Raw genomic sequence first — 95,810 nt, 5'->3', positions numbered from 1 at the left:
ACGAAGCGCCCACATCCCCCCGCACGGGTGGAAACCATCACGACCTGCACAGCCGGTCCCCGGAAAGGAAGCACGTTGCCTCCCATGAGCCACACCGGCACCCGCTCCCGCACGCTCTCCCGGTCCCGGCGTCTGGCGGCGGCGATCGCCGCCACCCTCGCCGTCACGGCCGGCAGCATGGCAGCCGCTCCCGCAGCCACCGCCACCACCCACGCGGCGCCGGCCACGACGACCGCGACCACGGCCGACGCCGTACCCGCGTTCCCTCTGAATTCCGAGATCATCAGCGCGGGCGCCACCGGCTACCTCAGCAAGAGCAGCTCCGGCCAGTACCACTGGACGCGCGCCGCCGACGGCACCTCGACCGCGATGGCCCCCCAGACGCCCATCCTCGGCGCCGTCTCCGACATCCTCGTCACCACCGTCGGCGACCGCGTCCTGCGCCTCACGGACATGGCCCCCTCCGGCGCAACCCCGGTCGACCTCGACCTCAAGACACTCACCGACGGCACCCACACCGCCTTCGGCGCGGTCGGCACGACCATCCTCACCAGCGTCACCACTCCCACCGGGGCCGTACAGCTCCACCTCGTCGCCCCCGGCGCCAACGGCACCGTCACCGACCACGCGGTCACCGGACTGCCCACCGGAGCCGCGTCGTTCACCCTCGCCTCCGCGATCCCCGGCACCGCCCTCATCGGCTACAAGGCCGGCGGCACAACCTGGTTCGCCGTGATCGACCCGGCGACCAACACGGCGACCGAGACCTACCCCGCCCCGCAGTCGACCTCCGACTCGCCCTCCGCCGCCATCTCCGCCACACACGTGGCCTGGGTCGAGAACACGACGGGCCGATACGGCGAACGCCTGGTCGACGTGGTCGTCACGAACCGCAAGACCTCTGAAAGCCGGCGTTTCTCCGTCGACGGGAAGAGCGTCGGGGTCCGCGTCGGCCTGACGGGAGACTGGGTCACTTTCGGCGAGGACGCCACCGACCCCGTCAGCGACCGAGCGCCGTACGTCGCCCGGCCCCTCACCGCCGCCTCCACCTCGGACAAGCCGCTGCTGGAGCACGCGACGAGCCTCACCACCGCTCCCGACGGGACCCTTCTCGTACGCGGCGGTTCACTGACGGACGGCGAAGGCGAAGGGCTCTACCGGGTCGTCGCGGGTGCCGACGGCACCATCGATCGCCGTCTCGTCGCCACAACCGGCGAGACGACCCGGTTCGCGGTGACGGGACACAACATCACGGACACCATCGACTTCGACAAGAACGGCGGCATCGACATCCGTCCTGGACGGCGGGCGCGGTCCCGGCTCGGTCACCCTCGACTGGGACGGGCAGCGCGACGACGGCTACGGCGAGCCCACCTCGTACGGGCTCATGCGCAACGGCCCCGTCGAGTGGACCGCGACCGTCTCGCCGGTCGACGGGGTGGGCGAGCCCGTGCACCTGAGTGGCACGAGCACGATCACGCGCAAGCCGCAGCCGCGCGACTTCACCGACAACGGATCGCCGGACCTGCTCATGTTGAACGAGCAGGGCACGGTGGAAGTGTGGGACACCGCGCACACCCCGCAACGCACCTCCCTCGGCTGGTACAACACGTATTCCGGCTTCAACGGCTGGGGCGTCTACGACCGTCTGTCCGTCCCCGGGGACCTCGGCGGAAACAGCACCCCGGAGATCATCGCCCGGGACAAGAGCGGCGACCTGTGGCTCTACTCCAGGGCGTCGTACGACGCTTTCCTCAGCGCAAGCCCGACCTCCTCGCCACCGACAAGTCCGGCGGCCTGTGGCTCTACCCCGGCACCGGCAACCTCAACGCCCCGTTCAGCGACCGCAAGAACATCGGCAGCAGCTGGGGCATCTACAACCAGATCGTCGCCACCGGAAACGCAGGCGTGCTCTGGATGTACCTCGGCAACGGAGACGGCACCTTCGCCCCGCGCGTGAAGCTCGGCGGCGGCTGGAACGAATACACCCGGATCGTCAGCGTCGGAGACCTCAACCGCGACGGCCACCCGGATCTGATCGGGTACACCCCCGGGGAAGTGGAGGTACCCGACCTTCCGTACCCCGCGACCGGCTACGTGTACTGGGGCACGGGCGACTGGCGAGCCCCCTTCAAGCCGAGGGCCGCGCACTGGATTCCCGGCGCGGACGCGAAGCAGGTCTTCTAGCGGCGAGGTCCCACCCGGCCGGTTCCCGGCGGCACACGGTGAACGTGTCGAGCGGAGACCGGGTGGGACCACCCCCTTTCCGGGAGTCGCCTCTTCCGGTGTCGCGCACCAAGGGCGCTCGACAGGCCGAATCCCGGGAATCGGCCACCCTTTCGAGATTCCGTTGATGCCCGTACAACCCCCCTCACGGCTCGCGAGTCTCATGAATCGAGAGTGCACGAAGCGCCCTCAATGCCCCAAGGGGGAGGATTTACCCATGTCCCGCGCACGTAGCACCCTTGCCGCTGCCGTCACCACCGTCCTGGCGTTGACCGCCGGCGCCCTGACCGTCGTACCGGCGTACGCGGCGGCGGCTCCGGCGCCCGCTGCCGCCTCCGCCCAGCAGCAGGCCCAGCTCTCCTTCCCCGCCAGGAGCGAGATCGTCAGCGCCGGGACGAAGGGCTTCCTGACCAAGGGCGAGAAGCTCCTGTGGACGGACCTGCAGACCGGCGCCACGACCGAGCTGCCCGGGACGCCGATCGGCGACAGCGCCTCGGACGTCGTCGGCGTGACAACCGCCCCGAACGTCTTCCGGATCTACGACATGGCCTCGGGCGCCGAGCCCGTGACCATCGACCTGAGCGGCCGGGGCGTCACGTACACCGCCGCCGGGATCAGCGGCACGACGCTCGCCCTGTGGGCAGGCGGCGAACTGCATCTGGTGAGCGACGAGGGCGGCACCGTCCAGGACCGGAAGGTGCCCGGCATCACCGCGGCAGCCGTATGGGGCGCCACGGTCACGCACACCCGGCAGAACGAGTTCGCCGTGGCGTACCGGAGCGACAAGCCCACGGTGGCCGTCGTCGACGTCACCACCGGCACCGTCACCGGGTTTCACAGCGCCAAGGAGACATCCAGCGTCTTCGCGTCGGACACCTCCGTCGTGTGGACCGAGCAGTCCGGCGGCTCGTTCGACCTGGCCGTCCTCGACCGGGCCACCGACACGACCACGGTCACCCCGCTGGGCAGCGGGCAGCGGGCACAGGTCGAGCTGATCGGCGACTGGGCCCTCACCGCCGACCCGCGCGGGCTGATGAACGCCGTGTCGCCGGACCTCGTCCCGCTGACCGCGCGTTCCCTCAAGGACCGGACCACCACGGTGCGGCTGCTCGACCACCGCTCGTCCGCCGCCCTCGCCCCCGACGGCACCCTGCTGGTCCGCGGCGGTACGGAAGAACACGGCGAGGGGCTGTACCGGATCTCGCTCGGCGAGAACGGCATTCCGACCGCCGCGCTCGTCGCGGGCAGCGGGGAGTCGACCGGACTCGGGACACCGGTGGCCTCGGTCCCGGAGACGGTCACCCTCGGCTCGAACTGGTCCCAAGCGCTGTTCTCCTGGACACTCGCCCGGAACAACGTCCAGGGGAAGCTGACGCTTCGTCACACCGCGAGCGGACTGACCAAGAACGCCACGGTCTCCAGCGTGTACACGACCAAGCCGCCGTTCACTGTTTCCTATGGATGGTTCGGCCTCCTGGACACCGCGAGCGCGCCCGCCGGCGACTACACCTGGGAGTTCACGGCCACTCCCTTGAACGGCATCGGCGATCCCGTGAGCGCCTCGGGTTCCTTCGCGGTGACCCGCCCCGTCGCCGCCGCGCACGACTTCGACGGCAACAGCTCCCCGGACGTCCTCGCCCGGGACGCGGCCGGCCGACTGTGGCGCGACGACACGTTCTTCCCCGACCAGGAGGTGATGCCGGCCGGGCGTTCCCTGGTGGGCGGCGGCTGGCAGGAATACGACCGGATCGAAGTGGCGGGCAACCTCGGCGGCTCCGCCACGGACGACCTCGTCGCGCGCGACAGGACGGGCGGTCTCTGGCTGTACCAGGGCAAGGGCGACGGCGGATTCACGCCCAGGACGAGGATCGGCACCAACTGGCAGATCTACGACAAGATCACCGGCGGCGGCGACCTGACCAGCGACGGCAAGCCCGACCTCCTGGCCACCGACAAGTCCGGAGGCCTCTGGCTCTACCCCGGCACCGGGAACGTCAACGCCCCGCTCGGCGACCGTAAGAAGATCGGCGGCGGCTGGGGCGTCTACAACCTGGTCACCGCCACCGGCAACATGGCCGGCGCGTCCCCCGGAGACCTCCTCGCCCGCGACTCCTCCGGCGTCCTGTGGCTGTACCTCGGCCTCGGCAACGGCACCTTCACCCCCCGCGTCAGGGTGGGCGGCGGCTGGAACGCGTACACCCATCTCGTTCCCATCGGCAACGCCGACCGGTACGGCCGCCCCGACCTGCTCGCCGTCGGCCCGAACGGCTCGTACCTCTACGCGAGCAGCGGCATCTGGAACCGTCTCTTCATGTCGCGCCGGAACACCGGGCTCTACTCGGGCGAGACCACCACCTTCAACGACTACTCCTGACACGCCCGTTTCGGCACAACGACAGCTCTGCACGCATGAGTTGCGGCCGAGTCCCCTCGCCTGATCGATATTCAGATCGCAAGGGGGCTCGGCTACTGTGTGGCCCATGCAGGGGGAACCGGAAAACAATTCGAATTCGGGCAGTCTGGACGGCAGCGGGGCCATGCCGCTGGAACCGGGGGATCCCCGGCAGATCGGCGCGTTCAGACTGCTCGGTGTCCTCGGGTCCGGGGGGATGGGGCGGGTCTATCTCGGCGCCGTGCCCGGGAAGTTCGCCGCCGTGAAGCGGGTTCTTCCCGTGCTCGCCGAAGACGCCGACTTCCTCAGCCACTTCGGCCACGAGCTCGACAACCTCGCCCGGCTCCCCGCCGGCGCCAACACCAAGCTGCTCGCCAGCGACCGCACGGCCAAGCCGCCGTGGTTCGCGACCGAGTACATCCCGGGCATCACCCTCAACGAGGCCATCCGGCTGCACGGCGGTCCCCTCCCGGGTCATGCCCTCTGGCGGCTCCTCCATCATGCCGCCGCCGGGCTCGGCGTCGTCCACGGCGCCGACATGGTGCACCGCGACCTCAAGCCCTCCAACGTCATGCTCACCTCCTCCGGCCTCTCGCTCATCGACTTCGGCGTCGCGCGCGCCGCCGACCAGAGCCGGCTCACCAAGACCGGCATGGTCATCGGCACACCCGCCTACATGGCACCCGAGCAGGCCGTCGCCGACCGCCGGCTCACCGGCGCCGCCGACGTCTTCGCCCTCGGCAGCCTCCTCCTCTACGCGGCGAACGGCCGCCCTCCCTTCGGCGACGGCTCCGGCCCCGACCTGCTCTACCGCGTCGTCCACGCCGAGCCCGAGTTCGGGCAGCTCGCGCAGACCGAGCCCGAGCTCGCCGAGATCGTCCGGACCTGTCTCTCCAAGGACCCGGCGGACCGCCCCACGGCCGCCGAGCTCGTCGAGCGGACCACCGAGCGCGCCTCGGGCGCCCTCTGGCCCTCCGCCGTCGGTGAACGCATAGCCGAGCGGGCCGCCTTCGCCGCCGAGGTGCCGACCGCCGAGCACCTGGCGGAGCTCGCGAAGGCCGAGCCCGCCGAGGACGTCGCCACGGCTTCCCTCACCCCGCAGGCGGGCTCCAGGGAGCCCGCGACCGCCTCGCCCGATCCGCTCGCCGTCACCGGTTCCGCCGCGTCCGGCGCGCGCGAGAAGCGGCGCAACCGGTTCGTCATGTTCGCCGTGCCCGTGGTCGTGGCGACCGGCACCACCCTGACCGTGGCCCTCGGCCCGTACCAGATCGGTCAGCTCGGCGCGGGCCCCGGGCCCTCCTCGTCGCCGTCCACCGTGGCCTCGCAGCCGGCGAACGTACAGCTGCCGTCGACGCCCGGTTCGTCTTCCGCCACGACCCCGCCCGGCGCCAAGCCGCCGTCGTCCAGGCCGCCGGGCTCCTCGCCCGGTGCGCCCCCGCCCGCCGACGGCGGCGCGGTCGGCGGTGGCGGTGTCGTCGGCGGCACCGGCTCCCAGCCGAGTGGCGGTGGCGGGAACGGCTCCGGCGGCGGGGCCGAACCCTCCGACCCGTCCGGCGGCGGATCCAACCCCACGGCCTCCGGCGGAGGCGCCACGACCCGTCCTCCGGCCACGCGGCCGGCGCCGACCACGAAGCCCGCGCCGCCGCCGGCCACCGGCGGATCGGCGCCGTCGGGGACGTACTCCCTGGAGAACGCGTCCACCGGCAACTGCCTGGCGGAGTACAACGCGGGCTTCGGCGACCTCGTCACGTCCGCCGAATGCGGCTCCAAGGGCAACGGCGGCACCACGTACTGGTTCTCCTGGACCTACTCACCCGGCGCGAACGGCACGTTCCAGCTCAGGAACAGGCATTCCGGCCGCTGCCTGCAGCCGGCGGGGAACACCACCGTCACCACCGCCGCGTGCACCGGCTCCTCGGCCCAGTCCTGGAAGGTCGTCTCCTCGACGTCGTCCGGGCAGATGTTCAAGAACTCCAGCGACGGTCAGTGTCTGACGGCCGGGTCGTTCGCCATGACGTACGCCTGCGGCTTCGGGACGGACCAGCAGGCGTGGCGGAACATCTCAGCCCTCTGACCGAACGCCGAAGACGGGGACCGCCACCTCCCCCTCCCGCCGGAAGGAGACCTCCAGCTCCATCCCGATCCGGAGGTCGCCCTCCGCGACGTCCACGACCTCCGTCATCATGCGCGGGCCCTCGGCGAGGTCGACGACCGCCGCCGCGTACGGGACGCGCTCGCCGAAGGGCGGGAGGTCGTTCCGGTGGACGACCGACCAGGTGTAGAGGGTCGCGCGGCCGCTCGCGCGCTCCCAGGTCACGTCCTCGCTCCAGCAGTGCGGGCAGAACTCGCGCGGGTAGTGGTGGACGCGGTCGCAGGCCGTGCAGCGGCGCAGGAGGAGGTGTCCCTCGGCGGCGGCGTCCCAGTACGGGCGGGTGAAGGCGTCGATGTCGGGGTCGGCGGCCGTCATCAGAAGAGTCCGATCGCGTGGTCGAGGGACCAGGTCTGCCAGGACACGGCGAGCAGCGCGACGAGGGAGATGAGCGCCATCATCGCGTTCTGCCCCTGCTCGGCCCAGTCGTGGATCATGAGGACGAGGTAGAGGAGGTTCAGGAGGAGGCCGCCGATCAGGGCGACCGGTGTCAGGAAGCCGGCCACCAGGCCGAGTCCGAGGGCCAGTTCGGCGTAGACGACGACGTACGCCATGAGCTTGGGGCGCGGTGCGACGATCGTCTCGAAGCCCTTCCTGACCGGCGGCCACTTGTGCCTGCCCGCCACGTCGGCGGCCCAGGCGATGCCCGTGCCGCGCTCGAACCAGCCCTTCTTGTCCTTGTGGCGCCAGCTCTCCAGCCACCACAGGCCGAGGCCGATGCGGAGGACGGCGAGCCATTCGGCGCCGGTGAGCCAGACGGTCTGCATGCGCGCTCCCCCTCGTGGAACACTGGGACACCACTCGATCTGACGGTACGTCAGTTCAGCGCAGCCCCGCCTCCCGCGCAAGGGGCGGGCACCGGGCGACCGGGGCGAGCGGTCGAAACGAGCGGCCGAAGCGGCACCGGCGTGACCGATTCGCAACCGAAATCCCTCTTGACCGAGACCCACAGCGTGTACACGTCATTACGCTCAGCATTCATGGCCACCACCCCCCTTCCACTCTCTCCACAGACTGCCCACCCCGTGTACGTCATCGGCGCGGGCCCCGGCGGGCTCGCGGTCGCCGCCGCCCTGCGCGCGCGGGGCGTCCGGGCCGTCGTCCTGGAGAAGTCCGACGCCGTCGGCGCCTCCTGGCGCGCCCACTACGACCGGCTGCGGCTGCACACCACCCGACGGCTCTCCGCTCTTCCCGGCCTCAGGATCCCCCGCTCGTCCGGGCGCTGGGTGGCCCGTGCGGACGTGGTGCGCTACCTGGAGAAGTACGCGGAGAAGCACGAACTGGAGATCGTGACGGGCGTCGAGGTCTTCCGTGTCGAGCGGGCCGGCGCCGACTGGGTCCTGCACGCGACCGGCGGGCGCCGGCTCACCGGGCGGGCCGTCGTCGTGGCCACCGGGTACAACCACACGCCGCGCCTCCCCGACTGGCCCGGCCGTGACGCGTACAAGGGGCGCCTCGACCACGCCCGGACCTATCGCAACCCGGAGCCGTACACCGGGAAGGACGTCCTCGTCGTCGGCATCGGCAACACCGGCGCCGAGATCGCCGCCGACCTCGCCGACGGCGGGGCCGCCCGCGTGCGGCTCGCGGTGCGGACCGTCCCGCACATCGTGAAGCGCACCACCGCCGGCTGGCCCGCGCAGCGCTCCGGCATCCTCGTCCGCCGCCTGCCGACGGGTCTCGTCGACCGGCTGGGCGCCCTCGCGGCCCGGGTCGGGACGCCGGACCTCTCGGCGTACGGGCTGCCCCGGCCCGACAAGGGCCTCGCGACGCGCCAGCGCGAGGGGGCGATCCCGGTGCAGGACGTGGGCCTGATCGACGCGGTACGGGCGGGGAAGGTCGAGATCGTCGCGGCCGTGGAGGGCTTCGAGGACGGCGAGGTGGTCCTCGCGGACGGCACCCGGATCACCCCGGACGCGGTGATCGCGGCGACCGGCTACCGGCGTGCCCTGGAGCCGCTCGTCGGGCATCTGGACGTGCTCGACGGGCGCGGGCATCCGGTGGTGCACGGGGCGCGCTGCCCGCGCGAGGCGCCGGGTCTGTACTTCACGGGGTTCACGAACCCGATCAGCGGGATGTTCCGGGAGCTGGCGATCGACGCGGAGAAGATCGCCCGCCGGATCGCGCGGTAGCCCGGTCCGGCCGCATCCGCGGAGGCGCCGCTTGCGGACAACCACCACCCCGGGCAACCGGCGCCTCATGCGACCGCCGCCCCGGACACCGCCACCCCCGGGCGACCGCCACCCCGGACACCGCCACCCCCGGGCGACCGCCACCCCCCGGACACCGGCGCCTCACGCAACCGCCGCCTCACACCTATTCCTGACTGGCCGTCAGTTCTGTAATCTGACGTAGCGTCAGGTGTATACGGATGGGTGAAGGGCGGGCGGAACACATGCTTGGATCGACTCACGGCACCTTCACCACCGATCTCCGCGCCCGCGTGGTCGCCTGCGGGGAGTCGCCCCGCACCACCGTGCACGGCGTCACCGCCGCCCCCGGCGACCAGGACGTCAGCGGGCGCCCGCTGCACGCCGCCGTGCCCGACCTCGACCGCTTCTTCCGGCCCGAATCCGTCGCCGTCGTCGGCGCATCCGACACCGAGGGCCGGCCCAACACCGGGATCACCCGTCAGCTGCTCGCCTGGGCCGAGCGGGTCGGCGCCCGGATCGTGCCCGTGCACCCGACCCGTACCAGCGTGTTCGGGATCGACTGCGTCCCCTCCGTCGGCGCGCTCACCGAACCCGTCGACCTCGCCGTCCTCCTCGTCGCCGACCCGCTCCCCGTCATCGAGGAACTCGCCGAGACCAAGGTGAAGTTCGCGGTCGCCTTCGCCTCCGGCTTCGCCGAGACCGGCGCGGCCGGGGCCGCCGCGCAGGAACGTCTCGCCGCCGCCGTACGCCGCTCCGGACTCCGCCTCCTCGGCCCCAACACCAACCTCAACGCCTTCGAGCGCTTCCGGGAGGACCTCGACGGCCCCGCCGTCGCCCTCATCACCCAGTCCGGCCACCAGGGGCGGCCCGTCTTCACCCTCCAGGAGCTCGGCGTCCGCCTCTCCCACTGGGCGCCCACCGGCAACGAGGCCGACCTGGAGACCTCCGACTTCATCTCGTACTTCGCCGGCCGACCCGAGGTCGGCGCCATCGCCTGTTACGTCGAGGGCCTCAAGGACGGCCGCTCCTTCCTCCTCGCCGCCGACCGGGCCGCCCGCCACGGCGTCCCGGTCGTCGCCGTGAAGGTCGGCCGCACCGAGACCGGCGCCCGTACGGCCGCCTCGCACACCGGCAAGCTCACGGGCGCCGACCAGGTCGTCGACGCGGCCATGCGCCAGTTCGGGGTGATCCGGGTCGACGGGCTCGACCAGCTCCAGGACACCGCGACCCTGCTCGCCCGCGCCCGCCGCCCGCGGGCCGACGGTGTCGTCGTCTACTCCATATCCGGCGGCACGGGGGCCCACTTCGCCGACCTTGCCACCGAGGCGGGTCTCCAGCTGCCCACCCTCCCGCAGGCCAAGCAGGACGAACTCCACCAGTGGATCCCGGAGTACCTGAGCGTCGCCAACCCCGTCGACAACGGCGGCCACCCGGTGGGCGACTGGCGTGGCCGGAAGATCATCGACGCGATCCTCGCCGACCCGTCGGTGGGTGTGCTGATCTGTCCGATCACCGGGCCGTTCCCTCCCATGAGCGACAAGCTCGCCCAGGACCTCGTCGACGCCGCCGAGGCGACGGACAAGCTGGTGTGCGTGGTGTGGGGATCCCCGGTCGGTACGGAGGACGCCTACCGCACGACCCTGCTCGGCTCCTCGCGCGTCGCCACCTTCCGTACGTTCGCCAACTGCATCGGGGCCGTGAAGGCCTACCTCGACCACCACCGCTTCACCACCTCCTACCGCTCCCCCTTCGACGAGGCGCCCCGCACCCCCTCCCCCTCCTTCCGCAAGGCCCAGGCCCTCATGCGGCCCGGCCGGCGGCTCAGCGAGCACGCGGCGAAGCAGCTGCTGCGGGCGTACGGGATACGGGTGCCGCGCGAGCAGCTCGTCACCAGCGCGGCGGCGGCCGTCCGGGCCGCCGGGCTCGTCGGCTACCCGGTCGTGATGAAGGCCTCGGGCGCCCAGCTCGCCCACAAGACCGAGCTGGGCCTGGTGAAGGTGGGGCTGACCTCCGCGAGCCAGGTCAGGGACGCCTACCGCGAACTCACCGACATCGCCCGCTTCGAGTCGATCGACCTCGACGGGATCCTCGTCTGCCAGATGGTCGGCCGCGGCGTGGAGATGGTGGTGGGCGTGACCCGCGACGACCTGTTCGGCCCGACGGTGACGGTCGGGCTCGGCGGGGTCCTGGTGGAGGTCCTCGACGACACGGCGGTACGGGTCCCGCCGTTCGGGGAGTCCGAGGCGCGCTCGATGCTCGCGGAACTGCGCGGCCGGGCCCTCCTCGACGGGGTACGGGGTGCGCCGCCGGCCGACGTGGACGCGCTCGTCGAGGTGGTGCTGCGGGTCCAGCGGATGGCCCTGGAACTCGACGGCGACCTCGCCGAGCTCGACATCAACCCGCTGATGGTGCTGCCGCGCGGGCAGGGCGCGGTGGCACTGGACGCACTCGCGGTCTGTCGATAGCCAACACCCTCTGGGAGCTCTTGTGACCGACGTGCCGGATGTCCTCCACACCGATGTCCTCCACACCGTCGAGAACGGCGTCTCGTGGATCACCCTCAACCGCCCCGAGGCGATGAACGCGGTCACCTGGGACCAGCGGGAACGCATCATGGCCCTGCTCGACGAGGCCTCCGCCGACCCGGACGTCCGGGCGGTGGTGCTGACGGCGACGGGCCGGGGCTTCTGCGCGGGGGCGGACCTGCGGGGCGCGCCGGCGGTCTCGGAGACCGTCCCCGGGGACGTGGCGCGCACGATCCGGCGCGGGGCGCAGCGGTTCATCGGGGCCGTCATGGACTGCGAGAAGCCGGTGATCGCGGCGGTGAACGGGACGGCGGCGGGGATCGGGGCGCACCTCGCGTTCGCGTGCGATCTGGTCCTGGCGTCCGAATCGGCGCGTTTCATCGAGGTGTTCGTACGGCGGGGGCTCGTCCCGGACGGCGGCGGGGCGTATCTGCTCCCGCGGCTGATCGGGCCGCAGCGGGCGAAGGAGCTGATGTTCTTCGGGGACGCGGTGTCGGCGGCGGAGGCGTGCGGCATGGGCCTGGTGAACCGGGTCGTCCCGGCGGAGGAGCTGTCGAAGACGGCCCGGGAGTGGGCGGAACGGCTGGCGCAGGGCCCGACGCGGGCGCTCGCGCTGACGAAGCAGCTGGTGAACGCGTCCCTGGACGTGGACCGTGCCGCCGCCTTCGCGGCGGAGGCGGCGGCGCAGGAGATCAACATGACGACGCGGGACGCGAAGGAGGGTGTGGCGAGCTTCGTGGAGCGGCGGGAGGCGCGGTACGAGGGGCGGTAGCCGTCGAGGTCGGGCGGACGCCCGGCCTGAACCGGGGCACGGGGACGCCGGCGCCGACCGCGTTCGCGTACCAGCGGTACGCGAACGGGCGGGCGATCGGCGGGGCCACCCGCGCCACGTTCACGCTCACCAAGGCGCAGCGCGGGACCCGGATCACCGTCCGGGTGACCGCCCACCGCACCGGGCACACCTCGGGTGTCGCCTGGACGCGGGCGACGGGCGCCGTCGCCGGCTGATCCGGCGGTCGTGCGGGTGAGGAGCCCCCGGGGCGGCGGTCCTGCCGTCGTCCCGGGGGCTTTCGCGCGCCGGCTTCCCGCTGGTCTCCGCCGTCCCCGCCCCTTCTCATCTGACGATCCGTCAGGTTCAATGGACGATGTGATGGGACACGCGGGGATGGCGGCCACCGTCGTCCGACACCTGAGAGCGGCCGGTTCGCCGACGGCCGTGGAACCACTGCCCCGGCCGATGCTGCGCGCGGTACGGGAGGACGAGCGACCGCCCGTCGACCCGGCCGAATTCCGTCGCGTCCTCGGCCACTTCGCGAGCGGGGTCACGATCGTGACCGCGCTCGACGCGGAAGGACCGGCCGGATTCGCCTGCCAGTCCTTCGCCTCGCTCTCCCTCGACCCGCCCCTGGTCGCCTTCATGGTCGCCCGTACGTCGACGACCTGGCCCCGGATCGCGGACGCGGGCACCTTCTGCGTCAACATCCTCGGAGCCGACCAGGGCCCGCTGTGCCGGTCGTTCGCGGTCAGCGGGGCGGACAAGTTCGCGGGCGTCGACTGGACCCCGGCCCCTGCCACGGGCTCACCGCGGCTGCCCGGCGCGCCCGCCTGGATCGACTGCGCGATCACCGCCGTGCACACCGGGGGCGACCATCTGATCGTGGTGGGGCGGGTGGAGTCGCTGGGGGCGGAGGAGGGCGGAGATCCCTCGCCACTGCTGTTCCACCGGGGGAGGTTCGGACGCTTCGGCGCCTAGGGATGTCCGGCCTGATCGGCAGGACACCCCCTGGGCGCTGAAGCACCGTCAGGCCTCGATCGCCCCTGTGTACAGGCCCGCGCTGCCGAGCAGGAACACGGTCAGCACCGCGACCGTCCCCCACACCAGCAGCGCCACGAAGTAGCCCCGCCGCGCGTGGCGCGTGACGAGCACCGCCACGGCCAGGCACACCGTGGCCACCAGCCAGCCCGGCCCGCCGGCGAGCGGCCACAGCAGGGCCCCCGCCGCGGTCGAAAGGAGCAGCTGCCAGCCGGTCGGACGCCCGCCCAGCCGGCGCGTCAGGGCTTCCCCGAGGAGCACGATCGGCAGCACGAGCGCCACGGAGACCACGAGCGCCGGCAGCAGCCAGAACACCGCGAGCAGCGGGAGCGCGAGGAGGGTCAGCGCGCTGAGGCGCTCCTCGCCCGGCTCCGGCTGCCCGGCGTCCCCGAACACCACGAGGAGGATCAGGGCGACGGCCCCCTCCAGGGCCAGTGCGAGCACCGATGCCCACAGCATCCTGCTGTACGTACGGCCCTCGTCCCGCTCGCCCGTGCCACGCTCGTTCACCGCACGCTCGCGCAGACCACGCTCGCTCATGCGCGATCACCCCCTGACAGCCATCATGCGCCCGCCGGGGACGGCGTCATCGTCCGGGGTCGGCGGATCACCAGGGCCATCAGGGCCGCCGCCGCGCACAGCGCGCCCGAGGCGTACCAGACGAGGTCGTACGAGCCGAAGACGTCACGGGCCACTCCGCCCGCGAACGCGACGGCCGCCGCGCCCACCTGGTGGGAGGCGAGGACCCAGCCGAAGACGATCGCCGAGTCCTCGCCGTAGTGCTCGCGGCAGAGGGCGATCGTCGGCGGCACCGTGGCCACCCAGTCCAGGCCGTAGAAGACGATGAAGAACAGCATCGGCGGGTGCACGGACGGCGCGAGCAGCATCGGCAGGAAGAGGAGGGAGATCCCGCGGAGCGCGTAGTAGACGGCGAGGAGTCGGCGGGCCTCGAAGCGGTCGGTGAACCAGCCCGAGGCGATCGTGCCGACGACGTCGAAGACCCCGATGACCGCGAGCAGTCCGGCCGCCGCCGTCACCGGCATCCCGTGGTCGTGGGCCGCCGGTACGAAGTGGGTCTTCACCAGACCGTTCGTCGAGGCTCCACAGATCGCGAACGTGCCCGCCAGCAGCCAGAACGGGCCGGTGCGGGCCGCCTTGAACAGGACCGTGACCGCACGCCGGGCCGCGCCCGTGACGGGCGCCGGCTTTTCGGCGTACTCCCCGCCGTACGGGGCGAGCCCGACGTCCGCCGGGTGGTCCCGGAGCAGCAGCCACACGAACGGGACCACCGCGAGGGCGGCGAGCGCCACGGTCACGGCCGCCGGGCGCCAGCCGTGGTGCTCGACCAGCCAGGACAGCAGCGGCAGGAACACCAGCTGCCCGGAAGCGCCGGCCGCCGTGAGGATGCCCGTCACCAGGCCCCGGCGTGCCACGAACCAGCGGTTGGTGACCGTCGCCGCGAACGCGAGCGCCATCGAGCCGCTGCCGAGCCCGACGAGCACGCCCCAGAGGAGGACGAGCTGCCAGGCCGCCGTCATCCACACCGTGAGCACCGAGCCCAGCGCGATGACCGTCAGCGCCACGGCCACGATGCGGCGGATGCCGAAGCGGTCCATGAGGGCGGCGGCGAAGGGGGCCGTGAGGCCGTAGAGGGCGAGGTTCACCGAGACGGCGAAGCCGATCGTGCCCCGCGACCAGTCGAACTCCTCGTGCAGCGGCTCGATCAGCAGGCCGGGGAGCGACGCGAACGCCGCCGCGCCGATGATCGTGACGAAGGTGACCGCCGCGACGAACCAGGCGCGGTGCATCCGGGGCGTCCGGGGGTCACGGAAGGTACGGGGGGCCCGCCCGTCGGGAGTGTCTGCGGGCGGCGTCTCGGTTGTCTGGGCCATGCCACTGAGCATCCCGGCCCGCCCCCGCGTCCGGCCATTGGCCCGGACGACAGCTTTCGAACGGATCGGGCCATGGATCGGGACACACGGATCGGGACGGACGGACCAGGACACGGACGGGACCCACGCTGCCGCTCACACCCTCGGCAGCGTCCTGATCGGGCGTACCGCCAGCAGCGCGCCCACCACGAGCACCGCGATCCCCGCCCCCACCAGCAGCACCTCCTCCGTGCCGACCGCCGCCGCCACCGGCCCCGACAGGGTGCGGCCGACGCCCATCATCAGGAGCGAGCCGGCCACGTCGTACGCGTGCATCCGGTTCAGCGCCTCCTGCGGTACGTGGGTCTGCACGGCCGTCGACCACATCACCAGCCAGAAGGCGAAGGCCGCACCACCGATGAACTGGCCCGCGCCGAGCAGCGCCACGGGCGCGCCCAGGCCGAGCAGCGCGAGGTTCACGGGGAGGCCGAGGAGTGCGACCGCGCCCGCCGCGAGGGGGGTGCGGGGGCGGAGCCGGAGGGCGAGCAGGCCGCCCACCGCGCTGCCCGCGCCGTTGACGGCCATGAGTACGCCGTACGTGGCCGAGCCGTGGTCCTCGGTGACCAGGCTCGCGGTGAGCGGCACCATGGGGCCGGCCACGGTGAGCCCGTACACGGTCCAGATGGCGATGACACCCCAGAGCCAGTTCCGCGCCCTGAACTCCCGCCAGCCGCCGACGAGTTCGGCGCCGAGGGAGTCGCGTCCCAGGGAGTCGGAGGGGATCGGGGCGATCCGCATCAGGGTGAGGCAGAGGGCGCTGACCGCGAACGTCGCGCCGTTGACGGCGAAGGCGGCGCCCGCGTTCCACACGGCGACGAGCACGCCCGCCACCGCCGGACCCGCCATGATCATGAGGGCCTCGACGACCCGGAGGACGGCGTTGGCGCGCTGCACGTCGGGGGCGATGCGCGGGATGGTCGAGGCGACGCCCGGCTGGAAGAGGGCGGCGCCGACGCCACTGAGGACGGAGAGGGTGTAGACCGCCCAGAGGGGCGGGCCGCCGAGGGTGAAGGCGACGGCGAGGACGGCCGCTCCGGGCAGCCGCAGCAGATCCGCGAGGATCATCATGCGGCGGGCGGTGAAGCGGTCGGCGAGGACGCCGCCGAAGAGGACGAAGAGCGCGAAGGCGGCGGTCCAGCCGCCGAGCGCGTAGCCGACGGTGGCGCCGGAGTGGCCGGCACCGAGAAGTCCGGCGGCGAAGGCGACCGGGACCATGCCCTCGCCGAAGACGGCGACTGCCCGGGCGACGAAGAAGAGCCGGAAGTTACGGTTCCACAGTGCGGGCGGCTCGGCCGGCGCGGGAATCCGCTCGGCGGCCTCAGACTTGTACGTGTTGTCCGTCACGGAGAGGTAGACCTATCACCACGTGGTCTACACCACCACTGATTTTCGACCGATCTCCGGAGGGAGCACCGCCCGTGCCGCCGTCGTCCGAACCGCCCCCGCACCGCGTCGCCGTGCTCGCGCTGCCCGGCCTCCTCCCCTTCGAGCTGGGCATCCCGCACCGCATCTTCGGCCGCGCGAAGGACGGCGGGGGGCGTCCGCTGTACGAGATCGTCACCTGTGCGACGGCCGCAGGGCCGGTGCCGACCGACGCGGACTTCTCGATCCACGTCGAGCACGGCCCGGAGGCCCTCGCCACCGCCGACACCGTCGTCGTACCGGCCTCGTACGAGCTCGGCCCGGTCTACGACGAGGGACGGCTCACCGGCGAACTGGCCGCCGCACTGGCCCACATCCGGCCCGGCACCCGGCTCGTCTCCATCTGCACCGGCGGGTACGTGCTCGCCGCCGCCGGGTATCTGGACGGGCGCCCGGCCACCACCCACTGGTCCTCCGCCGAGCACTTCCAGCGGCTCTTCCCGCGCGTCAGGGTCGACGCGGACGTCCTGTTCGTCGACGACGGCGACGTCCTCACCTCGGCGGGCGTGGCCGCCGGGATAGACCTGTGCCTGCACATCGTGCGCCGCGACCACGGCACCGCCGTCGCCAACGACGTCGCCCGCAGGACCGTCGTACCGCCGCACCGGGACGGCGGTCAGGCCCAGTACATCGAGCGGCCCCTGCCGGAGGCCGGGACCCACACCACGACCACCGCACGGGCCTGGGCCCTCGCCCACCTGCACGAGCCGATCCAGCTGCGGGACCTGGCCGAGAAGGAGGCGATGAGCGTACGGACGTTCACCCGCCGCTTCCGTGACGAGGTGGGCATCAGCCCCGGCCAGTGGCTCACCCAGCAGCGGGTCGAACGCGCCCGGCACCTCCTGGAGTCCACCGGACTGCCCGTCGACCGGGTCGCGCAGGACGCGGGGTTCGGCACGGCGCAGTCGCTGCGGGTGCACCTGATGAGCGCGATCGGGGTGACGCCGACGTCCTACCGGCGGACGTTCCGCACGGCCGCGTCCGCGTCCTCGGAGGCTTCTCCCTGAGGCCGGGGCAGCGGACGGTCGCCGCCCTCTCGCTCCCGGACGAGCCGCCGCTCCCCCGTCGCTCCGACCAGGACGAGCAGGCCGGTCAGACCGACCCCCCAGAGGATCGCCGTGGACGGCGCCACGACCTTGAGCAGACCGCCGGCGAGGGTGCCGCTGGCCGCGTAACCGGCGCCCACCGCCGCGTACATGACCGAGTACCCGGCGGCGAGCGCCGACGGCGGCAGGAGCTCTCTGAGGGCCAGGTTCCGGGCCAGGCTCGCCGGGGCCTGGAGGAGCCCGGCCGCCACCAGGGCCACCGCGATCCCCATCGCCGAGGGCAGTACGGCGACCAGGGCGACGCCCGAGGCGACCGCGAGGACCAGGACGAGGGACTGGACGGTCAGCGTGCCCGGCCAGTCGGCCCGGAGGCCGTACGCGAACGCGCCGACCGCCGAACCGATCGAGAACCCGGCGAGCAGCAGACCCGCCCAGCCGATGCCGATCCCCCGCTGTTCGAGGAGCGCGGGCAGGATCAGCTCGGCGAGCGCGAGCAGCGTCAGACCGGCCGCCCCCAGCACGTACACCGGCCAGGCCCGGAGCAGCGCCCGCCGCGTCGACGCGCCGTCCTCCTTGGCCGCCTGCTGCCAGCCGGGCGGGAGCGTCCACAGCCCGGTGACGGACAGACCCATCAGGACGCCCATGAGCAGCAGGGGTACGGCGGGGTCGACGCCGAGCGCCAGACCGGTGGTGAGGGCGGGAGCGGCGGCCCAGATGCCGAAGGTCAGCACCGACTCCATGCTCATCGCCTGGGTCACGGCCCGCTCGGGGACGAGGCTGGTGAGGAGCGCGCGCAGCCCGCCGGGCACGGCGGCGGGCCCGGCGCCGGCGAGCAGGGCGAGGGCGGCGAGCACGAGGGGGTGCGCCCCGGGCGCGAGCCCGAGACCCGCGAACCCGGTGGCCCCGACGGCGAGTCCGGCGACGAGCTGCGGCCGGGCGTGCTCGGCGTCCAGCCGCAGGCCGAGGACGGGCGCGGCGACGATCTCCCCGATGACGTACGCGGCGGCGAGCACGGCTCCGAGCGTGTACCCGCCGGGGCGCTCCCGGACGAGGAACACCAGGGCGAGGGGGGCCATGGCCACGGGGAGCCGACCGGCGACGGTGACGGCGGACCAGGCGAGGACGGGGCGGGTGGCGAGCTCGCGATAGGACATGCCCAGGACCGTAACGACGGACACCCGTGCGGCCCACCTCGTTTTCCCACCGCGCTCGCCCCGTCCCGCCTTCCGCCTCGCCCTCCCCTCCGGCGCCGCGACCACCCGCGAGAGGAGACTCAGAAGGTGAGGACCCCCCGGGCCACCTTGCCCGCCTCCGCGTCCTCCACCGCCCTCGCGAACTCCTCCACCGGGTACGTGGCGGTGACGAGTTCGTCGAGGAGGAGGAGGCCCGATCGGTACAGCTCGGCGTAGAGCGGGATGTCGCGCTGCGGGCGGGAGGAGCCGTACCGGCACCCCAGGATCGACTTGTCCAGGAACATCGCGGCGGGCAGGAAGCTCGCCTCCTCCTTCGGCGCGGTCATGCCGAGGAGGATCGCCTGCCCGTGCCGGTCGAGGAGGTCGATCGCGGTCCGGACGAGCCCGGCGTGCCCGACGCATTCGAAGACGTGGTCGGCGCCGGTGGGGAGGATCTCCCGTACCCCGTCGGTGGAGGTCAGGAAGTGGCTCGCCCCGAACTGCCGGGCCACCGCCTCCTTCGCCGGGTTCGTGTCCACGGCCACGATCGTCAGCGCGCCCGCGATCCTCGCGCCCTGGAGGACGTTGAGCCCTATCCCGCCCGTGCCGATGACGACGACCGTCTCGCCCCGCCCGACCCTGGCCCGGTTCAGTACGGCCCCGACCCCGGTGAGGACGCCGCAGCCCATCAGCGCCGCCGAGGTCAGCGGGATGTCCTGCGGGATCCTCACCGCCTGGACCGCCTTCACGACGGTCCGCTCCGCGAACGACGAGTTCGACGCGAACTGGTAGAGCGGCCGCCCGCCCCGCGAGAACGGCTGCCCCGGCATCCCGATGGCCTTCCGGCACATGGTGGGCCGTCCGCGGTCGCAGTCCGCGCAGGCCCCGCAGTTGGCGAGGGTCGACAGGGCCACGTGGTCGCCCGGTTCGACGTGCGTGACCCCCGGTCCGACCGCCTCGACGACCCCGGCGCCCTCGTGGCCGAGGACGACGGGAGGGGGGAAGGGGATGGTCCCGTCGACGACCGACAGATCGCTGTGGCACAGTCCGGCCGCCGCGATCCCCACCAGCACCTCGCCGGGCCCGGGGTCCCGTACCTCCAGGTCGTCGACGACCTGGACCTGCTTCCCGTCGAACACCACACCCCTCATGAGCCGTTCTCCTCGCTCGTGTCGGGACGGGTGCCGGTGGCGGGGCCCGTGCCCCCGGTGCCGCCCGTGCCCCCGCCGTGGCCCGTGCCCGCGTTGGGGCGGTCGCCCGCCGCCGCGGCCCGGGCCATCTCCTCGAGGCGCGCCAGCATCGGCATCGGATCCACCCCCACCGTCCCCGGCAGGAAGTCCGCGATCCGCTCGGGGGTCCAGGCGCCGCCCTCCGCGTATCCCGCCCGCAGTTCCCTGGGCTGCGCCCAGACCGCGATCTTCGGGCCGGCGATCGTGTAGACCTGGCCGGTGATCCTCTCCGCGCGGGCCCGCTCGGAGAGCAGGTAGACGACGAGGGCGGCCACGTCCTCCGGCTCCCCGATCTCCTTCAGCTCCATCGGGACGTTCGCCGACATCCGGGTCCGCGCCACCGGCGCCACCGCGTTCGCCGTCACCCCGTACTTGTGGAGGCCGAGCGCCGCCGACCGCACGAGGGAGATGATCCCGCCCTTCGCGGCCGCGTAGTTGGCCTGGGCCACCGAGCCCTGGTGGTTGCCGCTCGTGAAGCCGATGAGGGTCCCGGTCCCCTGGCGCCGCATGATCGCCGAGGCCGCCCGGAAGACCGTGAACGTGCCCTTGAGATGCGTCGCGACGACCGGGTCCCACTCCTCCTCGGACATGTTGAAGAGCATCCGCTCGCGCAGGATGCCCGCCACGCACACGACCCCGTCCAGGCGCCCGTACTCGGCGAGGGCGACGTCGACGACCCGCTGTCCGCCCGCCATCGTCGAGATGTCGTCGGCGACCGCGACCGCCGTGCCACCCCCCGCCTCGATCTCCTTCACCACCGACAGCGCGATCTCCGAGGTCGGCTCACCGCCCTCGATCGACACCCCGTAGTCGTTGACGACGACCTTCGCGCCCTCCGCCGCGCACACGAGGGCCACGGCGCGGCCGATGCCCCGTCCCGCGCCCGTCACGGCGACGACCTTGCCAGCCAAGAAGTTCCCCACGCCCGGCCCCTCCCGCAGTTTCTGACGGTCCGTTAGATTCATTCGTCGTCAGGATTCTACGGTCCGTCAGATATCGGAAAACAAGACCCCGGAGGCCCCGATGTCTCTGCCCGCCGCATTCCACGAGATCGCCAAGCGCGTCAACAACTGGGGCCGTTGGGGCCAGGACGACGAGATCGGCACCCTCAACCTCGTCACCGACGAGGTCGTACGGGAGGCCGTCGCCACCGTCCGCACCGGCCACCGCGTCCCCCTCGCCGTCGACCTCAAGCAGGACGGCGTCCAGACCGGCATGATCCCCGGCCGGGTCAATCCGCTCCACGTCATGGTCCAGATCAACCAGGAGCTCTTCGGCCCCGGCACGGTCGCCACCAGCGACGACGCCGTGACCCTCGGCCTCCAGGCCGGCACCCACTGGGACGCCCTGACCCATGTCTCCCACTCCGGCCACATCTACAACGGCCGCCCTGCCGGCACCATCACCCCGCACGGCCGCTCCGAGTTCAGCGGCATCCACACGGCCCGCCACCTCGTGAGCCGCGGGGTCCTGCTCGACGTGGCCGCCGCCAAGGGCCTCGACCGACTGCCGGGCGACCACGCCGTCACACCCGAGGACCTGGACGAGGCCGCCGACTTCGCCGGGGTGACCGTACGGTCCGGCGACATCGTGCTCGTACGGACGGGTCAGATGCAGTCGTACCTGGCCGGCGACCGGCACGGATACGCTTTTCCGTCGCCCGGACTCTCGATCCGCACGCCGGAGTGGTTCCACGCCCGGGACGTCGCGGCCGTCGCCGACGACACCCTCACCTTCGAGATCTTCCCGCCCGAGATCGAGGACCTGTGGCTGCCCGTGCACGCCCTCGACCTGGTCGAGATGGGCATGCTCCAGGGGCAGAACTGGAATCTGGAAGCTCTGTCCACAGCCTGTGCACAAGAGCGGCGCTACGCCTTCCTGCTCTCCGCGATGCCCGAGCCCTTCGTGGGCGGTACGGGCACACCGGTGGCACCGGTCGCCATCCTCTGAGCACCGGTACATCGACGGGTGGCGGCGCGCACGGCTCGGCCGCCGTCACCCGCCACCCGGCCGCGAACCGTCAGCAGTGCACCCGGCCGGGCGTCATCGACGCCCCCGGCCCCGCACCGGGGCCGACGCCGGGGACGTGTCCCGAGCCGTGCCCCGAACCATGTCCCGAGCCGTGCCCCAGACCCGGCGAAGGCGCGGCCGGAGCCGGGTCCACCTCGCACCAGATACTCTTGCCGGCACCCTCGGGCTGCCAGCCCCACCGGTCCGCGAGGCCGTCGACCAGCTCCAGGCCACGCCCATTGGTGTCGTCGCCCTCCGCGTGCCGGGGCCGCGGCGGGCGGTCGCTCGCGTCCGCCACCTCGACCCGCACCCCGCCCTCCGCCGCGAACAGCATCCGCAGCACGGCCGGACAGCCGGTGTGCACCACGGCGTTGGTCACGAGCTCGGAGATGAGGAGCACCAGCGTCTCGGCCAGCGGCTCGTCATCGCCTATGCCCGAGCCGGCGAGCCGCGACCGGGCCCACCTCCGGGCTCGCCCCACCTCCGCCGGGTCCGGCCCGACCTCCAACTGAACCTGAAGCACCTGCACCGCTCACACCATCCGAACCGGCGGACACATCGCCTCGCGCCTCACAGCCATCGACGCCCTTACGGAACGTGATTCCCTTGTGAGACAGCATGGTTGACGTACAGTCACCGCAACAAGCGCTTCGGGCATATTCCAGCGCGAAGGAGTACGCGTAGTCCATACTGTGCGACGCACGCTGCGGGGAGTCGAACAGGAGCGCGCGGAGCGCCTCCTCGGGGCGCGAGCGGCGCGCATTCCCGGGTCCGGAGTCACCTCAGGGGCGACACCGGGACGATCCGGGCCAACGAGCACTCGCATCCCACGGAGCGTACCGGAGGCGGAGGCCGACTCCGGGCCGTGACGGCCCCGCCGAAGGACACAACCAGATATCAACATTCCGTGACCCGGCGCGCGCGGAGAGCGATGCCGGGAGTCACAGTCCGGCTGCCACCGCCTCCTCGGCGCGCGCGGCCGGCAGGCGCAGCCCGGCCCGCACCCAGGCGCGCTTGAGATGCAGGTGGACGTCGGCCTCCCAGGTGAATCCCATGCCGCCGTGGACCTGGAGGCAGTCGCGGGCGTTGGCGGTCGCGGCCTCGTCGGCGAGGAGCTTGGCGCCGGCGATCTCGACGGGGTCGACGGTGAGGGAGGCGGCGCGGACGGCGGCGCGGGCGAGCTCGGTCCGGACGAGCATCCCGGCGCAGAGGTGCTTGACGGCCTGGAACCCGCCGATGACCTGCCCGAACTGCTCCCGCTCACGAGCGTAGGAGACGGCCGTCTCGGTGGTCCGACCGGCACTTCCCACCTGCTCGGCGGCCGTGAGCAGGGCGGCCTGGAGACGCGCCTCCCCCTCGCCGGGAGCGGGCACGGACACGGGCACGGGCACCCGGTGGAGCGGGGTGAGCGGATCCACCGACCGCATCGGTACGGCCCCGGTGGTGTCCCCCAGCACCACATCCGCCTGCTCCAGCCAGGGGACCAGCCCTTCGTCCACGGCGGTGACGACGACGGCCCCTTCCGCCGCCCCCGGCACGGACCCCGCCGCCATGTGCGTGGCGACGAGGGGCCCGGGCAGCAGCACACGCCCCGCCTCCTCGAACACGAGGACCGCCTCCGGAAGGCCCAGACCCACGCCGCCCTCCTCCTCCGGCAGCCGCAGCGCGAAGAACCCGGCCGCGCCGAGTTCCCGCCACAGGTCGCGGTCCAGCGCCCCGCCGGAGTCGACCGCCGCCCGCAGTGCCTCCCGGCCGAAGCGGCCTTCCAGGAGGTCCCGTACACCGCCCCGCAGGGCCCGCTGGTCCTCGGTGAGTCGGAAGTCCATGGCGGGAGTCACCGGCCCTTCGGCAGGCCGAGGATGCGCTCGGCGACGATGTTGCGCTGGATCTGGGAGGTGCCGGCCGCGATCGTGTACGAGAGGGAGGACAGCCGGTCGAGGGTCCAGTCGCGGCCGAGGTCGAGCGAGTCGGGGCCGAGGACGGCGGCGGCGGCCTCGTACAGCTCCTGGCGGGCGTGCGAGTAGTGCAGTTTGAAGACGGAGCCGCCCGCGCCGGGCACCCCGCCGGTCGCCTGGGCCTCGCTGACGTTGGCCTGGACGATCCGCCACAGGGCCTGGAACTCGGCGGAGAGCCTGCCGAGGCGGCGGCGCAGGACGGCGTCGTCCCAGGTGCCGTTCTTCCGTGCGGCACGGGCGAGTTCGCCGAGGAGGCGGCGGCAGGCGACGACCTCGCCGACGAACGCGGTGCCGCGTTCGAAGGAGAGGGTGACCATGGTGACCCGCCAGCCGTCGTTCTCCTCGCCGACCCGGTTCTCGACGGGCACCCGCACCTCGTCGAGGAAGACCTCGGCGAACTCGGTGGAACCGGCGAGCGTCCGCAGCGGCCGCACGGTGATGCCGGGGGCGTCCATGGGCATCGCGAGCCAGGTGATGCCCCGGTGTCTGGAGGGCGCCTCGGGGTCCGTCCGCACCAACAGCTCGCACCAGTCGGCGACCTCGGCGTGCGAGGTCCAGATCTTCTGGCCGGTGACGACGTACGCGTCCCCGTCCCGTACCGCCCGGGTACGGAGCGAGGCGAGGTCGGAGCCGGCGCCGGGCTCGCTGAAGCCCTGGCACCAGACGTCGTCGCCGCGCAGGACCGGCGGCAGCCAGCGGGCGCGCTGTTCGGCCGTCCCCTCGGCGGCGATCGTCGGGCCCGCGTGGAGGAGGCCGACGAAGTTGGCGCCGACATAGGGCGCCCCGGCGAGTTCGGTCTCCTCCAGGAAGATCAGCCGCTGGGTCGGGGAGGCGTCCCAGTGCACGTCGGCGTATCCGGCGTCGTGGAGCCGGCGCTGCCAGCCGCAGTCGTACGCCCGGCGGGCCGGCCAGTCCATCGGGTCGGGTCTCGGCGGGAGTCCGGGCAGGGCGGCGGTGAGCCATTCCCGGAGCCGGGCGCGGAACTCCTCCTCCTCGTCGGTGCAGGAGAGGTCCATCAGGCGGTGCCCCGCCCGACGTCGGCGCCCCGCCCGAAGTCGACGTCCCGGTCGAGGTCGAGGTCGAGCATGCGGATGGCGTTGCCCCGCATGAGCTTGTAGACCGTCTCGTCGTCGAGGCCCTGGACGTGGTCGAGGGCGACCTCCTTGGTGTGCGGGAAGGTCGAGTCGACGTGCGGGTAGTCGGTCTCGAAGGTGGCGTTGTCCCTCCCCACCACGTCCAGGGAGGCGATCCCGTGCTTGTCGCGGAAGAAGCAGCAGAAGATCTGCCGGTAGTAGTACGTGGACGGCGGCTCGGGGACGAGGTCGCGGACGCCGCCCCAGGCGCGGTGCTCCTCCCACACGTCGTCGGCGCGCTCCAGGGCGTACGGGATCCACCCCATCTGGCCCTCGCTGTAGGCGAGCTTGAGCCGGGGGAACTTCACGAGGACCCCGCTGAAGAGGAAGTCCATCATCGAGGCCATCGCGTTGTTGAAGCTGAGCGAGGCCTGGACGGCGGGCGGGGCGTCGGGCGAGGCGGCGGGCATCTGGCTGCTGGAGCCGATGTGCATGTTGACCACCGTGCCCGTCTCCTGGCAGACGGCGAAGAAGGGGTCCCAGTAGCCGGAGTGGATCGACGGCAGGCCGAGGTGGGTGGGGATCTCGGAGAAGGTGACGGCCTTGACGCCGCGGGCGGCGTTGCGCCGGATCTCGGCGACGGCGAGGTCGATGTCCCAGAGCGGGATGATGCAGAGCGGGATGAGCCGGCCGCCGCTGTCGCCGCACCACTCCTCGACCATCCAGTCGTTGTAGGCGCGCACGCAGGCGAGGGCGACCTCCTTGTCGTGGGCCTCCGCGAAGGTCTGGCCGCAGAAGCGGGGGAAGGTGGGGAAGCAGAGGGAGGCCTCGACGTGGTTGAGGTCCATGTCGGCGAGGCGTGCCTTGGGGTCCCAGCAGCCGCGCCGCATCTCGGCGCGGGTGATGCCCTCCAGGGTCATGTCGTCGCGGTCGAAGCCGACGGCGGCGATGTTGCGCTTGTACGGGAACGTGAGGTCCTCGTAGATCCACCAGTCGGTCGGCGGGCCGTCCGGGTCCATCGTGATCTGGTACTTGCCGGCGACGTAGGCGAGCTCCCCGATGCCGGCCGTGAGGGGCTGGGGGCCGCGGTCGCGGTACTTCTTCGGGAGCCAGGTCTCGAAGAGGTGGGCGGGCTCGATCACGTGGTCGTCGACGCTGATGATGCGGGGCAGTTCCGTCATGACCCCTCCATGTTTCTGATGGACCGTCAGATCTGACGGCATCAGGCTAGCCCCGCACCCCTGGACCGACAAGCGCCCGGCCTCTACGCTCACCGGACGATCTGACGGAACGTCAGCCAAGAGGAGTCCGGTCATGGATCAGACCGCACACGCCCTGGGCGCGGCCCGCACACTCTGGGAGCTCGTCGAGCGCCGCGCCGCCCTCACCCCCGACCGGCCCGTCCTCCTCCAGGGCGACCGGGTCCTCACCTTCGGCGGGCTGCGCGAGCGCGCCGAGCGCTGCGCCGCGGGGCTCCACGCCATGGGGGTGCGTCCTGGCACCGTCGTCGCCTGGCAGCTGCCCACCCGCATCGAGACCGCGGTGCTCTCCTTCGCGCTCGCCCGCATCGGAGCCGTACAGACGCCCGTGATCCCCTTCTACCGGGACAAGGAGGTCGGCTTCGCGCTGCGCGAGTCCAAGGCCGAGTTCTTCGCCGTCCCCGGATTCTGGCGTGGATTCGACCATACGGAGATGGCGCGACGGCTCGGCGCGCACGGGATCTTCGAAGCGTACGACTCCGATTCCCTGCCCGACGGCGACCCGGCGGTGCTGCCCCCGCCCCCCGCCTCCGGGACCGACGTCCGCTGGATCTACTGGACCTCGGGCACGACCTCCGACCCCAAAGGCGTCCTGCACACCGACCGCTCGCTCCTCGCGGGCGGCTCCTGCCTCGCCCACGCGCTGCGGCTCACCGCGTCCGACGTCGGCTCGATGGCCTTCCCGTACGCGCACATCGCCGGGCCCGACTACACCGTGATGCTGCTGCTGTACGGCTTCCCGGCCGTCATGTTCGAACAGTTCGCGCTGCCCGACGCCCTCGACGAGTACCGGCGGCACGGGGTGACGGTCGCCGGCGGCTCCACCGCCTTCTACTCGATGTTCCTCGCCGAGCAGCGCAGACAGCCCGGCGAGCCGGTCATCCCCACCCTGCGGCTGCTCGCGGGCGGCGGGGCGCCGAAGCCGCCGGAGATCTACCACGCCGTACGCAAGGAGCTGGGCTGCCAGCTCACCCACGGATACGGCATGACCGAGGTCCCCATGATCACCATGGGCGCGCCCGACGACACCGCCGAGAACCTCGCCACCACCGAGGGCCGCCCGCCGGCCGGCATGGAGATCCGGATCACCGGCTCCGGGGAGGTGCGGCTCCGCGGCGAGGCCGTCTGCCGGGGCTACCTGGACCCGGCGCAGACGGCCGCCGCCTTCGACGAGGACGGATTCCTCGTCACCGGCGACGTCGGACACCTCACCCCGAGCGGGCACCTGGTCCTGACCGGCCGCGTCAAGGACATCATCATCCGCAAGGGAGAGAACATCTCGGCCAAGGAGATCGAGGACCTCCTCCACGGGCACCCGGACGTCGGCGACGCCGCCGTCATAGGCCTCCCGGACGCCGAGCGCGGCGAGCGCGTCTGCGCCGTCGTCGAACAGCCCCCGGGAGCCGGCCCGCTGACCCTCCCGCTGGTGACGGCCTTCCTGCGGGAGGCGGGCCTGTCGGTCCACAAGCTGCCGGAGCAACTGGAGGTGGTGGACGCGCTCCCCCGCAACGAGACGCTGCGGAAGGTAATGAAGTACAAGCTCAGGGAGCGATTCGGTCGGTGACCCTCTGCCCGGGGAGGGGCGCGTCGGCGACCGCCGCCGCCGGAAGCGCCCCCGGCACGTCCTCGTACACCTCGAAGAGGCGCCGGACGCCGAGCGCGGTGAGAACCCGGCCGACGTGACCGTCCCGGTCCTCGGGGAGGATCAGGCGCAGCCGGCCGCCGCAGGAGCGGAGCAGCCGGCGGGCCGCGATCAGCACCCCCACCCCGCTGGAGTCGCAGAACCGCACCGCGGACAGGTCGATCACCAGGTCGTGGCGGCCGCCCGCCACGGCGTCGTGGACGCGGCGGCGTATCCGGGGGGAGGTGACCAGATCCATTTCGCCCCGTACACGGAACACCGTCCAGGAGCCGTACTCGTTCTCGTCGACCTCGATCGTCGTCACGGTCGCCGCCTGCCCCACCGGCACGGTCCGAAACCCCCGGGCGCGGAGATGACGCTTTCCTTACCATCCGGGCCCGCGTCAAGGGCGCACTTGCGGCAAACACGGGTGCGTTGTCGGAGCGGCACACTACTTTGGAGTAGAGACGGAGAGCCGCCGGAGCCGGGAGGGGCGAGGGTCGGATGGCGATGGACACACCACCGCGCTGGGACCGCAGGATGCAGCAGCGGCTGGCGCGCGGCGAGGCGGCCGCGCTCGGCGAGCTGTACGACCGGTTCGCCGCCCTGGTGCACAGCCTCGCCCACCGGGTCCTCGACGACGACGACGCGGCCGACCAGATCACCCGCGAGGTCTTCGGCTACATCTGGGAGAACCCGGACGCGTACGACCCGAAGCAGGGGAACCTGCGCTCGTGGGTGGCCAAGCTGACGCAGCGGCAGGCCGTGCACCGTCTGCGGCAGGCCGAGACGACGGCGTACGCGGAGACGGGCCGGGGTTCGGCGGAGGAGCTGGAGCAGAAGGTCCGGCGGGCCTCGGTCGCGGCCCGCGCCGACTACATCGTGACGTCCATGCCGACGCCGCTCCGTGCCGCGCTCGAACTGGCGTACTTCCAGCGGCGGGACTACCGGCAGACCGCCGCCGACCTCGGCGTCACCGAGGACGAGGCGCGGCGGCGCCTGCGTCTCGGACTCCAGTTGCTCTCCTCGGCGAACCGGCCCTTCTCCGAGGGCGGCGGTCCGCCCGGCTACGGACGGGCGCGGTGACCCGGGCGAACGGCGACGACGGGGACGACGTCGCACGCGCCCCGTGGATACCGGGACCGCGTCGGGCGGCTGACGACCACGCGGACCTGACGGCCGACCCGGGTGGAGCGCCGGAGGAGGAGAAGCCCGGGGCGGAACCCGAGCCCGACGTACCCGTCCTGACGCACGGGGTGCTCAAGTCCCTTCTCGGGGCCTGGGCCCTTTCGGCGTGTTCGGCCGGGGAGACGCAGGCGGTCGAGGACCACCTGACGGCCTGCGCGCCGTGCGCGGACGAGGCGCTGCGGCTGCGGGACGCGGTGGCGCTGCTGCACGAGGACCGCGATCTGGACCTCGACCCGCTGCTGCGGTCCCGGGTCCTGGAGAACTGCCTGGGCCGGCGTCCGGCGCGCATCCCGGTGCCGGAGTGGGTCACGCCGTACGACGCGGAGACCGCGCGGCTCGACGCCCTGCTCCGGGACATCGGCGAGTCGGAGTGGCACGCGCCGGTGCGGCTGAAGTGGTACGAGGAGGGCCGGATCGTCCGCCGGAAGGCGACGGTCGCCGGCGTCATGGGTCATCTCCTCGCGGTGGACGGGCTCGTGTCGGCGGCGCTCGGCCTGGAGGACCCGCTGGGCGCGGGGACCCCTGAGCTGTCCCCGTCGGAGCGGACGGAGGCGCTCTGGTCGGGCCTGGACCGGCCGCCGAACCGCTCGATCCGCGGCCCGTGGCGGGACCAGAGCCACACGCTGATCCGCACGGTGTCGTTCGCGGGGCGCGGCGTGGCGGACCTCACGGTCACGTACAAGGACTTCGCGCTGCCGCTGCGGGACTCGCTGCTTGAGCGGGCGTTCGAGTGCTGGGTACACGCGGACGACATCGCGAACGCGGTGGCGTACCCGTACGCGGCACCGAGCGGGGCGCATCTGCACAGCATGATCGACCTGGCGGCCCGGCTGCTTCCGGGCGCCCTGGCCAACCGGCGCCGTACGGGCCTGGCGTCGCCGGCCCGCCGTCTGGTCGCGGCGGGCGCGCCGGGCCGCTCGCTGCACCTGGAGGTGGAGGGCGCGGGCGGCGGCCACTGGTACATCGCCCTGGACTCCCCGGCGGCGCTCGGCTCGCCGGAGCAGGTGGTGGCGCAGGTGGCGATGGACGGAGTGGAGTTCTGCCAGCTGGTGGCCGGGCACATCTCCCCGGAGGAAGCGGCGGCGGGCCAGGACGGCGACCGCGAGGCGATCAGGGACGTCCTGTCGGCGGCGGCGTCGTTGAGCCGGCTGTAGGTCGCGCCCGCGGACTCCGCGACGGAGCGTGCCTCGCGCGGGGGCGACGACGGCGGAGCCGACCGCCGCCCAAGACGACGCCGCGTGCCGACGGCCGGCCGGCCGGCGGTGGCGGGTGGGACGCGGTGGTGAGTGTTACCCGGTGGTGGATGTCACGCGAAGACCACCGTGCGGCGGCCGTTCAGCAGGATGCGGTGCTCCGCGTGCCACTTCACCGCGCGGGCCAGCGCCTGGCACTCCACGTCGCGGCCGATCGCGACCAGCTGGTCCGGGGTCACGTCATGGGCGACGCGCTCGACCTCCTGCTCGATGATCGGGCCCTCGTCGAGGTCGGCCGTCACGTAGTGGGCGGTCGCGCCGATCAGCTTCACGCCGCGCGCGTGCGCCTGGTGGTAGGGCTTGGCGCCCTTGAAGCTCGGGAGGAAGGAGTGGTGGATGTTGATGATCCGCCCGGAGAGCTGCTTGCAGAGGTCGTCGGAGAGGACCTGCATGTAGCGGGCGAGGACGACCAGCTCGACGTTCTCCTCGCGGACCAGGTCCAGGAGCTCGGCCTCGGCCTCCGCCTTGGTGTCCTTGGTGACGGGGATGTGCCGGAAGGGCAGCCCGTACGAGCCGACGAGTTCCTCGAAGTCGCTGTGGTTGGAGACGACGGCCACGATCTCGACCGGCAGGGCGCCGAGCCGCGAGCGGAACAGCAGGTCGTTCAGGCAGTGGCCGAACTTCGACACCATGAGGACGACCCGCATGCGCTGGTCGGCGCGGTGGATCTGCCAGTCCATCTCGAAGGAGTCGCCGACGGCGACGAAACTGGCGCGCAGCTTGTCGACGTTCACGGGGGCCTCGGCCGAGAAGTGGACCCGCATGAAGAAGAGCCCGGTGTCGCGGTCTCCGAACTGCTGACTGTCCTCGATGTTGCACCCGGTGATGAAGAGGTAGCTCGACACGGCGTGCACGATGCCCTGCTTGTCGGGGCACGAGAGGGTGAGGACGTACTGGTCGGTCATCCCGTCAGCCTGCCATATCCGGCGGTGCGCGGTGACCCACCGTCCGTCAGACGGACCCCGTCATGATGTGCAGCACGTCCAGGGAGCGCGGTGGCGTGTCCGGGTCCTCCCCGTCCGCCTGCGCGAGGCGTACGTGGGCCTCGCGGGCGGCCCGTACGGCCTCGGGCCACCCGGGGTGCTGGAGGTAGGCGGAGACGGGGGCGTCGGGGCCCACCTGGTGCATGATGCGCAGCACCCGGAGGACGGCGGCGTCGACGAGGGCGGCCTCGCCGGTGTCGCGGAAGATCGAGCCGACGTACTTCTCGGCGGACCAGTTGTCGAGCCAGGTGTCCTCGACCAGGCGGTAGACGGCGTCGGTGACGTCGCCGTACCCGTCGAGGCCGGCCAGCCAGGTGGTCTCGTGGAACCCGGGGTCGGAGAGCATGTGCAGCGCCGAGCGCACGTTGCTGCGCCAGCGCCACCACGGCATGTCGTTGAGCGGCATGCCGCCCATGGTGGAGGAGCGACGGCCGCGACGGGAAGAGTTAACCGAACCGGAGACTGGACTGGACACGTTTCGATCGTACGTTCCCGTGTCCGGTAACCGGAGCCGCCCCCTCGTAGCCCCCGTAATTCACCTTCACGTCACCCCGCGTTGAACCATGCTCACTCCCGCGTTACCCGTGAGGCGGAAATGTGCGTGTCCATGACCGGACGGCGACTGACCTCACTCCTCGCGTACGTCACGACCGCGACGGCCGGAGCCTCGTTGCTCACCGGTTGTGGCGTGCTCCCTGGAACCACGGGGGGTTCCAGGGAGCCCGTCACCGTGATGACGTGGGCTCCCGACCAGACCCGTGCCACCAATATGCCCGGAATGCCCGCCATGGCCCAGACCTACGCCCGCTGGGTCAACTCCCAGGGCGGCATCGACGGCCACGAGCTGCGCATCCTCACCTGCAACGAGCACAACACCACCACCGGCGCGGCCGCCTGCGCCCGCCGGGCCGTCCGCGAGAAGGCGGTCGCCGTCGTCGGCTCGTACAGCCAGAACGGGCGCGCCTTCATGGCCCCCCTGGAGGCCGCGGGCATCCCGTACATCGGCGGCTACGGCATTTCCGAGGACGAGTTCACCAGCCCGCTCTCCTACCCCGTCAACGGCGGCCAGGCCTCGCTCATCGCCGGTCACGGCATGCAGCTCGCCGCGTCCTGCCGCAAGGTCTCCCTCGTCCGGCCCGACACCCTCGCCGGCGACAAGCTCCCCGAGCTCCTCAACTCGGGCCTGCGCAAGGCGAGCCACCGCAGCGCCATCGACATCCCCGCCGTCGAGGACGCCGCCGAGTACACCGAGCCCGCCGTCAAGGCCCGCGAGAAGGCCGGCGCCGAGGACGGCTGCGTCACCGCCGTGCTCGGCGAGCGCACCCAGACCTTCTTCGACTCCTTCCGTCGCCTCCCCCAGCAGGAGAGCGACAGCGGGAACGGCGACGGCTCCGGCGACGGCTCCGGCGACGGCTCCGGCGAGAAGAAGGACGGCGTGCGGATCTCGTCCGTCCTCGGCAGCGTCGGCCAGCCCGTGATCGACCGCACCGGCGGCGCCCACAGCCCCTTCGAGGGCGCGTTCGTCACCGGCTGGTACCCGGAGGCGTCCGACAAGAGCTGGGCGCCGATGCGGAAGGTCATCCAGGAGCACGCCTTCGCCGACAACCGGGTCGACCCGGCCGACGCGGGCGTCCAGACCACCTGGATCGCCTACACGGTCCTCAAGGAGGTCGTCGAGACCCTCGACGCCGACAAGATCACCGCCACCCAGATCGCGTTCGCCCTCGACCGGGGCGCTCGGATCGACACCGGCGGCCTGACCCCGACCCTGCGCTGGAAGTACGAGGACCTGCTCGGCGCCCCGGGCTTCCCCCGGATCGTCAACCACGAGGTGACGTTCCAGATGGTCCGCAAGGGGCAGCTGGTGGCGCAGCGGCCCGGTTTCGTCGACGTCGGCGAGACCGTCCTGAGCGCCCCCTGAGTCCCTCCCCCGCCGCGGCCGGGGCCGCGGCGGGGCCGTGCTCGCGGCGGGGCCGTGTTCGTGGCGGGGCTACGGCCGGGCCGCGGCCGGCGCTACAGCTGGGTGTACGTCCGCTTCTCCAGGCCGTACTTCGTGGCCGTCGGGTTCCACAGCGAGGCAGCCTGCTTCTTGGCCGCGGTGGCCTCGCCGCTCTTGGCGTTCGCCGCGGCCTTGTGGTTGGTCGTGCGGGCCTTGCCGCCCTTGCACGCCTTCTTGTCCTTCATCTGGTCCGCCCAGGCCGCGTAGTGGTCGTCCGCGGAGGCCGAGGCCTGCCAGGCCTTGGTGAGCGCGGCCGTCAGGGCCGGGTTGTCCGGGATCTTGTCGACCGACAGCGACTGGAGCTTGGTGACCAGGCTCCGGCGCTGCTCGGCGGCGCCCCGCAGGTCGCTCGCCGCCTTGTCGAGGTTCTTGCACTGCTCGATGGCCGCGACCGAGCTGATCACCGTGTTGCGGCTGTCGCTGCTGGTCGCGAGGAGCTTGCTCAGCTCCTGCGCCTGCGGCTCCGCCGGGTCGGCCGGCTTCTCGGTGGGCGCGGTCGAGGCCTCGCCGGACGGGGCGGCGGAGCTCTCCGCCACGTTCTGGCTGCCCTTCTTGGGGTCCTTGTCCTCGTCGCCACCGCTGAGCAGCGCGCCGGCACCGAGGCCCACGACCGCGCAGCCGACGACGACGGCGGCGATCAGCGCGACCGGGGACTTGCGGCGCGGGGGCTCGGGGTCGGCGCCGTCGTCGTAGTAGGCACCCTCGTACGCGTACTGCTGCGGGGGCGCCGGCGGCTGGTGGTACTGCTGGTGCTGCGGCGGCTGGTGCTGCTGCTGATACGGGGCCGGGGCGGGCTGCTGGTACGCCTGCGCGTGCGGCTGCTGCGGGGCCTGCGGCGCCCGCGGCGCCTCCGTACGGAAGAGATTGTCGAACTCGGCGGGCGGCTGCCGCTCACCGGGCTCCTGCGCCGGTACGGGGGCGATGTACTGGGTCGCGTCGGAGGCGCCCGCGGGCCCGGGCCCCTGCGCCTGGAGCGACCCGGTGCCCAGGAACTGGGTCTGGGCACCCCCGCCCGGCTGCGGCGGCACGGGGGCGATGTGCTGGGTGGCCTGCATGTCCCCGGCCGGCGGCGGATAGCCGTACCCGGGCCGCTGACCGGCCTGCGGCATCCCGCCCGGCGCCTGCTGCGGGTACCCGTAGCCGGGCTGCTGCCCCGGCGCCTGCGGCATTCCGCCCGGCACGGGGGGCATCCCGCCCTGGACGGGGGCCACCGGCGGCATCCCGCCCGGGACCGGTGCCATGTGCTGGGTCGCCTGCATGTCGGCGCCGCCCGGGGCGCCCGGTCCCGGGTAGCCGTAGCCGGGCTGCGGCGGCGGGACCGGCGGCAGGTACTGGGTGGACTGCATGTCGGCGGCGCCGCCCGGCGACGCCTCCGGAGGCAGGGGCTGCGCGGGCGGCAGCGGCTGCCCGCCCGGCGCCGCGCCGGCGGGACCCCAGGCGCCACCGTACGGCTGTGCTCCCCCTTGGGCGTTCTGCGCGGGGGGCACCGCCGGGTACTGCGGCTCCGGACCCTGTCCGTTCTGCGTCACCGGGACTCCTACTGATGGACCTACGGAATCGTCGGCTCACGCTACCGGGTGCGCCCGGGGCTCCGCACACACGTGTGAGCCCGGTTACACAACCTTCTCGAACGGCACCGCTCCCAGCAGGGACTAAGCGGCATAGAGCTCCATGCGCGCCCCGAACTCCCGTACCACCGCCTCCCCCGCGTACGGCTCCAGACGCTCCCGCAGGTCTTCCAGGTACTCCGCGCCCCTCGACGACCGCAGCGTGCCGAGCAGTTCGAGCGCGCGCGTGCCCGTACGGCAGGCCTGCTCGACCTCGCGCTGCTGGACCTGCGCCGAGGCGAGCAGGGCGAGGCCGATCGCCCGGCGCCGCGCGCGCGTCTCCGGGTGTCCGGCGATCGACTCCTCCGCCGCCCGCGCCGCGGCCTCCGCCTGTCCCAGATCCCGGTAGCAGTGCGCCAGTTCGTCCGCCAGGTACGCCTGGTCGAAGTGCGCGATCCACGCCGGGTCGTCGCCCGACTCCGGATCGGCCTGCTCCAGGGCGCGCACGGCACGGCCCGCCGCCGTCTCGAAGGCGCTGAGGTCCCCGAGCAGGGCGTGCCCGCGCGCCTCGGCCGCGTGGAACATCGCCTCCGCGCGCGGCGGCACCTTCCCGCGCGCCCCCTCCTGCGCGGCCCGCGCCAACTGGGCGATCTCCCGGGGGTTTCCGAGCTGCGCGGCGAGGTGGCTCATGGAGGCGGCGAGGACATAGCCGCCGTAGCCCCGGTCGCCGGCGGCCTGCGCGAGCCGCAGCGCCTGGATGTAGTACCGCTGGGCGAGGCCCGGTTCGCCCGTGTCCACCGCCATGTACCCGGCGAGTTCGGTCAGTCGGGCGACCGCCGCGAACAGCTGCCGGCCGACCGCCTCCCGGTACGAGCCGGACAGCATCCCCGAGACCACGCTGTTGAGGTAGTGGACGACCACCGGGCGCACATGCCCGCTGCCGAACCGCCGGTCGAGGTCGACGAGCGCCGCCGTCATCTCCCGTACGGCCGCCACGTCCGCGACCCCGACGCGCGCTCCCGCCATCCGGGCCACATGGGTGTCCGGGCCCGTGATCAGCCAGTCCCGGCTGGGCTCGACGAGCGCGGAGGCCGCGACCGTGGAGCCGGAGAGGAAGTCCCGGCGGCCCACGTCGCTGCGCCACAGCTCGCAGACCTGCTCGATCGCTCCGGGCACGGTCGGCGCGAACTGGAGCCCCACCCCGGCCGCGAGGTTGCGGCCGTTGGCCATGCCGACCTCGTCGATCGTGACCGTACGGCCCAGCTTGCGGCCGAGGGCCTCGGCGATGATCCCCGGCGCGCGCCCCCGCGGCTGCTGCCCGCGCAGCCAGCGCGCCACCGACGTCTTGTCGTACCGCAGGTCGAGGCCGCGCTCCGCGCCGACCATGTTGACCCTGCGGGCGAGGCCGGCGTTGGAGCAGCCGGCCTCCTGGATGAGCGCCTGGAGCCGTTCGTTGAGCTGACGCGGAACGAGTGGCCTGGCTGCCATGAGTACCCCCTGAGGCCGTGCGGTGATCACCGAGAAGAGATCACTGCCCGGTGAATATCCGGTCAATGCCGATGTGAACACGCGAAACCGGACACGTCGGCCGCGGCTTCGCCACCGGCGCCCCCACCTGTCCGTACCCACCCCAGCTCCCCGGCCCCCCGCGCGCCCCCGCCCGTGCACCGATGCGCCCCGCGTGCAGGATCGATGCCTCACACCGCTCCACGCCCTGGCCGTAACCCCAGGTGGCGGGGGAAGTTGTGTTCCACGTGGAAGAGACCATCGGAGTCACGGAAGCCGCACAGATCCCCAAGCAGCGCGGCGAGCAGCTGCTGGACAGTGCCGTGCGGTACGCGGAAGAGCGGCACTGGGACGTGTTTCCCGGGACCTGGTTGGAGGCCGTCGAGGGCCGGGAGCGCTGCTCCTGCGGTGCGGACGCGTGCGCCGTGCCCGGCGCCCACGCCGTCAGGCCCGACTGGTCGACCCAGGCGACCGGCAGCGGCGTCGGAGCCCGGCGGATGTGGTCGAAGCAGCCGAAGGCGTCGATCCTGCTGCCGACGGGCCGTACGTTCGACGCCATCGAGGTGCCCGAGTCGGCCGGGTTCCTGGCGCTCGCCCGGATGGAGCGGATGGAGCTGACGCTCGGCCCGGTCACCTGCACCCCCGACCGCCGGATGTTCTTCTTCGTCCTGCCGGGCGCCGCGACCAAGGTGCCCGACCTCGTCCGCAAGCTCGGCTGGGTCCCGGCCTCCATCGACCTCACCACCCGCGGCGAGGGCCACTACGTGGCGGCCCCGCCCACCCGCATCGGCGGCAGCGGCGCGGTCCAGTGGGCCCGCCGCCCCACCCCGGCGAACCGCTGGCTCCCCGACGCCGAGGAACTGATCAGCGCCCTCGCGTACGCGTGTGGCCGGGAAGCGGCGGAGGCGAGAAGCCGCACGTCCTGACCCTGGGTCCCCCGCGGGCCTCACCCTTAGGGTGGGGCCCGTAAGACACACGGGGACCCCGCCGTGCGCATCGAGGGCCTGTGGAAGCGATTCGGCCAGCAGATCGCGGTGAACGGCATCGACCTGGTGCTGCCCGCCGGCAGGTTCATCGGGCTCGTGGGACCCAACGGCGCCGGCAAGACCACCACCCTCTCGATGATCACCGGTCTGCTCCGTCCCGACCAGGGACGCATCCAGGTCGCAGGGCACGACGTATGGGCCGACCCCGAGTCGGTCGCCCAGGTCAAGGCCCGGATCGGCATCCTGCCGGAGGGCCTGCGGCTCTTCGAGCGGCTGTCCGGCCGCGAACTCCTCGCGTACAGCGGGCGGCTGAGGGGGCTCCCCGGCGCCGAGGTCGACAAGCGGGCCGCACAGCTCCTCGACGTCCTCGACCTCACCGGCTCGCAGAACAAGCTGGTCGTCGACTACTCGACCGGTATGCGGAAGAAGATCGGGCTCGCGGCGGCGCTCCTCCACAACCCCGAGGTGCTCTTCCTCGACGAGCCCTTCGAGGGCGTCGACCCGGTCTCGGCGCAGACCATCCGCGGCGTACTGGAGCGGTACACCTCCTCCGGCGCCACCGTCGTCTTCTCCAGCCACGTCATGGAGCTCGTCGAGTCGCTCTGCGACTGGGTCGCCGTGATGGCGGCGGGCCGGATCCGCGCCCAGGGCACGCTCGCGGAGGTACGGGGCGACGCGCCCTCGCTGCAGGCGGCGTTCCTGGAGCTCGTCGGCGCGAGCGGCCGCGAGGCTGCGGGCGACTCGCTCGACTGGCTGGGCGGCGGGGCGGGGGCTGCCGGCGGGGCCGGTGCTTCGGGCGGGGCCGGTGCTTCAGGCGGGGCCCAGCGATGAGTGCCTTCCCGACCACGGCCACCACCGGCACCGCGACCCCGGCCGGGCCCGTCCCCTCCCTCACCTCCGTCTTCGTACGGCTCAAACTGAGCCTGCTGCGCAACGGGCTGCGGCAGTCGGGCGGACGGACGGCCGCGTACATCCTGTCCATCGTCTTCGGAGCGGTCTTCGCCGCGGCCCTCCTGCTGGCCTTCGTCCTCATGCGGGGCAGCGCCGACGCCGACAGCATCGCGATCCTCCTCACGGGCGGGCTCGCGCTCTCCTGGACGGTGATGCCGCTGTTCATCCCGAGCGGTGACGAGACCCTCGACCCGTCGCGGCTCGTCATGCTGCCGCTGCGACCGCGGCCGCTGGTCCGCGCGCTACTCGTGGCCTCCCTCGTGGGCGTCGGCCCCGTCCTCACCTTCGTCCTGGCCCTGGGCGCCGCGCTGTCCGTCGCGCACGGCGCGGCCGGCACGGTCCTCGCCGTCCTCGCCGTACCGCTGACGGCCGTGACGTGCGTGGCACTGTCCCGGGCCGTGGCCGCCGCCAACGTCCGGCTCCTCACCTCCCGCAAGGGCCGGGACCTGGCACTGCTCAGCGGCCTGATCATCGCCGTCGGCATGCAGGTCGTGAACTTCGCCGCCCAGCGCCTGGGCCAGGCCGGCGGTCTGGAGTCGCTGGAACCGGCGACGGCCGTCGTCGGCTGGCTGCCGCCGGCCGCGGCGATCGCCGCGGTCGACTCCGCCAGCGAGGGCGACTACGCGGTGGCGGCGGTCCGGCTGCTTCTCACGGCGGCCACGCTCGCGGTGCTCGTGCACTGGTGGCAGCGGAGCCTCGTACGGCTGATGGTCGAGCCCGACGGCTCCACGATCGGCGCGGCCTCCGACGCGGGCGTCCGTGACAAGGCCGACGGTACGGGGTGGCTCGCCAGGATCCTGCCGGGCGGGCGCACGGGCGCGGTCATGGAGCGCAGCCTGCGCTATCTGTGGCGCGACCCGAAGACGAAGGCCGGGGCCGTGACCTCGCTGGCCCTGGGCCTGATCGTCCCGCTCGTCAACGCGCTCCAGGGCACCGGCTCGATCTACTGGGCGTGCTTCGCCTCCGGCATGCTCGGCATGCTGATGTACAACCAGTTCGGACAGGACACCTCGGCGTTCTGGATGGTCGCCCAGACCATCTCGACGACGGCCGACGCGTACGCCGAACTGCGGGCGCGGGCCCTGGCCCTGCTCACGGTCACCCTCCCGTACGCCGTCTTCGTCACGGTCCTCACGGTCGCCGTCCTCGGCGAGTGGACACGGCTCCCGGACGCCATCGGCCTGGCGCTCGGCCTGCTCGGCGCGATGCTGGCGACGGGCTCGGTGGCCTCGGCCGCCTTCCCGTACTCCATCCCGCAGGACAGCGGCTACAAGAACGTGGCTCCGGGGCAGGGCGCCCTGGCGTGGATCTCGATCCTCGGCGGCATGCTCACGGCCCCGCTGCTGTGCGCGCCGCTGATCGGCGCGACGATCTACCTCCATGTCTCCGACCAGCAGTCCCTGCTCTGGCTGCTGCTCCCGGCCGGCACGCTCTACGGCGCGCTGATGATCTGGGCGGGCCTGAAGGTGGCGGCGCCGCGGACGGCGAGGCGGCTGCCGGAGATCCTGGCGGCGGTCAGCAAGGGGTAGTCGCCGCCGGTCGCCGGTGATCGGCCCTCACGGATACGGCGATGGCCCGCCCGGGCGAACCGGGCGGGCCGTCGCCGTATCCACAGCGTCGCCACGGCGTCGCTGCGGCACTCTGCGGCGTCTCCTCAGCGCCGGGTCTGGGTGACGCGCCACAGACGGCGGGGCAGGTCGCCCTCCTCGAAGTCGATCACCTCGTCGAGGGTCCAGCCGTCGGCGAGGGCGTCGACGAGGGCGCGGGGGAAGAAGTGCACGGCGAAGCCGCCGTGCTCCCAGATGTCGTCGCCGTGACCCGTCCCGGCGCCGTAGTGGGCGTCGTCGGTGTGCCGGACGGTGTAGACGAAGGTGCCGCCCCGTCGCAGGACGCGATGCACCTCGGCGACGAGGGCGTGGATCTCGTCGGTGGACAGGGCCATGCACAGCAGCATGTGGGCGAACACCGCGTCCACGGAGGCGTCGGCGAACGGCAGCGGTTCGCGTACGTCGACGACGGCGGTGGCCACCCGGTCGGCAAGGTCCTCGGCATCGGCCCGGGCGCCCAGCTGGTCGAGCGCGACGGGGCTGAAGTCGGCGGCGGTCACGGTGAGCCCGGAACGGGCGAAGAACAGCGCGTCGCGGCCGTGCCCGGCACCCAGTTCGAGGACGTGGCGGGCGCCCAGGGCCAGGAACACCTCGGCGGCGCGGACGGCCGGGGCGGAGGGCTCGGCGCCGTACATCCCGGGGTGGGTGCCGTAGGTCCGCTCCCAGTGCTCGCTCTGGGAGCGGACCGTCCCGCGCCCGGCCGCTCCGTCGTCGTCGCCGTCGGTGCTCGCGTCCGCGTCCGTGCTCATCGCCGCCCTTTCGTCGGGCCCAGCCTAGGGCGGGTGGTGAGGGACAGCCTCCCGAGGCCGCCGTCCTGCTGACGCCCGCCGCGGTCCCGCACCCGCTACGCGTACTGGCCGGGCCGGTAGTCGCCGGCGGGCTGCCGGGTGATGGCGTTGCCGCGGTTGAAGGCGTTGATGACGGCGATCTGGGACACCAGGGCGGCGAGCTGCTCGTCGTCGAAGTGCTTGACGGCCTCGGCCCAGGCCTCGTCCGAGACCCCGGACCCGTCGGCGAGGCGGGTGCCCTGCTCCGTGAGCTCCAGGGCGGCGCGCTCGGCGTCGGTGAAGACGGTGGCCTCGCGCCAGGCGGCGACCATGTGGAGCCGTACCGAGGTCTCCCCCGCGGCGGCGGCGTCCTTGGTGTGCATGTCGAGGCAGGCGCCGCAGCCGTTGATCTGGCTGGCGCGAATCCTGACGAGCTCCTGGGTGGCGGCGGGGAGTGACGAGCCCTCGGCGATCGCCTTGTTCGCCGCGATGATGTGCTTCCAGGCCTTGATGGCGACCGGGCTGTCGAACATGTTGAGGCGTGCACTCATGACGAGCTCCTCCGTCGTGGTCGATGACTCCACCCTCCGGACGGAACGGGCGCGACGGGATGTGACATCACGGAAGGTGACGTACGTCTCCCCCGGAGGCACGGCAGCCCGGTGGGGCGGCAGCCCGCCCTGCAGCCATGCAGCCCTGCAAGGCGGCCGCCCGGCGGCCCCTAGGCCGGGTCCCGGGAGATCGCCTCGATGCGCTCCAGGTGCTTCTCGCCCCATTCTCCGAGCGGCCCCATCGCCTCGTTGAGGGAGCCGCCGAACTCGGTGAGGGAGTACTCCACCTTGGGCGGGACCTGCTGGTGGACCTCGCGGTGCACCAGGCCGCCGGCCTCCATCTCACGGAGCTGGAGGATCAGCATCCGCTCGCTGATGCCGGCCACCGTCCGCCGCAGCTCCCCGAACCGCAGCGGTCCCTCGCCCAGCGCGAAGAGGATCAGCCCCTTCCATTTGCCGCCCATCACGGCGATGGCGGCGTCGAGTCCGCAGGTGTAGGTCCGCCCAGTCATCAGCAATCACCCCTACAGAAGTGTGGGTACCGAACAGAATTGTAGGTACTTGTCGGAATGTGTGTGCCGCTCCAGGATGAGTGAAGTGCCGTGACGGACAAGCCTGTTGGCGAACCGCGGCGCCACTCGACGCACGCGCCCGCAGGTTTCTGCGTGCCTGCGAACCACCGACAACCCGCTGGAGTGACTCATGTCCGAAGCCCAGTCCGCGCCCACCCCCGTGACCGTGATCGGGCTCGGTTCGATGGGCCGAGCACTGGCCGAGGCGTTCCTCGGCGCAGGGCACCCGACGACGGTCTGGAACCGTACGCCCGCCAAGGCCGCGCCGCTGGTCGCCGAGGGCGCCGTCCACGCCGGATCGGTGCGGGCCGCGGTGGAGGCGAGCCCGCTGGTCGTGACCTGCCTGACCACCTTCGACGACACCCGTACCGCGCTGGAACCGGCCGGGGCGGCACTGTCCGGGCGGGCCCTCGTCACGCTGAACAGCGGTTCGCCCGCCGACGCCCGTGCGACGGCGGGCTGGGCCGCCGGTCACGGCGCCAGGTTCCTGGCGGGCGCGGTCAAGAACGTGCCGGCGGCCGTGGGAGCGCCGGACACGCTGCTGTACTACGGCGGCGACAAGTCCGTCTTCGACGAGTACGGGACGGCCCTGCGGGTGCTGGGCGGCGACACCGTCCACCTGGGATCCGAGACCGACCTGGCCGCGTTGTACGAGATGGCGGTGGGCGCGATGCTGCTGCCCGCGCTCGTCGGGTTCTTCCAGGGTGCCGCCGCGCTCCAGGCCCGGGGCCTCGACGCGGCCGGCATGGTGCGGTTCGCCGGCAAGTGGCTCGACATGATCAAGTCCCTGCTGCCGGGCTACGCCGAGGAGATCGACAGCGGCGACTACACGGACGGGGCCTCTTCCGTGGGCATGTTCCTCGCGGGCGCGGCCCACGACAAGGCCCTGGGCGAGGAGACGAACGTCGACACGACCTGGATCGACCCGCTGAACGACCTGCTGCGGCGCGCGGTCGAGGCGGGCCACGGCAGCCACAGCATCTCGGCCCTGACCGAGGTGCTCAGGGGGGAGGCCTCCCCGGGCGCACGGCACTCGTCGTGAGACCTGCCCGACCCGGCCGTTCGTGGTGCTCGGCCCCGACGGGCCTGACGTCGGGAGCCGTTTCCGCTCCGGCCGGTCCCGCAGCGCGACCCCGGCCGCCCCTGAACTCCCGCCCTCCGGCCCGCCTCCGAGGGCGGCGCCTCACCGCAATTCGGATGCGCGGAGCCCCGTCGTCTGCGACCCTCGCGCCTTGTGACCCTTGACGACCTTGTAATTCGGCGTGCCGGCGACTCCGACGCGACCGCGGCAGCCGAGGTGTGGCTGCGTTCCTTCGGCGCGGCGCTGCCGACCGTACGCCGCGCGCACGACGACGACGCGGTACGGGGCTGGTTCACCCATGTCGTCGTGCCGCAGCACGAGACCTGGGTCGCGGTCGCCGGGGAGGCCGGCGTGGTGGGACTCCTCGTGCTCGACGGCGGGGACCTGGAGCAGCTCTACCTCGACCCGTCGTGGCGCGGCCGCGGCCTGGGCGACCGCTTCGTGGAACTGGCCAAGCGGCAGCGGCCGGAGGGCCTGGACCTGTGGACGTTCCAGGTCAACGCGCCGGCGCAGAGGTTCTACGAGCGGCACGGCTTCGTCGAGGCGGAGCGGACGGACGGGCAGCGCAACGAGGAGGGCGAGCCGGACATCCGCTATGTGTGGCGGCCGGTGAAGGACTGATCCGGGACAGCGCGGCCGGCTACGGCGCGGGGGCCCCGGGGACGGCGCCGTAGCCGGCCCGCTCCGCGCGGATCAGGGAGCGGAGCGCCGCGTCGCGCGGCGGTCGAGGACCGCCCCGCCCGCGTACCGCGCCGAGGAACCGAGTTCCTCCTCGATCCTGATCAGCTGGTTGTACTTCGCGGTGCGGTCGGACCGGGACAGCGAGCCGGTCTTGATCTGTCCGCAGCCGGTCGCCACCGCCAGGTCCGCGATGGTGGTGTCCTCCGTCTCGCCGGAGCGGTGTGACATGACGACGGTCCAGCCGGCGCGGTGCGCGGTGGCGACCGTGGCGAGGGCTTCGGTCAGGGTGCCGATCTGGTTGACCTTGACCAGGACCGAGTTGCCGACACCGGTACGGATGCCCTCGCGCAGCAGGTCCTCGTTGGTGCAGAACACGTCGTCGCCGGTGAGCTGGCAGCGGTCGCCGACACGGGCGGTGAGCTCCCGCCAGCCGTCGAGGTCGTTCTCGGCCATCGGGTCCTCGATGGAGACGATCGGGTACGCGTCGATCAGCTTGGCCAGGTAGTCGGCGTGCTCGGTGGGCGTACGGCGGACGCCCTCGCCCGTGTACACGTACGCGCCGTCCCGGAAGAACTCCGACGAGGCCGGGTCCATGATCAGGCCGATGTCCGTGCCGGGCCGGTAGCCGGTGCGCTCGACGGCCGCCATGACGAAGTCGAGTGCCTCCTCGGCGGTACGGAGCGCGGGCGCGAAGCCGCCCTCGTCGCCGACACCGGTGGCGTGTCCGGCGGCCAGCAGGTCGCGGCGGAGGGTGTGGAAGACCTCGGAGCCCATGCGTACGGCTTCGGCGAAGGTCTCCGCACCGATCGGGGCGATCATGAACTCCTGGAAGTCCAGCGGATTGTCCGCGTGCGCGCCGCCGTTGACGATGTTCATCATCGGGAGCGGGAGGAGCCGGGCGTCGGCGCCGCCGAGGTGGCGGTAGAGCGGCTGTCGGTGGGCCGCCGCGGCGGCCTTCGCGACGGCGAGGGAGACGCCGAGAAGGGCGTTGGCGCCGAGCCGGGACTTGTCCGCGGTGCCGTCGAGCGCGATGAGCGCGGCATCGAGTCCGGCCTGGTCGTCGGCGTCGCGTCCGACGACCGCGGCCGCGATGTCGCCGTTGACGTGGGCGACGGCGCGGTCGACGCCCTTGCCGTGCCAGCGCCCGGGGTCCCCGTCCCGCAGCTCGACGGCCTCGCGTGCGCCGGTGGAGGCGCCGGAGGGGACGGCGGCGCGGCCGAGGGATCCGTCGGCGAGGAGGACATCGGCCTCGACGGTGGGGTTGCCCCGGCTGTCGATGACCCTGCGGGCGGTGACGGACGTGATGACGGTGGTCTCGACTGTCGTGGAAGCCATGGGAGGTCCTTCGTGTGGAGGCGCGCCGCGGCCCTGCTGCGACAGCGCTGGCGCGTGCCGCGGCACCGCCGACTCTACAGCAAGGCTGCACAGTTTTGCTGTTCAGTTGTGCTGTGCAGTTCGGCTGTGGAGCCGTACCGCCGGGGCGTACCACCGGTTAAAGTGGCCTATGCCCACCCCGGAACCTGCCACCGTCGCCACCGAACTGCGTACCGCGATGGGCAAGCTCACGCGGCGCGTGAAGCACGAGGACCAGATCCCGCTCGGCCACGTGTCCGTGCTCGGCACCCTGGATCGCGACGGCGCCATGACGACCAGCGACCTGGCGACGGACCAGCGCGTACGGCCCCAGTCCATGGCCCGCTCGGTCGGGCTGCTCATGGATCAGGGGCTCGTCGTCCGCCGGGCCCACCCCACGGACGGCCGCAAGTCCCTGGTGGAGCTCTCCCCCGCGGGACGGGCCGCCCTCGACGCGGAGCGCGGGCGCAGGGTGGGCTGGCTGGCCCAGGCGATCGAGCAGGAGCTCACGGGCGAGGAGCGCGAGGTGCTGGCGCGCAGCGCCGCCCTGATGGAGCGGCTCGCCGCGCGCTAGCTAGGGCCGGTCGTCCGAGCCGGTGGCCGTCCACGGCACCTCGACGACGAAGAACAGGAAGTTCGGCTTGGTCGAAAGATCGCGGAAGCCGTCGGGGAACAGCTCCCGGGCCGCCGGGTCGGGCTGCGGCTCGCTGAGGGTGGAGAGCCGGAAGCCGGCAGTGGTGAAGGCGTCTATCATCGCGTGCAACGGCCTGCGCCAGAACCGCATGGGGACGGACCGCCCGCCGAACGTCCAGTCGAAGGTATAACCGGTGGTCGCGAAGTAGTCGGGCCGGGGGTCCTGGAAGGCGTAGGCCACGGACGGATGGTCCACCGACGCGATCAGGCGGCCGCCGGGCCGGAGCACGCGCCGCAGCTCGGCCAGCGTCGGCCCCCAGTCCTCCAGGTAGTGCAGCACCAGCGACGCGGCCACGTCGTCGAACGCCCCCTCGTCGAACGGCAGAGGGTCACGCAGATCGGCCACGTGCAGGGCCGTGTCGTCCCCGAGCCGCCGCCTGGCCAGCGCCAGCATCGCGGCGCTGGCGTCGACGCCGGTCACGACCGCGCCGCGCTCGCGCAGCGCGGCGGAGAGGGAGCCCGCACCACAGCCGGCGTCCAGGATCCGCCGGCCGGCCACGTCTCCGGCGAGGGCGAGCATCGCGGGCCGCTCGTAGTAGGCGTTCACGAGGTTGTTCTCGTTCTCCGCCGCGTACGCCTCGGCGAAGCTGTCGTAGTCGTTCAACCGGCCTGTATCCCCTGCCGATCGACGCCGGGCGGCACTCTCTCGACCATCGGTTACGCGTTCCATCCGTCGCAGCCTAGTTCCCCTCCGGAAACCGATTCCGGAGTCCTGTCACAACGTCGCGGTGCGCTCCGTCAGTGCTGTGAGGACGCCGACAAGGCCACGACGAAGGAGAACAGCGATGACGAACACGAACTCCACCACGACCGCCACCACCCCCGGGACCTCCATCTCCCGGATGCCCGACCCCGGTGCGTTCGTGCCCGAGTTGAGCGACATCAGCGCCGCCCTCTTCCGGGCCACCGGCAACCGCTCGGTGCCGCGCGCCACGATGAGCCTCGTCCACCTGCGGGCCGGGCAGATCGTCGGCAACACCTACCTGACGATCCTCAACACCGGTTTCCTCCGCAAGGCCGGCCAGTCCGAGGAGCGCATCACCGCCGTCTCCTCCTGGCAGGACGCCCCCTACTTCACCGCCGCCGAGCGCGCCGCCCTCGCCCTGGTCGAGGCCACCCTCCAGCCCGCCCCGCACGGCCGGGAGCGCGTCTCCGACGAGCTGTACGCCGAGGTCGCGAAGCACTACGCGGAGAAGGCGCTGGCCACCCTGACCATCGCGATCGGCCAGATCAACTTCTTCATCGCCCTGGCCGTCATCGGCAAGCCGCAGCCGGTCGGCTCCCTCGCGGACGAGCAGTGGGACTGACCCGCCACTGAGCGGGGTCGCCCCTCCTGGCCCGCCCCCGTCCGATGGGCTGCGGCGGCCTCGGGCATCATGAGCGGATGCCGGACACCGCAGCACGCACCGCCCTTCTCGATCACCTCCGCCGGACACTCCCCGGTCGCGTCATAGACGAGGTCGCAGGGGTGGACGGGCCCATCGAGGATCGCGTGCCCGGATTCCGGGTGTTCCGGATTCATCCCGCGCATCCGGGCGACTGGTGGCTGTACGTGACGTCGGGCTGCTGGGAGGCGACCCAGCAGGACGGCCATGGCACGGAGTTCTTTCTCGCGGCCCCGCGCGACGAATGGACCAACCTGGAGAGCGTCACCGTCAACGCGTACTACCACTGCGGACCGGAGCACCAGCGACTCGACGTCGGACACACCGTCCCCATCGGCCGACCGTGGATCGACGACTCCGACTGCGACCACTACCTGGTGAGCCTGCCGTATCCCTTCGGACCCGACTTCGAGGTCTGCGAGTGGGCCGGCGGAGCCCATGCCCGGATCCTGTGGCTGCTGCCCATCACCGAAGCGGAGAAGGTCTTCCGTCGGGAGAGGGGGCTCGAGGCACTTGAAGTCCGGTTCGACGAGCAGGAGATCGACCCCGTCGATCCCGAACGGGCCTCCGTGGTCTGAGGCGGGCGGGCGGGGTCCGCGGCCGGCGGGTACGGCGAAGGCCCCCACCCCGGGATACGGGAGCGGGGGCCCACGACCGTCAGGACCGGTGGATCAGAACGCGCCGTTCAGCTGCCACCAGGTGTCGGTCTCCAGGGAGCCGGGTCCGAACGTGCCCGTGCCCGTGCCCGGGTACATCACCAGCGCACCCGCGCCCCGGTGCTCGGGAGTGACGTAGCCGGCGTTCGTGATCGCGGACAGGTCGTTGCGGCCGTCCCCGTTGTGGTCGCCGACGGCCAGGACCGAGGCCATGGAGTTCCAGCCGCTGCCCACGAGCGAGCGAGCGCCGAGGGCACCCGCCTTGCCCGGGTAGAGCCACAGCTTGCCCGTGGACGCCTCGCGGGCGATCAGGTCGGCCTTGGCGTCGCCGTTCAGGTCGCCCGGCGCCGCCAGGGAGTTCATGGCGTTCCAGCCGCCCGCGCCGAGGAGCGTCCGCGCGCCGAGCGTGCCCGTGGGCGTGCCCGGGTACAGCCACAGCTTGCCCGTGGACTTCTCGACCGCGAGGACGTCCGAGCGGCCGTCGCCGGACAGGTCGCCGAAGGCGGTGACGCTGTTCATGACGTTCCAGCCGCCGGCGCCGATCAGCTTGCGGGCGCCGAGCGTGCCGGCACCGGTGCCGGGGTACAGCCACAGCTTGCCGCTGGCCGCCTCGCGGGCGATGACGTCCTCGCGGCCGTCGCCGGTGAAGTCTCCGTGCCGGACGAGAAGGTTCATGACGTTCCAGCCGCCGGCGCCGACCAGCTTGCCGGAACCGTCACCGGGAAGGAACCAGAGACGGCCGGCCATGTCGCGGACGAGGACGTCCGAGGTCCGGTCGCCGTTCAGGTCGCCGAAGCCGCCGGCCTTGGGGGCCTGGGCCGCGTACCACTCCGGGTACGGGTCCATGGCGCACTCGCGCTCGGTGGGGACGAACTTGACCGAGCTGACGGAGTTGCTGCCGGGACCGCCCCATTCGGTGCCCGAGGGGTTCGGGTCCATGACGCCGATGCCGCCGTCGAGGCCGTGGTTGGCGTCGTCGTACAGGCAGGCGAACTTGTTCGTGCGGTTCATCACCGACCGGAACGTGTTGTCCCAGGTCCCGAGCGTCGACACGCTCGCGTTCGTCTTGTACATCGTCCCGGAGCCGTTGTCGGTCTTCCAGGCGCAGAAGTAGCCCGACGGGCAGTCGCCGAGCGCGGCCTGAGCGGGCGTCGCGCCCGCGCCGAGGAGCCCGGCCGAGCTGAGCCCCAGCGCCGTGGCCACCGTGGCCAGACGCCGCAGCATTGAAGTGCGCATGCATGTCCTCCCTGAGACGGCGCGGAGAAGGCCTCGAACGCGCCGCGACAGGGAAGGTACCTTGTCGTGCCGGCGCGTCCGTCAGGAGGGTGGCCTCTCATTGTGGGCGGCCTGCCGAAACCCGTCCTACGAGGTCAGGACGCCGTTCAGGAAGGGCCCTACCGCCTCGCGCCAGGCCTCCGGGTGGGTGTAGTGGAGGAGATGGCCGGCGTCGGGGATCTCCGCGTAGGCGCCGTGCGGGAGGACGCGGACCATCTCCTGTGCCTCGGCTCTGCCCAGCTCGCCGTCCAGGCCGCGGACGACCAGCGTGGGGCAGCGGACCTGGGCCAGGGACTCCCAGTGGGCGTCGTGCACCCAGGTCTCCCGGGAGGTCAGCATCTGCTCCGGGTCGAAGACCGGACGCCAGCCGTCCGGGTGCTCGGCCATCACTTCGGCGAAGAAGGCGCCCCGGGCGGGGTTGGGGCGCTCGACCCACGGGTCCTCCTCGCCGAACCAGCGGCGGACGGCGTCGAGCGACGGGAACGGGGCCGGCCAGCGACGGAACCAGTCCCGCCACTCGCGCTGCGAGGCCGCGCCGAGCGCCGAGGCGCGCATGTCGCAGATGACGAGGGCGTGGACGAGGTCGGGCCGCTCGGCGGCCAGCTGCCAGGCGGTGAGGGCGCCCATGGAGTGGCCGATGAGGGTGACCGGGCCGAGGCCGAGCTGCTCGACGGCGGCGGCCGCGTCCGCCACGTACGCCTCACGGGTGAAGGAGGCGGCGGGGGGCTTGTCGCTGTGTCCGTGGCCTCGCTGGTCGAGGGCGACGGTGCGGGGGCGGCTGTGGGGGTGGGAGGTCGCGTCGGGGCGGGTCGCCGCTTCCACGAGGCGGCTGATCGCCGGGGCCCAGTGGGCCGCGTGGCCCATCAGACCGTGGAGGAGTAAGACGCCGGGGCCGGCCTGCGGGACGGTCCCGGGCGTGAAGTCCCAGGCCGCCAGCCGTACGCCGTCGGCCCCGGTGACGTCGAGTCGTCGCGCCATCCCTGGCACCCCCTCTTCTTGCCGTCGAACCACGCCAGACTATCGAACTCGCATTCGAAAATGCGCTCCTGCCGCGCAACACCCCTCGTTCGAGTGACAGGCCTCAAGGATTGACGGACGCTGCCGAGGGGAGATCTTGAACGGGAGGCGGACCGCTCGGGGAAAACGGTCCGAGGGGATTGACCTTGAGAGCTCGGGGCTCCAGGTCAGCACAGGGGAGGACAGGCCCCGGCGCCGCGAGGCGCCGGGGCCCTCTGCTGTCCGGGCCACACGGGAGCCTGTTCCCGTACGCGGCAGGCGCGAGCCCGCTTCCGCCCGGGGCACGCGGGCCGCCGGGGCGAGCGACATCCGGCGTACGGCTTCCGCGTGCCGCACAGCCCTCACCCCTCCCCGGTCTCGCACCGCTCCACCCCTCGTATCGCACCACTTCGCCCCAGCGTGGCACGGCGAGGGCGCGGGCGTAGCCATTCCGGCGTAAACCGGGGCGCACAAGGGCCGTTGGCCCGGGAGCGACACTCGAACGTGTCCGGTTCCGGCGCCATCGAACACCGGTTCCCCAGGGCGGAGACGCCGAAGGGTGCCCCACCGGCCGTCGCGTACGACGACCGGTGGGGCACCCTTCCCGCGAGAGGCGGTCTCAGCCGAGGAGCGGGGTCAGCGCGTCAGCGCTTCGCCACGAACACGTGGGCCGCGACGTCCGCGTCCAGTTCGGCCGCCTCGCCGCTGCTGCCGACCAGGATGCCGCCGGCGGACTCCGTCACCGACACCACGGAGCCGGGCTGCACGCCCGCGCGCCGCAGCGTGTACATCAGCTGGGCGTCCGTCTGGATCGGCTCGCCGATCCGGCGCACGACCACCGTCTTGCCCTCGCTCGCGTCCAGCTCGGCGAGCGACACCATCGAGTCGTCGAGGAAGGCCTCGGCCTCCGCCTTCTCGCCGAGCTCCTCAAGACCGGGGATCGGGTTCCCGTACGGCGACTCCGTCGGGTGACGCAGCAGCTCCAGGACCCGCCGCTCCACGGCCTCGCTCATCACGTGCTCCCAGCGGCAGGCCTCGGCGTGCACCTGCTCCCACTCCAGGCCGATCACGTCGACGAGCAGGCACTCCGCGAGGCGGTGCTTGCGCATGACACGGGTGGCGAGGCGGCGGCCCTCGTCGGTCAGCTCCAGGTGCCGGTCGCTGGCGACGGCCACCAGTCCGTCGCGCTCCATCCGGGCCACCGTCTGGCTCACCGTTGGGCCGCTCTGGTCGAGCCGCTCGGCGATCCGGGCACGCATGGGGACCACACCTTCCTCCTCAAGCTCGAGGATGGTGCGGAGATACATCTCCGTTGTGTCGATCAGTCCGGACATACGTGCCCCTCGATGAGTCGTGCGCTGGCCCTGCACCAATTCTGACGCATCGCGCCGACAACCGGGCCTCACCGGCCCAAGGCGGTATTGACAGAGCAATGGTCCAGACCGCACCGTGATCGGCGACCGGGGCACGACCAGGGCACGACCACGACACGACGCGACGACGCGACGGCGACGAGAAGGAGCTTCCGGAATGGGCGACAGCGCGGGCGAGAGCAAGCTGGCCGGACAGTTCTTCGACGCCGCGATCGGCCTGCTCCAGCAGGTGCGCGACGGCGACTCGGCCGAGATCGCCGCGGCCGGCGCCGCGATCGCCGAGGCCGTCGCCAACGGCAACCGGCTCTTCGCCTTCGGCGCGGGCCACTCCTCGCTCGCCGCCCAGGACGTCGTCTACCGGGCCGGCGGCCTCGCCCTCATGAACCTGCTCGTCGTCCCCGGTGTCGTCGGCGTCGACGTCATGCCGGCCACCCTCGGCTCCGCCCTCGAACGCGTCGACGGCCTCGCCGGGGCGGTCCTGGACTCCTCCCCCGCCACCGCCGGGGACGTCCTGATCATCATCTCCCTCTCCGGGCGCAACGCCCTGCCCGTCGAGATGGCCATGAACGCCCGCGCGCTCGGCCTCACCGTCATCGGCGTGACCTCGGTGGCGTACGCGACGGAGACCAAGTCCCGGCACGTCTCGGGGACGTACCTCAAGGACCACTGCGACATCGTCCTCGACTCCCGGATCGCCGTCGGCGACGCCGAGCTCACCCACGAGGGCATCGAGGCCCCCTTCGCACCCGCCTCCACCGTCGTCACCAGTGCCCTCATGCAGGCCACCCTGGCCGCCGCCGCCGAGGACCTCGTCCGCCGGGGCATCGAACCGCCGCTGCTGCGCTCCGGGAACGTCGACGGCGGCCACGAGTGGAACGGCCGCGTGATGACGGAGTACGGCGACCGGATCTTCTACCGGCACTGAGGGGTGTCGAGGAGCAGCGCGTTGAGGGTGGCGTAGTCGGCGCCGCCCTCCAGTTCCTCCGCCGTGCCCCGTTCGAGCAGTTCGCGGGCCGCCCGGCCCGCGAGCCCGTACGCCGCCTCCGCGATCGACGAGACCGCGCTCACCCGGGCCACGCCCGCAGCCGCGAGCTCGGCCACCGACAGCGTTCCCGGGCCCACCGCGACGTTCACGGGCAGCGGCGGCGACCCGGCGACCAGGCGCTCGACCGTCCCGGCGTCCAGCGCGCCGAGGACGAAGATCCCGTCCGCCCCGGCCGCCGCGTAGGCCACGGCCCGGGACAACGTGTCCTCCGGCCCAGGTGACCGCCGTCTCCGCGGCCGAGCGACCAGGCGACACCCGCACTCGTCGTCGCCACCCGCCGGGGCCCCCGCGTCCGCGACGACCCGCGCCGAGGCGACGTCCCACGCGTTGGGCAGGACCACCGGGCGACCCGGCACGTGCAGGGAACGGAAGAGCCGGGCCTTGTCGGGAAGAGCCGCCGGAGCGGTCTGCGTCGTCTGCGTCGTCATGGCCGGATCCCCTCACAGGAGCCGGCAGGACGGCGCTCCTAGACCGCGTCCGGCCGGTCCCCCAGGTCCAGCGCCACCGCCACCCTCGACGCCACCGCCTCCGCGAAGACCACGTCCTCGCGCTCGAACGGCCGGCGGCACGCGGCCCGCAGGAACGTCACCACGCCCAGCGTGCGGCCCCGGGAGCGCAGGGTCACACAGACCGCGTGGGCCGCGTCGGCGGGCCACTGGTGGGCCTCCGCCCACACCTCGGCCGTGCGGCCCGCGCTCGCGCGGACCGTGCCCACCCGGTCCCAGGCCTGCAGCGCCGGATGCCTCGGGCCGTATCGCAGCGGGATGCCGCCGCCCACCACAGGGGACGCCGGGCCGGGCGCGCCCGCCGGGGTCGCCAGGGCCCGGGTCAGGCGCCGCTCGCCCGCGACCCGGTCGACCAGGGCGTGGTCCGCGAACCCGGCGAGCGCGAAGTCGAGCAGCACCGCCGCCGCCTCCGCCGGGTCCTCGCACTCCGCCGCCGCCGCGCCTGCCCGGTGCAGCTGGCTCCACCGGAACCGCAGCCGGTCCGCCTCGCGCGCCGCGAGCCGCTCCTCCGTCACGTCCTGGAACAGCCAGGCCACACCCAGCGGCACCGGCTCCTCCGCCATCGGCGAGGACAGCAGCAGGAAGCCGCTGCGCCAGCACCGGCGCCGCTCCCCGTCGGACGTCCGCAGCGTCACCCACACCTCGGCGGGCGCCTGTGGCGTGCCCTCCGCCAGGACGTGCTGGAGGGCGGCCTCCAGCTCCTCCGCGCCGTGCACGACGACATCGCCCAGCGGGCGTCCGAGCAGGGCCGTACGCCCGGTTCCGAAGGCGCGGGCGGCGTGGCCGTTGACCATGGCGGGGCGCAGGTCGGCGTCCACGAGGACGACGCCCCAGGACGCGTCCTCGAACAGCGCCTCGCTGAGCGCCACCGACCGCTCCAGGTCGAGCTGGACGTGGACCTCGCTGAACGCGCAGTACACCCCCGCCGGACTGCCGTCCGCCGCTCGTACGCCGGCGGCCTGGCTGCGTACGAGCACCCGGCCGCCGTCCTTGCGGAGCAGCGCCAGCTCGTGGACCTGCCGGCCGGGGCCCTTCATGGCCCCCATCAGCCGCTGCAGGGTCTCCTCGGCGTCGGCGCTGCGCGCCGCCCAGCCCTCGAACCCGCGCCGTCCGACCGCCTCGGCTGCGGACCAGCCGAGGATCCGCTCGGCCTCGCGGTTCCAGTGCGTGACCGTCCCGTCGGCGTCGAACGCGCAGAGCGCCGCGTCCATCCCGTCGAGCAGCGCGGCCAGCAGATCGGCCCCCGCCCCGGGAACGGAAGCGGTCGCGCTCGCGGACCCCGTGAAAGCACTCATCCCGGCACCCCCCATGCTGCCGCCATTCAACTGGAACGTGACGCAGAGCACATCACCTTCACGGAAATCGTTGCATCGCGGAAACGCATTCCGGTACGGGGGCGGCGAGCGGGCGCGGGAGCGGGTACGCCAGGGGCATGTGCGCCGGTCAGGGCGCCAGGCGCTCGACCCGCCACGTCTCGCCGGCCGAGCCCCCCGCGCCGTCCGGGCCGCCCTCGCGGACGTACCGCAGCCGGTCGTGGAGCCGGTTCTCGTGGCCCTGCCAGAACTCGACCGCGTCCGGCACGACCCGGATGCCGCCCCACTCCGGCGGGACCGGCACCTGCGTGTCGCCGGGGTAGCGGGCGGCGAGCTCCCCGTACCGGGCGAGGAGTTCCGCGCGGGATGCGATCACCGAGGACTGCGGGCTCGCCCAGGCACCCAGCTGGGAGCCGTGCGGGCGGCTGCGGAAGTAGGCGACCGTCTCGTCGCGGCCGATGCGCTCGGCGCGGCCCGTGACGATGACCTGGCGGGCCAGCGGGTGCCAGGGGAAGAGCAGCGAGACGTACGGGTTGGCCGCGAGCTCCGCGCCCTTGCGGGAGTCGTAGTTGGTGAAGAAGACGAAGCCGGCCCGGTCGTAGTGCTTCAGGAGCACCGTGCGCGAGGACGGGCGGCCGTCGGGGGTGGCCGTGGAGACGATCATCGCGTTCGGCTCGTGGATCGCCGGATTCGCGACGGTCTCCTTGAACCAGCGGGTGAACTGCGAGATCGGTTCGGGCGCGAGGTCGGCGGCCGACAGCTCGGTGGTGCGGTACTGCTCGCGCATGTCCGCGGGATCCAGGGCGTCGTTCACAGGATCGGTCACGGGGCCATCCTGCCGCAGCACCTCAGTTTGCCCGGCACCGCGTGCCGCCAATCCTCACTCGCCGAATCGGCGGAGTGTGCCGGATGTCACGCTTCCCCGCATCATCGGAACCGTACAGACTCTTGGGCTGGACGACTGTTGAATCCCCACCATCGACCACCATTAGGTTGATCGATCATCGATAGAGGAGCCGCCTGATGTCCGACTTCGTACCCGGGCTCGAGGGAGTCGTCGCGTTCGAGACGGAGATCGCCGAACCCGACAAGGAAGGCGGCGCCCTCCGGTACCGCGGCGTCGACATCGAGGACCTCGTCGGCCACGTCTCGTTCGGCAACGTCTGGGGCCTGCTCGTCGACGGCGCCTTCAACCCCGGCCTGCCGGCCGCCGAGCCGTTCCCCATCCCCGTGCACTCCGGCGACATCCGCGTCGACGTGCAGTCCGCGCTCGCGATGCTCGCGCCCGTGTGGGGCCTCAAGCCGCTCCTCGACATCTCCGCCGAGCAGGCCCGCGACGACCTCGCCCGCGCCGCCGTCATGGCGCTCTCGTACGTTGCCCAGTCCGCCCGCGGCCAGGGCCTCCCCATGGTCCCGCAGAGCGAGATCGACAAGGCCGAGTCCGTCGTCGAGCGCTTCATGATCCGCTGGCGCGGCGAGCCCGACCCGAAGCACGTCAAGGCCGTCGACGCCTACTGGACCTCCGCCGCAGAGCACGGCATGAACGCCTCCACGTTCACCGCGCGCGTCATCGCCTCCACCGGCGCCGACGTGGCCGCCTCGCTCTCCGGCGCCGTCGGCGCCATGTCCGGCCCGCTGCACGGCGGCGCGCCCTCCCGCGTCCTCGGCATGATCGAGGAGATCGAGCGGACCGGCGACGCCACCGCGTACGTGAAGCAGGCCCTCGACAAGGGCGAGCGCCTCATGGGCTTCGGCCACCGCGTCTACCGCGCCGAGGACCCCCGCGCGCGCGTGCTGCGCCGGACGGCGAAGGAGCTGGACGCCCCGCGCTACGAGGTGGCCGCCGCGCTGGAGAAGGCCGCCCTGGACGAGCTGCACAACCGGCGCCCCGACCGCGTCCTGGCGACGAACGTCGAGTTCTGGGCGGCCATCGTCCTGGACTTCGCCGAGGTCCCGGCGCACATGTTCACGTCGATGTTCACGTGCGCGCGTACGGCCGGCTGGTCGGCGCACATCCTGGAGCAGAAACGCACGGGCCGCCTCGTGCGCCCGTCGGCCCGCTACACGGGTCCGGGGCAGCGGAACCCGCGCGAGATCGAGGGATACGCAGACATCGCGGGCTGAGTACCCGCGTCCCGTCCGTCCGGCGACGGCCCGACCCGCACAGTCGGGGCCGTCGCCGCGGACGTCGCACGGGGCGTCGCCGGGGACGACGGGACGTCGCCTCCTAGGACGACAGGGCGGGCTGCGCCTCCGGGTGCAGCAGCAGGTCCGCGTGGTGGCGGGCCGTGGTCAGCGGGTGGGCCCGCAGCTTGCCCTTCAGCTCGTTGCGGCCGTACTCGGCGAACAGCGGGTTCGCGGGGTCGGCCGTGACGCCGGGCGCGGTCTCCGCGTACGGGAAGGCCAGCGGGGTGATCCGGGCGTCGAGCCGCGGGTTGTAGAAGAACGGCACGGAGTAGCGCTCGGTCGCCCCGGGGGGCGAGACGACCCGGTGGTTGGTGGCGATCAGATAACCGTTGGTCGCCACTTCGAGGAGCTCGCCGAGGTTCACGACGAACGCGCCCGGCAGTGGCGGCACGTCGTGGAAGTTCCCGTCCTCGCGCTGGACTTGGAGCCCTCCCACGTGGTCCTGGAGGAGCAGGGTGAGGAAGCCGTAGTCCTTGTGCGCGCCGACACCCTGGTCGTCGCCCTCGCCGCTGCTGCCCGGGTAGCGCACCAGCTTGAGGTGCGGGTGGGCGCGCGGCCCGAAGATGTCGTCGTAGAAGTCCTCGGACGCGCCGATCGAGGCGAGCAGCTCGTGCAGCAGCCGGTCGGCGACCCCGCTGAGCCGCTCGATCCAGTGCAGGGCCGCGGTCCGCAGCTCGGGGAGGGCCTCGGGCCACTGGTTGGGGCCTTCGAGCCACCAGTAGGGGGCTTCCCAGGGCGCGGGGGTCCGGGCGGGGCGCTCGGCGCCGATGTCGAGCTGGTCGCGCCAGTCGCGCGCGCCGGCGGTGCGCTCGTCGCCGATGCGGGTGTAGCCGCGGAAGTGCGGCGAGTTGATGTTGTCGAGGGCGAGCCGATCGGCCTCCGGCAGGGCGAAGAAGGCGTGCATCGCGGAGGTCAGGGCCCGCGTCTCGGCCGCGGTCACCCCGTGCCCGATCAGCTGGAAGAACCCGACGTCGTGGGCGGCCGAGTGGAGCTGGGCGTGGAGCAGGCGTCGGGCCTGGGGGTCACGGTCTGCGGCGGAGAGGTCGACGATGGGGAGCTGCGAGGGGTACGAGCTGCGAGTCATGAGTGCGTCCGCGGGGTCTACGGGTGCCCGGGGCGGCCGCCGAGGGTGGGGCGGGGGCCACGGGTGCCGGTCGGCTTGGGCTCTGAACGAGGGACCCGGTGGGGGGCGCTGGTGGTGCCCCTTGGGGTCAGGCGGAGCGGCGACAGCTCATGGACGTGACGCGGAGGAAGTCCACGTGGCGACGGCGTACGAGCGTAGGCATGCGACCAGAGTACTGCGGGCGGGGTGGATCGACTGTGGCCTGGGTCACGCTCCGTCTCCCGGTGCTCAGGGGTGTTCAAAGGGGCGGCGGTACGCGAAGATCGCCGCCACATGTGTCGAGCGCATGCCAATCATCTCGTCGCAGCACCCCGTCGCAGGAGGACGTCCATGAGTCGCCGCACACCCCGCGGGCTGATCGCCACGGCCACCGCCACCGTGGCCGTCGCCACCGCCGCCCTGCTCCCGGCCGGCGCCTCCGCCGCCCCGCTGCCCGCCCCCTCGCTTCCCCAGGCCCGCGTCTTCATGGTGAACCCGGTCCAGGCCACCGGCGACCAGTCGCTCACCGACCACAAGGACGCGGCGAGCGACGTACCGGCTTCCGCGTACGCCACCGCCACGCTGCGGAACCTCGACGCGAGCGGCGCCCTGTCGGGGAAGTGGGTCGACGTCCGTTCCGAGACCGGCAAGCCCGCCACCGTCGCGGGCGCCGCCGCGTACAACCGCTCCGACGATCAGTTCGAGCAGGTCATGGCGTACTTCTGGGTCAACGAGGCACAGGAGTACCTGCAGGGGCTCGGCTTCGGCACCGAACTGCCCGGGGCCAACGACCGGACGCAGCCGGTCCGGCTCAACCAGTGGGGCGCCGACAACTCCTTCTTCACCGACAAGAAGGCCGAGATCCGATTCGGCAAGGGCGGAGTGGACGATGCCGAGGACGCCGAGGTGATCGTGCACGAATACGGTCACGCCGTGCACCACGCCCAGGTACCCGGCTTCGGCACCTCCCCCGAGGCCGGATCCATCGGCGAGGCCTTCGGCGACTACCTGGCGGTGGCCGTCGGCACGCACGCCGTCGAGAAGTACGGGTGGGCGATGAAGGCGGACGCCGCCTGCGTCGCCGACTGGGACGCCACCGGCTACAGCGAGGCGCCGCACTGCCTCCGCCGGATCGACGGCACCAAGACGTACGCGGACCGGGAGGGCGAGGTCCACGCCGACGGCGAGATCTGGTCCCGGGCGCTCTTCGACATCCGCAACTCCCTCGGAGCCAGGACGGCCGACCGGATCATCGTCAACGCCCAGTTCGGCTTCGCGCCCGACACCGGCTTCCGGGACGCGGCCCTGACGACGGTCGCGACGGCGCAGAAGATGTACGGCACGTCGGCGGCGAACGCCGTACGGGCGGCGTTCCGGGCGCGGGAGATCCCGGGGCTCTAGTCCTCGCCGGACGAGCGCCTGGCGGGGCGGCCCCGCCAGGGGGCGCAGCCCCCGCCAGGCGGGAGCCCCGCAGGTGCGTCCAAGCCCGACACCCCCTAGGCGAGGGCCTCGTCCAGCAGCAGTGCCCATTGGGCGACCACGCGTTCGCGGCGGGCGCGGTCGTCCGTGAGGAGGGTCGCGAGGCCGAGGCCGCGCGCCATGTCCAGGAGGCCCTGGACGGTTTCGCGGACGCCGGGGCGGGACTCGTCGGCGCCCAGCACCTCGACGGCCATGCGGTGGGACTCGCGGCCGACGCGGGCCTCCAGTTCGGTCACGCGCGCGCGGAGCTGGTCCTCGCCGGAGGCGGCGACCCACAGGTGGAGGGCGGCCCGGAAGAGGGGCCCGGTGAAGAGGTCGACGAGCGCGGCGACGGCCTCGTGGCGGTCGCGGGAGGGCAGGGTCCGCAGCGCCTGGGAACGCTCCTCGGCGACGTACTCGACGGCGGCCGTGAACAGGTCCTCGCGGGTCGGGAAGTGATGCTGGGCGGCGCCCCGGGAGACGCCCGCCCGTTCCGCGACGACGGCGACCGTGGAGCCCGCCCAGCCGTGTTCGGCCAGGCAGGACACGGCCGCCTCCAGGAGCCGCTGCCGGGTGGCACGGCTCCTGTCCTGCTTGGGTGCGGTCACAGCCGCCATGCGGGGTCCCGTCGTTCGAGGAAGGCCGTCATCCCCTCGCGCGCCTCGGCGGAGGCGAAGAGCGTGGCCGACCTCTGCACCAGGTCCTCCGCGTCACGTTCGAAGGTCTCCAGGACTCTAGCGGTGACCAGCCGCTTCGCCTCGCGCAGGCCCTGCGGGGAGGCGGCGCGGAGGGAGTCGAGGATGCCGGGCAGGGCCTCGTCCCGGTCCGTCACGAGCCCCATGGCGATCGCCTCCGGCACCCCGAACCGCTCGCCCGTCAGGTAGTGGCGGGCCGCCGCACGGGACTCGATCTTCGGGAGGAGGGTGAGGGAGACGACGGCCGGGGCGACCCCGATCCGTACCTCCGTGAGCGCGAAGTCGGCCCCCTCCCCCGCCACGACGATGTCGGCGGCACCGAGCAGGCCGAGGCCGCCGGCGCGGGTGCGGCTGCCCGCGGTGACGTGGGCGACGACCGGTTTGGGCAGCTCGACGACCTGCCGGAGCAGATCGACGAAGGCGTACGGGCTCGGCGGCGCCTTGAGGTCGGCGCCCGCGCTGAACGTGGTGCCGCTGTGGGTGAGCACCACCGCCCGGACGGCGGGATCCTTGCCGCAGACGGTGAGCGCGTCGGCGAGCTCGGTGACGAGCGCCGCGGAGAGCGCGTTGCGGGTGGCCGGGGAGTCGAGGGCGAGGGTGGTGATCCCCCGCTCCTCGGTGACGACGACCAGGGTCATGTGCGGTCCCTCAACTCTCGGTCGGGGAGCTCTCGGTCCCGGGCCTCCCGGTCCCGGTCCCGGAGCTCTCGGCGGAGGATCTTCCCGGACGCTGCCCGGGGCACCGCCTCGATGAACTCGACGTCACGGACCTTCTTGTACGGCGAGACCCGGGCGGCGACGTGCGCCATGACGTCCGCGGCGGTGAGGCCGGGCGCGGCCGCCTGGCGTACGACGTACGCCTTGGGGATCTCGGTGCCGTCGGCGTCCGTGACGCCGATGACGGCGGCGTCGGCGACGCCCTCGTGGGTGAGGAGCAGCGCCTCCAGTTCGGCGGGGGCGACCTGGAAGCCCTTGTACTTGATGAGTTCCTTGACGCGGTCGACGACGTACAGCCAGCCCTCGTCGTCGACCCGGCCGATGTCGCCGGTGTGCACCCAGCCGTCGGCGTCGATCATGGCGGCGGTGGCGTCGGGCCGGCCGAGGTAGCCCTTCATGACCTGCGGTCCCCGGATGGCGACCTCGCCCTCCTCGCCGGGCGCCGCGTCCTTCGACGGGTCGCCGAGGGACACGATCCGCATCTCGGTGGACGGCAGCAGCTTGCCGACGCTGCCGGGCGGAGGGTCCTGGGCGGCGAGCGGGACGACGTGGGTGCCCGGGGACAGTTCCGTCATGCCGTACGCCTGGAGGACCGGCGGCAGCCCCAGCCGCGCCGAACAGGCCTGGGCGAGGGCCGCGTCGAGCGGTGCGGCGGCGCTGACGATGTACTCCAGGGAGGACAGGTCGTAGTCGGCGACGGCCGGGTGCTTGGCGAGGGCGAGCACGATCGGCGGGGCGACGTAGAGGCCGCTGATGCGGTGCTTCTGGATGGCGCCGAGGAAGGTGTCGAGCTCGAAGCGGGGCAGGACGACGACGGTGGCGCCCTGGCGGAGGGGCGCGTTCATGAGGGCGGTGAGCCCGTAGATGTGGAAGAAGGGGAGGATCGCCAGGATCCGGTCGCCGGGCCCCATCGGGACGACCGGCTCCAGCTGGGCGAGGTTCGTCGCGATCGAGGTGTGGGTCAGCATCACGCCCTTGGGGACACCGGTGGTGCCGGAGGAGTAAGGGAGCGCGGCGACGTCCTCGTCGGGGTCGATGTCGATCTCGGGCACGGGGCCGGTGGACCCGAGGAAGGCCTGCAGGGACCGGACGCCGTCCCGCGCTTCGTCACAGACGAGGATCTCCCTCACCCCGCCCGCGAGTTCGGCCGCCGCGCGGGCGGAGTCGAGCAGCGGGGAGACGGTGACGATCCAGCGGGCGGCGGAGTCGCGGAGCTGCTTGGCGAACTCCTCGGGGGTGGCCAGCGGATGCACGGTGGTGACGGAGGCACCCGCGCGCGTGGCGGCGTAGAAGGCGACGGGGAAGAGAACGGTGTTGGGGCTGTGCAGCGCGACCACGTCCCCCTTCCGCACCCCGGCCTCGGCGAGTCCGGCGGCGACCCGCCGGTGGAAGGCGTCGACCTGTCCGTACGTGAGAGTGAGCTCTCCCGCGCCGTCGATCAGTGCGGGGGTGTCGCCCCGCTCGGCCGCGCGGCCGAGCACCGCGTCGTGGATCGGCAGGGAGACGGTCGGAACGGCCTCGTACTCGCTGTGGAACACCATGCAAGCCCCCTGGAGAAGTGGGAGAGGTGGAAGGTGGTCGCCAGGATCGCGCGTGTGGGTACGGCTTGGGGAGACCCTGTCAGCACTCCGGGGAAACAATCAAGCACGCATGCATGATTCTTGGAAGGGAGCACCGCGGACGCACGACCCGCCCCTCGACGCGACGGCCCGCGCCCGTGAGCGGGGACGGGCCGTTCAGCGACGGTCCGGGTGTCAGCGCTCGCAGGCCACGCCGTCGCCGTCGCGGTCGAGGTGGCTGCCGTAGCCCGGGTCGCCGCGACGGATCGGGGCGGCGCCTGCGGCGCGGACGGCCGTGCAGTTGGCGTAGGAGACGCTGCCGCCGCCGGAGGACGAGTCGTCACCGGCGTCCTCCGTGGGCGTCGGCTCCTGGGTGGGCACGGGCACCTGGGTTCGCGTCGGCTTCGGGGCGGCCGGCTTGGGCTTGGGCGTCGGGGTGGGCTTGTGCAGCACCTCGTCGGGCGACTTCGGGCACGGGACGCCCGGCGCCGTCAGGTACACCACCGGCACCGCCGACGAGACCGGCGCACCGGCGGCCGGGCGCTGGAAGCACACGGTCCAGGCGGCGTGGTCGGCGGGCAGCTCGACGTCCTTGTAGGCGGCGTAGGACCGGCCCAGGTTGTCGGTGAGGAGTCGCTCGGAGTCCGCGTACGTCCCGCCGACGAGCGAGGGCATCACCGGGGTCTCCTCCGTCTTCGACGGAGTGGGCGTCGGAGTGGGCGTCGGGGCGGGTGCGCTGGCGGGGGTCGCGGTGGCCGTCGCCGAGGGCTTCGCGTCGCCCTTCTCCTCCTCCGGCGGGTCGCTGAAGACGAACGCCAGGAACCACAGACCGCCGAGGGCGGTCGCGACGATCTTCTTGTTCCGGCTCCAGCGGCTCGTCCAGGTCAGGGCTATGCCCGCCGGGGGGAGGAAGAAGAGGAGGCAGATGATCAGGGCGGGGTGCTGCCACCAGCGCCGGGCGGGCAGCGGGGCGGGAACGGGCTGGAACGGCGGCGGAGGCGGGTACACGTGCGTCTCCCGGGTGCTGTGAGCGTGTGCGAGGTGCACGGATCGTACACAGGATGTTCACAACCGGTAGCCCTTCGTACGGAATGCGAGACGCGATCGGAATCGGCACCCCGGGCCGGGACCGCGCCTCCGGCGGATCCCGAACTTCCGCTCCCGACAAGGTCATCAGCCGGTTAGCCTGCGCGTATGGTCTTCAAGCGCCTTCTGGGCATGGGCGGCATACCGCTCGAAGTCGACACCGTCGTCCAGTCCGGTCCGGCCCTGCCGGGCGGCATCCTGAGCGGGGAAGTGGTGCTGCGCGCCCCCGAGCGCCGCGTCGAGGTGAAGTCGATCTATCTGAAGCTCGTCACCGACGCGCCGGTGGCCCACAAGGGCGACGGTGACGGATACAGCGGCGACACCTTCGACTACCCCAGCATGAGCGGCTACTTCACCCTGGAGAAGGGCGAGGAGAGGCGCGTCCCCATCCGCCACCGGCTCAAGTGGGAGACCCCGCTGACCGAGGTGAAGGGGCAGAAGCTCGGGGTCCACCTGGGCATCCACACCGAGGTCGAGGCCGAGGGCGTCAAGGCGCAGACGGACGACGACCTCGTGCACATCACCGCGCTGCCGCTGCACGAGGCCGTCCTCGACGCCTTCGCCGCCGAGGGGTACGCCCTCCGGAGCTCGCGCGTCCACACCGGCAACATCCCCCGCACCGAGTACCACGTGTACCGGGCGCAAGGGCTCCTGCTCGTCGACGAGCGGTCCTCCGGGCAGGACCGCCCGGAGGAGCTGGAACTGCACTTCCACACCAACGCGGTCGGCTGCGAGATCTTCCTCCGCGCGGCGGCTCTCGGCGAGCGCTACTGGAAGGACAAGCCTCCGGCCCGCCGCTTCGTGGCCGCCCACCACGAGGCCGGCCGGGTGGACTTCGGCGAGGCGGTCCGCCGGTGGATCGACGAGGTCGGCCGGACGGACGGCAGCCACCCGACCAGCGACCACGAGGACTGAGCCGGCGGGTCGCCGTTCTGCCCGATCAGTACGACTTGGGAAGCCCCAGCGTCTGGTGCGACACGTAGTTGAGGATCATCTCCCGGCTGACCGGGGCGATCCGGGCCACGCGGGCCGCCGTGACCAGCCGGGCCAGGCCGAACTCCTTGGTCAGGCCGTTGCCGCCGAGGGTGTGGACCGCCTGGTCGACGGCCCTCACACAGGCCTCCGCCGCCGCGTACTTCGCCATGTTGGCGGCCTCGCCCGCACCCATGTCGTCACCCGCGTCGTAGAGGTGCGCGGCCTTCGCCATCATCAGGCGGGCCAGTTCCAGCTCGATGTGCGCCTGGGCCAGCGGGTGCGCGATGGCCTGGTGGGCGCCGATCGGCGCCTTCCAGACCTGGCGCTCCTTCGCGTACCTCACGGCCTGCGCGAGCGCGTACCGGCCCATGCCGATCGCGAACGCGGCCGTCATGATCCGCTCCGGGTTGAGCCCCGCGAAGAGCTGGAGCAGACCCGCGTCCTCGTCGCCGACGAGCGCCTCGGCCGGCAGGTGCACCTCGTCGAGCGTCAGCTCGAACTGCTTCTCGTTCGCGTCGAGTTCCATCTCGATGTGCCGGCGCTGGAAGCCGGGGGCGTCCCGCGGGACGATGAAGAGACAGGGCTTGAGGCTGCCCGTGCGGGCGTCCGACGTACGGCCCACGATCAGGGTCGCGTCGGCGATGTCGACACCCGACACGAACACCTTCCGCCCGTTGAGGACCCAGCCCTCCTCCGTACGGGTCGCGGTCGTCGTGATCCGGTGCGAGTTCGAGCCGGCGTCGGGCTCCGTGATGCCGAACGCCATCGTCCGCGAGCCGTCCGCCAGGCCCGGCAGCCAGGCCCGCTTCTGCTCCTCCGTGCCGAAGCGGGCGATGACCGTGCCGCAGATCGCGGGCGAGACCACCATCATCAGGAGCGGCGCGCCCGCCGCTCCGGCCTCTTCCAGGACGATGGACAGCTCGGCCATGCCGCCGCCCCCGCCGCCGTACTCCTCGGGCAGGTTGACCCCCAGATAGCCGAGCTTGCCGGCCTCCGCCCACAGGGCCGCCCGGTCGAAGCCGGGGCCGTGCCGGTGGCCGAGCGCGGAGACGGCGGCGCGGAGCGCGGTGAGCTCTTCGCTTTCGATCATGGTGCTCATACGGTCTGGTCCTCCTGTGCTGCTTCGGTCGTGGCGTCGTCCGAGACGACGGCGAGCAGGGCACCTACCTCGACCTGGCGGCCGGGGGCGGCGTGGAGCGCGGTGAGCGTGCCGGAGGCGGGGGCGATGACGCGGTGCTCCATCTTCATGGCCTCCAGCCAGAGGAGCGGCTGCCCGGCGGTGACGCGGTCGCCGACGGCGAGGCCGTCCGCGACGCGGACGACGGTGCCGGGCATGGGCGCGAGCAGGGAGCCGGGGGCCGTCTGCTCGCGCGGGTCGGTGAAGCGGGGGCGGACGGTGAGCCGATGCGGTCCGACGTGCACGATCCCGTCCCCGTACGCCGCTACCCCGAAGTCCCGCACGACACCGGCGACTTCGAGCCGGACACGGTCGGGGTCCGCCGAGACCACCCGTACGCCCTCGGGAGCCGTGACCTCGAACCCGCCGTCCCGTGTCGGCCGGTAGCGGACCTCGTGATCGCCGTACGTCCGCGTCTCGTCCTGGGAGCGGAGGTTGCGCCAGCCACCGCCGAAGCGACCCCTGCCGGCGGCGGCCCCGGCGAGGGCGGCGGCGACGGCCGCGTACGCCTCACCGGTCCGGGACTCCGTCAGGGCGTCGAGGTTCCGGTCGTAGAACCCGGTGTCCAGCAGTCCGGGATCCCCGAACTCGGGGTGCCGGAGGGAGGCGACCAGGAGGTCCCGGTTGGTGACCGGGCCGTGGATCCGGGCCCGGTCCAGAGCATGGGCCAGCTTGCGGATCGCCTCCGCGCGCGTGGGGGCGTGGACGATCACCTTGGCGAGCATCGGGTCGTAGTGGACTCCGATGGCGTCCCCGGAGACGTACCCGGTGTCGAGGCGGGTCCGGCCCTCCCCTGACAGCTCGAAGAGGTGCAGGACGCCCGTCTGCGGGGCCCACTCGCGCGCCGGGTCCTCCGCGTACAGGCGCGCCTCGATCGCGTGACCGCGCGGGGCCGGGGGCTCCGGCGGCAGGGCACGGCCCTCGGCGACGGCGAGCTGGAGGGCGACGAGATCGACCCCGAACGCCTCCTCCGTCACCGGGTGTTCGACCTGGAGGCGGGTGTTCATCTCCAGGAAGTACGCCCTGGGGGTGCCCGCTGGTCGAGCGGAGCCGAGAGCTTGGGGGACGTCCGCCACCAGGAACTCGACCGTGCCTGCGCCGACGTAGCCGACGGCCTTCGCCGCTCGGACGGCCGTGTCCAGGAGGGACGCTTCGAGCCCGGCGGGCAGACCGGGCGCCGGCGCCTCCTCGACGACCTTCTGGTGGCGCCGCTGGAGGGAGCAGTCGCGGGTGCCGAGCGCCCAGGCGGTGCCATGGGTGTCGCAGAGGAGCTGGACCTCGACGTGCCGCCCGTTCTCCACGTAGGGCTCGACGAAGACCTCGCCGTCACCGAAGGCGCTGAGCGCCTCGGCCGAGGCCGCGGCCAACTCGCCCGGGAGCCGGCCGAGTTCTCGTACGATCCGCATGCCGCGGCCGCCGCCTCCCGCCGCCGCCTTCACCAGGACGGGCAGGTCGGCCTCGGTCACGTCCGACAGGGATGCGATGCCGAGGAGCTCCTTGGCGCGGGTCTTGGACGCCATCGCCTCGATCGCCTCCGGCGGCGGACCGATCCACACCAGGCCCGCGTCGATCACCTGCCGGGCGAAGCCGGCGTTCTCGGAGAGGAAGCCGTAGCCGGGGTGGACGGCGTCCGCGCCCGCGGCCAGCGCCGCCTTCACCACCAGGTCGCCGCGCAGATACGTCTCCGAGGGCGCGGCTCCCGGCAGCCGTACCGCCGTGTCCGCCTCCCGTACGTGCAGGGCGTCGGCGTCCGCGTCGGAGTAGACGGCGACGGTGGAGATGCCCAGCTCACGGCAGGTGCGGAAGACGCGGCAGGCGATCTCGCCGCGGTTCGCGACGAGGACGGAGGTGATCATCGAGGGCTCGGTCATGTGGAGGGGCCTCACATTCGGAAGACGCCGAAGCCGCCGCGCGCGCCCTCGACCGGTGCCGTGTGGATCGCGGAGAGGCACAGCCCGAGGACCGTGCGGGTGTCGCGGGGGTCGATGACCCCGTCGTCGTAGAGCCGGCCGGAGAGGAACATCGGCAGGGACTCGGACTCGATCTGTGCCTCGACGAGCGCCCGCAGACCGGCGTCGGCCTCCTCGTCGTACGGCTGTCCCTTCGCGACGGCGCTCGCCCGCGCCACGATGGAGAGCACGCCGGCGAGCTGCTGCGGGCCCATGACGGCGGACTTGGCGCTGGGCCAGGCGAAGAGGAAGCGCGGGTCGTACGCCCGGCCGCACATGCCGTAGTGCCCGGCGCCGTAGCTCGCGCCCATGAGGACGGACAGGTGGGGGACGCGGGAGTTCGACACCGCGTTGATCATCATCGCGCCGTGCTTGATGATGCCGCCCTGCTCGTACTCCTTGCCGACCATGTAGCCGGTGGTGTTGTGGAGGAAGACGAGCGGGATGTCGCGCTGGTTGGCGAGCTGGATGAACTGCGCGGCCTTCTGCGACTCCGGGCCGAACAGGACGCCCTGCGCGTTGGCCAGGATGCCGACCGGGTAGCCGTGCAGGCTCGCCCAGCCCGTGACCAGACTCGGCCCGTACAGCGGCTTGAACTCGTCGAAGTCGGAGCCGTCGACGATCCGGGCGATCACCTCGCGCGGGTCGAAGGGGGTCTTGAGGTCCCCGGGAACGATCCCGAGCAGCTCGTCCTCGTCGTACGTCGGGGGTTCCGCGAGGCCCGGGTCGGGCTGGGCCTTGCGATGGTTCAGACGGGCCACGATGCGGCGGGTCTGGCGGAGCGCGTCGGCCTCGTCGACGGCGTAGTGGTCGGCGAGCCCGGACGTCCGCGCGTGCATCTCGGCGCCGCCGAGGGACTCGTCGTCGCTCTCCTCGCCCGTCGCCATCTTCACCAGCGGCGGACCGCCGAGGAACACCTTCGACCGCTCCCTGATCATCACGGCGTGGTCGGACATGCCGGGGACGTACGCGCCACCGGCCGTCGAGTTGCCGAAGACGACGGCGATCGTGGGGATGCCGGCGGCGGAGAGGCGGGTGAGGTCGCGGAAGAGCGCGCCGCCGGGGATGAAGATCTCCTTCTGGGAGGGGAGATCGGCGCCGCCGGACTCGACGAGCGAGATCACGGGCAGGCGGTTGGCGAACGCGATCTCGTTGGCCCGGAGGGCCTTCTTCAGCGTCCACGGGTTGGAGGCGCCGCCGCGTACGGTCGGGTCGTTGGCGGTGATCAGGCATTCGACGCCCTCGACCACCCCGATGCCGGTGATGAGGGAGGCGCCGACCGCGTAGTCGCTGCCCCACGCCGCGAGCGGCGACAGCTCAAGGAACGGGGTGTCCGGGTCGACGAGCAGCTCGATGCGCTCGCGGGCGAGCATCTTGCCGCGCTCGCGGTGCCGCGCGATGTACTTCTCGCCGCCGCCCGCGAGCGCCTTGGCGTGCTCGGCCTCCAGGGCGGTGAGCTTGTCGAGCATGGCGGCGCGGTGGGCCCGGTAGTCGGATCCGCCGGTGTCGAGGGCGGAGGCGAGGACGGTCACAGGAGTCCCTCCGGGATGTCTGTTGCGCGGGAGCGGAGCCACTCGCCGAGGGCCTTGGCCTGGGGGTCGAAACGGGCCTGGGAGGCGACGCCCTCGCCGAGGATTCCGGCGAAGGTGAAGTTGAGCGCGCGGAGCTGCGGGAGGACGTGCCGGGTGATCACCAAGTCGACGGTCTCCGGGAGCAGTTCACGCACCCGCTCGACCGTGAGGGCGTGAGCGAGCCACCGCCACTCCTCCTCCGTGCGCACCCAGACGCCGACGTTGGCGTCGCCGCCCTTGTCGCCGCTGCGGGCGCCGACGATCCGGCCGAGGGGCACGCGCCGGGTGGGCCCCGGCGGCAGCGGCTCGGGAAGGTCCGGCTCGGGGACGGGCGCCGGCTCCCGTGTCCGCTGCGGTACGGGGGCGGGGACGCGGGTCCCGTCCGGGAGCACGGCCGTGTGGGGAACGTCGGCGGCCGGTACGTACGCGCTCTCGAAGACCCCGTACGGGGCGCCCTTGCCGGGCGGCGCGGTGACGTGGAAGCCCGGGTAGCTGGCGAGGGCGAGTTCGATGGCGGCGCCGGTGAGGGCACGGCCCACGGCCTCGGGGGCCGGGTCGCGGACGACGAGCCGCAGGAGCGCGCTGGCGGTCTCCTCGGTGTCGGCGTCGGGCCGGTCGGTGCGGACGAGCTCCCAGCGGACCTCGCGGGGCCGGCCGCCGGCGAGGGCGTCCTCGACCTGTCCCCGGACCAGTGCGGCCTTCTCCTCGATGTCGAGGCCGGTCAGGACGAACACGACCTCGTTGCGGAAGCCGCCGAGCCGGCTGAGCCCGACCTTGAGCGTCGGGGGCGGCGCCTCGCCCCGTACTCCGTCGATCAGGACCCGGTCGGGGCCCTCCTGGGTGAGCCGGACGCTGTCGAGGCGGGCGGTGACGTCGGGCCCGGCGTAGCGGGCGCCTGCCGTCTCGTACAGGAGCTGGGCCGTGACCGTGCCGACGTCGACGAGGCCGCCGGTGCCGGGGTGCTTGGTGATGACGGCGCTGCCGTCCTCGTGGAGCTCGGCGAGCGGGAAGCCGGGGCGGCGGAAGAGTGCCGGGTCGTGTTCGCGGAAGAAGGCGTAGTTGCCGCCGGTGGCCTGGGTGCCGCATTCGAGGACGTGTCCGGCGACGACCGCGCCCGCCAGCTTGTCGTACTCCTCGGGCCCCCAGCCGAAGTGCCACTGCGCGGGCCCGGTGACGAGGGCGGCGTCGGTGACCCGGCCGGTGACGACGACGTCGGCACCGGCGGTGAGGCAGGCGGCGATCCCGGCGCCGCCGAGATAGGCGTTGGCGGCCAGCGCGCCGCCGACGGCCGGGAGCCGGTCGCCCTCCACGTGCGCGACACGTGTGGGCAGACCGAGCTTGGCGGCGAGGGCGCGCAGGGCGTCGGCGAGACCGGCGGGGTTGAGGCCGCCGGCGTTGGTGACGATCCGGATGCCGCGGTCGTGGGCGAGGCCGAGGCCCTCCTCCATCTGGCGCAGGAAGGTCTTGGCGTACCCGGAGGCCGGGTCCTTGAGCTGGTCGCGGCCGAGGATGAGCATGGTGAGCTCGGCGAGGTAGTCACCGGTGAGGACGTCGATCGCGCCCTCGGGCCCGCCGCCGGTGAGCATCTCGCGGACGGCGTCGAACCGGTCGCCGTAGAAACCGGAGGCGTTGCCGATGCGGAGCACCATCACCGGGCCCCTTCGGCGGGCCGGCCGGGACCGGCCGGTCCGGCGAAGGCCTGGGCGATGGTGAGCCACTGCGCGGCGTCCGGGCCGACGGCGACGAGGGAGGTGTCGTCACGGTGGACGCGCTGGGTGACGAGCAGACAGAACTCGATCGCCGGCCCGGTCACGGTCTGGGTGGCGCTTTCGGGCCCGTAGACCCACACCTCCCCGCTCGGTGATACGAGTTCCACCCGGACGGGCTCGGCGGGAACGGGCAGTCCCCGCACCAGGTAGGCGTAGTCCCGGGCCCGGTGACCGATCCAGGCGACGTGCCGGATGCGGTCGGTCGGTGTGCGGACGACCCCGAGGGCGTCGGCGACGTCCTGCCCGTGCGCCCAGGTCTCCATGAGCCGGGCGGTGGCCATGGCGGGGGCGCTCATCGGCGGCCCGTACCAGGGAAACCGCGCGCCGGCGGGAACCGCCCGAAGGGCCTCCTGGAGCAGTTCGCGGCCCTCGCGCCAGTGGGCGAGCAACTCGCCGGGCGGCAGCTTCGCCCCCTCCTCGGCACCCTCGTCGACGAAGCGCTCGGGGGATGCGAGGGCCTTGGCGGTCTCGGCGGCGAAGCCGTCGGGGTCGGTCGCGGCGAGGAGCGCGGCCCGGTCGGTCCAGGCGAGGTGGGCGATCTGATGGGCGACGGTCCAGCCGGCGGCGGGGGTGGGGGCGGCCCACTGCTCCTCGCTCAGCTCGCCGACAAGGACGTCGAGTGCTTCGCTCTCCTCGCGCAGATCATCGAGGACGACGGCGGGGTCGGACACGGTGCGCTCCCCTCGGGACACGGCGGCGTGCCCCGGAGCATGACAGCGAACCGGAAAACAATCAAGCATGCTTGCTTTGATTGGCGCGACACCGATCCCTCGCCTCCGCCGTCGGCGGCAGGCGGGCCCGACGAAGGGGTACGCGCCGCTACCCGGCCACCCGCCGGGGCCGCGCCACCAGCTCGCCCCCGCAGTTGGGGCAGACGTCGCTCATCGCATCGGCGCACGGCACGCAGAAGCTGCACTCGTACGAGCAGATCCGCGCGGGCCCGTCCGCCACCAGCTCCGCCACGTCACACCGCTCGCACCGCTCACGCATCTCCAGGGCCATGACGCCCTCCCTTCCTCGCACCTCGGACGACAGCTCCATCGTCCGAGGCGCCCGGCGCCCCCGAAACAGCCCGAAGGCCAACGGTCGACAGGATCGGGCCACGGCACGCAGCAGCCGGCGTCGGCGCCGTCAGGGGCCCTCAGTGGCGGACCAGGCAGAACGGATGGCCCGCCGGGTCCGCGTACACGCGCCAGCTACGGCCGCTCCCGCCCGCGTCCAGGAGCGTCGCACCCAGGGCCAGGACCTGCTCCCCGGCCTCGTCCAAGTCCTTCACGGCGAGGTCGAGATGGGACTGCTGGGGGCGCTCGGGGTCCGGCCACGTCGGCGGGCGGTGGTCGGCGACGCCCTGGAAGCAGAGGACGAGGCCACCGGGGGTGTGCAGGGTGGACCAGGCCTCACCGAGGGACCAGCGGCGGTCCGGGCGGTCGACCTCGCCGCCGAGCAGCGAGCGGTAGAACGCGGCGAGTTCGGCGGGGTCCGGGCAGTCGACGACGAGGCACTGCAGTTCAGCGATCATGCGCGGATCCTAGGACCCGCCCCGCCGTGAAGCCCCGGCACCGGCCCGTGAAGGGCGACCGGGCCCCAGGGCGACGTCTTGACGATCAGGCCGGGCTCACGGCGCGATCGGCAAGACGCCCCTAGCCCGCGACCCCGCCCCTGCCCCTCTCCCGCGCGGCCGCCCGTACCTGCGTCCGCACCGCCCCCATGCTCGCCGCGATCACCAGGGCGATCGCGAGCGCGTCGGTCAGGGAGAGCGCCTGGCTGAGGATGAGGAAGCCGGCCGTCGCCGCGATGGCCGGTTCCAGGCTCATCAGGATGGCGAAGGTGGGGGCGGGCAGGCGGCGCAGGGCGAGGAGTTCGAGGGTGTACGGCAGGACGGACGACATCAGCGCGACCGCGAGGCCGAGACCGATCGTCGAGGGAACGAGGAGCTTGTCGCCCGCCTCCGCGATGCCCAGCGGCAGGCTGAGGACGGCGCCGAAGGCCATCGCGAGCGCGAGTCCGTCCGCCTGCGGGAAGCGGCGGCCCGTACGTGCGCTGAAGACGATGTACGTGGCCCACATCGCGCCCGCCGCGAGCGCGAAGGCCGCGCCCAGCGGGTCGAGTCGGTCGAAGCCGCCGCCGCTGAGCAGGACGACGCCGCCGAGGGCGAGCCCCGCCCAGAGCAGGTTCATCATCCGGCGGGAGGCGACCACCGAGAGGATCAGCGGGCCGAGGACCTCCAGGGTCACCGCGGCGCCCAGCGGGATCCGGTCGGCCGCTTGGTAGAAGAGGATGTTCATGCCCGCCATCGCCGCACCGAAGGCGACGATCGTGCCCCAGTCCGCCCGGCCGTAGCCGCGGACCTTCGGACGGCAGACGATCAGCAGGACGGCGGCGGCGAGGACGAGCCTCAGGGTGACGACGCCGAGGGCGCCGGCCCGGGGCATGAGGAGGACGGCGAGGGCCGAGCCGAACTGCACGGAGAGCCCGCCCGCGACGACGAGCGCGACGGGCCCGAATCGGTGGCCCGCGAGCCCCGTGGGCCCGCGGCCGCCCTGGGCGCCGCCGACGGGGACGGCCGGCGCCTCGGGACCGACCGCGGTCCCCACCGGGCCCGCCTCCTTGACCGGGCTGATGTCCACCGACCACTCCTCAACTGTTCACTGCATTGAACTTCCAGTCCAGAATAATGCACTGCCGGTTTCCTGTCACCGGAGTTCCCCTCTCACGCTACGAGCCCCCGCGCGGCGCCGGAAATGCCGATTGCGCTGCGGTTATGCTCCAGACGCATGAGCATCGAGCTACGCCACCTCCGCTGCTTCCTCGCCATCGCCGAGGAATCCAGCCTCACCAGGGCGGCAGCCCGGCTCCATCTCACCCAACCCGCCGTGTCCCGCACGCTCGCCGCCCTGGAACAACACCTCGGGGCACGGCTCGTGGACCGCTCCACACACCACCTCGCCCTCACGGCCGAAGGCCGCGCCTTCCAGGACCGGGCCGCGGCGGCCCTCGCGGCGTTCGAGGCGGCCGTCGACCCCGCGCGACTGCGCCACCGGCCCCTGCGGCTCGGACACGCGTGGTCGGCCTTCGGCCCGTACACCACACCCCTGCTCCGCCGCTGGCAGCGCGAACACCCCGAGACCCCGCTCGAACTCCTCCGCATCGACGACCGCACGGCCGGCCTGACCCGGGGAGAGGTGGACGCGGCGCTGCTGCGGGGACCGGTCGACGCCCCGGGCCTGGCCACGGAGGAACTCACGACGGAGGAACGCGTCGCGGCCGTACCGGCCGACAGCCCGCTGGCGGAACGGCCGCGCCTCACCCTGGACGACCTGGCGGGAGGAACCGTCGTGCTGAACACGGTCTCCGGTACGACGACCCTCATGCTCTGGCCGGCGACGGCACGCCCGGCGGCGACGGTCACGGTGGCCAACACCGACGACTGGCTGACGGCGATCGCGGCGGGCAGGGGCGTCGGCGTCTCGTCCGCGTCGACCGCGTCCCTGCACCCGCACCCGGGAGTCACGTACCGTCCCCTGCCGGACGCCCCGGCGCTACCGGTGGTCCTGGCCTGGCGAGACGCGTTCCCGCACCCGGCGACGGGGGCGCTGGTGGCGATGGCACGAGAGATCGTCAGCGGCGGCTGACGCCCCGACCGGGGGCCAGGCGGGGCGACGGCACCGAGCGACGGCACGGGCATGCCCGGCCGGCTTCGAGCGCCCCGCCCCAGCCGAGACCCGGCGGCCCGGCCCCCAGCCGAGACCCGGCGGCCCGGCCCCGGCCCCGGCCCCGGAGACCTCAGAGCCCCTCCGCCACGTCCACCCCCTCCGCGAGCACCTCCGCCAGATGCCGGCCCCGTACCCCCGCCAGATCCCCCATCTGCGTCCTGCACGAGAAGCCGTCCGCCAGGACCGCCGCCTCCTGCGGTGCCCCCCTCAGCGCCGGCAGCAGCTGATCCTCCGCGCACTTCACCGAGACCTCGTAGTGACCGGGCTCGAAGCCGAAGTTGCCCGCCAGCCCGCAGCAGCCGCCCGCCAGCTCCCCCGTCAGGCCCGCGCGTTCGCGCAGGCGGCGGTCCGCCGCGTCGCCGAGCACCGCGTGCTGGTGGCAGTGCGTCTGGCCCGTCACCGGGCGGTCCAGTCGCGGCGGCTCCCAGTCCGGCGCCAGCGTCTCCAGAGCCTCCGCGAACGTCCGTACCGACGCCGCCAGGCGGGCCGCCCTCGGGTCGTCCGGCAGCAGTTCCGGCAGCTCGGTGCGGAGCGTCGCCGCGCAGGACGGTTCCAGCACCACGACAAGCCCCGGGGGGCCGGCGGGCCCCTCTCCACCCCCCTCCATCACGTCCAACGCCCTCCGCATCACCCTCCGCGCCGCCCCCAGCTGCCCCGTCGACACATACGTCAGCCCGCAGCACACCCTCCCCTGCGGCAGCGCGACACCCAGCCCCGCCGCCTCAAGGACGCGGACCGCTCCCCTGCCCACCTCCGGTGCCAGGTGATCCGTGAACGTGTCCGGCCACACCGTCACCGTCGGCGGGCGGGACGAGGCACGTTCGGCGAACCACGCCGTGAACGTCCCCTCCGCCACCCTCGGCATCGTCCGCTCCGGCGTCACGCCCGCGAGGCGCGCCGCGAACGGCAGCCTCATCCCGGCGTTCAGCCCCCGCCCGAACAGGTCCAGCCAGTGCGGAAGCCTGCCCATCGTCCAGTGCGAGCGCGGCCGGCGCAGGAAGCCGAGCGGTCCCGCGTAGTGCCGGTCGAGGAACTCCGCCTTGTACGCGGCCATGTCGACGCCCACCGGACAGTCGCTGCGGCACCCCTTGCACGACAGACACAGGTCCAGCGCCTCCCGGACCTCCTCCGAGCGCCAGCCGTCCGTGATCACCTCGCCGAGCGCCATCTCGTGGAGCAGCCGCGCCCGCCCCCGCGTCGAGTGCTTCTCCTCCCCCGTCGCCCGGTACGAGGGACACATCACCCCCGGCCCGGAACTCGGTCCCTCCACCCGGCACTTGGCCACCCCGACACACCTGGCCGCCTCCCTGCCGAGTCCCACCAGCGGCAGCCCCGCGAACCGCAGGCCCTCGTCGAGCGGGCGCGGGCGGACCAGCATCCCCGGGTTGAGGCCGCCGTCCGGGTCCCATACGTCCTTGACGGCGCCGAACAGGGCGACGAGCTCCTCCCCGTACATCCTCGGAAGCAGCTCGGCCCGCGCCTGCCCGTCGCCGTGCTCCCCGGAGAGCGAGCCGCCGTGGGCGACCACGAGGTCGGCCACCGCCTCCGAGAACCGGCGGAAGTCCCGTACCCCCTTCTCCGTCCACAGGTCGAAGTCGATCCGGACATGGACACAGCCGTCACCGAAGTGCCCGTACGGGGTCCCCCGGAGGCCGAACTCCGCGAGCAGCGACCGGAATGCGCGCAGGTACGCGCCCAGCCGGGCGGGCGGCACCGCGCAGTCCTCCCACCCCGGCCACGCCTCCGCGCCGTCCGGCATCCGTGTCGCCGTCCCGGCCGCGTCCTCCCGGATCCGCCACAGCGCCCGCTGTCCGGCCGGGTCCCTCACCACGGCGGAGTCGATCGCGTCGGCCGCCCGGACCAGTGCCCGGGCGGCGGCCTCCCCGTCGACCTCGCAGAACAGCCACGCCCCACCGCGAGGCAGTCCGGAAGCCCCCCGTACGAGATCCGCCGCCATGCCCTCCACCGTCAGCGGTCCGTACGGCAGGAGCCCCGCCGCCGCCTCCGCCGCCGCGCTCTCGTCCGCGTACCCCAGCACCACAAGCACCGGCTCGGTCGGCAGCGGGACGAGCGCCACCGTCGCCTCCGTCACCACGCCCAGCGTCCCCTCGCTGCCACAGAACGAGCGGGCCACGTCCACGCCCCGCTCCGGGAGCAGCGCGTCCAGCGCGTACCCGGAGATCCGGCGCGGCAGACCGGGGGGATAGCCGGTCCGCAGGAGGGCGAGACGGCGGTCGACGAGGTCGAGGAGTCCGGCGGGGGCGCCTTGGCCACCCCGCCCCAGCGTCAACGCCGCGCCTCCATACGTCATCACGTCCAGCGAGCGCACGTTGTCCGCCGTGGTCCCCCACGCGACCGAGTGCGCCCCGCACGCGTTGTTGCCGATCATGCCGCCGACGGTGCAGCGGCTGTGCGTGGACGGATCGGGGCCGAAGGTCAGGCCGTACGGGCGTGCCGCCTCCCGCAACCGGTCGAGGACGAGCCCCGGCCGGACCACCGCCGTCCGCGCCTCCGGGTCCAGGGAGACGATCCCGCCCATGTGCCGTGTGAGGTCGAGCACGACGCCGGTGCCCGTCGCCTGGCCCCCGATCGAGGTCCCTGCGCCCCGCGCGACGACCGGGGTGGTGCCGTGGGCCCGGCACACCTCCAGGACGGCCGCGACGTCGTCGGCATCGCGCGGCGCGACCGTACCGACCGGAATCCGGCGGTAGTTGGAGGCGTCCATGGTCGTCAGCGCTCTGGCGGTGACGGAGAAGTCGACCTCGCCGGCGACCGCGGCGCGCAGGTCGGCGGCCAGGCCGGACGCGTGTTCCTCGTGTGTTCCCACAAGCCCAGGATGTCTCAGAGCTCGTCTCATCGGGCGGACATCCGGCGACCGGCCCCTTCCCGACCCGATACTCTCCGCCTCGTGGCTGATATCCAGATTCCCGCTGACATCAAGCCCGCCGACGGCCGTTTCGGCGCGGGCCCCTCCAAGGTGCGTACGGAGGCGCTGGACGCCCTGGCCGCCACCGGCACCTCTCTCCTCGGCACGTCCCACCGCCAGGCTCCGGTCAAGAACCTGGTCGGCGAGGTACGTACCGGCATCCGTGACCTCTTCTCGCTCCCCGAGGGCTACGAGGTGATCCTGGGCAACGGCGGCTCCACCGCCTTCTGGGACGTCGCGACCCACGGTCTCATCGAGCGCAAGTCGCAGCACCTCACCTTCGGCGAGTTCTCCTCCAAGTTCGCGAAGGCCGCCAAGCTGGCCCCGTGGCTGGCCGAGCCGACCGTGATCTCCTCCGACCCGGGCACCCACCCGGAGCCGGTGGCGGAGGCGGGCGTGGACGTCTACGCGTACACGCACAACGAGACCTCCACCGGTGTCGCCGCGCCGATCGAGCGGGTCTCCGGCGCCGACCAGGGCGCGCTCGTCCTCGTGGACGCGACCTCCGGCGCGGGCGGTCTGCCGGTCGACATCACCGAGACGGACGTCTACTACTTCGCCCCGCAGAAGTCCTTCGCCGCCGAGGGCGGCCTGTGGCTGGCGGCCTTCTCCCCGGCCGCCCTGGAGCGGGCGCAGAAGATCCACGACTCCGGCCGGCACATCCCGGAGTTCTTCTCGCTGACGACGGCGATCGACAACTCGCTGAAGAACCAGACGTACAACACCCCGGCGCTCTCGACCCTCTTCCTGCTCAACGAGCAGCTGAAGTGGATCAACGGCCAGGGCGGTCTGGACTGGGCCGTGGCCCGGACGAAGGAGTCCTCGGACGCGCTGTACGGCTGGGCCGAGGAGTCCAAGTACGCGACGCCGTTCGTCGCGGACGCGGCGAAGCGCTCGCAGGTCATCGGCACGATCGACTTCGCGGACGACATCGACGCGGCGGCAGTCGCGAAGGCGCTGCGCGCGAACGGCATCGTCGACACGGAGCCGTACCGCAAGCTGGGCCGCAACCAGCTGCGGGTCGCCATGTTCCCGGCGATCGACCCGGCGGACGTGCGGGCCCTGACGGCCTGCATCGACTACGTGATCGAGAAGCTCTAGAGCCCTGAGACGAAGAGGGCCCGGTGCCGGAGGAAGCAGTCCGGCGCCGGGCCTTCGCCGTTCAGCCCGACTGTGCTTTCACATGGTCGATGACGGCGTTGAACTCGGCGGTCGGCGAGAACTCCACCACGTCGACGTCCTCCAGGGCCTCCGGGGCGTGGCCCGGCCCCCAGTAGTAGGCCTGTCCGGCCTCGTAGTTCTCATCGCCCGAGGCGGTGCGCACCCTGAGCCGGCCCTTGAGCAGATAGCCCCAGTGGGGGCACTGGCACAGGTCGCCCTCCAGTCCCTTGAGTGCCGGCGCCATGTCGGTGCCCCGGGGAAGGTGGATGAAGGCGACGGTCATGTCACCGCCGGCCTCCTGCATACGGAAGTCCAGGCCGCCGCCTTCCATGGCGACCGGAGTGTCCTCGCGAGTGAATCCCGTCATGATTCCTCCACGGTCGGTGTCCTTCCAGTCTCGCCCTCGTGCCGCACCCGGTCGATACGAGGGGGAGCACCGCAGGTCAGCCCCGCCGCAGCAGTCGCTTGATGCCGAAGACGACGACGAACGCGCCCGCGAGGACCAGGAAGCCGACCGTGACGTTCCCCTTCTCGCCGTCGGCCGCCGGGGACTGCGGCGCCTGTGGTGCGCCCGGGGTGGCCGGGCTGCCGCCCGGCTTCTCCGGGGAGCGGCCGGCGTCCTGCCGCTCCAGCCGCACCACCCGGCTCTTCTGTCCCTCGGAGCCGAGCATGAACGCCGAGCCGTCCGTCGTGTACGTCACCGATTCCGCCTGGCCCTGGAACGGGGCCCCGATCGACGTGCCCTCGTCGCCGAGCCGGCCGTCCTTCCACGCGTACTCGCGCGCCATGAGGTAGCCGCGCAGGACCAGGCGGTCGCCGTCCGGCGAGAAGGCGCCGTCGGTGACCCACGGGACCTCGCCGACGCGCCGGAAGACGTTCGTCCCGGACGAGGAGAGCCGCTCGGGGCCCGCGTAGAGACCGCCGCCGTCCTCGTTCTTGCTCGCGATGTACACCCGGCCGGTCTTCGGATGGACCATCAGCGCCTCGGCGTTGCGCGCACCGTCGGCGTACTTCACGACGTACTGCTTCGCCGCCACCTTCTGGTCCTTGAGGACCTTCGGCTCGGGGAAGCGGTAGACCCAGACGTGGTCCCACGAGCCGTCGAGGTTGTCGCCGATGTCGCCGACGTAGATGTCGCCGTCCGGGCCGACCGCGATCGCCTCCATGTCACGGGGGGTGCCGACGCCCTGCATGGTCAGGGTCGCGACCGTCTTCCCCGTGCGGGAGTCGATGCCGTAGATCAGGGGGGCGTCCTGGTCGTTGTGCGTCCAGTAGATCCCGGGGTGGGCCCGGCTCGCGGCGAGACCGCTGGACTCGGTGACACGGGAGTCCTCGATGGTGAAGTCCCGGTCCGGCTCCTGTCCTTCGGCACGGGCATGACCGGCCGGGAGCAGCACCAGGGCCGCCGCCGCGCCGAGGGCGCACAGAGCAGATCGCATGTCCCCCAGCCTGCCACGACGCGGCCGCCGACACCGGGCGGGAAGATCGTCCGTTGCCCGGTGACCACCGCCCGCCCCGGGGTGAAACCCGTTTGACCGGTGCCTCGGCCACTGTCAGGGTCGCGCTCATGCCCACCCCGCAGACCTTCTCCGCGCCCGACGGCACGACACTCGCCTTCCATGTGTCCGGCACCGGCGCCCCGCTCCTCTGTCTTCCCGGAGGTCCGCTCCAGGACTCCGCCTATCTCGGCGACCTCGGCGGACTGACCGCGCACCGGCAGCTGATCCGGCTCGACCTCCGGGGTACGGGCGCGTCGGCCGTGCCGGACGACTCCTCCTCGTATCGCTGCGACCGGCTCGTCGAGGACGTGGAGGCGCTGCGCGCGCACCTCGGGCTCGACACCGTCGACGTCCTCGGGCACTCGGCGGGCGCGAACCTCGCCGCCCTGTACGTGACCCGGCACTCCGAGCGGGTCGGCCGGCTCGTGCTCGTCACTCCGGGCGCGGCGGCCGCCGGGCTCGACACGGCGCCGGAGGAGCGGCTCGCGGCGGCGCGGCTGCGGCGGGACGAGCCGTGGTTCGGTCCGGCGTACGCGGCGCTCGAAGAGGTCACGGCGGGGCGGGGGAACGGCGAGAGCTTCCAGGCCGTGACGCCGTTCTTCCACGGGACCTGGGACGAGGCCGCGCGGGAGCGGCACGCCGCCGGCGAGAGGCAGCGGAACCGTGAGGGCGCGGGTGTCTTCGCGAGCGAGGGCGCCTTCGACCCGGAGGCGACGCGCGCGGTGTTCGCGGAGTTCGCGCGGCCGGTGCTCGTGGTGGCCGGGGAGGGGGACGTGAACACCCCGGTCCCGACGGCGGCCGCGTACGCGGGGCTGTTCCCGGAGGCGGCCTTCGTCGTCCTGGACGGGGCGGGGCACTTCCCGTGGCACGACGACGCGGAGCGGTTCACGGGGGCGGTCGGCGACTTCCTGCGGTAGGCGTCTGTGCGGAAGGCCGCCTGCGGCAGGAGCACCCGCGTGAGGTGTTCCTGCCGCAGGCGGCCTTCCGCGTGGGGCGGTTCGCCCCGGTGGGCCCGTGTCCCGGATCACGTCGCAGGCCCGGGACACCGTCCGCGATGATATGACCATGCGTTTTCTGTTCGTCGGCGACAGCATGACCATCGGACGCGCCGGCGACTGGACCTGGCGGTACCGCATGTGGCGGCATCTGGAGTCCACACTGCCCGGCGGGTACGCGATCGTCGGCCCCCGCGCCACGCTGTACGACCCCGCCGCCGACGCCCCGGACTCGGAGACGTACGCCGACCCGGCCTTCCCCGCCCCCGCCCGGCGCCATCTGGCCGGCTGGGGCGAGGGCTGGCTGCACATGGCGCCCGTGATCGGCGCCACGGTCGCGGCGACCGGGGCCGACGTGCTGCTGATCTCCCTCGGCCTGATCGACCTCGGCTTCTACACCAACAGCGAGCAGACCGAGGAGAACGTCCGGGCCTTCGTCGCCGCGGCACGCGCCGCGAACCCGCGCGTCCGGGCCGTCCTCCTGCCGGTCATCCCCAACGTGCGCGCCGGCTACGACGCGCCCTTCGCCCTTGAGTGCGCCCGCTTCAACGAGCTGCTCGCGAAGGCGGTCGCCGACCTGGACACGGCGGCCTCGCCCCTGCTCCTGGCGGCGATCCCGGAGTCGTACGACCTCGACGCGGACACCTACGACGGCACCCACCCGGGCCCCTCGGGCGAGCACAAGCTGGCGTCCGCCTTCGCCGACGCGATGCACCAGGCGTGGGGCCTGGGCGGCCCGTACGCCGGGTAGCGGCCGCGGCTCAAGCGGCCCGGGTCAGACGGTTCGCGAAGGTCGAGAGGGTGTACGCGCCGATGCCGAGGACGACCTCCAGGGCGTTGCGGCGCGTGTATCCCGCGGCCTCGAAGGCGGCCGTCTCCTCGTCGCTCACGGCACCCGCCGAGGCGAGGACGCGCAGGGTGAACAGGCGGACGGCGGCGAGCCGTTCGGCGTCGGGCGCGGGGCCGAGGGCGGCCATCTTGGCCTCGTGCATGTCGACGCAGAGGTGGCACTGATTGCGTTCGGCGACGGTCAGGACGACCGTCTCGCGGGAGTGCGGGTCGAGGGTGGTGGACTCGAAGGTCTGGCTGAGTTTCAGGAAGCCGTCGAGGGTCTCGGGCGACTCCTTGAGGAGGGCGACGGCGTTGGCGGTACGGGCGGACATGTCCACGGGCAAGGCGTCTCCAGGCTCGGGCGGGCAGAACGGGTAGAATCGACAACATGGTTGACCATGTGCCGGAAGAAAACGTAAACCAGGTTGTCGATAACGGCAAGGGAGAAAGCGGGCCCGAGGGCGGCGGCCGGGGGTACGAACTCCCCCTGCTCCTCTTCGGCGGCTTCCGCACCCTCATCGACCGCCTCCACGCCCGCCTCGCCACCGAGGGCCACCCGGACCTGCGTCCCTCCCACGGCTTCGCCATGCAGGCCGTCGGCGCGCGGGGTGCCACCGCCAGCGAGATCGGACGCCGCCTCGGCGTCTCCAAGCAGGCCGCCGGCAAGACCGTCGACCGACTCCTCGCCCTCGGCTACGCCGAGCGCGCCGACGACCCCGCCGACGCCCGCCGCAAACTCGTCCACCTCACCCCACGGGGGTACGAGGCCCTCGCGCGCTCCGCCGCGATCTTCGACGAACTGCGGGCGGAGTGGGCGGCGGCCCTCGGCGCGGACCGCGTCCGGGACCTGGAGGCGGCCCTGCGGAACGTCGTCCCCGCGGAGACGGCGTTCCGCCTGGACGCCACCAGCTGGCTGGGCGCCCCCTGACCGGCCCGGTCGGTCAGGAGGATCACGGGGCGAAGGCCCCGCACGCCGAGTCACCCGGACATCCAGGCACCCCGGCACCCCGGCACCCCGGCACCCCGGCACCCCGGCACCCCGGCACCCCGGCACGCGACTACCAGGCGAAGGCCTCCGGCGACGGCCCCGGGCCCGGGAAGATCTCGTCGAGACCCGCCAGGACCTCCTCGCTCAGGTCGAGCTCCAGGGCGCGCAGCGCGCCCGCCAGCTGCTCGGGCGTACGCGGACCGACGATCGGGCCCGTCACGCCCGGCCGGGTGAGCAGCCACGCGAGGGCCGCCTCGCCCGGCTCGAGGCCGTGCTTGTCGAGCAGGTCCTCGTAGGCCTGGAGCTTGGCGCGGGAGGCCGGGTCGGCGAGGGTGGCCGCCGCGCGGCCCTCCGTACGCCGCTTGCCCTCGGCCTCCTTCTTCAGGACGCCGCCGAGCAGACCGCCGTGCAGCGGCGACCAGGGGATGACCCCGAGGCCGTACTCCTGCGCGGCCGGGATGACCTCCATCTCCGCGCGCCGCTCGAAGAGGTTGTAGAGGCACTGTTCGCTGACGAGGCCGACCGAGCCGCGCCGGGCGGCGGTCTCGTTGGCCTGGGCGATCTTGTAGCCGGGGAAGTTGGAGGAGCCGGCGTAGAGGATCTTGCCCTGCTGGATGAGGACGTCGACCGCCTGCCAGATCTCCTCGAAGGGGGTCGAGCGGTCGATGTGGTGGAACTGGTAGACGTCGATGTAGTCCGTGCCGAGGCGCTTGAGGCTGCCCTCGACCGCACGGCGGATGTTCACCGCCGAGAGCTTGTCGTGGTTGGGCCAGGCCTCGCCGTCGGCGCCCATGTTCCCGTACACCTTGGTGGCGAGAACGGTACGGTCGCGGCGGCCGTCGCCCTTCGCGAACCAGGAACCGAGGATCTCCTCGGTCCGGCCCTTTTTCTCACCCCAGCCGTACACGTTGGCGGTGTCGAAGAAGTTGAGCCCCGTGTCCAGCGCCGTGTCCATGATGGCGTGACTGGTGGCTTCGTCCGTCTGGGGTCCGAAGTTCATCGTCCCGAGGACGAGTCGGCTGACCTTGAGTCCGGTGCGTCCGAGCTGCGTGTACTCCATGGACGCCAAGCCAACTGCTTCGAGTGCACTCGAAGCAAGGGGGTTCCCACGGGGTGGCAGGCGGGCGCGTCGCGGGGGCAGGGCGAGCGGTCGGAGCGGCTCCGGCTACTGGCCCGACACCGATGCCACCGCGATGATCGCGAACATCAGTACGAGCACGCCGGCCATGATGCGGTTACGGGTTTTCGGATCCACGCTTCGAGGTTACCCGGCCGTCCGCCGCGGCCCTCACCCCGCTCCCTCCGGCGGCCCGCCCAGCGGCCAGCCGTCGACCTTCTCGTACCGGGGCTGCTCGCCCCGCACCCCGCTCACCGGCAGGTTCGAGCGCACCAGGGCCAGCTCGCCCACCTCCCAGCGGGTGCCCTCGAAGGTGCCGAGCTCGTCGAGGAAGGGGTGGAGGTCCGCTCCGTCGCCCCGCGCGCGGGCGACCGTCAGATGCGCCTGGTAGCGGCGGTGCTCGTCCATCGGGACCCCGGCCCTGCGCGCGGCGGCGTCGGCGCGCTCGGCGAGCAGCCGCAGCTCGTCCAGGTCCCCGGCGATCCCGGCCCACAGGGCGCGCCGCCCGAAGTGCCCGCCGCCGTGGAGCCGCAACGGGAAGGAGGGTGTGCGGTGCGCGGCCCGGGCGAGCCGGACGCGCAGGTCGGGCAGCAGCTCCTCGTCGACCTCCCCCATGAACGCGAGCGTGAGGTGCCAGCCGGGCCGCGAGGTCCAGCGGAGCCCGTCGGCCCCGGGCAGCCGGTGGAGCCGGTCGACGACGTGTCCGATTTCGTCCAGCTGCTCGGGCGGCGGCAGGACGGCGGCGAAGAGCCTCATGAGGCGAGTGTGGCAGCGGTTAGCCTCTGCGGCATGAAGATCTCCATCAGGAAGGGCGGGGCGGAGGACCTCCCCGCGATACTCGGCGTCCTCGACAGCGCCGTGGTGTGGCTCAACGGCAAGGGGATCACCGCACAGTGGGGCACCGAGTCGTTCTCGGGGCGCCCCAAGGCGGTGAAGCAGGTCGAGGACACGATGGCCGCGGGTGATCCGTGGATCGCCGAGATCGACGGCGTACCGGCGGGGGTGATGACGCTGACCCCGTTCCCCGGGCAGCACATCGCGCCGGCGGACGAGCCCGAGGTGTACGTGCGACTCCTCGCGACCGACGCCCGGTTCCACCGCCACGGGGTGGGCGCGGCGCTGCTCGCCCACGCGGCGGAGGAGACGCGGCGGCGGGGAGTGTCGCTGCTGCGGGTGGACTGCTTCGCGGGCAGCGAGGGCCGGCTGGTCGCGTACTACGAGAGCCAGGGCTTCACCCCGACGGACACGTTCCTGGTCGGGGACTGGGCGGGCCAGGTGCTGGAGCGGCGGGTCTGAGCCGCGGACGACGACAGGAGTGGCCGGGCTGGAGCAGGGAAGAGGGGTGCCCGGGCGTCAGAGCGCCCTGACCGCACGCGAAGCGCGGTGAGGCGCGGTCCGGCCACCCCTCTCCCTCGCGGAGGCCCGGCCCCGGGCCCCCTCTCCCCCGCGGAGGCCCGGCCCGGACCCCCACGCACCCGGGCCGCCGTCCCCGCCCGAGGGCTACGCCGCGGTCGCCAGCCGTTCCCGCGCCACGAACCGCACCTGTGGGTGCCCGTGGCGCCAGGACCAGGCGACCTTGAGGCCGCCGACCCGGGCCAGGACCAGGCCCACGACGACCGCCGCCGCCAGGGAGATCACGCCGCCCGTCGCGAAGCCGACGCGGGCGCCGTACGTGTCGGTGACCCAGCCGAGGAGCGGTGCGCCGATCGGCGTACCGCCGGCGAAGACCATCATGTAGAGGCTCATCACCCGGCCCCGCATGGCCGGGTCCGTCGCCATCTGGACGGCCGAGTTCGCGGTGATGTTGACGGTGAGACCGATCATGCCGATGGGGACGAGCAGCACCGCGAACAGCCAGAACGCCGGCGACAGGGCCGCCGCGATCTCCAGGATGCCGAACACCGCCGCCGCGATCACCAGCATCCTCAGCCGGGTCGAGCCGCGCCGGGCCGCCGCGAGGGCGCCCACGAGCGAGCCGGCCGCCATGAGGGTGTTGAGGAAGCCGTACGCGCCGGCGCCGACGTGGAAGACGTCGCCGGAGAAGGCGGTGAGCCAGATCGGGAAGTTGAATCCGAACGTGCCGATGAAGCCGACGAGGACGATCGGCCAGATCAGGTCCGGTCGCGCGGCCACGTACCGCAGGCCCTCCCGCAGCTGGCCCTTGCCGCGCGGGGCGCGCTCCACCTTGTGGAGTTCGCTCGTCCGCATGAGCAGGAGGCTCGTGAGGGGCGCGAGGAAGAACAGGCCGTTGAGGAGGAAGGCCCAGCCGCTGCCGACTCCGGCGATGAGGACACCGGCGACGGCGGGCCCGACGAGCCGCGCGGACTGGAAGTTCGCCGAGTTCAGGGAGACGGCGTTGCGGAGGCGGTCGGGGCCGACCATCTCGGAGACGAAGGCCTGCCGGGCCGGGTTGTCGACGACGGTCACCATGCCGAGGAGGAAGGCGATCAGGTAGACGTGCCAGACCTGGATGCTGCCGGAGAGGGTGAGGACGGCGAGCGCGATGCCGCAGAGGCCGAGGGCTGCCTGGCTGACGAGCAGCAGGCGCCGCTTCGGGTAGCGGTCGGCGATGACTCCGCCGTAGAGGCCGAAGAGCAGCATCGGCAGGAACTGCAGGGCCGTGGTGATGCCGACGGCGGCGGCCGAGCCGGTGAGGCTCAGGACCAGCCAGTCCTGGGTGATGCGGGCCATCCATGTACCGGTGTTGGAGACGATCGCGCCGGTGAAGAACAGCCGGTAGTTACGGATCCTGAGCGAGGAGAAGGTTTCCCCCCGCCCGCGGGTGTCGAGGGTGGGTTTGTGGACGGGTGCGGAGTCTGCTCCGGGTCCCGTACTCAAAGTGCGTCGCCTCCTTGGCGCGTGGACTACAGGTGGGCGAGCTTCTCCAGGACGGGGGCGGCCGCGCGCAGCCTGGCCCATTCGTCCTCGTCCAGGCCCTCGGCGAGCGAGGCCAGCCAGGCGTTCCGCTTGCGGCGGGACTCTTCGAGCATGGCTTCGGCCTGCTCGGTCTGGCTGACCACCTTCTGCCGGCGGTCGTCGGGGTGCGGCTCCAGCCGGACCAGTCCCTTGGCTTCGAGCAGCGCGACGATGCGGGTCATCGACGGCGGCTGGACGTGCTCCTTGCGGGCCAGCTCGCCGGGGGTGGCGGAGCCGCAGAGCGCGAGGGTGCCGAGCACCGACATCTCGGTGGGGCTCAGCGACTCGTCGACGCGCTGGTGCTTGAGGCGTCGGCCCAGTCGCATGACGGAGGAGCGGAGCGCGTTCACGGCCGCGACGTCGTCGGCTGTGCCGTGGGACAGGTCAGGCATGTTTGTTAGCCTAACTCATTACTCTGCCTAAATACCAACGGGAACGCACGGACGTCGCACGGATCACACCCGTTTGCCTGCACCCCCGCGTGAACCGCATGCGCGCAGATCACGCTTCCGCATCCATGTATCACCCAAACGAGTGAGTCGGATCCAGAAAGTGACGCAAAGGAGCCCCGGCTGCCCCGACCCTGAACGACATGGGATCGACAGTGCTCAGCCTGCGCATCGACGGTGAGCTGCTCGACCGGCTCAGGAGTCACGCCGCGAAAAGAGGAATGAGCGTCCAGGACTATGTCGTCCGGACGCTCATTCGCGAGGATTTCGACGAGCGGTTCAAGACCGCCGTCGACGAGACGGAGAAGTTCTACGGGGAGGCGGACGGGGAGGCGGCGGCCGCCACGGCGACCGACACCCCCCGCGATCACGTGAGGCCGAGCGCCGGCATCGCGTAGTAGAAGACGAACACCGCCGACACGGCGTACATGGCCACCGGGACCTCACGGCCCCGGCCGGCCGCGAGCCGCAGCACGCTGAACGCGATGAAGCCGATGCCGATGCCGTTCGTGATCGAGTACGTGAACGGCATCATCACCATGGCCAGGAACGCCGGCACCGCGATGGTGTAGTCGCTCCAGTCGATGCCCTTGACCGAACCGGCCAGGATCAGGAAGCCGACCGCGAGCAGCGCGGGCGTGGCCGCCTGGGACGGGACCATCGTGGCCAGCGGCGTGAGGAACAGCGCCACCGAGAACAGACCGCCGGTCACGACCGAGGCGAGCCCCGTGCGCGCGCCCTCACCGACGCCCGCCGTGGACTCCACGAAGCAGGTGGTGGCCGAGGAGGAGGTCGCGCCGCCGGAGGCGACGGCCAGGCCGTCGACGAGCAGGACCTTGTTGATGCCGGGGAAGTTGCCGTCCCTGTCGATCAGCTTGGCCTCGTCGCCGACGCCGAGGATCGTGCCCATGGCGTCGAAGAAGCAGGACAGCAGCACCGTGAAGACGAAGAGGACGCCGGTCAGGTAGCCGACCTTCTCGAAGCCGCCGAAGAGGCTGACCTCGCCGACCAGACCGAAGTCCGGCGAGGCGACCGGGTTGCCCGGCCACTCCGGGGTGGTCAGACCCCAGGACGGGACGGTCGCCACCGCGTTGATCACCATCGCCACGATGGTCATGACGACGATCGAGATGAGGATCGCGCCCGGCACCTTGCGGATGATCAGGGCGAGGGTGAGGAGCGTGCCCAGGATGAAGACGAGCACCGGCCAGCCGGTGAGGTGACCGTCGCCGCCGAGCTGGAGCGGGACGGTGGTGTGCGCGGCGTCGGGGATGCGGGAGACGAAGCCCGAGTCGACGAGGCCGATCAGCATGATGAAGAGGCCGATACCGATCGCGATGCCCTTGCGCAGGCCGACCGGGACCGCGTTCATCACGCGCTCGCGCAGACCGGTCGCGACGAGCAGCATCACGACGACACCGGCGAGGACGACCATGCCCATGGCGTCCGGCCAGGACATCTTCGGCGCGAGCTGGAGCGCCACGACCGTGTTGACGCCGAGGCCGGCGGCGAGGGCGATCGGGACGTTGCCGATGACGCCCATGAGGAGCGTCGAGAACGCCGCCGTGAGGACGGTGGCGGTGACGAGCTGACCGCCGTCGAGCTGGTGCCCGTACATGTCCTTGGCGCTGCCGAGGATGATCGGGTTCAGCACGATGATGTAGGCCATCGCGAAGAAGGTGGCGAAACCGCCGCGGATCTCACGGGCGACGGTCGAGCCGCGCTCCGAGATCTTGAAGTAGCGGTCGAGACCCGAGGTCGGCTCCTGGGGAGCGGAAGGCTCGGGGGGCATGGCCTTGGCGGTGGCCGTGGTGCTCATGGGGGGTTCCTCTTCGGGAGACGTCCGTTTGGCGGTTCGTACGAAGGAAACCCGCCAGAGGCAAACCGTTTCAGTATGAACACATGAACGAGTGAGCGTCTATCTCCGCGCGTAGATACGATTTCCCGCCACCTAGACTGACCCTCATGGCGAAGTGGACACCGAAGCACGAGGCACCCGAGCCCCTCGAAGGGCCCGTCGTCGCCACCATCACCGGCGGAACGATCCTGTGGTTCGTCCTCTTCGTCGTCCAGGTCCCGTTCTACGGCTGGTTCGACGACCGGGACCTGACCTGGTGGGTGTGGACCTGCCTCGCCGGCGCCGGACTCGGCCTGATCGGCATCTGGTACGTACGGAAGCGGGACGCGGCGATCAAGCGGCACGAGGCGGCGCGAGCCGCCGGGACGGAGACCACGGGGAACCCCGAGGCACGCCCCGGCGCGTAGTGCCAGAGGACCATTCCCCTCCTCCCCCGGTCTGATCTTCACCCTTCTCGGCAGGTGAACGGTCGATTCCGGTCGTACCGTCGAAAACATGACTCAGCGGGCGAAGATCGACACGGACGTCAGCGAGGCCGAGGCGGTGGGGCCACCCGTTGTCCACCGTCCCGCCGGACTCACCTCCGCCGAGGTCGCCGAACGCGTCGCCCGCGGCGAGGTCAACGACGTCCCCGTACGGAGCTCCCGCTCGACCACGGACATCGTCCGCGCCAACGTCTTCACCCGCTTCAACGCGATCATCGGCGTGCTCTGGGTGATCATGCTCTTCGTCGCACCGATCCAGGACAGCCTCTTCGGCTTCGTGATCATCGCCAACACCGGCATCGGCATCGTCCAGGAACTCCGCGCCAAGAAGACCCTCGACGGCCTCGCCGTCATCGGCGAGGCGAAACCCACCGTCCGGCGCGACGGCGTCGCCGCCGAACTCTCCACCTCCGAGATCGTCCTCGGCGACCTCATCGAACTCGGACCCGGCGACAAGGTCGTCGTCGACGGCGAGGTCGCGGAGGCCGACAGCCTGGAGATCGACGAGTCACTGCTCACCGGCGAGGCCGACCCCGTCGTCAAGAAACCCGGCGACCGGATGATGTCGGGCTCGTTCGTCGTCGCCGGCGGCGGCGCGTTCACCGCCACCAAGGTCGGCCGCGAGGCCTACGCCGCGCAGCTCGCCGAAGAGGCCTCCCGCTTCACGCTCGTCCACTCCGAACTCCGCACCGGCATCTCCACGATCCTCAAGTACGTGACGTGGATGATGATCCCGACCGCGATCGGGCTCGTCATCAGCCAGCTCGTCGTCAAGGACGACAACTTCAAGGACGCGGTCGCCCGTACGGTCGGCGGCATCGTCCCGATGATCCCCGAGGGACTCGTCCTGCTCACCTCGGTCGCCTTCGCGATCGGAGTCGTACGACTCGGGCGCAAGCAGTGCCTCGTCCAGGAACTGCCCGCGATCGAGGGCCTCGCGCGCGTGGACGTCGTGTGCCTGGACAAGACGGGCACGCTGACCGAGGGCGGCATGGACGTCACCGAGCTCCGCCCCCTCAACGGCAGCGACGAGACCTACGTACGCAAGGTCCTCGGCGCCCTGGGGGAATCCGACCCCCGCCCGAACGCCTCCCTCCAGGCCATCATCGACGCCTACCCGGACACGGTGGAGTGGCGGTGCACGGAGGCCCTGCCGTTCTCGTCGGCGCGGAAGTACAGCGGGGCGGCGTTCAGCGAGGGCAACGGCGAGAACTCGAGATGGCTGCTGGGCGCCCCGGACGTCCTGCTGCCCACCGGGGACCCGACGCTCACCGAGATCGACCACCTCAACGAACAGGGCCTGCGGGTCCTGCTCCTGGCACGGACGGCGAACGAACTCGACTCCCCCGAGGTCGCGACCGGCGCCCACCCGACGGCCCTGGTCGTCCTGGAACAGCGACTGCGGCCGGACGCCGCGGACACACTCGCGTACTTCGCCGACCAGAACGTCGACACGAAGGTCATCTCCGGCGACAACGCGGTCTCGGTCGGCGCGGTGGCCGGAAAGCTCGACATGCCGGGCGCGGCGAACACGGTCGACGCCCGCACCCTCCCCGCCGACCGGGAGGAGATGGCGAAGGTCCTCGACGAGAACGCCGTCTTCGGCCGGGTCACGCCGCAGCAGAAGCGCGACATGGTGGCGGCGCTGCAGTCCCACGGACACACGGTCGCGATGACGGGCGACGGCGTGAACGACGTCCTGGCCCTGAAGGACGCGGACATCGGCGTGTCCATGGGCTCGGGCTCGGAGGCGACGAGGGCGGTGGCCCAGATCGTCCTGCTGAACAACAGCTTCGCGACACTCCCGTCGGTGGTGGCGGAGGGCCGCAGGGTCATCGGCAACATCACCCGAGTGGCCACCCTCTTCCTGACGAAGACGGTCTACTCGGTCCTCCTGGCGGTCCTGGTGGTGTGCTCACAGGTGGAGTACCCCTTCCTCCCCCGCCACCTGACCCTCCTCTCCACCCTGACGATCGGCGTCCCGGCCTTCTTCCTCGCGCTCGCGCCGAACAAGGAACGGGCCAAGCCCCACTTCGTACGCCGGGTGATGCGGTACGCGATCCCGGGCGGCGTCATCGCGGCGGCGGCCACGTTCACCACCTACCTCCTGGCCCGCCACCACTACAGCGGCGAAGGCGCCCTGGAGGCCGAGACGAGCGCGGCCACCCTGACCCTCTTCCTGGTCTCCATGTGGGTCCTGGCGATCGTCGCCCGCCCGTACACGTGGTGGCGCCTCACCCTGGTCGCCACGATGGGAGGCGCGTTCGTCCTGGTCCTGGTCGTGCCCTGGCTCCAGGACTTCTTCGCCCTGAAGCTGGTGGGCACGACGCTGCCCTGGGCGGCGGTGGCGATCGCGGCGGCGGGCGGCCTGCTCCTCGAGGTCGCGTGGAAGTGGGTGGACCGGAGGTTCCCGGCGTAGCGAGTCGGTCCTCTTCCCTCGGTGCCGAGCGGCTCTCGACCTCTCCGACCCCGCCCTCCGCTGACCCCGACCGTCACCGGCCTCAGTCGAACCAGCGGTCCCTCGCCAGTTCCGCCGTCCTCGACGGGTCCTCCAGCAGGGCCGCCACCTCGAAACGGCGCGGCCACTGGCCCGCCGACCAGGCCAGGCCCGCCGCCACGCCCTCCAGGGTCGAGGCGTGGACGACGCCGTCCGCCGTACGGCGCCAGTCGAGTTCCGTGTCCGCCGCCCTGAGCTCCTCGTGCTCGATGTACGTGGCCGGCGTCGTCGGGCCGAGCAGGATCCGGACCGAGTCCGGCACCTCGTGCTCCTCGCCCACCGTCGCCACCTCCGCCTCCACCGCCACGCTCAGCCGCCGCACCTGGAACAGCTCCGCAAGGTCCGCCGCCCGCGCCGGCGACACCGGCAGCAGCGGCACCCCGCCGGCCAGCGGCAGCAGGTCCGGCGCGTCCGCCACCATCGCCTCCGCCGCGTCCACCACGACCACCTCGCCGTCCACCACCGCGCGCAGCTCGTCCGGCAGCGTCACCTGCTCCGGGTCCAGGTCCGCGAGGGCCGTGTACAGCGCGTGGAGTTGGGCGTCCGTGACCTCTCGCGACGGGTCCGCGAGGCGCGTCAGGAGTTCCGCCGCACCACCCGGCTCGTCGAGCAGCGCCGCCACCGACGTGCGGACTCCCAGCGCCCTCAGGACCTGCTCGTCCTCGAAGCCGGTCGCGTCGGCGGAGTCGTACAGGCCGGAGAGGAGGGGGTCCGAGCCCTCGGCGCGGAGGCCCGCCGGACGGCGGCCGCCCAGGACGGGGTGGTCGCGGAGCCACCACGCCGTGTACGAGCGGACGGTCCCCGTCGTGCCGTCCGGCAGGAGGATCCGTACGGGCTGGGTGAGGGCGTCGCGGAGAGGGGGCTGCGCCAGGAGGGCCAGCGCCTGCGGCCAGGCGTCGTCGTCGACCAGGTCCAGGTCCCGTACGGCCACGATCTCCGTCGCCACCGGCGGCACCGGCGTCTCCGGCAGCCGGTCCAGGACGTCCTCGCACCACACGTCGACCGCGTCCAGGAGCCCCGCGTCGTCCGGCTCCGGGTAGTCGCCCTCGCGCGGCTCGACCTCGTCCGGGTCGAGGAGGAGGTCGGTGGCGCGGACCAGGGCGAAGGTGGCCAGCACTCCACAGGCGGCGAGGGGCTGCTCGCCCCAGCGGGCGGCCAGGTCCGCGTCCACGTAGGCCAGTTCGTCCTCGCGCATGACGGCGGCGAACGCCGAGCCCGGCATCACCAGCTCGCCCGCGGGGGAGAGTTCGCCGTCCTCGTCGGGCAGCGCCAGCGCGCCCAGCCAGGGCTCCTCGCCCGGGTCGAGTTCCGCGTCCCGGACCAGGGCGAGGACGGTCTCGACGAGTTCGTCCGCGTCCAGGGTGTCCGCGTCCTCGTCCCAGATCTCCCCCGCGTCGAGGGAGGCCGCGACCGCGGCCCGTACCTGGGGGGTCGTCAGGACCGCGCGGGGCGTCGCGGGCAGGGCGCCAAGCTTCTCCAGGAGCGGGTGAGCGGCCTCGGGGTGGGCGACCTTCAGGCCGAGCCGGGTCAGCTCGGCAGGGGTCCTGTCCTGGGGCAGGAGGACCTGGCGGGGGCCGATCGCCGTACGGATCCGGGCCCCCTCGGCGGCTTCCGCCAACGGGACCGGGAGGCCCGACAGGCGGTCCGGGTCGACACCCGCGAGGGAGTCGTACAGGCGCCACCACCACGTCGGGGCGCGGTCCACCCCGGCGAGACGGTCGATCGCCTCGGTCAGGGGCACACGGCCGACGCCGAGGGTCCGGAGCTCCGGGCGACGCTCCAGGCCGGCGGGGAGCAGGGTCGGGAACACCTCGGCAAGGACGTCGACCGTGTCGGCGCCCGCGCCCTCCGCGACCTCGGCCTCGATCGGGCGGAGTGCGGGGAGTTCCTCGGTGGGGGCGGCGGGCGCCAGGAACGCGACCCTCGGCAGCCGGTCCAGGATCGCCTCGCGCAGGGCCCCGTCGAGAGGGCCCTTGCCGAGCGGGCCGGGGACGAGGTCGAGCGTGGCGGTCGTCACCGGCTGCCACTCGGCGAGCAGTTCGGCGTACGCGTCGGCGGCCCGCTGCACCAGGAAGTCGGTGAGCCGGCCGGGCGCCGGGTGCCGCCGCGCGGTGTCCAGGGGCAGGGAGGCGATGAGCAACGCGGGGATGCCGAGGGGTTCGTCGGTGGGCGTGGGGGCGTGCACGACCGGGGTCGTACGCGGGTAGCGCGGGGCTCCCTCCGGATCCACGGGCACGGCCCAGGTGACGGACCAGTGGGGGCGCAGGCGCTCCTCCACCGGGCGGTCCTTGAGGAGTTCGGCGTCGAGGGGGCCGCCGTGGGAGACGGTCCGCCAGCGGTGGGTGCCGGTGGCGGAGTCGACGATCTGCACGTATCCGTCGTCCTCGGAGCGGCGGAGGGTCCGTACTCCTTCCGGGGTCTCCACGACGATCTCCGCGAGCCCCGGAAGAGTGAGGAGGAGCGCGTCGTCGACGGAGGCGAGGAGCCGCTCGGCGAGGTCACGGGCCGCGGCGTCGCGGAGCGGGAGGACGACGACGGTGTCGTAGCCGTCGGGGGCGGTGCCCTCGGCGGGCAGCGGAAGCCGGAGAAGGGGTACGTGGCCGTCACGGCGGCGCAGTTCGTCGCCGAGGCCGGGGCTGTACCGGGCGGAATCGGCGGCGAGTTCGCGGGCCTCGGCGAGGGACCAGCGGACGCCGCCGTGGCGGCCCAGGACGGCGGGCTCGTCGGTGACGGCGAGGACGGCGGCGAATCCGACGCCGAAGCGGCCGACCGCGCCCCGGGTCTGCTGCTCACGCTTGGCGGAGGCGCGGAGGGTCGACAGGGACTCGACGCCGGTGGCGTCCAGCGGGGCACCGGTGTTGGCAGCGGCGAGGAGGGCGGGGCCCTCGTGGTCCGCGGGGTGCAGGGTGAGCCTGAGACGGCCGGGGACGCCGGCGCGGTGGGCGGCGTCGGCGGCGTTCTGGGCGAGCTCGACGACGAGGCGGTCGCGGTAGCCGCCGAGGGCGAGGTCCTCCTCGGCGTTGGCGTCCTCCCGGAACCGGGCAGGGGACGCGCCCCAGGCGTCGAGCACACCCCGCCGCAGCCGGGCGGTGCCGAAGGGATCGGTTCCGTCGGTCGTCGTCCGGACGCTGACGCTCACGTCTGACTCCACTCTGCGGGGCGGTGATGGTGCGGGACCCGGGCCGCGGGGCCAGGGTGCGAGCCCTTGGACCCGGGGCCCGAAGGTACCGCGCCCGGGGGCGGGGCCTTTGCCGGGGCACGGTTGGGGGTGGGGGCGTGCGGGGGCGTGCCTTACGTCCAGGGTGCACCGTCGCGAGCCGCGTCCCCGGATGTCGACCACCGCCTCCGCTGCGGGCCACCGCCCCCGTCGGGGGCCGCCGCCATTGCGGGCCGGGCAACCGTCCCCCTGGGGCGGTCCCCCACCCGCCCCCTCGTTGTGGGCCTTCGTTCCGCTGGGGCGTGGGGGGCAAGCCCGATTGGCGAGGCGCGGGGCACGCACAACGGCGGGCGCCGGGGCGCGTGGGGCCGGGCGGCCGTGGGGCCGGGTGCAGGGCCGCCCCCGTTCGGGGCGGTCCTGCCGGTGGGGCCGGGGCTTGGGTGTCCCGGGTTACGAGTGGCCCAGGTCGTCGGACGTCGCGTCCGGTTCCGTCGTCGAGCCGGAGTCCTTCGCCGGGCGGAGGGGGAACGCGTCCGCCCCCATCGAGTCGAGCACCGGCGGCGCCGGCCGCGGCGGCTTCGGCATGATCGCGGCCTCCGAGTGGCCCCCGCAGCCGTACGAGAGGGACACGACCCGCCCGTCCGCCGGGGCGAACTCGTTCGCGCAGATGCCGAACGTCTGCTTCAGGGAGCCCGCCAGCGGCACCAGGAACGCGCAGGACTCGCAGGTGG

General features: G+C 72.7%; 85 protein-coding genes and 1 pseudogene (1 of these 86 only partly in view). 34 read left to right on the top strand and 52 right to left on the bottom strand.

The features are described 5' to 3' along the window. Nucleotides 1–84 precede the first annotated feature (84 nt). The 3 genes from IF00_RS0126810 (at nt 85) to IF00_RS0126800 (ending at nt 6,692) form a co-directional block, all read left to right on the top strand. Nucleotides 85–2,187, top strand: coding sequence for an FG-GAP-like repeat-containing protein (locus IF00_RS0126810; protein ID WP_030322302.1), 2,103 nt, complete (start codon nt 85–87; stop codon nt 2,185–2,187). A 256-nt stretch (nt 2,188–2,443) separates the two neighbouring features. Next, nucleotides 2,444–4,600, top strand: coding sequence for a hypothetical protein (locus IF00_RS0126805; RefSeq protein WP_030322300.1), 2,157 nt, complete (start codon nt 2,444–2,446; stop codon nt 4,598–4,600). Nucleotides 4,601–4,706: 106 nt separating this feature from the next. Beyond that, nucleotides 4,707–6,692 (top strand): serine/threonine-protein kinase, encoded by a 1,986-nt coding sequence (locus IF00_RS0126800; RefSeq protein WP_245234646.1) that lies wholly within the window; start codon nt 4,707–4,709, stop codon nt 6,690–6,692. On the opposite strand, the gene IF00_RS0126795 is transcribed toward IF00_RS0126800, so the two are convergent. Both IF00_RS0126795 and IF00_RS0126790 read right to left on the bottom strand, forming a co-directional pair. Next, nucleotides 6,681–7,085 carry a Zn-ribbon domain-containing OB-fold protein gene (locus tag IF00_RS0126795; RefSeq protein WP_030322297.1) on the bottom strand — a complete coding sequence of 135 codons (405 nt, stop codon included), beginning with the start codon at nt 7,083–7,085 and terminating at the stop codon, nt 6,681–6,683. The two genes, IF00_RS0126800 and IF00_RS0126795, sit on opposite strands and share 12 nt — an antisense overlap. Continuing rightward, the gene (locus IF00_RS0126790) at nt 7,085–7,534 is read right to left on the bottom strand and encodes a DoxX family membrane protein (RefSeq protein WP_030322294.1); all 450 of its coding nucleotides are present in this window, start codon (nt 7,532–7,534) and stop codon (nt 7,085–7,087) included. The genes IF00_RS0126795 and IF00_RS0126790 overlap by 1 nt, the downstream gene beginning before the upstream one ends. Before the next feature lie 213 nt (nt 7,535–7,747). On the opposite strand from IF00_RS0126790, the gene IF00_RS0126785 reads away from it, so the two are divergent. From IF00_RS0126785 to IF00_RS0126770, 4 genes are all read left to right on the top strand, one after another. Further along, nucleotides 7,748–8,899, top strand: a complete 1,152-nt coding sequence (locus tag IF00_RS0126785) for a flavin-containing monooxygenase (RefSeq protein WP_030322292.1) — start codon at nt 7,748–7,750, stop codon at nt 8,897–8,899. Nucleotides 8,900–9,162: 263 nt separating this feature from the next. Next, entirely contained in the window at nt 9,163–11,385 is a 2,223-nt protein-coding gene (locus IF00_RS0126780; RefSeq protein ID WP_030322290.1) for an acetate--CoA ligase family protein, read from the top strand. Between the two features lie 22 nt (nt 11,386–11,407). Then, nucleotides 11,408–12,217, top strand: coding sequence for an enoyl-CoA hydratase/isomerase family protein (locus tag IF00_RS0126775; RefSeq protein ID WP_030322287.1), 810 nt, complete (start codon nt 11,408–11,410; stop codon nt 12,215–12,217). 378 nt (nt 12,218–12,595) lie between these two features. Continuing rightward, nucleotides 12,596–13,198, top strand: coding sequence for a flavin reductase family protein (locus tag IF00_RS0126770; protein WP_245234645.1), 603 nt, complete (start codon nt 12,596–12,598; stop codon nt 13,196–13,198). Between the two features lie 48 nt (nt 13,199–13,246). Here IF00_RS0126770 and IF00_RS41605 read toward each other — a convergent pair whose 3' ends face one another. The 3 genes from IF00_RS41605 to IF00_RS0126755 form a co-directional block, all read right to left on the bottom strand. After that, nucleotides 13,247–13,798: a hypothetical protein gene (locus IF00_RS41605; protein ID WP_037639113.1), complete on the bottom strand. Its 552-nt coding sequence runs from the start codon at nt 13,796–13,798 to the stop codon at nt 13,247–13,249. Nucleotides 13,799–13,821: 23 nt separating this feature from the next. Beyond that, nucleotides 13,822–15,150, bottom strand: a complete 1,329-nt coding sequence (locus IF00_RS0126760) for an MFS transporter (RefSeq protein ID WP_037639111.1) — start codon at nt 15,148–15,150, stop codon at nt 13,822–13,824. A gap of 135 nt (nt 15,151–15,285) precedes the next feature. Continuing rightward, nucleotides 15,286–16,533, bottom strand: coding sequence for an MFS transporter (locus tag IF00_RS0126755; RefSeq protein ID WP_030322280.1), 1,248 nt, complete (start codon nt 16,531–16,533; stop codon nt 15,286–15,288). A gap of 74 nt (nt 16,534–16,607) precedes the next feature. Between IF00_RS0126755 and IF00_RS0126750 the strand changes: the two genes are divergently transcribed. Continuing rightward, the gene (locus IF00_RS0126750; RefSeq protein ID WP_037639110.1) at nt 16,608–17,618 is read left to right on the top strand and encodes a GlxA family transcriptional regulator; all 1,011 of its coding nucleotides are present in this window, start codon (nt 16,608–16,610) and stop codon (nt 17,616–17,618) included. On the opposite strand, the gene IF00_RS0126745 is transcribed toward IF00_RS0126750, so the two are convergent. The 3 genes from IF00_RS0126745 to IF00_RS0126735 form a co-directional block, all read right to left on the bottom strand. Further along, nucleotides 17,564–18,811, bottom strand: coding sequence for an MFS transporter (locus tag IF00_RS0126745; protein WP_245234644.1), 1,248 nt, complete (start codon nt 18,809–18,811; stop codon nt 17,564–17,566). The two genes, IF00_RS0126750 and IF00_RS0126745, sit on opposite strands and share 55 nt — an antisense overlap. A 119-nt stretch (nt 18,812–18,930) precedes the next feature. After that, nucleotides 18,931–19,980, bottom strand: a complete 1,050-nt coding sequence (locus IF00_RS0126740) for a Zn-dependent alcohol dehydrogenase (RefSeq protein WP_030322277.1) — start codon at nt 19,978–19,980, stop codon at nt 18,931–18,933. Further along, nucleotides 19,977–20,981: an SDR family oxidoreductase gene (locus tag IF00_RS0126735; RefSeq protein WP_030322276.1), complete on the bottom strand. Its 1,005-nt coding sequence runs from the start codon at nt 20,979–20,981 to the stop codon at nt 19,977–19,979. The genes IF00_RS0126740 and IF00_RS0126735 overlap by 4 nt, the downstream gene beginning before the upstream one ends. A 100-nt stretch (nt 20,982–21,081) precedes the next feature. Here IF00_RS0126735 and IF00_RS0126730 point away from each other — a divergent pair, with 100 nt between their 5' ends. Beyond that, nucleotides 21,082–22,008, top strand: coding sequence for a cyclase family protein (locus IF00_RS0126730; protein ID WP_030322274.1), 927 nt, complete (start codon nt 21,082–21,084; stop codon nt 22,006–22,008). 70 nt (nt 22,009–22,078) lie between these two features. Here the strand turns inward: IF00_RS0126730 and IF00_RS0126725 are convergent, their stop codons facing one another. The 4 genes from IF00_RS0126725 to IF00_RS0126710 form a co-directional block, all read right to left on the bottom strand. Then, nucleotides 22,079–22,597 (bottom strand): ATP-binding protein, encoded by a 519-nt coding sequence (locus IF00_RS0126725; protein WP_245234643.1) that lies wholly within the window; start codon nt 22,595–22,597, stop codon nt 22,079–22,081. A gap of 412 nt (nt 22,598–23,009) precedes the next feature. Next, nucleotides 23,010–23,894, bottom strand: a complete 885-nt coding sequence (locus IF00_RS0126720) for an acyl-CoA dehydrogenase family protein (RefSeq protein WP_030322266.1) — start codon at nt 23,892–23,894, stop codon at nt 23,010–23,012. 8 nt (nt 23,895–23,902) lie between these two features. After that, nucleotides 23,903–25,039, bottom strand: a complete 1,137-nt coding sequence (locus tag IF00_RS0126715) for an acyl-CoA dehydrogenase family protein (RefSeq protein ID WP_030322263.1) — start codon at nt 25,037–25,039, stop codon at nt 23,903–23,905. After that, entirely contained in the window at nt 25,039–26,277 is a 1,239-nt protein-coding gene (locus tag IF00_RS0126710; protein WP_051820630.1) for an amidohydrolase family protein, read from the bottom strand. Before IF00_RS0126710 ends, IF00_RS0126715 begins: the two co-directional genes overlap by 1 nt. A gap of 133 nt (nt 26,278–26,410) precedes the next feature. Here IF00_RS0126710 and IF00_RS0126705 point away from each other — a divergent pair, with 133 nt between their 5' ends. Then, entirely contained in the window at nt 26,411–27,919 is a 1,509-nt protein-coding gene (locus tag IF00_RS0126705) for a class I adenylate-forming enzyme family protein (RefSeq protein ID WP_030322259.1), read from the top strand. Here the strand turns inward: IF00_RS0126705 and IF00_RS0126700 are convergent. Beyond that, the gene (locus IF00_RS0126700) at nt 27,897–28,301 is read right to left on the bottom strand and encodes an STAS domain-containing protein (RefSeq protein ID WP_051820636.1); all 405 of its coding nucleotides are present in this window, start codon (nt 28,299–28,301) and stop codon (nt 27,897–27,899) included. The genes IF00_RS0126705 and IF00_RS0126700 overlap by 23 nt on opposite strands. A 179-nt stretch (nt 28,302–28,480) precedes the next feature. Here IF00_RS0126700 and IF00_RS0126695 point away from each other — a divergent pair, with 179 nt between their 5' ends. Beyond that, nucleotides 28,481–29,062: a sigma-70 family RNA polymerase sigma factor gene (locus IF00_RS0126695; protein ID WP_030322256.1), complete on the top strand. Its 582-nt coding sequence runs from the start codon at nt 28,481–28,483 to the stop codon at nt 29,060–29,062. Beyond that, nucleotides 29,059–30,318 (top strand): maleylpyruvate isomerase N-terminal domain-containing protein, encoded by a 1,260-nt coding sequence (locus tag IF00_RS0126690; RefSeq protein WP_030322255.1) that lies wholly within the window; start codon nt 29,059–29,061, stop codon nt 30,316–30,318. The genes IF00_RS0126695 and IF00_RS0126690 overlap by 4 nt, the downstream gene beginning before the upstream one ends. Nucleotides 30,319–30,470: 152 nt before the next feature. Here IF00_RS0126690 and purU read toward each other — a convergent pair whose 3' ends face one another. Then, on the bottom strand, nt 30,471–31,322 hold the full coding sequence (gene purU, locus IF00_RS0126685) for a formyltetrahydrofolate deformylase (RefSeq protein WP_030322252.1): 852 nt from the start codon (nt 31,320–31,322) through the stop codon (nt 30,471–30,473). A gap of 46 nt (nt 31,323–31,368) precedes the next feature. Beyond that, the gene (locus IF00_RS0126680) at nt 31,369–31,815 is read right to left on the bottom strand and encodes an SCO4402 family protein (RefSeq protein WP_030322250.1); all 447 of its coding nucleotides are present in this window, start codon (nt 31,813–31,815) and stop codon (nt 31,369–31,371) included. A 192-nt stretch (nt 31,816–32,007) separates the two neighbouring features. On the opposite strand from IF00_RS0126680, the gene IF00_RS0126675 reads away from it, so the two are divergent. Next, nucleotides 32,008–33,321, top strand: coding sequence for an ABC transporter substrate-binding protein (locus tag IF00_RS0126675; RefSeq protein WP_037639108.1), 1,314 nt, complete (start codon nt 32,008–32,010; stop codon nt 33,319–33,321). A gap of 92 nt (nt 33,322–33,413) precedes the next feature. Here IF00_RS0126675 and IF00_RS0126670 read toward each other — a convergent pair whose 3' ends face one another. Both IF00_RS0126670 and IF00_RS0126665 read right to left on the bottom strand, forming a co-directional pair. Next, on the bottom strand, nt 33,414–34,928 hold the full coding sequence (locus IF00_RS0126670) for a hypothetical protein (RefSeq protein ID WP_030322247.1): 1,515 nt from the start codon (nt 34,926–34,928) through the stop codon (nt 33,414–33,416). A gap of 123 nt (nt 34,929–35,051) precedes the next feature. Further along, the gene (locus IF00_RS0126665; RefSeq protein WP_030322245.1) at nt 35,052–36,434 is read right to left on the bottom strand and encodes an NsdA family TPR-like regulatory protein; all 1,383 of its coding nucleotides are present in this window, start codon (nt 36,432–36,434) and stop codon (nt 35,052–35,054) included. 257 nt (nt 36,435–36,691) lie between these two features. On the opposite strand from IF00_RS0126665, the gene IF00_RS0126660 reads away from it, so the two are divergent. From IF00_RS0126660 to IF00_RS0126650, 3 genes are all read left to right on the top strand, one after another. Further along, nucleotides 36,692–37,378, top strand: a complete 687-nt coding sequence (locus tag IF00_RS0126660) for a bifunctional DNA primase/polymerase (RefSeq protein ID WP_030322243.1) — start codon at nt 36,692–36,694, stop codon at nt 37,376–37,378. A 63-nt stretch (nt 37,379–37,441) separates the two neighbouring features. Continuing rightward, nucleotides 37,442–38,269, top strand: a complete 828-nt coding sequence (locus tag IF00_RS0126655) for an ABC transporter ATP-binding protein (RefSeq protein ID WP_051820629.1) — start codon at nt 37,442–37,444, stop codon at nt 38,267–38,269. Next, nucleotides 38,266–39,918 carry a hypothetical protein gene (locus IF00_RS0126650; protein WP_030322240.1) on the top strand — a complete coding sequence of 551 codons (1,653 nt, stop codon included), beginning with the start codon at nt 38,266–38,268 and terminating at the stop codon, nt 39,916–39,918. Before IF00_RS0126655 ends, IF00_RS0126650 begins: the two co-directional genes overlap by 4 nt. A 125-nt stretch (nt 39,919–40,043) precedes the next feature. Here the strand turns inward: IF00_RS0126650 and IF00_RS0126645 are convergent, their stop codons facing one another. The 3 genes from IF00_RS0126645 to IF00_RS0126635 form a co-directional block, all read right to left on the bottom strand. After that, entirely contained in the window at nt 40,044–40,745 is a 702-nt protein-coding gene (locus IF00_RS0126645) for a class I SAM-dependent methyltransferase (protein WP_030322238.1), read from the bottom strand. 95 nt (nt 40,746–40,840) lie between these two features. Continuing rightward, a complete protein-coding gene (locus tag IF00_RS0126640) occupies nt 40,841–41,314 on the bottom strand; it encodes a carboxymuconolactone decarboxylase family protein (protein ID WP_030322237.1) in 474 nt (157 codons plus the stop codon). 170 nt (nt 41,315–41,484) lie between these two features. Beyond that, nucleotides 41,485–41,826 (bottom strand): winged helix-turn-helix transcriptional regulator, encoded by a 342-nt coding sequence (locus IF00_RS0126635; protein WP_030322235.1) that lies wholly within the window; start codon nt 41,824–41,826, stop codon nt 41,485–41,487. A gap of 190 nt (nt 41,827–42,016) precedes the next feature. On the opposite strand from IF00_RS0126635, the gene IF00_RS0126630 reads away from it, so the two are divergent. Further along, nucleotides 42,017–42,928: an NAD(P)-dependent oxidoreductase gene (locus IF00_RS0126630; RefSeq protein ID WP_030322229.1), complete on the top strand. Its 912-nt coding sequence runs from the start codon at nt 42,017–42,019 to the stop codon at nt 42,926–42,928. A 192-nt stretch (nt 42,929–43,120) separates the two neighbouring features. Continuing rightward, nucleotides 43,121–43,588: a GNAT family N-acetyltransferase gene (locus tag IF00_RS0126625; RefSeq protein WP_030322227.1), complete on the top strand. Its 468-nt coding sequence runs from the start codon at nt 43,121–43,123 to the stop codon at nt 43,586–43,588. Between the two features lie 72 nt (nt 43,589–43,660). Here IF00_RS0126625 and eno read toward each other — a convergent pair whose 3' ends face one another. Then, nucleotides 43,661–44,983 carry a phosphopyruvate hydratase gene (gene eno / locus IF00_RS0126620; protein ID WP_030322225.1) on the bottom strand — a complete coding sequence of 441 codons (1,323 nt, stop codon included), beginning with the start codon at nt 44,981–44,983 and terminating at the stop codon, nt 43,661–43,663. Nucleotides 44,984–45,152: 169 nt separating this feature from the next. Here eno and IF00_RS0126615 point away from each other — a divergent pair, with 169 nt between their 5' ends. After that, nucleotides 45,153–45,575, top strand: a complete 423-nt coding sequence (locus tag IF00_RS0126615; protein ID WP_030322224.1) for a MarR family winged helix-turn-helix transcriptional regulator — start codon at nt 45,153–45,155, stop codon at nt 45,573–45,575. On the opposite strand, the gene IF00_RS0126610 is transcribed toward IF00_RS0126615, so the two are convergent. Then, nucleotides 45,576–46,364 (bottom strand): class I SAM-dependent methyltransferase, encoded by a 789-nt coding sequence (locus IF00_RS0126610; protein WP_030322222.1) that lies wholly within the window; start codon nt 46,362–46,364, stop codon nt 45,576–45,578. A 115-nt stretch (nt 46,365–46,479) separates the two neighbouring features. On the opposite strand from IF00_RS0126610, the gene IF00_RS0126605 reads away from it, so the two are divergent. Together IF00_RS0126605 and IF00_RS0126600 are read left to right on the top strand one after the other, a co-directional pair. Continuing rightward, a complete protein-coding gene (locus tag IF00_RS0126605) occupies nt 46,480–47,001 on the top strand; it encodes a carboxymuconolactone decarboxylase family protein (RefSeq protein WP_030322220.1) in 522 nt (173 codons plus the stop codon). 77 nt (nt 47,002–47,078) lie between these two features. Continuing rightward, the gene (locus IF00_RS0126600) at nt 47,079–47,657 is read left to right on the top strand and encodes a suppressor of fused domain protein (protein ID WP_030322218.1); all 579 of its coding nucleotides are present in this window, start codon (nt 47,079–47,081) and stop codon (nt 47,655–47,657) included. Nucleotides 47,658–47,750: 93 nt separating this feature from the next. On the opposite strand, the gene IF00_RS0126595 is transcribed toward IF00_RS0126600, so the two are convergent. The 3 genes from IF00_RS0126595 to IF00_RS0126585 form a co-directional block, all read right to left on the bottom strand. Then, the gene (locus IF00_RS0126595; RefSeq protein ID WP_030322216.1) at nt 47,751–48,971 is read right to left on the bottom strand and encodes an FG-GAP-like repeat-containing protein; all 1,221 of its coding nucleotides are present in this window, start codon (nt 48,969–48,971) and stop codon (nt 47,751–47,753) included. 126 nt (nt 48,972–49,097) lie between these two features. Next, nucleotides 49,098–49,988, bottom strand: a complete 891-nt coding sequence (locus tag IF00_RS0126590; protein ID WP_030322214.1) for an alpha/beta fold hydrolase — start codon at nt 49,986–49,988, stop codon at nt 49,098–49,100. A 662-nt stretch (nt 49,989–50,650) separates the two neighbouring features. Continuing rightward, nucleotides 50,651–51,340 carry an iron-dependent transcriptional repressor DtxR gene (locus tag IF00_RS0126585; protein ID WP_030322213.1) on the bottom strand — a complete coding sequence of 230 codons (690 nt, stop codon included), beginning with the start codon at nt 51,338–51,340 and terminating at the stop codon, nt 50,651–50,653. A gap of 196 nt (nt 51,341–51,536) precedes the next feature. Here IF00_RS0126585 and IF00_RS0126580 point away from each other — a divergent pair, with 196 nt between their 5' ends. Next, a complete protein-coding gene (locus IF00_RS0126580) occupies nt 51,537–52,304 on the top strand; it encodes an SIS domain-containing protein (RefSeq protein ID WP_030322211.1) in 768 nt (255 codons plus the stop codon). Here IF00_RS0126580 and IF00_RS42850 read toward each other — a convergent pair. The 3 genes from IF00_RS42850 to pdxH all read right to left on the bottom strand — a co-directional run bounded on the left by IF00_RS42850 (nt 52,292) and on the right by pdxH (nt 55,030). After that, complete coding sequence (locus IF00_RS42850) at nt 52,292–52,852, bottom strand: isocitrate lyase/phosphoenolpyruvate mutase family protein (protein ID WP_030322209.1); 561 nt, start codon at nt 52,850–52,852, stop codon at nt 52,292–52,294. The two genes, IF00_RS0126580 and IF00_RS42850, sit on opposite strands and share 13 nt — an antisense overlap. A gap of 38 nt (nt 52,853–52,890) precedes the next feature. Beyond that, the gene (locus IF00_RS0126570; RefSeq protein ID WP_037639105.1) at nt 52,891–54,225 is read right to left on the bottom strand and encodes a PAS domain-containing protein; all 1,335 of its coding nucleotides are present in this window, start codon (nt 54,223–54,225) and stop codon (nt 52,891–52,893) included. A gap of 148 nt (nt 54,226–54,373) precedes the next feature. Then, complete coding sequence (pdxH, locus tag IF00_RS0126565; RefSeq protein ID WP_030322206.1) at nt 54,374–55,030, bottom strand: pyridoxamine 5'-phosphate oxidase; 657 nt, start codon at nt 55,028–55,030, stop codon at nt 54,374–54,376. A 236-nt stretch (nt 55,031–55,266) separates the two neighbouring features. Between pdxH and IF00_RS0126560 the strand changes: the two genes are divergently transcribed. After that, nucleotides 55,267–56,367: a citrate synthase 2 gene (locus tag IF00_RS0126560; protein WP_030322205.1), complete on the top strand. Its 1,101-nt coding sequence runs from the start codon at nt 55,267–55,269 to the stop codon at nt 56,365–56,367. A 103-nt stretch (nt 56,368–56,470) separates the two neighbouring features. On the opposite strand, the gene IF00_RS0126555 is transcribed toward IF00_RS0126560, so the two are convergent. After that, complete coding sequence (locus IF00_RS0126555; RefSeq protein WP_037639104.1) at nt 56,471–57,514, bottom strand: isopenicillin N synthase family dioxygenase; 1,044 nt, start codon at nt 57,512–57,514, stop codon at nt 56,471–56,473. Between the two features lie 369 nt (nt 57,515–57,883). Here IF00_RS0126555 and IF00_RS0126550 point away from each other — a divergent pair, with 369 nt between their 5' ends. Next, nucleotides 57,884–58,933, top strand: coding sequence for a M4 family metallopeptidase (locus IF00_RS0126550; RefSeq protein ID WP_030322201.1), 1,050 nt, complete (start codon nt 57,884–57,886; stop codon nt 58,931–58,933). A 95-nt stretch (nt 58,934–59,028) separates the two neighbouring features. Here the strand turns inward: IF00_RS0126550 and IF00_RS0126545 are convergent, their stop codons facing one another. The 4 genes and pseudogenes from IF00_RS0126545 to IF00_RS45165 form a co-directional block, all read right to left on the bottom strand. Then, nucleotides 59,029–59,607 (bottom strand): TetR/AcrR family transcriptional regulator, encoded by a 579-nt coding sequence (locus tag IF00_RS0126545; protein ID WP_030322200.1) that lies wholly within the window; start codon nt 59,605–59,607, stop codon nt 59,029–59,031. Beyond that, nucleotides 59,595–60,323: an enoyl-CoA hydratase family protein gene (locus IF00_RS0126540; protein ID WP_030322198.1), complete on the bottom strand. Its 729-nt coding sequence runs from the start codon at nt 60,321–60,323 to the stop codon at nt 59,595–59,597. Before IF00_RS0126540 ends, IF00_RS0126545 begins: the two co-directional genes overlap by 13 nt. Further along, complete coding sequence (locus IF00_RS0126535) at nt 60,320–61,942, bottom strand: AMP-binding protein (RefSeq protein ID WP_037639101.1); 1,623 nt, start codon at nt 61,940–61,942, stop codon at nt 60,320–60,322. Before IF00_RS0126535 ends, IF00_RS0126540 begins: the two co-directional genes overlap by 4 nt. 213 nt (nt 61,943–62,155) lie before the next feature. Next, a pseudogene (locus IF00_RS45165) lies at nt 62,156–62,296 on the bottom strand (excalibur calcium-binding domain-containing protein); the annotation flags it as partial. Between the two features lie 858 nt (nt 62,297–63,154). On the opposite strand from IF00_RS45165, the gene IF00_RS42845 reads away from it, so the two are divergent. Next, complete coding sequence (locus IF00_RS42845; RefSeq protein ID WP_051820628.1) at nt 63,155–63,961, top strand: sporulation protein; 807 nt, start codon at nt 63,155–63,157, stop codon at nt 63,959–63,961. A gap of 25 nt (nt 63,962–63,986) precedes the next feature. Here IF00_RS42845 and IF00_RS0126520 read toward each other — a convergent pair whose 3' ends face one another. The 8 genes from IF00_RS0126520 to IF00_RS0126485 all read right to left on the bottom strand — a co-directional run bounded on the left by IF00_RS0126520 (nt 63,987) and on the right by IF00_RS0126485 (nt 73,081). Then, entirely contained in the window at nt 63,987–65,120 is a 1,134-nt protein-coding gene (locus tag IF00_RS0126520) for an acyl-CoA dehydrogenase family protein (RefSeq protein ID WP_030322189.1), read from the bottom strand. Further along, on the bottom strand, nt 65,117–67,054 hold the full coding sequence (locus tag IF00_RS0126515) for an acetyl/propionyl/methylcrotonyl-CoA carboxylase subunit alpha (RefSeq protein ID WP_037639136.1): 1,938 nt from the start codon (nt 67,052–67,054) through the stop codon (nt 65,117–65,119). The genes IF00_RS0126520 and IF00_RS0126515 overlap by 4 nt, the downstream gene beginning before the upstream one ends. A 26-nt stretch (nt 67,055–67,080) precedes the next feature. Next, entirely contained in the window at nt 67,081–68,679 is a 1,599-nt protein-coding gene (locus tag IF00_RS0126510; protein ID WP_030322182.1) for an acyl-CoA carboxylase subunit beta, read from the bottom strand. After that, nucleotides 68,676–70,367 (bottom strand): acyclic terpene utilization AtuA family protein, encoded by a 1,692-nt coding sequence (locus IF00_RS0126505; RefSeq protein ID WP_030322175.1) that lies wholly within the window; start codon nt 70,365–70,367, stop codon nt 68,676–68,678. Before IF00_RS0126505 ends, IF00_RS0126510 begins: the two co-directional genes overlap by 4 nt. Beyond that, complete coding sequence (locus IF00_RS0126500; RefSeq protein WP_030322173.1) at nt 70,367–71,158, bottom strand: TIGR03084 family metal-binding protein; 792 nt, start codon at nt 71,156–71,158, stop codon at nt 70,367–70,369. The genes IF00_RS0126505 and IF00_RS0126500 overlap by 1 nt, the downstream gene beginning before the upstream one ends. A 148-nt stretch (nt 71,159–71,306) precedes the next feature. Continuing rightward, a complete protein-coding gene (locus tag IF00_RS0126495; RefSeq protein WP_030322168.1) occupies nt 71,307–71,489 on the bottom strand; it encodes a DUF1272 domain-containing protein in 183 nt (60 codons plus the stop codon). Between the two features lie 139 nt (nt 71,490–71,628). Continuing rightward, a complete protein-coding gene (locus IF00_RS0126490) occupies nt 71,629–72,006 on the bottom strand; it encodes a VOC family protein (protein WP_030322167.1) in 378 nt (125 codons plus the stop codon). A 121-nt stretch (nt 72,007–72,127) separates the two neighbouring features. After that, nucleotides 72,128–73,081 (bottom strand): EamA family transporter, encoded by a 954-nt coding sequence (locus IF00_RS0126485; protein WP_030322165.1) that lies wholly within the window; start codon nt 73,079–73,081, stop codon nt 72,128–72,130. Nucleotides 73,082–73,261: 180 nt separating this feature from the next. Between IF00_RS0126485 and IF00_RS0126480 the strand changes: the two genes are divergently transcribed. Beyond that, nucleotides 73,262–74,119, top strand: a complete 858-nt coding sequence (locus tag IF00_RS0126480; protein ID WP_030322163.1) for a LysR family transcriptional regulator — start codon at nt 73,262–73,264, stop codon at nt 74,117–74,119. Nucleotides 74,120–74,270: 151 nt separating this feature from the next. Here the strand turns inward: IF00_RS0126480 and IF00_RS0126475 are convergent, their stop codons facing one another. Continuing rightward, nucleotides 74,271–77,057 (bottom strand): FAD-binding and (Fe-S)-binding domain-containing protein, encoded by a 2,787-nt coding sequence (locus IF00_RS0126475; RefSeq protein WP_030322161.1) that lies wholly within the window; start codon nt 77,055–77,057, stop codon nt 74,271–74,273. Nucleotides 77,058–77,108: 51 nt separating this feature from the next. On the opposite strand from IF00_RS0126475, the gene serC reads away from it, so the two are divergent. Beyond that, entirely contained in the window at nt 77,109–78,227 is a 1,119-nt protein-coding gene (gene serC, locus IF00_RS0126470; RefSeq protein WP_030322159.1) for a phosphoserine transaminase, read from the top strand. Between the two features lie 61 nt (nt 78,228–78,288). Here the strand turns inward: serC and IF00_RS0126465 are convergent, their stop codons facing one another. Both IF00_RS0126465 and IF00_RS0126460 read right to left on the bottom strand, forming a co-directional pair. Beyond that, nucleotides 78,289–78,654 (bottom strand): cupin domain-containing protein, encoded by a 366-nt coding sequence (locus tag IF00_RS0126465; RefSeq protein WP_030322157.1) that lies wholly within the window; start codon nt 78,652–78,654, stop codon nt 78,289–78,291. A 76-nt stretch (nt 78,655–78,730) separates the two neighbouring features. Then, on the bottom strand, nt 78,731–79,726 hold the full coding sequence (locus tag IF00_RS0126460; RefSeq protein WP_030322156.1) for a YncE family protein: 996 nt from the start codon (nt 79,724–79,726) through the stop codon (nt 78,731–78,733). A 128-nt stretch (nt 79,727–79,854) separates the two neighbouring features. On the opposite strand from IF00_RS0126460, the gene IF00_RS0126455 reads away from it, so the two are divergent. Both IF00_RS0126455 and IF00_RS0126450 read left to right on the top strand, forming a co-directional pair. Continuing rightward, nucleotides 79,855–80,703, top strand: coding sequence for an alpha/beta fold hydrolase (locus IF00_RS0126455; RefSeq protein WP_037639132.1), 849 nt, complete (start codon nt 79,855–79,857; stop codon nt 80,701–80,703). A 148-nt stretch (nt 80,704–80,851) separates the two neighbouring features. Continuing rightward, a complete protein-coding gene (locus IF00_RS0126450) occupies nt 80,852–81,532 on the top strand; it encodes a GDSL-type esterase/lipase family protein (protein WP_030322152.1) in 681 nt (226 codons plus the stop codon). A 10-nt stretch (nt 81,533–81,542) separates the two neighbouring features. Here IF00_RS0126450 and IF00_RS0126445 read toward each other — a convergent pair whose 3' ends face one another. Continuing rightward, entirely contained in the window at nt 81,543–81,944 is a 402-nt protein-coding gene (locus IF00_RS0126445) for a carboxymuconolactone decarboxylase family protein (protein WP_030322151.1), read from the bottom strand. Between the two features lie 56 nt (nt 81,945–82,000). Between IF00_RS0126445 and IF00_RS0126440 the strand changes: the two genes are divergently transcribed. Further along, nucleotides 82,001–82,540: a MarR family winged helix-turn-helix transcriptional regulator gene (locus IF00_RS0126440; protein WP_030322149.1), complete on the top strand. Its 540-nt coding sequence runs from the start codon at nt 82,001–82,003 to the stop codon at nt 82,538–82,540. Nucleotides 82,541–82,670: 130 nt separating this feature from the next. Here the strand turns inward: IF00_RS0126440 and IF00_RS0126435 are convergent, their stop codons facing one another. Beyond that, entirely contained in the window at nt 82,671–83,660 is a 990-nt protein-coding gene (locus tag IF00_RS0126435; RefSeq protein WP_030322147.1) for an aldo/keto reductase, read from the bottom strand. Nucleotides 83,661–83,888: 228 nt separating this feature from the next. Further along, nucleotides 83,889–84,473: an RNA 2',3'-cyclic phosphodiesterase gene (gene thpR, locus IF00_RS0126430; protein ID WP_030322145.1), complete on the bottom strand. Its 585-nt coding sequence runs from the start codon at nt 84,471–84,473 to the stop codon at nt 83,889–83,891. A gap of 33 nt (nt 84,474–84,506) precedes the next feature. Here thpR and IF00_RS0126425 point away from each other — a divergent pair, with 33 nt between their 5' ends. Beyond that, nucleotides 84,507–85,013, top strand: coding sequence for a GNAT family N-acetyltransferase (locus IF00_RS0126425; protein WP_030322144.1), 507 nt, complete (start codon nt 84,507–84,509; stop codon nt 85,011–85,013). A 204-nt stretch (nt 85,014–85,217) separates the two neighbouring features. On the opposite strand, the gene IF00_RS0126420 is transcribed toward IF00_RS0126425, so the two are convergent. Next, nucleotides 85,218–86,555: an MFS transporter gene (locus IF00_RS0126420; RefSeq protein ID WP_030322142.1), complete on the bottom strand. Its 1,338-nt coding sequence runs from the start codon at nt 86,553–86,555 to the stop codon at nt 85,218–85,220. Between the two features lie 26 nt (nt 86,556–86,581). After that, nucleotides 86,582–87,025, bottom strand: a complete 444-nt coding sequence (locus IF00_RS0126415) for a MarR family winged helix-turn-helix transcriptional regulator (RefSeq protein ID WP_030322141.1) — start codon at nt 87,023–87,025, stop codon at nt 86,582–86,584. A 200-nt stretch (nt 87,026–87,225) separates the two neighbouring features. On the opposite strand from IF00_RS0126415, the gene IF00_RS0126410 reads away from it, so the two are divergent. Further along, complete coding sequence (locus IF00_RS0126410; RefSeq protein WP_030322139.1) at nt 87,226–87,480, top strand: hypothetical protein; 255 nt, start codon at nt 87,226–87,228, stop codon at nt 87,478–87,480. On the opposite strand, the gene IF00_RS0126405 is transcribed toward IF00_RS0126410, so the two are convergent. Next, a complete protein-coding gene (locus IF00_RS0126405) occupies nt 87,450–88,901 on the bottom strand; it encodes an NCS2 family permease (protein WP_030322138.1) in 1,452 nt (483 codons plus the stop codon). The two genes, IF00_RS0126410 and IF00_RS0126405, sit on opposite strands and share 31 nt — an antisense overlap. A gap of 146 nt (nt 88,902–89,047) precedes the next feature. On the opposite strand from IF00_RS0126405, the gene IF00_RS0126400 reads away from it, so the two are divergent. Both IF00_RS0126400 and IF00_RS0126395 read left to right on the top strand, forming a co-directional pair. Continuing rightward, the gene (locus IF00_RS0126400; RefSeq protein ID WP_030322136.1) at nt 89,048–89,347 is read left to right on the top strand and encodes a DUF2530 domain-containing protein; all 300 of its coding nucleotides are present in this window, start codon (nt 89,048–89,050) and stop codon (nt 89,345–89,347) included. 88 nt (nt 89,348–89,435) lie between these two features. Beyond that, nucleotides 89,436–91,844, top strand: a complete 2,409-nt coding sequence (locus IF00_RS0126395; RefSeq protein ID WP_030322134.1) for a cation-translocating P-type ATPase — start codon at nt 89,436–89,438, stop codon at nt 91,842–91,844. An 82-nt stretch (nt 91,845–91,926) separates the two neighbouring features. Here IF00_RS0126395 and IF00_RS0126390 read toward each other — a convergent pair whose 3' ends face one another. Beyond that, on the bottom strand, nt 91,927–95,073 hold the full coding sequence (locus IF00_RS0126390; protein WP_063740694.1) for a sacsin N-terminal ATP-binding-like domain-containing protein: 3,147 nt from the start codon (nt 95,071–95,073) through the stop codon (nt 91,927–91,929). A gap of 456 nt (nt 95,074–95,529) precedes the next feature. After that, on the bottom strand, nt 95,530–95,810 hold the final stretch of the coding sequence (locus tag IF00_RS0126385) for a DUF3027 domain-containing protein (protein WP_078944856.1). The gene runs 649 nt beyond the window's last position; only the last 281 of its 930 coding nucleotides appear in the window; its start codon lies off the right edge, out of view; the stop codon is at nt 95,530–95,532.

Source organism: Streptomyces flavochromogenes (assembly GCF_000717595.1).
In the GTDB taxonomy this organism is placed as follows: Bacteria; Actinomycetota; Actinomycetes; order Streptomycetales; family Streptomycetaceae; genus Streptomyces; species Streptomyces flavochromogenes.
The sequence above is the reverse complement of the archived record's forward strand: the minus strand, read 5'-3'. Positions and strand labels throughout refer to the sequence as shown.

Coding starts and splice junctions, on each gene's coding strand:
- IF00_RS0126810 (WP_030322302.1), top strand. CDS start 85: ATGAGCCACACCGGCACCCGCTCCCGCACGCTCTCCCGGTCCCGGCGT.
- IF00_RS0126805 (WP_030322300.1), top strand. CDS start 2,444: ATGTCCCGCGCACGTAGCACCCTTGCCGCTGCCGTCACCACCGTCCTG.
- IF00_RS0126800 (WP_245234646.1), top strand. CDS start 4,707: ATGCAGGGGGAACCGGAAAACAATTCGAATTCGGGCAGTCTGGACGGC.
- IF00_RS0126795 (WP_030322297.1), bottom strand. CDS start 7,085: ATGACGGCCGCCGACCCCGACATCGACGCCTTCACCCGCCCGTACTGG.
- IF00_RS0126790 (WP_030322294.1), bottom strand. CDS start 7,534: ATGCAGACCGTCTGGCTCACCGGCGCCGAATGGCTCGCCGTCCTCCGC.
- IF00_RS0126785 (WP_030322292.1), top strand. CDS start 7,748: ATGGCCACCACCCCCCTTCCACTCTCTCCACAGACTGCCCACCCCGTG.
- IF00_RS0126780 (WP_030322290.1), top strand. CDS start 9,163: ATGCTTGGATCGACTCACGGCACCTTCACCACCGATCTCCGCGCCCGC.
- IF00_RS0126770 (WP_245234645.1), top strand. CDS start 12,596: ATGGGACACGCGGGGATGGCGGCCACCGTCGTCCGACACCTGAGAGCG.
- IF00_RS41605 (WP_037639113.1), bottom strand. CDS start 13,798: ATGAGCGAGCGTGGTCTGCGCGAGCGTGCGGTGAACGAGCGTGGCACG.
- IF00_RS0126760 (WP_037639111.1), bottom strand. CDS start 15,150: ATGGCCCAGACAACCGAGACGCCGCCCGCAGACACTCCCGACGGGCGG.
- IF00_RS0126745 (WP_245234644.1), bottom strand. CDS start 18,811: ATGTCCTATCGCGAGCTCGCCACCCGCCCCGTCCTCGCCTGGTCCGCC.
- IF00_RS0126740 (WP_030322277.1), bottom strand. CDS start 19,980: ATGAGGGGTGTGGTGTTCGACGGGAAGCAGGTCCAGGTCGTCGACGAC.
- IF00_RS0126730 (WP_030322274.1), top strand. CDS start 21,082: ATGTCTCTGCCCGCCGCATTCCACGAGATCGCCAAGCGCGTCAACAAC.
- IF00_RS0126720 (WP_030322266.1), bottom strand. CDS start 23,894: ATGGACTTCCGACTCACCGAGGACCAGCGGGCCCTGCGGGGCGGTGTA.
- IF00_RS0126715 (WP_030322263.1), bottom strand. CDS start 25,039: ATGGACCTCTCCTGCACCGACGAGGAGGAGGAGTTCCGCGCCCGGCTC.
- IF00_RS0126710 (WP_051820630.1), bottom strand. CDS start 26,277: ATGACGGAACTGCCCCGCATCATCAGCGTCGACGACCACGTGATCGAG.
- IF00_RS0126705 (WP_030322259.1), top strand. CDS start 26,411: ATGGATCAGACCGCACACGCCCTGGGCGCGGCCCGCACACTCTGGGAG.
- IF00_RS0126695 (WP_030322256.1), top strand. CDS start 28,481: ATGGCGATGGACACACCACCGCGCTGGGACCGCAGGATGCAGCAGCGG.
- purU (WP_030322252.1), bottom strand. CDS start 31,322: ATGACCGACCAGTACGTCCTCACCCTCTCGTGCCCCGACAAGCAGGGC.
- IF00_RS0126680 (WP_030322250.1), bottom strand. CDS start 31,815: ATGGGCGGCATGCCGCTCAACGACATGCCGTGGTGGCGCTGGCGCAGC.
- IF00_RS0126675 (WP_037639108.1), top strand. CDS start 32,008: ATGACCGGACGGCGACTGACCTCACTCCTCGCGTACGTCACGACCGCG.
- IF00_RS0126665 (WP_030322245.1), bottom strand. CDS start 36,434: ATGGCAGCCAGGCCACTCGTTCCGCGTCAGCTCAACGAACGGCTCCAG.
- IF00_RS0126650 (WP_030322240.1), top strand. CDS start 38,266: ATGAGTGCCTTCCCGACCACGGCCACCACCGGCACCGCGACCCCGGCC.
- IF00_RS0126645 (WP_030322238.1), bottom strand. CDS start 40,745: ATGAGCACGGACGCGGACGCGAGCACCGACGGCGACGACGACGGAGCG.
- IF00_RS0126640 (WP_030322237.1), bottom strand. CDS start 41,314: ATGAGTGCACGCCTCAACATGTTCGACAGCCCGGTCGCCATCAAGGCC.
- IF00_RS0126635 (WP_030322235.1), bottom strand. CDS start 41,826: ATGACTGGGCGGACCTACACCTGCGGACTCGACGCCGCCATCGCCGTG.
- IF00_RS0126630 (WP_030322229.1), top strand. CDS start 42,017: ATGTCCGAAGCCCAGTCCGCGCCCACCCCCGTGACCGTGATCGGGCTC.
- eno (WP_030322225.1), bottom strand. CDS start 44,983: ATGGCTTCCACGACAGTCGAGACCACCGTCATCACGTCCGTCACCGCC.
- IF00_RS0126615 (WP_030322224.1), top strand. CDS start 45,153: ATGCCCACCCCGGAACCTGCCACCGTCGCCACCGAACTGCGTACCGCG.
- IF00_RS0126610 (WP_030322222.1), bottom strand. CDS start 46,364: ATGGAACGCGTAACCGATGGTCGAGAGAGTGCCGCCCGGCGTCGATCG.
- IF00_RS0126605 (WP_030322220.1), top strand. CDS start 46,480: ATGACGAACACGAACTCCACCACGACCGCCACCACCCCCGGGACCTCC.
- IF00_RS0126600 (WP_030322218.1), top strand. CDS start 47,079: ATGCCGGACACCGCAGCACGCACCGCCCTTCTCGATCACCTCCGCCGG.
- IF00_RS0126595 (WP_030322216.1), bottom strand. CDS start 48,971: ATGCGCACTTCAATGCTGCGGCGTCTGGCCACGGTGGCCACGGCGCTG.
- IF00_RS0126590 (WP_030322214.1), bottom strand. CDS start 49,988: ATGGCGCGACGACTCGACGTCACCGGGGCCGACGGCGTACGGCTGGCG.
- IF00_RS0126585 (WP_030322213.1), bottom strand. CDS start 51,340: ATGTCCGGACTGATCGACACAACGGAGATGTATCTCCGCACCATCCTC.
- IF00_RS0126580 (WP_030322211.1), top strand. CDS start 51,537: ATGGGCGACAGCGCGGGCGAGAGCAAGCTGGCCGGACAGTTCTTCGAC.
- IF00_RS42850 (WP_030322209.1), bottom strand. CDS start 52,852: ATGACGACGCAGACGACGCAGACCGCTCCGGCGGCTCTTCCCGACAAG.
- IF00_RS0126570 (WP_037639105.1), bottom strand. CDS start 54,225: ATGAGTGCTTTCACGGGGTCCGCGAGCGCGACCGCTTCCGTTCCCGGG.
- pdxH (WP_030322206.1), bottom strand. CDS start 55,030: ATGCGCGAGCAGTACCGCACCACCGAGCTGTCGGCCGCCGACCTCGCG.
- IF00_RS0126560 (WP_030322205.1), top strand. CDS start 55,267: ATGTCCGACTTCGTACCCGGGCTCGAGGGAGTCGTCGCGTTCGAGACG.
- IF00_RS0126555 (WP_037639104.1), bottom strand. CDS start 57,514: ATGACTCGCAGCTCGTACCCCTCGCAGCTCCCCATCGTCGACCTCTCC.
- IF00_RS0126550 (WP_030322201.1), top strand. CDS start 57,884: ATGAGTCGCCGCACACCCCGCGGGCTGATCGCCACGGCCACCGCCACC.
- IF00_RS0126545 (WP_030322200.1), bottom strand. CDS start 59,607: ATGGCGGCTGTGACCGCACCCAAGCAGGACAGGAGCCGTGCCACCCGG.
- IF00_RS0126540 (WP_030322198.1), bottom strand. CDS start 60,323: ATGACCCTGGTCGTCGTCACCGAGGAGCGGGGGATCACCACCCTCGCC.
- IF00_RS0126535 (WP_037639101.1), bottom strand. CDS start 61,942: ATGGTGTTCCACAGCGAGTACGAGGCCGTTCCGACCGTCTCCCTGCCG.
- IF00_RS42845 (WP_051820628.1), top strand. CDS start 63,155: ATGGTCTTCAAGCGCCTTCTGGGCATGGGCGGCATACCGCTCGAAGTC.
- IF00_RS0126520 (WP_030322189.1), bottom strand. CDS start 65,120: ATGAGCACCATGATCGAAAGCGAAGAGCTCACCGCGCTCCGCGCCGCC.
- IF00_RS0126515 (WP_037639136.1), bottom strand. CDS start 67,054: ATGATCACCTCCGTCCTCGTCGCGAACCGCGGCGAGATCGCCTGCCGC.
- IF00_RS0126505 (WP_030322175.1), bottom strand. CDS start 70,367: ATGGTGCTCCGCATCGGCAACGCCTCCGGTTTCTACGGCGACCGGTTC.
- IF00_RS0126495 (WP_030322168.1), bottom strand. CDS start 71,489: ATGGCCCTGGAGATGCGTGAGCGGTGCGAGCGGTGTGACGTGGCGGAG.
- IF00_RS0126490 (WP_030322167.1), bottom strand. CDS start 72,006: ATGATCGCTGAACTGCAGTGCCTCGTCGTCGACTGCCCGGACCCCGCC.
- IF00_RS0126480 (WP_030322163.1), top strand. CDS start 73,262: ATGAGCATCGAGCTACGCCACCTCCGCTGCTTCCTCGCCATCGCCGAG.
- IF00_RS0126475 (WP_030322161.1), bottom strand. CDS start 77,057: ATGAGACGAGCTCTGAGACATCCTGGGCTTGTGGGAACACACGAGGAA.
- IF00_RS0126465 (WP_030322157.1), bottom strand. CDS start 78,654: ATGACGGGATTCACTCGCGAGGACACTCCGGTCGCCATGGAAGGCGGC.
- IF00_RS0126460 (WP_030322156.1), bottom strand. CDS start 79,726: ATGCGATCTGCTCTGTGCGCCCTCGGCGCGGCGGCGGCCCTGGTGCTG.
- IF00_RS0126455 (WP_037639132.1), top strand. CDS start 79,855: ATGCCCACCCCGCAGACCTTCTCCGCGCCCGACGGCACGACACTCGCC.
- IF00_RS0126450 (WP_030322152.1), top strand. CDS start 80,852: ATGCGTTTTCTGTTCGTCGGCGACAGCATGACCATCGGACGCGCCGGC.
- IF00_RS0126445 (WP_030322151.1), bottom strand. CDS start 81,944: ATGTCCGCCCGTACCGCCAACGCCGTCGCCCTCCTCAAGGAGTCGCCC.
- IF00_RS0126440 (WP_030322149.1), top strand. CDS start 82,001: ATGGTTGACCATGTGCCGGAAGAAAACGTAAACCAGGTTGTCGATAAC.
- IF00_RS0126435 (WP_030322147.1), bottom strand. CDS start 83,660: ATGGAGTACACGCAGCTCGGACGCACCGGACTCAAGGTCAGCCGACTC.
- thpR (WP_030322145.1), bottom strand. CDS start 84,473: ATGAGGCTCTTCGCCGCCGTCCTGCCGCCGCCCGAGCAGCTGGACGAA.
- IF00_RS0126425 (WP_030322144.1), top strand. CDS start 84,507: ATGAAGATCTCCATCAGGAAGGGCGGGGCGGAGGACCTCCCCGCGATA.
- IF00_RS0126415 (WP_030322141.1), bottom strand. CDS start 87,025: ATGCCTGACCTGTCCCACGGCACAGCCGACGACGTCGCGGCCGTGAAC.
- IF00_RS0126410 (WP_030322139.1), top strand. CDS start 87,226: ATGGGATCGACAGTGCTCAGCCTGCGCATCGACGGTGAGCTGCTCGAC.
- IF00_RS0126405 (WP_030322138.1), bottom strand. CDS start 88,901: ATGAGCACCACGGCCACCGCCAAGGCCATGCCCCCCGAGCCTTCCGCT.
- IF00_RS0126400 (WP_030322136.1), top strand. CDS start 89,048: ATGGCGAAGTGGACACCGAAGCACGAGGCACCCGAGCCCCTCGAAGGG.
- IF00_RS0126395 (WP_030322134.1), top strand. CDS start 89,436: ATGACTCAGCGGGCGAAGATCGACACGGACGTCAGCGAGGCCGAGGCG.